Genomic DNA, 115,343 nt, shown 5'->3' with positions numbered 1-115,343 from the left:
CAGGCGCGGACTCGTCCGCCACGGGCGGCCCCGCCTCGACGCCGGCTCCCGCGGCGCCAGCCGCGCTCGCCGACGCGCGGTGCAGCAGAGCCGAGGCCGCGTCCTCGTCGGCCTCGAACTCCGGTACCCGGCCCGGATGTTCCGCCTCCCGCCGCCAACGCGCATGGCGTGACGCCTCCGAGAGCGCCCGCACCGCGCGCTCCGGCGCCGGATAGGAGGGGATGCCGCGCTCGGCGAGGGCCGTCTCCAGGCCCTCGATCGCCAGCTGTACGACGGTGACCGGCTTCTCGGCGCCCTCGGACCCCTCGCGCAGCGCGTCCGCCAGCTCCGTCGCCGGTGTGTCGCCGACCCACGGGATGACGGTGACGACGACGGCGTCCGTCTCCGGATCCTCCAGGGCCTCGCGAAGCGCCCGCCGGTACTCCTCGGGCGTCGCGGACGTCCCGAGGTCCCGCACCGGCTGCGGCCGCAGCTCACCGGCGAGAGCCGCGTCGTACGAGAGCAGTCCGAGGGACTCGGCGTTGCCGAGGATCGCGGTACGCGGCCCGGCAGGCAGCGGCTGGGAGACCAGCAGGGCGCCCGCGTCGAGCAGTTCGGTGACCGTGTCGACCATGACAACGCCCGCCTGCCTGAGCAGCGTGGTGACGGTCGCCACCGGCGTACGCGAGACCGGAGCGGCGTGCCCCGCGGGCGGCGCGCTCCCGCTGTGCCGCGCGCCCTTGACCACGACGACCGGCTTGCGGGCGGCGATGCGCCTGGCGAGCCGGGTGAACTTGCGGGGATTGCCGATCGATTCGAGATAGAGCAGGGCGACGTCGGTGTCGGGGTCGTCGTCCCAGTGCTGGAGTACGTCGTTGCCGGATACGTCCGCGCGGTTGCCGGCGGAGACGAAGCCGGACAGCCCGATGCCGCGCTGGTGGAGCCCGGCCAGCAGGGCGATGCCGATGGCGCCGGACTGCGTGAAGAGGCCCGCCCGCCCGCGGGCCGGCATCTCGGGCGAGAGCGTCGCGTTGAGACGCACGTCCGGTGCCGTGTTCATCAGCCCGAGGGCGTTGGGGCCGATGACGCGCGTGCCGTAGGAGCGGGCGAGACGCACGAGTTCGCGCTGCTCGTCGCGGCCGAAGTCGGCGGTGAGCACGACGAGTCCCTGTACGCCGGCCTCACCGCACTCCCTGGCCAGCGCGTGCACCTGCCCGGCCGGGACGGCGACGACGACCAGGTCGAGATGCTCGGGCACATCCTTGACGGACCTGTACGCGGGGACGCCGCCGAGTTCGCCGCCCTCCTCGGGAAGCTCCCGGTTGACCGCGTACACACCACCGGTGAAGCCTCCCGCACGCAGGCTCTCCAGCACCCTGCGGCCCGCACCGCGCGGGGAGCGGCTCGCGCCGACCACCGCGACCGAGCCGGGGGCGAGCAGCCGCTCCACCGAGCGGCCTTCGGCGCGCTGCTCGCGGGCACTCATCACGGCGAGGGAGCGCTCGGTCGGTTCGAGGTCGAAGGTCAGATGGACCGAACCGTCCTCGAAGCTGCGGTGCTGCGAGTAGCCCGCATCGGTGAACACCTTGATCATCTTGCTGTTGGCGGGCAGCACTTCGGCGGTGAAGCGCTCGATCCCGCGCTCCCGCGCGACCGCCGCGATGTGTTCCAGCAGTGCGGAGGCGACGCCGCGGCCCTGCTGGTCGTCGCGCACGAGGAACGCGACCTCGGCCTGTGCGGACACGGCCCCGGCACCGGAGGCGTCGGAGGCGGAAGCGGAGGCGTCCTCTCCGGCCGCGGGTGAGAAGGCCGCGCGCCCGTCGCCGTCGATCCGGTCGTAGCGGACCGTCGCGATGAACTCGCCCCCGATGGTGGCGGCGAGGCCGACCCGGTCGACGTAGTCGTGATGTGTGAAGCGACGAACGTCACGGTCCGACAGACGCGGATAAGGAGCGAAGAAGCGGTAATACTTCGACTCGTCGGAAACACGCTCGTAGAACTCGACGAGACGCCCCGCGTCGTCCGCGGTGATCGGCCTGATCAGTGCGGTGCCGCCGTCGCGGAGCACCACGTCGGCCTCCCAGTGCGCCGGGTACGCCCGCTCCTGAGGGGTACGCATGGGATCAGGGTAAGGCCGTACGCACAGCTCGGACCCCGTACGGCCGGCAGCCGCAGCCAGCGCACGCCAAGGGGTGCGGCCGTCCGCCGGAAGCGGCATGCGAGACTTGTTTTCGCCGGACGCAAGTACGACTCGGAGGGCAACAACCATGGTAGAGCGCCGCGTCACCGTCGGGTGGGCCGAGGGTTTGCACGCCCGTCCCGCCTCGATCTTCTGCCGCGCGGCGGCTGCGGCCGGCGTACCCGTCACGGTCAAGAAGGGCGATGACGGTACCCCGGTCAACGCCGCGTCCATGCTCGGCGTGCTCGGTCTGGGCGCGGAGTCCGGCGAGGAGATCGTGCTGGCGTCCGAAGCGGTGGACGCGCAAGCCGCGCTGGAACGGTTGGCCACACTGGTCTCGGAGGGCCTGGAAGAGCTGCCCGAGACGGTCTAGCACCGCTCTACGCGGATAGCACCCGCCCTCTCTGCCCGCCGCCCGCGGCAGCACACCCTGAGCAGACGCCCGGAGGTCCGGGCGCGGTCCGGGCGCCCGCTGACATACGAAGCCCCGGCCGCACATCGCGGCCGGGGCTTCGCTGCGCTCGCCGGTCCTCGCCGGTCACCGGGGAAGGCCCGGCGGGGCGGCCGGGGACCGTCAGAGGCCGACGCCGTGCTTCTCCAAGTAGGCGACCGGGTCCATGTCCGAGCCGTACTCGGGACCCGAGCGGGCCTCGAAGTGCAGGTGCGGACCGGTGGTGTTGCCGGTGGAGCCCGACAGCGCGATCTTCTGGCCGGCCTTGACGGTCTGCCCGGTGGAGACGGCTATCGACGACAGGTGGCCGTACTGGGTGTACGTGCCGTCGCGGTGCTTGATGACGACGCTGTTCCCGAACGAGCCGTCGGTGCCCGCCTCGACGACCTCGCCGGAGGCCACGGACCGCACCTCCGTGCCCTCGTCCGCTTCGAAGTCGACACCGGTGTGGCTGCCGGAGGACCACAGTCCGCCGGAGCTGCGGTACGGAGTGGACAGCGACGGGTCCTCGACCGGCGCGACGTACGCGTTGAGCTTCGCGCGCTCGGCGGCCCTCGCGGCCCGCTCGGCCTTCTGCCTCGCCTCGCGCTCGTGCTTCGCCTTCTCGGCGGCGGCCTTGCGCTTCGCGTCCTTCGCGGCCCTGGCCTGGGCGGCGGCGGTCTCCTGGAGACGGGCCTGGTCGCCGACCGTCTCGGCGATCGAGTCGCCGAATCCGGTGGCGCCGGTCAGGCCCGCCCGGTGACGCCCCTCGGGCGCCGTACCCGTAGCCGCCTGGTGTCCGGTCTCGTGTCGGGTCTCGTGTGCTGTGTCGTGTGCTGTCTTCCCCGGCTCTGCGCCGACGGGCCGTCCGTCGTGGCCGGTGCCGGCCAGTGCGGGGGTCGCGAGAGTTCCGACGACACCGACGGTCAGGCTCGCGATGCCCGCGGCCCTGGTGCGACGGCGAGTGGGCCGGGTACGGCGATGCGTCCCGGTGGCACGGATGAACGCCATGGCAGGCGTGGCTCCTTTCCCTCCTTCTCGCCTACCGGGTCTGCCTGCCGCCTGTATGAATCCACGCGTGACCGTGCGCGGGACCCCGTGCACGATGCATCGGAATCCCGGCGGATCCAGCGGGAATTCGGCGGAAGGGGCTCCCAGCCGGTTCGGAGCAGGAAGGTCTCCTACGGTCCGCCGCGCTGAGCGGACCGATTCACCCCATCCCCTCTCCGGTACGCACCGTTTCCGGTGCGTACCGCGAGGGGACCCTCTGCGCCCTGCGGCGCCACGAGGGAAGAGCCCCCGGCTCTCCATGCGTACGTCGTCGTACTGGAGACTCGGCGAAGCCGAACGTCGGCCGCGGTCGCGGTCACTTCTGACGAACAGCCGGACCGACGCTAAACGGGACATCTGCCAACGGCCAAACCAAACCGGTGTTTTGTCGCGCAGCCCACACGGCCGAGCGGGATACATCCACCAATCCGGACATACAGGCGTGAGTGCCCGGCCGGAGGCCCCGGCACGCGACCGCACACGGCAGCGGCCCCGGTCCACGAACGGAAAGCTCGTGAACCGGGGCCGCGTGCACCGGAGTTGCCTGCGGATGCGCGGCGCGGGCCTCCGCCGGGCCGGACCGCCCCGTCCGCGCCGCCGCTCAGCCGCCGGTCACCACCTTGACCTCGCCGATGCCCAACTCCCGTGCGGGATCGGCGATCTGGGAGGCGTCGCCGACGAGGACCGTCACCAGCCGGTCCGGCGGGAAGGCGTTGACGACGGCGGCCGTCGCCTCGACCGTGCCCGTACGGGCCAGCTCGGCGTAGACGGACGCCTGGTAGTCGTCGGGGAGTTGCTGCTCGACCTGCTCCGCGAGGGTGTCGGCGACGGCGGCCGCCGTCTCGTACTTCAGCGGAGCGACGCCGACCAGATTCTGCACGGCGACATCGCGCTCGTCGTCCGTGAGCCCTTCGGCGGCCAGGGTGCGCAGCACCTGCCACAGGTCGGCGAGGGCCGGGCCTGTGACGTCCGTGGCGACCGAGCCCGAGACGGCGAGCAGCGCGGCGCCCGTGCCCTCCGCGGTGGAGCGCAGCACCTGCCCGAAGGCGCGCACGCCGTAGGTGTAGCCCTTCTCCTCGCGCAGCACGCGGTCCAGGCGCGAGGTGAGGGTGCCGCCCAGGCAGTACGTGCCGAGGACCTGGGCGGGCCAGACGCGGTCGTGCCTGTCGGGGCCGATGCGCCCGATGAGCAACTGCGTCTGCACGGCGCCGGGACGGTCGACGATGACCACGCGCCCGGTGTCGTCGGCGGTGATGGGCGGCGTCTTGCGCGGCTGTGCCGTCGAGCCCGTCCACGCGCCGAGGGTGTCGCCCAAAGCGGCCTCCAGGTCGACCCCTTCGAGGTCGCCGACGACGACCGCGGTGGCGGTGGCGGGCCGTACGTGCGCGTCGTAGTGGGCGCGTACGGCCGCGGCGTCGATGCGGGCGACCGTCTCCTCGGTGCCCTGGCGGGGGCGGGACATGCGCGACGAGGCCGGATACAGCTCCTTCGCGAGCTCCTTGGCGGCGCGGCGCGTGGGGTTGGCCAGCTCGTGCGGGATCTCGTCCAGGCGGTTGCTGACGAGGCGCTCGATCTCGCTCTCCGGGAAGGCGGGGGCCCGCAGCGCGTCGGCGAACAGTCCGAGCGCCTTGTGCAGCCGGGAGGCGGGGACTTCGAGCGATACGCGCACCGACGCGTGGTCGGCGTATGCGTCGAGGGAGGCTCCGCAGCTCTCCAGCTCGTCGGCGAACTCCTCGGCTCCGAGCTTGTCCGTGCCCTCCGAGAAGGCACGCGCCATGATCGTCGCCACGCCGTCGAGGCCGGCCGGCTCGGCGTCCAGCGGTGCCTGGAGGGTGACTTCGACGGCGACGACCTGCTGGCCGGGGCGGTCCGCGCGCAGCACGGTCAGGCCGTTGCCCAGCTGGAAGCGCTCGGGCGCGGGAAAGGCCCAGGGCTTGGGCTGTCCGCCGCGCGGGCGCGGGTGGAACTCCATCTGCCCGCCCTGGTCGTCGGACGTGCCGGGGGCGGCGTTCTGCGGGGTCGGGGCGTCGCTCACTGGCCGGACTCCTCGGTCTCGTCGTCGTTCTCGTCGCCTTGTCCCTCGCCGGACCCGTCACCGGCCGGTTCGGTCGGCTCGTAGACCAGCACCGCGCGGTTGTCCGGGCGCAGCCGGGCAGCGGCGATCGCGCGCACCTCCTCGGCTCCGACGTCCAGGACGCGCTGCACCGCGGTCAGCGCGAGCTGCGGGTCGCCGAACAGCACGGCGTAGCGGCACAGTTCGTCGGCGCGCCCGCCCACGGTGGCGAGCCTGTCCAGCCACTCGCGCTCCAACTGCGCCTGCGCGCGCTCCATTTCCTCCGGGGTGGGCCCCTCCTCCGCGAAGCGCCGCAGCTCGTCGTCGACGGCCTCCTCGATCTGGGCGACCTCGACGCCGGCCGACGCCTTGACGTCCAGCCAGCCCAGCGACGGCGCGCCGGCGAGCCGCAGCAGCCCGAAACCGGCGCCGACGGCGAGCCTGTCGCGCCGCACGAGGCGCTTGTTGAGGCGGGAGGACTCGCCGCCGCCGAGCGCGGTCAGCGCCAGGTCGGCGGCGTCGCACTCGCGGGCGCCGTCGTGCGGCAGCCGGTAGGCGGCCATCAACGCCCGGGAGGGCACCTCCTCTTCGACGACCTCGCGCTTCTGCCCGCCGATGACGTCCGGCAGGGTGCCGTCGCGCGGCGGCCTCTTGCCCTCGTGTCCGGGGACGGAGCCGAAGTACTTCTCGATCCACCCGAGCGTCTGCTCCGGGTCGATGTCCCCGACGACCGTCAGCACCGCGTTGTTCGGCGCGTAGTACGTGCGGAAGAACTCCCTTGCGTCCTCCAGCGAGGCGGCGTCCAGATCGGCCATCGAACCGATCGGGGTGTGGTGGTACGGGTGGCCCTCCGGGTAGGCCATCGCCGTCAGCTTCTCGAAGGCCGTGCCGTAGGGCACGTTGTCGTAGCGCTGGCGGCGCTCGTTCTTGACCACGTCGCGCTGGTTCTCCATCGACTCGTCGTCGAGGGCCGTCAGCAGCGAGCCCATGCGGTCGGCCTCCAGCCAGAGCGCGAGCTCCAACTCGTGGGCGGGCATGGTCTCGTAGTAGTTCGTGCGCTCGAAGCTCGTCGAGCCGTTGAGCGAGCCGCCGGCGCCCTGCACCAGCTCGAAGTGGCCGTTCCCCTGCACCTGTGCGGAGCCCTGGAACATCAGGTGCTCGAAGAGGTGGGCGAGTCCGGTGCGTCCCGCGACCTCGTGGCGGGAGCCGACGTCGTACCAGAGACAGACCGCTGCGACCGGGGTGAGATGGTCCTCGGAGAGCACCACGCGCAGGCCGTTGGCCAGCCGGTGCTCTGTCGCTGTCAGCCCGCCGGTGGCCGGCGGGGGCGTGGCAGTGTGACCCATGGGCATGGAGTCCCTTCGATCGCGTCAAATGCGTGCACGTTCGCAAGCGGTCCTGTCACCCTATGCAACCGAGCCGAGAGCGTGCGAAGTTCCCGTAGCGTACGGGCGGGAACCGGGCCCGTACCGTGTCATTCTCCGTACGATCCGGCGGGGACGGGGCGGCTGTGAAGCCCCTCGGAGCCCGTATCGCCGGGTCGGGGGGCCGGTTGTCGGTGCCGCGGTCCACAATGGTCCGCGTCGGAACGGCCTTCGCACCGGCCGCCGGGCCACCCGCCCGCAGCCGCAAGTGCGTTACGCCATGAGCAAAGAAGGAGCGCAGCCGCGATGGCCCCCCGCAGTACGAAGACACCGCCGGACGATTTCGAGGAGCGCATCCTCGACATCGACGTCGTCGACGAGATGCAGAGCTCCTATCTGGAGTACGCCTACTCGGTCATCTACTCACGGGCCCTGCCGGACGCCCGCGACGGGCTGAAGCCGGTGCAGCGCCGCATCCTCTACCAGATGCACGAGATGGGCCTGCGTCCCGAGCGCAGCCACGTCAAGTGCGCCCGCGTCGTGGGCGAGGTGATGGGAAAGCTCCATCCCCACGGCGACTCCGCGATCTACGACACGCTGGTGCGCATGGCCCAGCCCTTCACCATGCGGGTCCCGCTGGTCGACGGGCACGGCAACTTCGGCTCGCTGGGGAACGACGACCCGCCGGCCGCCATGCGGTACACGGAGTGCCGTGCGGCGCCCGCCGCGGGCCTGATGGTCGAGTCGATCGACGAGGACACGGTCGACTTCGCGGCCAACTACGACGGCAGCGAGCAGGAGCCGGGCGCCCTTCCCGCCGCGTATCCGAACCTGCTGGTCAACGGCTCGTCCGGGATCGCCGTCGGCATGGCGACGAACATGCCGCCGCACAATCTCGGCGAAGTCGTCGCCGCCGCCCGGCACTTGATCAAGCACCCGGGCGCGGACCTGGAGACCTTGATGCGCCATGTGCCCGGTCCCGATCTGCCCACGGGCGGACGGATCGTCGGCATGGAAGGCATCAAGGACGCCTACGCGACAGGCCGCGGCACCTTCAAGATCCGCGCGACGGTCGCGGTCGAGCAGGTCACGCCGCGCCGCAAGGGCCTCGTCGTCACCGAGCTGCCCTTCACGGTCGGCCCGGAGAAGGTCATCTCCAAGATCAAGGACCTGGTCAACGCCAAGCGCCTCCAGGGCATCGCGGACGTGAAGGACCTCACCGACCGGGCGCACGGCCTGCGCCTGGTGATCGAGGTGAAGAACGGCTTCAATCCGGAGGCCGTCCTGGAGCAGCTCTACAAGCTGACGGCCATGGAGGAGTCCTTCGGGATCAACAACGTGGCGCTGGTGGACGGCCAGCCGCTCACCCTCGGTCTGAAGGAGCTGCTGGAGGTCTATGTCGACCACCGGTTCACGGTGGTGCGCAGGCGCAGCGAGTTCCGGCGCACGAAGCGGCGCGACAGGCTGCATCTGGTCGAGGGCCTGCTGGTGGCGCTCGTCGACATCGACGAGGTCATCAGGATCATCCGCCAGAGCGAGAACGCCGCGGAGGCGAAGGAGTCGCTCATCGCGCGGTTCGGACTCAGCGACGTACAGACCCAGTACATCCTGGACACCCCGCTTCGCCGGCTGACGAAGTTCGACCGCATCGAGCTTGAGAGCGAACGGGACAGGCTGCGCTCGGAGATCGAGGAGCTGACCCGCATCCTCGAATCCGACGCGGAGCTGCGCAAGCTCGTCTCCGGCGAACTCGCCCAGGTCGCCAAGAAGTACGCCACGCCCCGCCGCACGGAGCTGCTGGAGTCGGCGGGGGCGCCCGTCGCCGCCGTGCCGCTGGAGGTCGCCGACGACCCGTGCCGCGTGCTGATGTCCTCCACGGGACTCCTCGCCCGTACGGCCAACGGCGAGCCGGCGTTCGACCGGGAGGCGAAGCGCACCAAGCACGATGTGATCGTCTCGGCCGTGCCGGCGACGACGCGCGGCGAGATCGGGGTCGTCACCTCGGAGGGCCGGCTGCTGCGCCTCACCGTGGTCGACCTGCCGCAGCTCCCGGAGACGGCCACGGCGCCGAGCCTCGCGGGCGGCGCGCAGATCTCGGAGTTCCTGACGCTGGACGACGACGAGAGCGTGGTCTGCCTGACCACGCTGGACGAGTCGTCGCCCGGCCTCGCCATCGGCACGGCGGCGGGCGTCGTGAAGCGGGTGGTCCCCGACTATCCGGCGCACAAGGAGGAGTTGGAGGTCATCTCGCTCCGCGAAGGCGACCGCATCGTGGGCGCGGCGGAGCTGCGCACCGGCGAGGAGGACCTGGTCTTCATCAGCGACGAGGCGCAGTTGCTGCGCTATGCGGCGAGCCAGGTCAGGCCCCAGGGCCGGGCGGCCGGCGGCATGGCCGGGATCAAGCTGGGTGAAGGCGCGAAGGTGATCTCCTTCACAGCGGTCGATCCGGCGGCGGACGCGCTGGTGTTCACGCTCTCCGGATCGCACGGCACGCTGGACGACTCGATCAGCACGGCCAAGCTCACACCGTTCGACCAGTTCCCGAGGAAGGGCCGTGCCACGGGCGGCGTGCGCTGCCAGCGCTTCCTGAAGGGCGAGGACTCACTGACGCTGGCGTGGGCGGGGCCCGCTCCGGCGAGGGCCGCGTCCGCGAACGGGACTCCGGCGGAGCTGCCCGAGCAGGACCCCCGCAGGGACGGTTCAGGGGTGCCGCTGAAGAAGCCGGTGGCGGTCGTCGCGGGGCCGGTGTAGGCGCGCTGGGGGCCGGGGCCGGACTCGATGTCCGGACCCGGGCTCGATCGAAATCCCGTCCGGGGCGCGGGGGTTGAGGTGCGGCGGCACGGCTCGGGGTCCGGGCCCGGGCGACCGGGCTCAGTACCCGGGCTCCGGCTCTCCCTGTTCCGTGCCGGGCGGTTAATCGACCGACGGTTCCTCGACGGGTTCCAGGCCGGGGTCGTCGTGGGTGAAGTCCGGATCCCCGTCGCGGAGTTCGGTCTCCGGCTCCCCCGGTTCCGCGCCGGGCCCGTCGACGGGGGCGTTCTCCACGTATCGCAACACGCCCCACATCGCATGCGGATGCGACTCCGCCGACTGATCGGCGACGCATCCCGCGAGCCCCTTTCGCAGCGCCTCGCCGTCGGTGCCGGCGCCGATCAGCACCAGTTGCGTAGAAGTGAGCGCGAGCGCCTCGCCGCCCTCCCGCTCCGGTGCCGTCGCCGGCCGCGGCGAGGACGTGAAGCGCAGGAACCCGCCGACAGCGTGCACCGCATAGGTGTTGCCGGGGTCGGCCGCCCCGAAGTCGACGAACCCCTTGATCCGGTAGACGCCGGGCGGACGGGTGTCGAGGAAGTCCAGGAAGCGCCTGGGGTCCAGGGGCTCCGGCGAGGTGAACTCGACGCTCTCGTACGCCGCGTGAAGGTGGCCGCGACAACTTCCGTCCCCGTCGCCCTCCTCGTGGTGCTCCCCATGATGCTCCCCGTGGTGGTCCTCCGGACCGTCCGCCGCCTCCCGCAGCAGCACGTCGAACGACAGCTGCTCCACCGGCGGGCGCGGCCGGTGCACGGGATCGAAGAGCAGCGCGGGGTCGATACGCCCGTGCGCGGCGGCGACCACCGGCGTACCGCGGCCGAGCCCTTGCAGCGTCTCCCGCAGCCCCCGCAGCTGCTCCTCGCCCACCCGGTCCGTCTTGTTGAGCACCACCAGGTCCGCGGCCCGCACGTGCCGCTCCAGCTCCGGATGCCGCGTACGCACGTTCTCGAACTCGGCGCCGTCCACGACCTCGACGAGCCCCCCGTAGACGGTGTGCTCGCTCCCCGAGGCGAGGATCATGCGGATCACGGTCTCGGGTTCGGCCAGGCCGCTGGCCTCCACGACGATCACGTCCAGTCCGGCCGACGGGCGGGCGAGCCGGTCCAGGGCGTCGTCCATGTCGTCGGTGTCCACCGCGCAGCACAGGCAGCCGTCGCCCAGCGGCACCATCGAGTCGACCTGCCCGGCCACCGTCATCGCGTCGATCTCGATGCTGCCGAAGTCGTTGACGATCGCCCCGATGCGGGTGCCGCCGCTGTGCCGCAGCAGGTAGTTGAGCAGGGTGGTCTTGCCCGAGCCGAGGAATCCCGCGAGAACGATGACCGGTACGCGCCGTGATCGGGGCACGAGGGCTTCCTCCAAGGTGTACGCGGTGCGATGGGACGGCTGCGATCGTACGCGGCGATGCCGCACGTCACAGCGCGCTCCCGGGTTCACCCGCTACGGTCCTCGCACGCCCTGCCACGCGCCGCCTCACCGCTCCGGCCGGACTCCCCCGGTCCCGCGCGCCGGTTCCGCCTCGCTACAGTCCCCTCGTCCTCCCTGCTTCGCCCCTCCCCCGCCTCCCGTCCGTACCAGCCCGGAGGCCCACGTGACCGCTCCGTTCACCGCGCCGTCGCCGAAGACGCCGGAACACCCGGCTCCGGCGGGAGCGACCGACGCCCGGACATCTGCCGCCCGGACGTCTGCCGTCCGGAGGCCGTACGTGCGGGCGCCCGCAGCCGCCCTGCGCCTGAGCGGAAACCGCCTCTCCGCCTCCTTGCGGCGCCCGCGCTGGCCGCAGCGCGTCTTCGCCCAGGTGCTGCTGATGCAGCTCACGATCGCTACGGGCGTGGCCGCCCTGATCACCGCCTTCTTTCTGGCTCCGCTCAGCGACGAACTGGACGAGCGCGCGATGGACCGTGCGCTCGCCATCGCGCAGACGACCGCGGCCCGCCCCGAGATCGCTCACCGCCTCGTCGCGGACTCCGGACCGTCCGCCGACGGCGCCGTCCAGCAGGAGGCCGAGAAGATCCGCAGGGCGACGGGGGCGGGCTATGTCGTGGTGCTCGACACCCGCGGCATCCGCTGGTCGCATCCCGAGCGGCGCCGCGTCGGCCGTCACGTCTCCACCGACCCCAGCGCCGCGCTCGCGGGCCACGAGGTGCGCCATATCGACGAGGGCACGCTGGGCCGCTCCGCACGCGGCAAGGTTCCGCTGCGCGACGAGCACGGCGAGGTGGTCGGCGCGGTCTCCGTGGGCATCGCCTACGAGGGGGTCCGGGAGAAGTTCCTCGGCGCGGTCCCGAAGCTGCTGGCCTACGCGGGCGGGGCGCTCGCGATCGGCGTCGTCGCCTCAGTGCTGGTCTCGCGCCGGCTCCAGCGCCAGACCCACGACCTGGCGTTCTCCGACATATCCGCGCTGCTGGACGAGCGGGAGGCGATGCTGCACGGCATACGCGAAGGCGTCGTCGCCCTCGACGCCGACGGCAGGATCCGGCTCGTCAACGACGAGGCGCAGCGGCTGCTGGAGCTGAGTCCCGAGGACACCGGCCGCCCCCTCGCCGAGGTGCTCGGTCCGGGACGCACCGCAGACGTGCTGTGCGGCAGCGTCACCGGTACGGATCTGCTCACCGTCAGCGGCGGCAGGGTGCTCGTCGCCAACCGCATGCCCACGGACGACGGCGGCGCCGTGGCCACCTTCAGGGACCGTACGGAGCTGGAGCTGCTCGGACGTGAACTGGACGGCTCCCGCGGCCTGATCGACGCGCTCCGCGCACAGGACCACGAGCACGCCAACCGGATGCACCTGCTGCTGGGGCTGCTCCAGCTCGGTCAGTACGAGGAGGCGGCGGCCTATCTCAGCGAGGCGGTCGGTGTGCACCGTGCCACGGCCGAGCAGATCGCCGAGCGGGTCGAGGACCCGCTGCTCGCCGCGCTGCTGGTCGGAAAGGCGACGGTGGCGGCCGAACGCGGTGTCGCGCTGCGCCTCACCCCGGCCACACGGCTGCCGGACCGGCTGGTCGACCCGCGCGAACTGGCCACGGTGCTGGGCAATCTCGTCGACAACGCGCTGGACGCGGCGGCCGGTTCGGCGGACGCGATGGTGGAGGTCGACCTGCGTGCGGAGCACATCGACGACGCCCGCGACCACGCCGACGCCCACACCACGCACAGCGCTCACACCACGGACACCGACGGCAGCGAAAACGGAGAGGCAGTCACGGCCGACGAGGCCGACGACACCGGCGGGGCTGGCGGGGCCAGCGGCTTCGGGGGATCCGGCGAGGCGCCCGCGAACGCCGAACCCCGGGCGGATTCAGGTACGGAGCCGGTCTCCGAGCCCGTAACCGAGCCCGCCGCCGGGCCCGGCGGCACCGGCCCGGGCAGGGAGCCCGGCCCGGACCGCGGCACGGCCGTCGTCCTCGGAGTCGCCGACAGCGGCCCCGGCATCCCCGGCGACCAGCGCGAACTGGTCTTCGCCGAAGGCTGGTCCACCAAGGAGCCGCCCGCGCACCGTCAGCGTGGCCTGGGCCTCGCACTCGTACGACGGCTCGCGGAGCGCCACGGCGGCTCGGCACGCGTCGGCGAAGCGGCCTGCGGCGGCGCGGAGTTCACCGTCGTGCTGCCGCAGGCGCTGCACCCGGCGGGCTCATCGGCACACCGGGGTGAGAGCCCGGCGGCGTCCGGACCGGCGCCCGGCAACGCCGGCCCGGACGGCTTGGGGCAGGGCAGTCGCCCGTAGGGCCACCGCCCGTCAGTTGCCGCCGGTCACCTTGACGTAGTCGACCACGAGCTTCTGCGGGAACTTGGTGTTGCCGTCGGGGTCGCCCGGCCAGTCACCGCCGACCGCGAGGTTGAGGATCATGTAGAAGGGGTGGTCGAAGACCCACTTGTCGCCGCCCAGATCGGCGGGCGTACGGGTCTGGTACTCGTTGCCGTCGACCGACCAAGTGATCTTCTCCGGCGACCAGTCGACGGCGAAGGTGTGGAAGTCGTCGGCGAACTTCTTGCCGTCGGGGAGGGTGTAGCCCTTTCCGATGCCCTCGCCGCCCGAGTAGCCGGGGCCGTGGATGGTGCCGTGCACGGTGTCCGGCTCGTTGCCGACGTTCTCCATCACGTCGATCTCTCCGCAGGCGGGCCAGCCCGCGCTGCCGATGTCGTCACCCAGCATCCAGAAAGCGGGCCACATGCCCTTGCCCTCGGACATCTTCATGCGGGTCTCGGCGTGCCCGTACGTGGTCTTGAAGGTGCTGGCGGTGTTGAGCCGTGCCGAGGTGTACTCGCACTTGCCGTACCAGCAGTCGTTGTTGCCGGGGTTCTCCTTCTTGGCGGTGATGACGAGGTTGCCGTCACCGTCCAGGGCGGCGTTGTCCGTGCCGGACGTGTAGTACTGGCGCTCGTGGTTGCTCTCGTTGTCGCCGGTCTCCAGCTGCCACTTGGACTTGTCGACGGCGCTGCCGGCCGCCCCGTCGAAGTCGTCGCTGAACTCCGCGGCCTTGGCCTTGGCCGTGTGTTCCGCCTTGTGCGGTGCCTCGGCATTCGCGTACGACATCAGCACCGGAGTCGTGGCGAGGGCTGCTGCGGCGAGGAATCCGGCCGTCAGCGAAGTCCTGAGTCTCATCGAAGCGGGGCCTTCCTGTGGGGAGGGACCGTGTGGGGCGGTCCAGAAGGGCCCGGTCGCCGGTGGCGGCCGGGTGGCGCTCCGGCAGTCCGACGGACGAGCCGCGCTCCGGTGAACGGCCTTGGGGCGAAGCTCGGTTCGCGTTGCAGGCGGAAGGAGGCGGACCGCATCGATGGGCATGCCGTCATGTCTTGAAGACAATCTCAGGTGCGCAGACAGCGATGTCAATAGGTCTGGACTTAATCTGCGACCAGCGGTTGTTCACAACTCGGCAACGCACGCTCATGAGTTGGCGGAAGCGGGCGAAAGCGCCCCTCGCGGATATGCGTCCGAGCACATGTGTCCGCGCTGCTCCCCCACACGTGCCCCCCTCTCCGAGTCGCCCCCTGCCGGGCCGTCACACCGCGCCGGCGCCCGTGAGCGAACGCACCTCCGTCTCGGCGTGCTTGGCGTCGTCGGCGGCCTCCCGCGACGTGACGGTGCCGAGCCACCCGAAGAGGAAACCGAGCGGAATCGCGACCAGTCCCGGATTCTCCAGCGGGAACACGGCGAAGTCGGCCCGTGGGAAGAGCGCACCCGGCCCGCCCGATACGACCGGCGAGAGCGCCACGAGCACGACGGCCGGCACGAGCCCGCCGTACACCGACCAGACCGCCCCCCTGGTGGTGAAGCGACGCCAGAACAGGGCGTACAGCAGCACCGGCAGATTGGCGGCCGCGGCGACCGCGAACGCCAGCCCCACCAGGAACGCCACGTTGAGATGCTGCGCGAGCAGCCCCAGCCCGATCGCCGCAACTCCCGTGCCCACGGCGGCGATCCGCGCGACGCCCACCTCCCCCCTCGCACCGCGCCTGCTCAGCGACGCGTAGAGATCGTGCGCGACGGACGCGGAGGACGCCAGCGTGATGCCCGCGACCACGGCGAGGATCGTGGCGAACGCGACCGCCGCGACCACGGCGAACAGCACCGGACCTCCTGCCGACCCCGCGCCCCCGCCCAGCTCCAGCGACAGCAGCGGAACAGCCGTGTTCCCCGCGGGGTCCGAGCCGCGCACGGTCCCGCTGCCCAGCAGTGCGGCGGCACCGAAGCCCAGCACGATCGTCATCAGGTAGAAGGCGCCGATCAGGGCGATGGACCAGACGACGGAGCGGCGGGCCGCCCGCGCGGTGGGCACCGTGTAGAAGCGGGCGAGGATGTGCGGCAGTCCGGCGGTCCCCAGTACGAGCGCGAGACCGAGGCTGATGAAGTCCAGCCGGTGCGTCCACCCGCCGCCGTACCGGAGGCCGGGGGCGAGGAAGTCCCGCCCGTGGCCGCTGCGTTCGGCCGCACCGCTCAGCAGCGCCCCGACGTCGCCGCCGAAGCGCATCAGCACCAGAACCGTCAGCGTCAAGGCGCCACCCAGCAGCAGCACAGCCTTCACGATCTGAATCCAGGTGGTCGCGCGCATGCCTCCGCAGCAGACGTATACGACCATCAGCGCACCGACGCCGATGACCGTCCACGACCGCGCGGCCGGGCTCGTGCCGCCCAGCAGCAGCGACACCAGGCTGCCGGCGCCGACCATCTGCGCCACCAGATACAGCACGCACACCGTCACGCACGAGACGCCTGAAGCGATACGGACAGGACGCTCGCGCAGCCGTGCGGTGACCACGTCCGCGAGCGTGAACCGCCCGCAGTTGCGCACGAGTTCGGCGACGAGGATCAGCACCACCAGCCACGCGACGAGGAAGCCCACCGCGTAGAGCACGCCGTCGTAGCCGTACAGCGCGATGAGCCCGGAGATGCCGAGGAACGACGCGGCCGACATGTAGTCGCCCGCGATGGCGAAGCCGTTCTCCATCGGGCTGAAGAGCCGCCCGCCCGCGTAGAACTCCTCGGGCGAGCCCCGCCGCCGGCGGCTCACCCAGGTGGTGATCGCCAGGGTGACGGCGATCACGGCGCTGAACAGCACCAGCGTCAGGGTCTGATGGCTGCCCGTCACGACGTGCCCTCCCGCCCCGGGGAGGAAGAGACGGTGGCGAGGGCGGAGCCGGCGGCGGCCCGGGTCCGCGCCAACTCCTGTGTCTCCCAGCGGAGTTCGAGCGCGAGATCGTCCCGCCGCAGCCGCGCATGGCGTACGTACGCCCACGTCAGCAGAAACGTGCTGGCGAACTGCGCGAGCCCGGCGGCCATCGCCACGTTGAACACCCCGGCGACGGGACGGGCCATCAGCCCCGGAGCGGCGGTCGCGGCGACGACATAGGCGAGATACCAGACCAGGAACGCCACGCTGACCGGCAGCGCGAAGTTCCTGTAGCGCCGCCGCACCCGTCGGAACGCGGCACTGCGCTGCACCGCGAGATAGACATCGCCACGGGCGTCGCGCACGGCGCGGTCCCGGGCCTCCCGCCGCTCAACGGGCCCTGGAGGCCCGGTGTTTACCGTCTCGGCGGCTCCGACGCACGAGTCCGCCCCGGCAGGCGGCGGCCCCTCGCGCGGGTGCGGGCGCGGCACGGCGACCGCGGTGGCCGCGCCTGCCGCCGGGGAAGGCGCGCCCGCCGCCGGTGAGAGTGCGTCGTGGTCGTCCCAGCCGGAGGCCAGGGCGTCGTACCAGGGATCTTCGGTGCGCATGGCCCAAGGATGGGCGCGCACGGAAGATCACGGATGGGGCATCCGGGACCGTTCACCCCTTCAGGCGACGTACCCGACGTACCGGTGCACGGCGTGGATCCCGTCGCCTCTCAGACGTCGATACGGGAGCGGTCCAGCGTGGCCGCGGAGGAGCTGATGAACTCCCTGCGAGGCGCCACCTCGCTGCCCATCAGCAGGTCGAAGGCGGTCTCCGCGGCCTCCAGGTCGCTGATGTTGATCCGGCGGAGCGTCCGGTGCCGCGGGTCCATGGTGGTCTCCGCGAGCTGGCCGGCGTCCATCTCGCCCAGCCCCTTGTACCGCTGGACCGAGTCCTTGTAGCGCACCTTCGTGCGCTCCAGCTCCAGGAGCGTCTGCCGCAGCTCGTTGTCGGAGTAGGTGTAGATGTACTTCCCCTGCCCCTTCTTGGGGTTGACCAGCTCGATCCGGTGCAGCGGAGGCACCGCGGAGAAGACCCTGCCCTCCTCGACCATGGGCCGCATGTAGCGCTGGAAGAGCGTCAGCAGCAGGCAGCGGATGTGCGCGCCGTCGACGTCGGCGTCCGCGAGGAAGATGACCTTTCCGTAGCGGGCCTGGTCGATGTCGAAGGTCCTGCCGGACCCGGCTCCTATCACCTGGATGATCGAGCCGCACTCGGCGTTCTTCAGCATGTCCGACACCGAGGACTTCTGGACGTTGAGGATCTTGCCGCGGATCGGCAGCAGCGCTTGGAATTCAGAATTCCGGGCCAGCTTGGCGGTGCCCAGCGCCGAGTCGCCCTCGACGATGAACAGTTCACTGCGCTCGACGTCGTCACTACGGCAATCGGCCAGCTTGGCGGGCAGCGACGAGGATTCCAGTGCAGTCTTCCGCCGCTGTGCCTCCTTGTGCTGCCGTGCGGCGATCCGCGTGCGGGCGGCCGCCGCGACCTTCTCCAGCACGGCCCGCGCCTGCTGCTTGGCGTCCCTCTTGGTCGACGTCAGGAAGGTCTTCAGCTCGTTGGCCACGACCTGCGCCACGATCCGGGAGGCCGCCGAGGTGCCCAGCACCTCCTTGGTCTGCCCCTCGAACTGCGGCTCGGCCAGCCGTACGGTCACGACGGCGGTCAGGCCCTCCATCGCGTCGTCCTTCGTGACGTCGTCCTCGGCGACGCGGAGGACCTTCGTGGCGCGCAGCGCCTCGTTCACGGTCCTGGCCATGGACCGCTCGAAGCCGGCGACGTGGGTGCCGCCCTTGGGCGTCGCGATGATGTTGACGAACGACCTCAGCGTGGTGTCGTAGCCCGTGCCCCAGCGGAGCGCGATGTCGACGCCCAGCTCGCGCTGGACCTCGGTGGGGATCATGTGGCCGCGGTCGTCGAGGACGGGCACCGTCTCCTTGAACTGGCCCTTCCCCTGGAGCCGCACCACGTCGCTCACCGGCTTGTCCTGTGCCAGGTACTCGCAGAACTCGCTGATGCCGCCGTCGTAGCGGAAGACCTCCTCGGAGGCCTCCTGGCCGTCCAGCCTCCGCTCGTCCCGCACCACCAGCGTGAGCCCGGGTACGAGGAACGCGGTCTGCCGGGCACGCCCGTGCAGCGTCTCCAGGGAGAGGCGGGCGTCCTTGAGGAAGATCTGCCGGTCCGCCCAGTAGCGCACCCGCGTCCCGGTGCGGCTCTTCGGCAGCTTCTTGCCCTTGCGCAGCCCGCTCGCGGGGTCGAAGGGGGCGTCCGGACCGGACTCGGTGAAGATACCCGGCACGCCGCGCCGGAAGCTGATCGAGTGCGTGCGGCTGCCGCGGTCGACCTCGATGTCCAGCCGGGAGGAGAGCGCGTTCACAACGGAGGCGCCGACGCCGTGCAGACCGCCCGACGCCGCGTACGAGCCGCCGCCGAACTTGCCGCCCGCGTGCAGCTTCGTCATCACGACCTCGACGCCGGACAGGCCCGTCTTGGGCTCGACGTCGACGGGGATGCCGCGCCCGTTGTCGCGGACCTCCACGGAGCCGTCCTCGTGCAGCACGACCTCGATGTGGTCGCAGTGGCCACCCAGGGCCTCGTCGACCGAGTTGTCGATGATCTCCCACAGGCAGTGCATCAGGCCCCGGCTGTCGGTGGAGCCGATGTACATGCCCGGGCGCTTGCGCACCGCTTCGAGCCCCTCCAGGACGAGCAGGTGCCGCGCGGTGTAATTCGTGCCGCCGTCCCTGTCTGCCCCGGCGAGCAGCGCGGTGGACGGCTTGGTGTTCCCCCTGCCGGAGGCCAGGGAAGAGTCGGCGGTCACGCGGTTCGCTCCTCGCTGAATTCTGCTTGTGGTGGCTGGTTGCCGCGTCAGAGGGTACCGAGAGTGCAGGACAGGGCGTGCCGCGCCACCCATGAAGGGCACACATGCTAGCCCATCCCCGTTCGTACGTTCGATAACTAGATGGGGTGACGCACACATCACGTTCCCTTTGACGCATGAACCATTTAGGCTCCGGGCACGTCCCCTTCAACACGGGAACACTGCACAGGCAAACAACTGGACAACAGCCACCAAGCACCCTGATCACGAAGCAAACCCACGTAATACGGCTCATTCGCCGCCACCCGGCAACATGCAGCCGCCCCGGGGAGAAATCTTCGAGGATTCGTCGAGAGCGGGAACGTTTTCGGCCTGGTTGGATGTTGACCCTGGTACGACAGCTCGTCGAGCTAGAGAAGAGGCGACGTGACTACAGTTCTGACCCCCGCGACTCCGTTGACGGCCGCCGACCGCTGTGACCGCTGCAACGCTCAGGCCTACCTGCGCGTCGTACTGCTCAGCGGCGGAGAGCTGCTGTTCTGCGCGCACCACGGGCGTAAGTTCGAGCCGGAGCTCAAGAAGATCGCCGCGGAGATACAGGACGAGACGGAGAAGCTCACCGCTCCCGCCAGCAACGAGACGGGAGAGGGCTGAGCGTCCCGGCCTGACCAGACGTCCCGAACCGACGAGCTCGGCCGGCCACAGGGCCGGAATCAGAGGGCGGCCATCCGGTGACACCGGGTGGCCGCCCTCTCGCGTCCCGAGCCGGGACCTGGCCCGCCGCCGGTCCCACCCTGAAATCGAAGCCCGCCCCCGGTCCTGCGCCGGGGCGCATGCGGTGCGAAGCGCAAGCCCCGGATGCTCCGGCCCGCTCCGGATTTCCGCTCTCGGCGAACCTCCTCAGGTGCGGCCCCTTCTCGCCCCGACGCACGCGCCCGCCGACCTCAGTACGCCGGCGCTCCCGGCTCCTCATTCGCTGTGCTTCCGTACGAGGTCCGCCATCGCGGAGATGCGGGTGTACACGCCGGGTCGGCCCTCCTCGCCGCAGCCCGCTCCCCACGAGACGAGCCCGACGACCTTGCCGTACGCCACGAGCGGGCCGCCGCTGTCGCCCTGACAGGCGTCCCGGCCGCCCTCCGGGACCCCCGCACACACCATGGAGTCCTTGGCGAAGGCGCCCTCCGAGCCGCTGGGGTACGCGCGGGAGCACGCGGAGTCCTCCAGCATGTCGACGTCGGCGGCGCGCAGCCGCGGCTCGTAGTCGCCGTTCCCGCTGATGTCGCCCCAGCCGTAGACCTCGGCGGCGGCTCCGGCCTTGTAGCCCCTGTCGCCGCTTCGGGCCATGGGGATCGTGGCGCCCGCGGGCATGGACTTGTCGAGGGTGAGCACGGCGATGTCGCCCGCGTTCGTCCCGGCGTCGTAACCGGGGTTGATCCACTTCGTGCGCACCTTCGCCTCGTGGCCCGAGGCGGTGTCGAGATCGTTCCGCCCCGATATGACGTGCAGGTCGTCGACCTTGCCGTGATCGACTCCGAGCACCTCGCGGCTCAGGCAGTGGGCGGCGGTGATCACCGTACGGGCGCCCACGAGAGCGCCTCCGCAGAACTGGCCGGAACGCTCGTCCCCGAAGCGGTCACGGCTGACGAGGGCCACTACCCAGGGGTGCTGCTCGGCGTCCACGGGGTGCCCCCCGACCACGACCCGGTCCCCTGCCCGGGCCGGTGACGCGGGCAGCAGCGCCAGCAGGACGCCGAGCAGCGCGGGTATGAGCGAGGGCAGCGGGAGTGCGCGCAGCGGACGCATGGAGCCTCCTGGCGGTGACTGGCCCGGGGAGGGCCGTTCCGGACCACCAAGGGTGATCCGGATGGAGCAGTTCCGCATCCGGAGGGCCCTTGCCCGCACGCGGCGAGGGCCGGTGCCCCTTGGTAGGGTCACCGGCCCTCGCCGTGTGTGATCGCCGTCGTGCGGGGCGCCGCGCCTCAGTCCAGGTAGTCGCGCAGGACCTGGGAACGGGACGGGTGCCGCAGCTTCGACATCGTCTTGGACTCGATCTGACGGATCCGCTCACGCGTCACGCCGTAGACCTTGCCGATCTCATCGAGCGTCTTGGGCTGACCGTCCGTCAGGCCGAAGCGCATCGAGACCACGCCCGCCTCGCGCTCGCTGAGCGTGTCCAGCACCGAGTGCAGCTGCTCCTGGAGAAGCGTGAAGCTGACCGCGTCGGCGGGGACGACGGCCTCCGAGTCCTCGATGAGGTCGCCGAACTCGCTGTCGCCGTCCTCGCCCAGAGGCGTGTGCAGAGAGATGGGCTCGCGCCCGTACTTCTGGACCTCGACGACCTTTTCCGGCGTCATGTCCAGTTCCTTGGCGAGCTCCTCGGGGGAGGGCTCGCGGCCGAGGTCCTGGAGCATCTGACGCTGGACGCGGGCGAGTTTGTTGATGACCTCGACCATGTGCACCGGGATGCGGATGGTGCGGGCCTGGTCGGCCATCGCGCGCGTGATGGCCTGACGGATCCACCACGTCGCGTACGTCGAGAACTTGTAGCCCTTGGTGTAGTCGAACTTCTCGACGGCACGGATGAGACCGAGATTGCCCTCCTGGATCAGGTCCAGGAAGAGCATGCCGCGGCCCGTGTATCGCTTGGCCAGGGAGACCACGAGCCGGAGGTTGGCCTCCAGCAGGTGGTTCTTGGCGCGGCGGCCGTCCTCGGCGATGATCTCCAGCTCACGTTTGAGCTTGGGCGCGAGCTTGTCGGCGGCGGCGAGCTTGTCCTCGGCGAACAGGCCTGCCTCGATCCGCTTGGCGAGCTCCACCTCCTGCTCGGCGTTGAGGAGGGGGACCTTGCCGATCTGCTTGAGGTAGTCCTTGACCGGGTCGGCGGTGGCACCGGCGGCGGCGACCTGCTGTGCCGGTGCGTCGTCCTCGTCGTCGTCGGAGAGTACGAAGCCCTCGTTCTCGTTCTTCACCTCGGCGGTGGGGCCGTCCTCGGCGCCGGGCTTGTTCGCGGGCTTGGCCGGTGACTCCTCGGCCGGCTCCTCGCCGTCTTCGAGGATCTCGTCGACGACGGACTTCTTGGCGGCTGTCTTCTTCGGTGCGGCCGTCTTCTTCGCGGCTGCCTTCTTGGCCGTCTTCTTGGCGGCGGCCTTCTTGGCGGTCTTCTTCACCGGCTCGGCGGCCAGCTCGGCTGCCACCTCGACGGCGTCGATATCGACGGTCTCTTCGGCTGCTGCGACGGCGACCTCCGCGGTAGCGGGCTCCGCCTTGGCGGGCGCCTTCTTCGCGGCCGCGGACCTGGCCGGGACCGTCTTCGTGGCGGTGCGCTTGGCGGGGGTCTTGGCCGCGACGCTCTTACGGGTGCGCTTGGGGGCCTCTGCGGCACTCACCATCAGCGTCACACCCTCCTCGTCGAGGATCTGGTTGAGGCTGCGCAGTACGTTCTTCCACTGGGTTGGCGGAATCTGGTCAGCCTCGAAGGCCCGACGCACGTCGTCGCCGCCGATCTGCCCCTCAGCCTTTCCCCGCTCGATGAGCGCCACCACAGATTCGGATTCGGCGATCTCCGCAGGGAGCGTACGGGATGTGCTGGCCGACACGAACAACCTCTCGGAACGATGGAAACGGCAAACCGCCGGTGGGGATGAACCGACGGCGCGGGCTGAGCTGTGGACGAATACAACGCCTGCACGAGCGCCGGCTCGGGGCGCAGTATTCCGTCCTCGGCTGTCACCTCTTGAGTCATCGCGCTGTGACGCGAAGCGTTACGGGCAATACACGTGGCCCGGGTCACACCGCTCTCCATACATTCTGGAAAGAGCGCGACGAATAGGACACCACTCCAAGGAAGCTGCCCCGTATGCACGAGGGCGGAAACGGCTGTGCCGCCGGATTTCGGCGGCACAGCCGTTCGTGCCGTGGAGCCGCGCGGGGCATTGGCCGCACAGGGCCGGAGGCAGGAGCCGGGGACCGGCCCTCACTGCCCGGCGTCCGCCCGGCTCAGTGCTCTCGCGGAGCCGGGACCACGTGGTCGCCACCGCCCGCGCCCCCTGTGCCGCCACCGGGCCCGCCGGGTCCGGCGACCGGTCCCGCGGCCGGCCCCGCGACGCCGGGCGGAGCGACGGGGGCGCCCGCCTCGGACCGCCCGCCGCCGAGCACCTGCCGCATCGCGGACTCCGCGGCGGCTCCCTCACCCGAGGCGAGAGCGTCGACGACGCGCTGGTGCTGAGCGATGGACGCCTCGGTGGCCACGTCACATCCCGTGCCCGAGCCGCCGGAGACCTGAAGGGCCGCGGAGACGATGCCCGAGAGGTGTTCGAGCATCCTGTTCCCCGCCGCTTGCAGCAGCTGTCCGTGGAACTCGGCGTCCGCGCGGGAGAAGGTGAGGGTGTCGCCCTGGCCGACCGCGTGCGTCATGATCTCGACCATGTCGCCGAGGCGTTGCTGGATCTCGTCCCGGACGTGCCCGGCGGCGAGACGCGCGGCCAACGGCTCGATGGTGCTGCGCAGTTCACGCAACTCCCGGCGCTGGTCCTCACGTTGGGGGCCGAAGGCACGCCACTCGATGATGTCCGGGTCGAGCAGATTCCAGTCGCTGACCGGCCGTACCCGCGTACCGACGTTGGGCCTGGCACTGACGAGTCCCTTCGCCTCAAGTACGCGAAGCGATTCACGGACGACGGTGCGGGAGACCTCGAAGCGGTGGCCGATCTCCTCCGGGACGAGCGGGCGGTCCGCCCCGAGGTCGCCGGAGACGATCATCTGACCGAGCTGCTGGACGAGTTGGCCGTGCAGACCTCGTCCGCGGCTGCCGGACGCCCGGCGGCCGGCGCGGTTGATGTCGGCCTCCGAGCCTTGCCAGGCAGGGGCGTTGCTGGTCGTGCGGGCGGTGCCGGAGGACTCGGCGTAGGCGTAGCGGTCGAGTTCGCCCGGGCCGGCGAGGCCCGAGTCGGCGGAGCGAGCGGCGGTCATCATGGAGTGCGCAAGGGTAGTCACGCATCCTTTGTCGGCGGCCCTCCCGGCGGCCTTGAGGGCTTTGGTGAAAAGCACACGAAAGGGTGATCACTGGTCCCCGCGCAATTGACGCCTTATCGGAAAGAACGCGTTGCCTGCGGACCATCTGCCTGTCGTATTCCGGGTGTTGGGGTAATGAAGCCGAGGGGCCGACGGTCGCGTCAGGGGTCCCAGCGCCGTGGCGTCCGACCGTGACGGGTCGTGGGGGGCTCGCGCGACGGGTCGTGGTGGACGCGCGAGTGACGGGTGGTTGTGGATGTGTGGCGGCCGACCGGTCGTTATCCGGCTCTGCCGGTGAGCATCGTGACGAGGTAGCCGGTCAGCAGAGCCGCCAGCGACAACACCAGTGCGAAGCCTACGGGTTGGGAAGCCACGTCGAGCATGGCGGCGATCCAGCGCTCGGTCCCCGGCGGCCAGGGCACCAGCAACACGGCTTCCAGACGTCCCGGGAGTCCATCGGTGGAGCGGCCCGGAGCGGTGCCGTCGCCGAGCATGCTCCGAACAACCGGGGCCAGCAGCAAGGGAACCGCCACAACGACCGCAGTGCCCACGGTGCCCGACCGGAAGATTCCCGATGCCAGAACTCCGGCCCAGGCACAGCCCGCGGTGAACGCGAACACCGCCACGAGGTGCAACTGCCACGAGCCTTCGGTGCCTGCGGCTGACGACGCCGTGCCGGAAGGCAGGGCGAGGGCTCCGGAACCGAAGAACAGCGTCACGCCCGCCGCGTTGACGACGGCGACTGTGATGCTCAGCAGCACGGCGAGAGACGCGGAGACGGCGAGCTTGGCCGCGAGGAGGCTGAGCCGCCGCGGTACGGGCGAACGTGCGGGCGCGAGCGCGGGATAGCGGAACTCCTCGCCGAAGGCGAAGGCCCCCAGCAGACCCGCCGCCACCGCCGCGGGGGGCAGGAGGAACGCCCCGCCCGCGGGCCAGCCCGTCAGGAGACGCACGGCGGGTGTGAGCGAGTCGCCCGCGTGCGGGGGGACTCCCGTTCCGGTGCGCGCCATGACGAGCGAGACGCAGAGCGCCACCGCCACCGTGAGCGCAATGGCGATCCAGGTGCTGCGGACGCTGACGAGGCGGCACAGCTCGTAACGCAGGGGCGCGGCGGGACCCGGACGTGCCACGGCGTGGAGCTGCGGCGGGAGTTCGGCGACCGCACGCGTCGGGGGACGTCTCGGAGTCCACAGGGCTTTGGTCTTGCCGGGTGCGTCCGGGTCGGCGAGGGGCTTCATCACGATCGGGCGCGCGGTGGAGGAGCGGGGCCCGTCGGAGCCGTGCGTGGGGCTGCCCACGGGACGAGTATCCACGGGACGGGATGCGGAATCGGTCGCGTGGTCGCGGGCCGACTCGCTCACGGAATCGTCCACCGGCACAGCACCCGGAGTGGACGCGCTGATCGGTGCGTCGCTGATACGGATCGTGGGCGCTTCCGAGGCAGTTGGCGCGGGGGCGGTCACCTGGGACGTCGTCACCGCGGGGGCAGAGGCGGAGGCAGAGGCGGAGGCAGAGGCCGGCTCGGAGGACTCCGACTCGGAAGACGCGGAGGAGACGGAGAAGGCGGAAGAGCCGCTGGAGGACGTGGAGACGGTGGCCGTCCGGGCCGGCACCGATGCCGAAGCGAACGCCTTCGCGGACGCCGACTCCGTCTCCGGTCCGGGCCCGGCTCCGGGTTCGGGTTCGGGTTCGGTCTCCAGCTGGGGCTCGGGCTGCTCAGGCTCCAACTCGGGCTCGCGGTCGGGGTCGGGGGCGAGGGCAGGCTCGAGCTGAGGCTCAGGTGCGCCCTTCGGGACAGATTCGGCCACAGACCGGCGGCTGTCGTCGTCAGCGGTGGCGTCCGCAGACGCGGTCGCGGTCGCGGACGGTCTTGCGGTCTCGGGCTGCTCGGCAGACTCGGGCCGCTGTGAACTTCCCGCTGCGGCAGGGGAGTTCACATCCGGCTCGGCGACACCTGAGAGTTCGGCAGTCTCGCCGGGTACCGCGTCGTCGACGGTGCTGTCGGCGTCGGTGCCGGTGGAGTCGGCGGAACCGACGTCCCCTGCGGGCGTGCTCAGTTCATCGAAGTCCTCCAGCTCCTCCAGCGCCCGTAGTACACCGTCGGTGCCCGAACCGGCTTCGGTCCACGCTCCGTCCTCCTCCGGACCCGGTGCCTCGGATGGATCCGCTGAGGTGGTCTCGGCATGGCCGGCACCTTCGTAGTCGGCGTGGGCGTCGCCGTCGCCGTCGGCCGCAGGAGCGTGCCGCACATCCGGCCCCACGTCCGAGAGGGCGGCGTCGACCTGAGTCTCAACGGCCGGGCGGCGGCCGTCGGCACGATGGAGCGGTCCAGGGGGGAAAGCGTCGCCGGCGTCGCCCCGTTCGTCGGTCAGCTGGTGCACGAGAATGTTGTTCTTGTACGCGTACTCGCCCACTTCCGCACAACTGCTGCCGTAGACCGAGACTTTGGTCCCGCCTTCATGGACGACCTTGAGCGGGCCGTGGTCACGGTCCCTCCCTGCCTTGCGCCCCTCCTGCGCGAGTGCGGCCACGAGGCGGTCAACATGTGGCGTACGGACGGCGACACGGGGACGGAGGCGGGTGCGGGCGTAGTCCGCGACCTCCTGATCGGCGAGCAGACGCCCGGAGCCGATGCTCACCACACGGTCGGCGAGACCCGCCGCCTCCTCGGACCGGTGCGAAGTGACCAGGACCGTACCGCCCTGTCCCGCGTATCCGCGCAACAGCGAGCAGATCCACGCCGTCTCACGCGGAGAGAGGTCGTGCGCGGGCTCGTCGAGGACCAGGGTGTGCGGATCTCCGAGCAACGCGCAGGCCACACCGAGGCGTCGGTCCATGCCACGCGAGAGAGCGCTCATCCGCTGGTCGGCGAGACCACTGAGACCTACGAGATCGAGTACGTCGTCCGCTCTGCCGGCAGGCACCCCCGCCGCGGCGGCGAGCATGCGCAGATGAGCGCGTGCCGTGCGTCCCGGATGACCGTTCACCTCGCCCAGCAGCACGCCCACTTCACGGGAGAGATGCTGAATCCGGTGGACGGGACGGCCACGGAAGAGCGCCGTGCCACGCCCGGCCTGAAGCTGGAGCATGAGGCGCACTGCGGTCGTCTTCCCGGAGCCTTCCGGCCCGAGAAGCACGGTGACGCGGCCGGGGCGGGCCTCGAAGGTCAGATCGTCGACAGCGGGCCCGAGTTGGTGACGGCGCGGCAGACTCGTGAGTCCGATTGCCTGGATCATCGCTTCTCCCGCGTAACGCGTGGGGGATGCATCCAGGCAACATAACGTGACATGTCGCTCTTCCAGCGGCAATGCCCGTCTCCGGGCCAAGTCCGTTGCGTGAGCCGCGTGCGGGCCTGGGCGCCCGATGCCGTCAGACTTCGGGGCGCAGCATCGGCGGGTTGAGCAAAGTGGCGCCCCCGGCGCGGAACAGCTGCGCGGGGCGCCCGCCCTGGCGGGTCGTCGTGCCTCCGCTGGGGACGAGGAATCCCGGCGTACCCGTCACCTTCCGGTGGAAGTTGCGCGGGTCGAGCGCCACCCCCCAGACCGCTTCGTAGACCCTGCGCAGCTCGCCGACCGTGAACTCCGGTGGGCAGAAGGCGGTGGCGAGCGAGGAGTACTCGATCTTGGAGCGCGCCCTCTCCACACCGGCCGCGAGGATCTGGTCGTGGTCGAAGGCGAGTGCCGGTTTGCCGCCGTCGTCTGCGTAGCGGGAGCCGTCCGCGTACCTGGACAGGTCGCCGGCGCCGAGCAGTTCGTCGATCGACGCCCAGCGCGCGCCCCTTGCGTCCCCACCGGGCGTGGGTGACGGCAGGTCCGGGGCGAGCGCGAGATGAGCGACGCTGACGACCCGCATCCTCGGGTCCCGGCCGGGATCGCCGTATGTGGCGAGCTGCTCGAGATGCGCACCGGGGAGTCCGCTGTCCGTCGCATAGGCCCGCAAGCCCGTCTCTTCCGCAAGTTCGCGCGCTGCTGCGGAAGTGAGGTCCTCATCCGCCCTGACAAAGCCCCCGGGCAGTGCCCACTTCCCTTCGTACGGTGCTTCACCGCGACGTACGGCCAGTGCACACAGCGCATGTCTGCGCACCGTGAGCACCACGAGGTCGACGGTGACGGCGAAAGGGGGGAAGGCCGACGGGTCGTAGGGCATGGCATGATCATAGTCGTCTCCCTGACGATAATCAGGCAGTTCGGCTGCGGTCTCCCCCGCCTTGTGCCCGGCCTTTGGCAGTGCGGGTTGCCGGGTGTTGCGGCACCGCAGCCCGGGCTCCTTCAGCTGACGACGACTCGCAGACCGTCGGCGATCTCGTCCACCTCCCCCTCGCCGTCGCTGCCGACCCGGACCGAGAAGGGGGTGCCGGAGAGGCGCAGCCCCGCGAACCGTACGGCTCCAAGGGGCGCGGTCTTCAGCGGTCGTACCGTCACGGTGCCCGCCGGAACATCCGGGCGCACTCCGGCGAGAGCCGCGAGTAGATGCACGGACCCCGCCGCGGAGGTCGCCGCGGGCCGGCATGCCGCGGGATGTGGCAGCGGCACCCCGCCTGCGCTCCGCTGAGGCGCCGCGTACATCTCCGGCAGACGGAATCCGAACGAGGCCGCCGCGTCGAGCACTCCGTGCAGCAGCGAACCGGCCGCCCGCTCATGGCCCGCCGCCGCGAGACCCGAGACGGCGATCACGGACTCCTGCACGCGGACGGCGCCGCCGCGGTGCCCGAAGGGGTTGTATCGATCGTCATCCGCTCCGAGGCTGCGCAGACCCCAACCCGAGTCGAGAGCCTGACTCTCAAGGTGCCGGCAGAGCTGTGCCGTCTGCTCCGCCGTCAGCAGCCCGACCGCGGAACTGCCGCCTCCGGCCAGGCCCGTATCGAGCAACTCCACTGCCGCAGAGCTCACATGCCGCAGCACGTCCCCACCCCGGGTGCGGACCGCGACGGGGACCGCACCTGTGTCCTCTCCGTATCTGAACTCGCTTTGGAATGTGCGGCGCAGAGCGTCCGCCCAGTCGCGCAGCTCTGCTCCCCTGTCGCTTCCACAGGCCTCGAGCAGACCGGCACCGAGTAGGGCCGCCCGGTGTGCACTCGCCTGCACCTCGCAGCGGTACGGGCCGTCCGGTGCGGGATCGGGGACGAGCATGTCCTCGCCGGCCGCGTGGAGCATCCAGGTCAAGCACCGCTCGGCTGCGGGCAGAAGCTGCTCCGTCTCGACTTCGGGCAGGCCCCACAGCCGCGCCTCGGCCAGCACGGCGGGAAAGAGCAAAGTCGCTTCCGTACCGCTACAGCTCGGCGGGGCGTACGGGCCCGCATGGCGCACGGCTCCGGGGAGCCTGCCCGCGTCGGGGCCGGGCCCAGTGAGTTGACCGCGCGCGAGCGTGCGCAAGGTGCCCGCCGCGAGCCGGGTGCCGAGGGGCAGCAGCATCCGGGCCGCGCGCAGGGATTCGGCCGGCGCGAGGGCGCAGCGCCACGGAGCGCCCGCGACGAGATGGAGATCGGAGGATGCCGGGTCGGACATGAGCAGCGCGTTGGCGTCGTCGAGGGCGGTGCGGAAGAGCGCAGAGACTCTGTCGTCGTCGCCGTCCGCGCGGGCGCCTCGCCATAGTTCCGGTGTGTTCGCAGCCCTGTGGGCATAGCAGGAGACCGGGCCCGTGGCGGTCTTGCTGCCTTTGACCTTGGTGCCGCCTCGGCGCTTCTTGCCGCGTGCGGGGCGGGGGACGCTTCGTGACAGATCTGTGCGGAGCAAGACCGTACGTTCGGACCCCGGCGGCATCTCCCAGTCCCATCTCAGCAGCCCCAGTTGGGCCAGGCTCGTGTCCGGCTGCGGCTCGGCGGTGACCGAGGCCCGCAGGTCCGCCGCGGACCAGGACAGTCCTGAACCGTGCACGGAGGCGGGCAGTTCCTCACCGGCCCGCCCGACTGCGATCGACGCGATCTCGGCGAGGTCGGTGCCGAGGCGCAACTCGAAGGGCAGCCTCAACGGGCGGCCACCGGTGTTGCGAACGGTGATGCGTTCCGTGCCCTCGGCGGAACGCAACCTGTCGACGAGAATCGCGGGATCCGGCCCGCTCCCGACGGTGGTCGGCGCCGTGGCGGTGAAGCGGGCCTGCGTGGCGCCGACCATGCGCCCGAGCAGCGGAAGCGGTTCCCTGCCGCCGAGGAGGATCCGGCAGCGGGACACCACTCGTCTGCCCGAGTAGTAATAGCCCTCCATGCCTTCCCCGTTCAGCTGGCCGTGCTCGGCGGACACCGCCAGATGAGGCGCCGCGACACAGATCAGCGCGGCGTGCGCCGACCGGTGTTCGGCGCTGCCCGGCGGTCGGCCGGGAGGGACGCGTCCGCGGGTTCGATCCCCTCCGGGCGCTCTGGCGGGGGCGGGCAGAGCGGCCCCGGGCGGGCTTCCGAAAGAGCTGTGTGGCTGCGGCGAATCCGGATGCGACGTGGCGGACATGGGCGTACCTCCGCTTCCTCTTGTGTGTGATCCGGCACGGGCCGGGGCTGGAGATGAGCGGCGTCTGCAAAGAGTTGAACGGCTGACCCGCATGCCGGTCACGGCGCACCACACGCCGCGGAGCCGGCGGGTCCGCGCTGCTCCTCCGCGCGGCGCGCTTCCCGTTCCTTGCGCATGCACCGGCGCAGAGGCTCCGGATCCACGCCCTCGTTGAAGGCGCGGTGGAGCAGCCGGGCGAACATGTAGCCGGGGTCGGTGCGCAGGGCGCGGTCGAGTGCGACACGGGCCGCGGGCCGGTCCCCCGACGACCATGCGACCCATCCCGCGAGCGTCAACGGAGCCGCCGCGTGCTCGCTGTACGGTCCGACGCAGCGCCTCGCGAGGGCGCGCCAAAGCCGCAGCGCGGGGCCGCAGTCGGGGGCCTCCATCCACTCGGCGGCTCGGTCGCGAGTCCTTCGGTCCTGGAGACCGAGAATCATCGCCGCCGCATCCTCATCGCTGAGCAGCCCGTCGTCATGGGCGTCGGCTAGGCGGCTGTCGCTCTGGTCCTGGACGGCCTCCCCGAACCGGGCCATCAGTGAGGAGGCCAGCCGGAGCGTCCGGGCTCTCACCTCCGCGCAGCCGTCGGGGGCCAGCATGCGGGGGACGAGAGCCGAGCTCGCGGAGTCGAGGGCCTTCCTTTGAGTCTCGGCGGCGTCGCCCCCGAGCGCAGTGAGCCTTCGCTCCATCTCCCGCAGAGAGCCCCGCACTTGGATTCCCGCGTAGGCGGCAGCGGCGGCCATCGCCGATGTGCCGGTGCCGCCGAGCGGCCGCCCCTCCTTCGGACAGCAGCCGGCATCGGGGCAGCAGTACGACCAGTAGTGGCCGTCGGACAGGCACAGCGCCTCGTACACCGGGATCTCACGCTCTCCGCAGGCCGTGCGGAGCGACTGGGCGAGCGGCCGAAGCCGTTTCATCACCTCCTCCCGCTTCCGGCCGGGCTCCGGGTCCTGGCAGAGGAAGAGGATGGCTCCGTCGGGTCTCCGGCCTCCGGAACCCGCTTCGCCTTCGCCTTCAAGGCATGCCGCGACCTGCTCGGAGACGGCCGGCCACTCGTCGTCGGCGGCGGGGATGCCGATCCTGATCCGCCCGCCGAAGCGCCCGCGCGAGCCGTGCAGGGCGACGACCACGATGGAGTCGTCGGGATAGAAGCCGAGCAGATAGGGAAGCGCGTCGGCCAGCTCCGCGGGGCTGCGCAACGCGACCTGGTTCTTCGGCTCGTCCGGTGCGGGAAGCGGCACGGGCCGGGCAGCGAACCTGCCTGCCGGCTGGGCGCAGGTTTCGTCGTCGCCGTCGGCTCGGCGTCCGTGAGGTCCGTGGTGTGCGTTGTCTCGCTGTGTCATGACGCAACCGTGCAGGGCGCGCATCGAAGTTCGTCATCAGTTGTCCATAGGCGCCCTGTCTTGTACGGATGTCGTACCGACGAGCGGTTTTCCACAGGCGCGTTGGCCGGATGAGTCCGGCATCCGGTTGCATGGAGCCATGAACGACACGGAGCTGCGTCTCAAGGCCGATACCGTCCTCGCCCGCCTCGTCGGCGGCCCCTCGGGCGCGGCCCGGCTGCGCGACGACCAGTGGCGCGCGATCGAGGCGCTGGTCGCGGACCGCCGGAGGGCGCTCGTGGTCCAGCGCACCGGCTGGGGCAAGTCGGCCGTCTATTTCGTGGCCACGGCGCTGCTACGTGCCGCGGGCCAGGGGCCGACCGTCATCGTCTCGCCGCTGCTCGCCCTCATGCGGAACCAGGTGGCGGCGGCAGAGGGGGCGGGCATCCGCGCCGCCACCATCAACTCCTCGAACACGGAGGAGTGGGAGGCGATCCGGTCGGAGATCGCAGCGGGCACCGTCGACGTGCTGCTGGTGAGCCCCGAGCGGCTGAACAATCCGGACTTCCGGGACCAGGTGCTCCCCGAACTCACCGCGGCCACCGGCCTGCTCGTGGTCGACGAGGCTCACTGCATCTCCGACTGGGGCCACGACTTCCGGCCCGACTACCGGCGGCTGCGCACCATGCTCGCCGAACTGCCGGCAGGCGTCCCGGTCCTGGCCACCACCGCCACGGCCAACGCGAGGGTCACGGCGGACGTGGCCGAGCAACTGGGCACGGGCGCGCCGGTGGACGCGGACGCCGGGAACGGCGGGGGCGCGCTCGTGCTGCGAGGATCCCTGGAACGGGAGAGCCTGAGCCTGGGTGTCCTGCGGCTCCCCGACGCCGCCCACCGGATGGCCTGGCTGTCCGACCACCTGGAGAAGCTGCCTGGCTCGGGCATCGTCTACACGCTGACGGTCGCCGCCGCGGAGGAGGTGACCGCGTTCCTCCGCTCGCAGGGCCACACCGTCGCCTCCTACACAGGCAAGTCGGAGAACGCCGAACGGCAGTCCGCCGAGGCGGATCTGCTGGCCAACAGGGTCAAGGCTCTCGTCGCCACATCGGCCCTGGGCATGGGCTTCGACAAGCCCGACCTGGGCTTCGTCATCCATCTCGGCTCCCCCTCCTCCCCCATCGCCTACTACCAGCAGGTGGGCCGGGCCGGCCGTGGTGTGGAGCATGCGGAGGTGCTGCTCCTGCCGGGCCGTGAAGACGAGGCGATCTGGCGCTACTTCGCCTCGCTCGCCTTCCCCGCGGAGGACCAGGTGCGCCGGACCCTCGATGTGCTGGGCGAGGCGGACCGTCCGCTGTCGCTTCCCGCACTGGAGCCGCAGGTCGAGCTGCGTCGGTCGCGTCTGGAGACCATGCTCAAGGTGCTCGACGTGGACGGCGCGGTGCGCAGGGTGCGTGGCGGATGGACGGTCACGGGCAGGCCGTGGGAGTACGACGCGGAGCGGTACGCATGGGTGACACGCCAGCGTGAATCCGAACAGCAGGCCATGCGGGAGTACTCGGCGGCCACGGGCTGCCGTATGGAGTACCTGCGCAGGCAGCTCGACGACGAGGAAGCGGCGCCGTGCGGCCGGTGCGACAACTGCGCGGGCCCAAGGTTCACCACAGACGTCTCCGCCGGCACTCTGGAGGCTGCACGCGGTGAACTCGCCCGCCCGGGAGTCGAGGTCGAGCCCCGCAAGATGTGGCCGACGGGGCTGCCCGCGATCGGTGTGGACCTGAAGGGGCGCATCCCCGCCGGCGAACAGGCCGCCACCGGCCGCGCCTTGGGAAGGCTCTCGGACATCGGCTGGGGCAACCGGCTCCGTCCGCTGCTCTCGCCGCAGGCGCAGGACGCCGAAGTGCCAGAGGACGTCGTCGGGGCGGTCGTGGATGTGCTCGCCGACTGGGCCAAGGCGCCGGGCGGCTGGGGCACGGGAGCGCCGGACGCCGCGGCCCGGCCGGTCGGTGTGGTCACGATCGACTCGCGTACACGCCCCAGGATGGTGCAGTCACTGGGCGAGCGGATAGCGCAGATCGGGCACATGCCGCTGCTGGGCACGGTCACTTACGCGGAAGACGCCCCGCCGGTGGCGCCCGCCCGCAGCAACGGTGCACAGCGTCTCCGCACCCTGCACGGTGCGTTGACGCTTCCCGCTCCGCTGTCGGAAACCCTGGCGGAGGCGGGCGGACCGGTGCTGCTGGTGGACGACTTCGCGGAGACCGGCTGGACGCTTTCCGTGGCGGCGCGGCTTCTTCTGCGTGCAGGAGCGCACCGGGTGTTGCCGCTCGTGCTGGCCGTTCAGGGGTGACGGCACCGCGGGAGCACGATGCACCGCCACCGGCTCGGTAGCTGTGTGGCGGCCGGTCGCAGGTCGCGCTCCCGGGACGGCAGCACCGAGCCGAGGCGGGAGGGCTACGGCCCGCCCGGAGTGGCCGTCGGCTCAGAGCAGTTGCCGCAGTCGCTGCGGGTCGCCGCAGACGATCAGGCTGCGCCCGGCCTTCGCCAGCGCTGCCGGCAGGGCTTCGGCGGCCTGTGCGTCCGTACCCCCGTTGACGGCGAGGACGACGACCGCCCTCCGCCCGACGCGGGACAGAGCCGAGGTGTGTACGCAGAAGACGTCCTCACCATCGGCAAGTTGACGCCAGTAGGCGTCCTCACCGAAGGAGAGCTCGTGCTGGGCCCAGGGATGCTGTTCGCCCGTGGTGACAACAAGGACGTCTCCGGGCGCTGTGCCCTCGTCAAGCAGCTTGTCGACCGTCTCATCGGCCTCGTCCACCGCCGTCGCGTCCGTGGCGGTGACCAGCTCGATCTGTGCGGCTGTACGGGCGGGCGCGGCAGGGGTCCGCTGCGGACCGCCTGTCCGCACGGTGCCGGGCCTGCCGGGGGTCGGTCCCTTGCTGTCCGCGCGCGGCTGCGCGGGACGCGAGGGGGCCCGGGGTCCGGGAATGGGTGCTGCGGGACGGGAAGCCTGCGGAGTTCGGGTCGCTGCCGCGGAGGTGCGGTTGCCCGGGATGCTCTCCTGAATCTGTGGCTCCTCGGGTATGAGAGGCATGAGGTGATGTCTATCAAACGTGGGCGCGAGCTGCCCAAGCGGGTTCGGCCAGGGAATTCCCTGCCCACGGCTGGCGCACCGGCGCGGGCGTCGTCAGAAGAAGCCCATCTGCTCGGCGGACGGGGTGTCTTCGTCCGCCACGACGCGAGTGCGCTTGAGATGCTGCCAGCGCGGCAGGGCATCCATGAAGGCCCACGACATCCGGTGGTGGGGCGTGGGCCCGAGCGCCTGAAGCGCCGTCTTGTGCACGGGCGACGGGTATCCGGCGTTGTCCGCGAAGGCGAAGTCGGAGTGGTCCGTGCCGAGTTCGGCCATGAGGGCGTCCCTGCGCACCTTGGCCAGCACGGAGGCCGCGGCCACCGAGATACAGGACTGATCGCCCTTGATCACGGTACGCACCTGCCACGGCGTCCCGAGGTAGTCGTGCTTGCCGTCGAGGATCACCGCGTCCGGACAGACGGGCAGGGCCTCCAGGGCGCGCGTCGCGGCCAGCCGGAGCGCCGCCGTCATGCCCAGTTCGTCGATCTCCTCGGAGGAGGAGTGGCCGAGGGCGTGCGCCGTGACCCAGCCGTCGAGGAGTTCGGCGAGTTCGGTACGCCGCTTCACGGTCAGGAGCTTGGAGTCGGTGAGCCCCTCCGGCGCCCGCCGCAGCCCGGTGATGGCAGCGCACACGGTGACGGGTCCGGCCCAGGCTCCCCTGCCCACTTCGTCGATCCCGGCGACCACCTTGGCGCCCGTCTTGGCACGTATCGACCGCTCGACGCGGTGAGTTGGAGGCGTGATCGGCATGGCCGACTCAGCGTAGCGCCGGCCCTCGGCCTCGTGCTCGCCGGGGCCGCCGCTCGGTTCGCTGTCGCTCAGTTCGCTGTCGCTCAGTTCGCTGCCGGACTCGTCAGGCTCGGTGGCGTCGTGCGCGCGCCCTCCGCTCGCGGGAGCGGCACCGTCGTGCCCGTCAGCGTGCCGTTCTCCCCCGCGGTCGTCCCACGCGTCCCATGTCGCCTGCGGCGCATGGGACTTGTGCTCCGGCTCGTTCAACTCGTCGCCGGATGCGTGGCCCTGGGATCCGGCGTCCTGGGATTCGGCGTTCATGATCAAGCGCTCGGGGTGCGTCGTCTGGTTCTGGTCCTCCACGTGCTCCGCCCCCGGGTGCCGCCCGCGCGGCGAGCAACTGCCGCCGCGACCGTGGGCGCCGGGCCCGGTGACGTCACGTACAGCTTCCGTACGAGCGCGGTGTGCACCATTGCTCGAAGGGACGATCGAGGTGGTAGCGCCCGTCCTTTCCCAGTTCCAGCGTACGTGTCTCCGCGTTCCCCGGATTCGACAGCGACTCGAATTCCGCCACCGTCCAGTGCAGCCAGCGCATGCAGAACAGCCGCATCGTCAGCCCGTGCGTCACGATCAGCACATTGGGCGGATGATCGGGCTTCTCGAAGCTGCGCCAGAGACTCTCCAGGAAGGCCCCCGCCCGGTCGTAGACGTCCGCACCGGACTCGCCCTGCGCGAAGCGGTAGAAGAAGTGCCCGTAGGCGTCCCGGTATGCCTTCTGCTTCCGTACGTCCTCGCGATCCTGCCAGTTCCCCCAGTCCTGCTCGCGCAGGCGCGGCTCCTCCCGTACCCGCAGCAGCTGCGGATCGAGCTCGAAGGCGGCGAGGGTCTGGTGGGTGCGCCGGTACGGCGAGACATAGGCGGAGATCCGCTCCCGGCCGAAGAGTTCACGCAGCCGCTCCCCCGTGGCCCTGGCCTGCCGCACTCCCTTCTCGGTCAGTGCGAGGGCGTGGTCGGGCACACGCTCGTAGATGCTGTCGTCCTCGTTCCCCTCCGACTCTCCGTGCCGGACCAGGACGATTCGTCTCGGTCGTGCCATGCGGCAAGCCTATGGCCCCGGCGGAATTCAGACGGTCCAGGAGGGTTCGAGATCGATCACGTCCCCGGCGATTCCGGTCACATCCGCTCCGAGCTGAGCACGGAGTGCGAGCCGTTCCACGCGTTCCGTGCGGTACTTGCCGTGCTCCGCCGTCGAATCCCACATCGACAGCACCATGAACTCGTCTTCGGCCTGCGCCTGCGTGAACACTCCGCGCAGCATCCCCGGCGATCCGGCCATCGCCGGGTTCCAGACCTTCTCCTGCATCAGCGTGTAGTGCTCGATGCGGTCGCCGCGGACGCGGCAGTGGGCGACGCGCAGCAGATCGGCGTCCGCGAAGACGGGCCGGAAGCCGGTCTTCACGTCGAAGCGGTACTCGAAGAGCCGCACCCTCATGTCTCTGTACGTGCCGACCTGGGCGGCGTGCAGCCGGTCGTGGGAGCGCGCCATGAAGGAGTCGTAGAAGGCACGGCTCTCCCAGAAGCCGAAGAGGTGCGCCACACCCTCCCTGGCACGGCTCCATCCACCGCCCTGACCCCGGAAACCAGGCTCGCCGAGCAGCCCAGCCCACTTCCGCTGCCCCCGCTCGAAGCCCCGACGATCCACGACGGTGCAGCGCATCCACTTGACCAGCACCGCGCCATCGTACGGCCAACCGGGTGACGATCCGTACGCGCTCGCTGCCGCCGCAGCGGAGATCGTGCCCGCCTGTCAGAGGGCCGTACTCACCGTGTGCGCCGGGCCCGTTGCGACGCGGCGGCACCGACCAGGTACTCGGCGTAGGTGGTCCGTCCCACAGCGTGTGCGGGCGTCAGATGGTGTCCGGACCTGTACGCGTGCGCGGCCTTGCCCGGGAGGGGCACGGGCAGCAGCGGACGCCGGCGGCCGTACGCGCGCAGAGTCAGCTGAGCCAGTTCACGCGACGTACGCACCTCGGGACCGCCCAAGTCCGCGACCCTGCCTGCGGGTTCGCCGACCGCCAGTTTCGCCAGCCGTTCCGCCACCTCCTCCACCTCGACGGGCTGGAAGGAGAAACCGGCGGGGAAGAGGGTGACCGGAAGCCACCGCTGCGCAGTGGTGAGGCGGGCGATCAGATCGTGGAACTGAGTGGCCCGCAGCACGGTCCACGGCAGCCCGCTGTCCTGGACGATTCCCTCCGCCTCGGCCTTCGCCCGGTAGTAGAAGAACGGCACACGGTCGACTCCCACGATGGAGATATAGACCAAGTGCTGGTCTCCGCCCGCCCGTTGGAGCGCCTCGATGAGGTGGCGGGTCCCCGCGACGTCCTTTCCGGTCCCGGTCGTGGCGCAGTGGACGATGCTGCCCACTCCCGCCACCGCGGCGTCGAGCCCACTTCCGGAGGTGAGATCGCCGGTGGCCCACTCCGGCTCCGGCGCATCCCCGCCTGCCTGTGCCACGGTCCCCTCAGCAGGTCCGCCGTCGTGCGCTCCCTGCTGCGGAGCGACACCCGGGCCGGGCCGGCGGCTGAGCATCCTTACCGCGTGCCCGGCGCTCAGCAGTCTCCGTACGACGGCCCGGCCGAGCGTGCCGGTGCCTCCCGTGACGAGGACCGGGCGGTCGGCCGTGTTGCTCTCTTCCCTGCTCATGACCCTCCGGTCCTCATCCCGCTGTCCGGTCCCTCAGCCCGTGCCGACCGGTCCGAAGCAGCACCGTAAGCCCGGGGACCGTTGCCGACCAGGCGGGCCCGACGGCTCCGTACGGACCCATCAGGCGTCCACGAGTCCACTCCGGCACGAGTTCATCTTCCGTGCGCGCCGCGCCCTCTGCACACGGGGCGCAACGCCCGCGCGCACACGCACCGGCATCCACCCGCACACGTACCGTGCCCGAGCACCGCAGAAAAAAGGCGGGGACCGGCATTTGCCGGTCCCCGCCCGTCGGCCATCAGTCAGGCCTCACTCGTCGGCCGCCGCGCGGATCAGCTGCATCCGCTGGTCGAACCGCAGCCCTCGCACAGGTAGCAGCTCCCGGCCCGGCGCATCTTCGTACCGCAGGAGAAGCACAGCGGCGCGTCGGCGTTCATCCCGAGCTGCATCTCCATCAGCTCCGTGGAGCTGTGGGCGCCGCCCGGCGCAGGAAGGGCGGCCTGGGAGTCGCTGATCCCCTCGGCCCTGGCCTCCTCCTTCGCCTCTTCCTTGGCCTTCTCCTTCGCCTCCTTGACCGTCTCGGACTTGGGCGCGGACTGGGCGAGGCCCTCCACGTCGAGTTCGTCCTCGGACGGTTCGTACGACCCGGTCTCCAGGTGACGCTGACGCTCGCCCGCCGAGTGGATGCCGAGAGCGGAACGCGTCTCGAACGGCAGGAAGTCCAGGGCCAGTCGGCGGAAGATGTAGTCGACGATCGACTGTGCCATCCGCACGTCCGGGTCGTCCGTCATGCCGGCGGGCTCGAAGCGCATGTTCGTGAACTTCGAGACGTACGTCTCCAGCGGCACCCCGTACTGAAGGCCGACGGAGACGGCGATGGAGAAGGCGTCCATCATGCCCGCGAGGGTCGAGCCCTGCTTGGACATCTTCAGGAAGACCTCGCCCAGCCCGTCGTCCGGGTAGGAGTTCGCCGTCATGTACCCCTCGGCGCCGCCGACCGTGAAGGACGTGGTGATGCCGGGGCGGCCCTTCGGCAGCCGCTGCCGCACGGGCCGATACTCCACGACCTTCTCCGGCTCGGGCTCGGCCTGCTCCTTCTCCTCCTTGCGCTTGGCGGACAGGGGCTGGCCCACCTTGGAGTTCTCGACGTAGACGGCGAGTGCCTTCGTGCCGAGCTTCCAGCCCTGGAGGTAGATCTCCTCGACGTCCTCGACGGTGGAGGACGAGGGCATGTTGACGGTCTTGGAGATCGCGCCGGAGAGGAACGGTTGTGCTGCGGCCATCATCCGGACGTGTCCCATCGGGGAGATGGAGCGCTCGCCCATGGCGCAGTCGAAGACGTCGTAGTGCTCGGGGCGCAGACCCGGCGCGTCGATGATGTTGCCGTGCTCGGCGATGTGCTCGACGATCGCCTCGACCTGCTCCTCCTGGTAGCCGAGCCGCTTGAGCGCCTTGGGCACGGTGTTGTTGACGATCTGCATCGAGCCGCCGCCGACCAGCTTCTTGAACTTCACCAGGGCCAGGTCGGGTTCGACGCCGGTCGTGTCGCAGTCCATCATCAGGCCGATGGTGCCGGTCGGAGCCAGCACGGATGCCTGCGCGTTGCGGAAGCCGTGTTTCTTGCCGAGGCGCAGCACGTCCTGCCAGGCCTCGGTGGCCGCCGCCCACACCGGGGTGTCCAGATCGTCGGCCCGGTCGGCCGCGTCGTTGGCCTCCGAGTGCTGCCGCATGACGCGGTTGTGCGCCTCGGAGTTGCGCGCATAGCCCTCGTACGGGCCGACCACACCGGCGAGTTCGGCCGAGCGCCGGTAGGAGGTGCCGGTCATCAGCGAGGTGATGCTGCCGGCCAGGGCGCGCCCGCCGTCCGAGTCGTAGGCGTGCCCGGTCGCCATCAGCAGGGCGCCGAGGTTGGCGTAGCCGATGCCCAACTGGCGGAAGGCGCGGGTCGTTTCACCGATCTTCTCGGTCGGGAAGTCGGCGAAGCAGATGGAGATGTCCATCGCCGTGATGACGAGCTCGACGACCTTCGCGAAGCGCCCGGCGTCGAAGGACTGGTGGCCTTCATCGTCGTCGCGCAGGAACTTCATCAGGTTCAACGAGGCGAGGTTGCAGGACGAGTTGTCCAGGTGCATGTACTCGCTGCACGGGTTGGACGCGGTGATACGGCCCGTCTCCGGCGCGGTGTGCCAGTGGTTGATGGTGTCGTCGTACTGGATGCCCGGGTCGGCACAGACGTGCGCGGCCTCGGCCATCTTGCGGAAGAGCGCCTTGGCGTCGGTCTCGTCGACCAGCTCGCCCGTCATCCGGGCGCGAAGCCCGAACTTCGAGCCCGATTCGACCGCCCTCATGAACTCGTCGGTCACGCGCACCGAGTTGTTGGCGTTCTGGTACTGGACGGAGGCGATGTCGTCGCCGCCCAGGTCCATGTCGAAGCCCGCGTCACGCAGCGCGCGGATCTTCTCCTCCTCCTTTACCTTCGTCTCGATGAAGGCCTCGACGTCGGGGTGGTCCACGTCGAGCACGACCATCTTGGCGGCGCGGCGGGTGGCGCCGCCCGACTTGATGGTGCCGGCGGAGGCGTCGGCGCCGCGCATGAAGGAGACCGGCCCGGAGGCGTTGCCGCCGGAGGAGAGCAGCTCCTTGGAGGAGCGGATGCGGGAGAGGTTCAGGCCCGCGCCGGAACCGCCCTTGAAGATCATCCCCTCTTCCTTGTACCAGTCGAGGATCGACTCCATGGAGTCGTCGACGGAGAGGATGAAGCAGGCCGAGACCTGCTGCGGCTGCGCGGTGCCGACGTTGAACCACACCGGCGAGTTGAAGCTGAAGATCTGGTGCAGCACGGCGTACGCCAGCTCGTGCTCGAAGATCTCCGCGTCCGCCGGGGAGGCGAAGTAGCCGTGCTGTTCACCGGCGGCGCGGTACGTCTTCACCACGCGGTCGATCAGCTGCTTGAGGCTGTGCTCACGCTGCGGGGTGCCCACGGCGCCGCGGAAGTACTTGCTGGTCACGATGTTGGTGGCGTTCACCGACCAGGAGGCGGGGAATTCGACGCCGCGCTGCTCGAAGTTGACCGAGCCGTCGCGCCAGTTGGTCATGACGACGTCCCGGCGCACCCACTCGACCTCGTCGTAGGGATGCACCCCGGGGGTCGTGTGGATGCGCTCGATACGCAGCCCCTTCGTCGCCTTGCCGCCCTTCGCGCGGGAGCCGCGTGCCGGGCCGCTCGTCGTCTCTGTCATTCCGCCTCCCTTAACGGGCATAACGCCCCGTTGCGCCCCGAATCTTCCCGGGACACCTTGCTTGTTCCATGGCTCTCGGCGGCCCTGCGCCCCAGTGCGCACCACCGCCGGATCCGAAGGTCTTCGGTCTTCCCGACGCCGCCGGTCAGTCCGCGGCCGGTGCCGGAACCGGCGCTTCAGGGCTGCCGCCCGCGCCGTCCGCGCCGTCCGCACCGCTGTGTCCTCGGCCTCCGCGACCCGAGCGGGGCCCCTGGCCTGGAGCTTCCCGAACCGGGTCCCCGCCGTCTCCACCGCCCGCTCCGTCACCGGCGACGGGGTCGTCCTCGCTCGTGCGGGCCTCGCGCAGCTCCGTCACGGCGTCCTCGAAGTCCTCCAGGGACTCGAAGGCGCGGTAGACGGACGCGAAGCGCAGGTAGGCCACGAGATCGAGGTCCTGGAGCGGCCCGAGTATCGCCAGGCCGACATCGTGCGTGGACAGCTCGGCACTGCCCGTGGCCCGCACGGCCTCCTCGACCCGCTGGCCGAGCTGGGCGAGTGCGTCCTCGGTGACCGGCCGGCCCTGACACGCCTTCCGCACACCGGCGATCACCTTGTCCCTGCTGAAGGGCTCCGTGACGCCGCTGCGCTTGATCACCATCAGGGACGCGCTCTCCACGGTGGTGAACCGACGGGAGCAGTCAGGACATTGACGACGCCGCCTGATGGCGGTGCCGTCGTCGGTCGTACGGCTGTCGACCACGCGGCTGTCGGGGTGCCGGCAGAACGGACAGTGCATTCTCCCCACCCTCCTGAGCCTGCGAAAGCCCGCTTCGTGCATGACTGTTGCGCCCTCGCGGGGACCTCTCAGAGGTCCGCGAAGTTGCCCCCAGCATAGTCCACGAACTTCCAACTAGGAGCAGGGGGACCACAACTTGTGGGTGGCGCGCGCCAATCTAACCACTAGATCTGGTGCTTGAGCGCAAGTTGAGGGAAAGCGTGTCGCCGGTACGCGGCAGCAAACAGGAGCGCGCGGCCTCCGATGCGGCCCTTACGGACGGGGAGCGGGCGGGCTCCCGACGGGATTCGCGGAAGGAACGAACGGGACACGTTGCGGGCCCGCCTGCGACACACTGTGAGGCGGTGACGGCGGTCGGAAACGAGGGCCGTCTACACCGCGAACGGCGACTGCGTCAGATGAAACGAGAATTTTCACTCGAACGTGTGTTTGGCGCAACCTTTCGAAACCAACTACCGTTGTCCCACTAGGGAGAAACGCTCGAGAGGGGCCGACGTGACCACCACAGCTGACAGCGCCACCATCACGTCCCAGAACCGTGCCGCGCAGTCACTCGACCACATTCCTCCGGTGACCCCGGTGGAAGACGCGGACGGCGTGCAGGACGCCGACGCGAACGACATTCAACAGGCCAAGCGCTCCCTGCCGGGGCGACCTCCGGGGATCCGCGCGGACAGTTCGGGGCTCACCGACCGCCAGCGCAGGGTGATCGAGGTGATCCGCGACTCGGTGCAGCGGCGCGGTTACCCGCCGTCCATGCGGGAGATCGGTCAGGCGGTGGGCCTGTCCAGCACGTCCTCCGTGGCCCACCAGCTCATGGCGCTGGAGCGCAAGGGTTTCCTGCGGCGTGACCCGCACCGCCCGCGTGCCTACGAGGTGCGCGGCTCGGACACGCCCGCCGCGCAGGTCGCCACCGACACCACGGGCAAGCCGTCCGCCTCCTACGTGCCGCTCGTGGGCCGGATCGCCGCCGGCGGTCCGATCCTCGCGGAGGAGTCCGTCGAGGACGTCTTCCCGCTGCCGCGTCAACTCGTCGGTGACGGCGAGCTGTTCGTGCTCAAGGTCGTGGGCGACTCCATGGTCGAGGCCGCGATCTGCGACGGCGACTGGGTCACCGTGCGCCGGCAGCCCGTCGCCGAGAACGGCGACATCGTCGCGGCGATGCTCGACGGAGAGGCCACCGTCAAGCGCTTCAAGCGGGAGGACGGTCACGTGTGGCTGCTGCCCCACAACTCGGCGTATCAGCCCATCCCTGGTGACGACGCGACGATCCTCGGCAAGGTCGTCGCGGTGCTGCGCAGGGTCTGAGGCCCCGCGCAAGGCCCTGCGTATCCCTGCGCACGGGCTCCTCGCGAGCGAGAGCCGCCGGTCCCACTGCGCCGGGACCGGCGGCTCCGCCGTGCCCGGCGGGGAAGCCCACGGTCTGGAACCCGAGAGCACGGCATAGATGCCACGGCACTCGGCGGCTAGGGCTTCGTTTTGCTCTTGGCGCCCCCGGCGCCCCCGGCGTCCTTCGCCGCGGCGTCGATGGCGGCGAGTGAACGCCGCACCTGATTGCGGTCCGTCGTGTACCAGAAGCCGGGCATGGACGCCCGCAGAAAGCCTCCGTACCGCGCCCGCTCCAGCCTCGGGTCCAGCACGGCGACCACGCCCCGGTCCTCGGCCGCCCGTACGAGCCGGCCCGATCCCTGTGCCATCAGCAGCGCCGCGTGCGTGGCGGCGACCGCCATGAAGCCGTTGCCCCCGTGCTCCTCGACGGCCTTCTGCCTGGCGCTCATCAGCGGGTCGTCGGGACGCGGGAACGGGATACGGTCCATCACCACCAACTGGCAGTTCGCGCCCGGCACATCGACGCCCTGCCACAGCGACAGCGTCCCGAACAGGCAGGTCTCCGCGTCCTCCGAGAAGCGCCGCACCAGCTCGCCCAGCGTCTCCTCGCCCTGGAGCAGTACGGGCACGTCGAGCCTGCCGCGAAGCTCCTCGGCGGCGGTCTGTGCGGCGCGCATCGACGAGAACAGCCCGAGCGTGCGGCCCCCGGCGGCGCCGACGAGGTCGGCCAGCTCGTCGAGCATGTCCCGGCGCGACTGCTCCCGTCCGGGCGGCGCGAGATGCGCGGCGACGTAGAGGATTCCCTGCTTGCGGTAGTCGAAGGGGGAACCGGCGTCCAGGCCGCGCCACTGCGGTGTCTCGCGCGGCGGCTGCTCGGCGTCGCCGCCGGGTGAGTCGTCGCCGAGCACCCGCTCCGGGGCGAGGCCGAGCGAGGCTCCGACGCCGTTGAAGTCGCCGCCGAGCTTGAGCGTGGCCGAGGTGAGCACGACCGACCGGTCGGTGAAGAGCTTCTCCCGCAGCAGCCCGGCGACCGACATCGGGGCGACCCGCAGCGAGGCGCCGAAGCGGTCGTGCCGCTCGTACCAGATCACGTCGAACTCGGAGGCCTCGACGACCCGTTCGGCGACCTCCTGCACGTTCTCCAGCGAGGCCAGGGCCTGTTTGCGTACGGCGTCCTCGTCCTGCACGGACCTGTCACGGGTGTTGCCGATGGTCGTGACGCCCTCGCGGGCGGCGTCACGCAGCGCCATGAGGACGTGCACGAGGTCCTCGGGAACCGTTTCGAGGCGGCCGGGCAGCGCCAGCTCCATCACGCGCTCGAAGCCCTCGGAGGACGTCTGGAGCCGGTCGGCTGTCTTCTCGTCGACGAGCTTCGCGGCACGGCGCACCGCGCGGTTGACGCTGCCGGGGGTGAGTTCGCCCGTGGCCACGCCTGTTACGCGCGAGACGAGCTCGTGGCCCTCGTCGACGATGAGGACCTCGTGCGGCGGGAGCACCGGGGCGTTCTCGATCGCGTCGATCGCGAGGAGCGCGTGGTTGGTGACGATGACCTCGGCGAGCTTGGCCCGCTCGCGGGCGGCCTCGGCGAAGCACTCCGCTCCGTATGCGCACTTGGAGGCGCCGAGGCACTCGCGCGAGGAGACCGAGACCTGCGACCAGGCGCGGTCCGAGACGCCCGGACGCAGATCGTCCCTGTCGCCCGTGTCCGTCTCGCCGGACCAGTCGCGCAGCCGCAGCAGGTCCTTGCCGAGACGGGAGGTGGGGCCGGCCTCGGTGAGGGGGTCGAAGAGCCCCTCGTCCTCCTCCTGAGGCACGCCCTCGTTGAGGCGGTGCAGGCAGAGGTAGTTGGAGCGGCCCTTGAGCATGGCGAAGGCGGCGCGGCGGCGCAGCAGCGGATGCAGCGCCTCGACCGTACGGGGCAGATCGCGCTCGACGAGCTGCCGCTGAAGGGCGAGCGTGGCGGTCGCGATGACGACGGGCTCACCGTGCGCCAGCGCGGGGACGAGGTACCCAAGGGACTTGCCGGTGCCCGTGCCCGCCTGGACCAGCAGATGGGTGCCGCTGCCGACCGCCTCGGCGACGGCTTCGGCCATGGCCACCTGACCAGGCCTTTCCGTGCCGCCGACGGCGGTGACGGCGGCGTGCAGGAGATCGGTGAGGGCGGGCTCGCTCATAGGGCCGACACCCTACGCGGCGCCTCTGACACCGTGTCCGCCACCGTGCTCACGGCCGGCTCACGGTCGGGCTCGCGTCCACGCTCCCGGCAGGGGGCACGGCAGTGGTCACAGCGGTGGTCACAGGGGCGGTCACAGCGAGTCCGGGTGCAGGGGGTTCGCGACCGTGCCGTGCACGGCGGCGTGCGGGCGCTCGGAGCTGTCGCGGTAGCCGTCCATGTGCAGCCGGTTGCGGTTCAGGCAGAGCCGGTCGATGCGCGGAGTGAGCAGGTCGAAGGCGGCGAAGCGGTCCTTCAGCTCGGGGAAGCGCGCGTGGTGACGCTCGGTCTCGGTGCGCAGCAGCGACCAGAAGTCCCTTTCCGGAACGTTCAGTTGGTCCTCGCACAGCGGCGCCAGGTAGCGGAACACGCCCACGAAGAGCCCGGAGTGGATGAACTGGGTGAGGAAGGCCGGCGGCTCGGTCAGCAGCACCTCCCGCACCTCGTCGGGCATCCCGTCGAGCTCGGGTACGGGCTCGGCGCTCACGTTGACGTCGTCGACGAAGTCCTTGACGGCGAGCCGCACCGGTACGTCGTCCTCGTCGAAGACCACGATCGCGTTCTCGCCGTGCGGGGAGAAGACCGTCCCGTAGCGGTAGAGGAAGTGCAGCAGCGGGGGCAGGAGGGCGGCGAAGAGGCGCCGCAGCCAGACGCGGGGCGGCAGTCCGGACCGCTCGACCAGCTCGGCGGTGAGGGACCGGTCCCGCGCGTCGGTGTGGATGAGCGACGCGAGGGTGCGGGCCCGCTCCCCCGATTCGAGCTGCCCGGCGAGCGGTTCGCGCCAGATGCAGCCCAGCAGTTCGCGGTACTGGTAGGGCACCTGCGGCAGCCGGTCGTAAAGGGGGTGCCGGACGGTGACCGAGGCGACCTCGCCGAGCAGGATCACGCGGCACTCGTCACGCAGGAAGGCGTCTGCGTCGCGCAGTCCGTGGATCCACCGGGTGACGGCGGGCGCGGCGAGAGTGCGCTCCGTGGGAAGTCCGCGCCAGACAAGGGTGTTGAGGACGGACAGCGGCAGCTTGACGGTGTGCCGCTCGGGGCGGCTGACGTTCAGGAAGGTGCGTACCGACTGCTGGGGCAGGCGCAGATCGCCGTCCGAGCGGAGGGGGACGATGTCGCCCTTGGCGATCGAGTCCGCGAAGAGCGGCGCGATCGTCTCGTCCCACTGCCAGGGGTGTACGGGCAGGAAGAGGTACTCCTCGGCGGGCAGTCCGCGGGAGCGCAGGGCGTGACGGAAGTCCCGGAGGGTGTCGGGGCTCAGTTCCCGCTCGTAGAGGCGGTGCGGCTCCGCGAGGGTGGGGACGCCGCGGTAGACGGCGAGACCGGAGGGCCCCGTGCGTACGGCGAGCCAGGGCAGGCTCTGCTCGCGGCGTGCCTCCGGTGCCCAACTGGCCGCGTCCGCCGCGGAGAAGCCGAGCCTGCCCTTGTTCATCACGAGCCAGGGGTGGCCCTTCTGGTGTCCCTCCAGTTCCGCGTAGCCCAGTTCGGCGAGGCGGGCGGCGGGCAGTTCGCGCTCGCTCAGGCGTACGTCGGCGAGGAGGGTCGCGGACAGTTCGCGGATGAGGTGACCGGTGGTGTCGCCGGTGAGCCCGAGGAGGGTGTCGTGGGCGCGAAGGAGGAACGCGAAGGGGTCGGTGCCGACGGGGGTCAGGGATGCCGGGTCGATGTTCCAGTGGCCGTAGGCGCCGCGGCGGGCGCGGAAGCGGACGGTGAGGTCGTCGGCGACGCGGAGGCGGTAGGGGCGCAGGGCCCGGGAGCGGGCGTCAGGATCGGGCTCGGGATCGGGATCGGGCTCAGCGCCGGGATCAGGGTCGGGGGCGGAATCGCCGGGGCCGTAGTCCACGGGTCCGGAGTCAACGGGTCCGGGATCGCCGGGACTTGAATCAGCGGGACTTGAATCAGGGGGACCGTGTTCCTGGTCGGGCTCCGGCCGGATGATCTCCTCGTACGCGAACTCGCTGATCATCTTCGCCAGGAGCCGTCTGCCCGCCCTGCGCCAGCTGTCCTGGTCGATGCCGGGCGGCAGCCGCAGCTCGCCGGAGCCGCGGAGTTCGTCGTTGCTGTCGTCGGAGTGCGGCAGGTGCACTGGGGACCTCCTCGTTCGGGGACAGGACAGCGGGCCCGGCACCGGACGGGGGAACAGCGATCCGGAACCGGAACCCTCCCGGCGGCCGGCCGTGGACGGCAGCCGGAGGCGGCGGGGTCAGAGCAGTTCGCGCAGTGCCCGGTCACGGACCATGAGCGCCGCGCGCTTGCCGGGCAGATCGACCTCGGCCGACAGCCGGAAGCCGGCGTTCAGAAAGGCCGCGACGGAGGCGACGTTGCGTACGTCCGGCTCGGCGAGCACACGGCCGCAGCCGGGCCGCCGGTCGAGCACGAGGTCGGCGACCGCCCGCAGCAGCGCGGTTCCGATGCCGCGTCCGCGGTCGGGCACGCCGCCGATCAGCAGGTGCAGACCCGTGTCGTGGGGACGGGCGCGGCAGTGGCGGGCGATCGGGTCCAGGTCGGCGCGGTAGATCTCCCAGTAGCTCATGGGCACGCCGTCCAGTACGCCCAGGCAGGGAACGCTGCGCCCGTCGCCCTCCAGCTGCGTCCGCAGATGGGCCGCGGTCACCTCCCGGGGACCCGCCAGCGCCCAGAAGGCGGCGACCGCCGGGTCGTTCATCCACGCGCTGATCAGCCGCAGATCGCGGTCCATGCGGACGGGCACGAGCCGGAACGTGCCCACCGGGGTGTCCGTGGCGGGCCAGCAGACGACGGAGTCGAGCAGGTCGGACCGGGCCACACCGATAGAGCCGTCCGGACCGGTCAACTCCCGCTGCGTGCCGGTCGGATGCTTGTCCGGGCCGTACGGTTCGCGTGAGTTCAGCTCCTGCCGGCCGTCGGGGGCTCCGTCCTGCGAGCCGTCCCACAGCGCGTGCTCCGACAGCAGCCGCGTCAGCTCGTCCGACATCCGCAGGTCGAGCGTGTCGTCGGCCGCGGCCCGGCCGGACGTCCCGGCGGGGCGAGCCGTGCCGGGTGCATCGGGATCAGCGGACCCGCCGGGCGTGCCCGAGCCGTCGTGATCCGTACCGGCGTCGGGTCGGTCCACGTTCACCTGCGCACGCCTCCTCCCGGCACTCGTGGCACGGTCACCGGAAGAGCGGGTTGGCGACGGTCACGTACACGGACTGGGTGTCGACCGGGCCGACGAGCTCGTCCATGCCGTGCACGCGCGTGAGCAGATTGGCCTTACAGCGCAGCGTCGGCGATTCCAGCAGCAGCTCGGGCAGCGCCGACACGGGACCGTCGCCGTCCCCGCGGGCCCGGGTGCGCAGGAACTGACGCGCCGCCGCGATCAACACCCGCTCGTCGGCGAGGCGTTGCACCCCGAGAGCGCCGATCAGACCGAGCACGTTGTTGATGCCGAGGTAGTACGCGAAGCGCTCGTCGGCCACCTCGTCGCCCACGAAGGTGTCGCTGTCGACGCCGAGCCGTGCTCCTGCCAGCCGCTGCTGGAGCGCGTCACGGCGGGACTCGCGGAAGTAGTAGCCCTGGTTGTCGCGGTAGCGGCCGCCGCACGGCCACCCCTCCTCGTCCAGCAGCACGAGGGTGTTCTGCTGGTGTGCCTCCAGGGCGATGCCCGCGTGTGCGTCGAGCCACAGCACCGGCCGTACGACGGCGTCCAGATAGCGCAGGAACCACTCGGTGGCCACCGTCCTCACGGGCCGGTCCGTACGCGCTGCGAGCCCCTCCAGCACGTCCGCGAGGCGCGAGCGCAGCCGTCCGTACGGCGCGACGGGCGAGGGCCGCTCGGCGGTCAGGCCCGCGACGCACACGGCGTCGTCCGCCGGGCCGAAGGGGTTGTGCCGGATCACGGTGTCCAGGCCCGTCACCGGCAGCCCGTCGGGCCCGTCCACTCCGAGCCACGCCGGATCGCGGACGATGTCGAAGCCGGGATGCGCCGCCCGCCACTGCGCGCCGAGCCCAGAGCGCAGCAGCCGGTGCATCTCCAGTCCGCGCAGCAACTCCTTGCGCAGGTTCTCCCGGCGGGAGTTGGTGATGGGCAGCGCGAGGGAGAGCTTGAGCATCGCCGGTCCGCCGGGCCGCATCACCGTACGGACGGATGACGTCGGGTGCCATGGGCCGCCCGCTTCACCCAGGTCTTGCAGCAGCCCGTCGGCGAAGAGGCGGGCGACGTCCGTGCGTTGCGCTAGCCGTCGTGCCTGCCAGGGGTGCAGCGGCAGCGGCACGGTGCCGGAGGGCAGCCGGGAGGTGACGGTCTCACCGGCGAGACGGGCCGCGAGCTGTGCGGCGCCGACCGTACGTCCGCGCTCGGTCCAGGCGGAGTCGCAGGCGAGCACCGACTCGTGCACGGCGACCCAGTGCAGCGGGAAGGCGGCGCGCACCTCCGGTGAGTACGCGGCGGACTCGTCGTCGCTGAGACCCTGGCGGCTCTTGGGCGCCGGGTGCAGCGGGTGACCGAGTACGAGCGACTGCTCTGCCTCGATGAACGGGCCGTGCCCCGGCGGGGGTTCGGGCGCGGCGCGGCGCTCGGCGAGGAACCCGGCGGTGCGCCGTACGGAGTCGGCGACGCGGGCGACGAGATCGGCGGCGCCGGCCGCGCCCGAGGCGGACGGGCCGCCGTCCCGGCGCTCGACCGGGCTCCCGTCCGGGTCCTGGATCGGGGCGTCGGCGCCATGGGCGTCCCAACAGCCGTCGACGGCCGGGGAGTTGCCGCGACCGGAGCCGTCCGCGGACGCGCCGCCGGCCCGGCCGCCGCCCAGGTGCGCCGCCTCGCGCGCGATCAGCGCGGCGAGCGTCACGGCGTCGAGCGGCGCGGCACCTGCGGGTGCACCGTCCAGCAGCGGAGGCCCGAAGTCGTGCCGTCCCGTGGGCGACCAGTGGCGTACCGGCACGCGCAGGGTGACGCCGCTGGCCTCCATCGCGAGCACCAGGGTCTCGCGGGTGCCTGCGTCCGAGCCCGCGCCCCTGCCGGCGGGCCGCGGGATGTTCCGCTCGCGCACCCAGCAGCACAGCAGGTTGCCGGTGGCGGCGTCGTCGGCCGTACGTGCGGGGTCCTCGGGTTCCTGCGGAGCAGCGCCTCCGGCCGGTCCGGCGGTGTCCGTACGGAGCGCCCGGCGGGGCCGTCCGGGAGCGTGCGTCTGTGCGGGCAGCCGGGCGCCTTCCACTGCGGCCGCGGTCGAGGCCGTGGTCGAGGCAGTCGTCACGGCCGTGGTCGCGGCACCGGTCACGGGGGCCGTCACGGGAGTCGTCGAGGCATCCGCCGCGGGGGCGGTCGAAGTATCCGTCGCCGGGTCGATCGCCGGGTCCGTCGCGGTACCGGTCGCGGGATCCGCCGGCGCCCGTACGTCCGTCCCGGGCGGGACCTCCGGGGCTCGCGGCGCTTGCGGGACCGACGGTGCCGCTCCGGTGGGCGCGTTCACAGAGATCTCCTCCCGTGTCGACTCGGCACGCGGACCCGCGGGCCGCCTCCCCCGTCCGTACCAACGAAGCCGGAGCGCCCTGATCACGGGCGAAGTGAAGATCTGTGACGTGAACCGGTCGGAACCGTGGACCCCTTGGGCCCCGTCCCCCACCCGACGGGGCATAGTCTTCCGTGACTTCGGGTGCGCGGCGGCTCTCGCCGGCCGCGACGCGGGGGCGCGTCCGCCTCCCGCCCAGGGGGGTCATGACAATTCAAGAGGCACAAGGACATTCAGGGGGAGTTCATTCATGTCAGCCACCAGCCGGTCCGCGAGGCGACGACGTACCGCTCTGGCCGTGACGGCGGCCGCAGCCGTACTGGCCGTGACCGCCACCGCCTGCGGCCCGGAGGACGACGGCGCCGGGAGTCGGCCGAGCGCTTCCGCTTCGGCCGCCGAGCAGGACAAGAAGCAGCGGGATCTGGGCCTGCCGAAGGACCTGCCGAAGGACCTGCCGAAGGACCTCCCCAGTTCGCTGAAGGACCTCGACAAGTGGCGCAACGGCGAATGGAAGAACTGGGACCGCGACGAATGGCTGCGCAGGGCCAAGGAGTTCATCAACCCGATCATCGACGACCTGTGGGACCCGGACCGGATGAAGGACGCCGACGGCAACGACCGTAAGGTCGACGACGGCGACATCGACGACGGAGAGAGCGGCGGCAAGGGCGGCACCGGCGAGGACGAGGGCGTCACCGACCCGGCCCCGTCCCGCATACCGGCCAAGCAGGTCAAGCGCCCCTACACGAAGGCCAGTCCGCCCGTCGGCAAGGTGTTCATGGACACGCCGGAGGGTTCGATGGTCTGCTCCGGGACCGTCGTCACCGACCCGGGGAACCCGGGCAAGTCCAACCTCGTGGCGACGGCGGGCCATTGCGTGCACGCGGGCAGGAACGGCGGCTGGTTCCGCAACGTCGTCTTCGTGCCGCGCTACAACCCGAAGGGCCTGTCCGGCGCCGAGCTGGCGAAGGCCGCCAGGAAGGACGTCGCGCCCGACGGCGTCTGGTGGGCCAAGTACGCGCGTACGACGGACTTCTGGATCGAGAACGGCTCCAAGACCGGCGGCAAGGGCGCACCCCAGGACTTCGCGGTGATGAAGGTGCGCCCCGAGGACGCCAAGTCCGGCCCCTCGCTTGAGGAGACCGTCGGCAAGGCCGCGAAGGTCAACTTCAACACCCCGCGGGTCAAGGGGATTCCGAGCCTCACGCCGCACGGCTACCCCGCGGCGCCTCCCTACGACGGTACGAAGATGCTCACCTGCACCGGCAAGCCCGGACGCCTGACGCTGGATCCCCGCGAGCCCACGATGTACCGCGTCGGATGCAGCATGACGGGCGGCTCCTCGGGCGGCGGGTGGCTCAGCCCCAGCGGCGGGCAGCTGCTGTCCGTCACGTCGGTCGGACCCGTCGAAGGCGGGTGGCTCGCCGGTCCGCGCATCGGCAAGGAGGCGAAGGGCGTCTTCGACAGCCTCGCCGGAAAGTAGACGCCCGCCCGCGACAGCGGCGCGCACGCACGCCGAGGCGGCAGCATCACGGTCCGCAAGTACCGGCGGCGGGCGGGGAGTTGGATCCTCCCCCGGCCCGCCGCCGGTCCCGACCCGTATGCCGTTGCGCTGCGCCGCGTTTGCGCTGCTCCACGTCTGCACGTTCCACATCTGCACGTTCCACGTCTGCACTGCTCCGGCGTTCCACTGCCGCGGTTCCTGCTCTCCGTTAGTTCCTGCTCTCCGTTCCACTTCCAGGGGGATCCCTTCCATGTCATCGATACGCAGGCAGCCCCGCCGCCGTACGGGCGCGGTGGCCGCCACCGTGCTCGCGGCGCTCGCGCTCACGGTCACCGCATGCCAGTCCGGTACGGGCGGCGGCAGCGACACGGACGCCCAGGCGCGGCCGTCCGCGAAGCCCTCGCCCACCGACGGTCTCGGCATCCCCGACGATCTGCCGAAGGACCTTCCGACGTCCCTGAAGGACCTGGAGAAGTGGCGCAACGGGGAATGGAAGAACTGGGACCGCGACCAATGGGTCCGTGAGGGCCGGGACTTCATCAACCCCTACATCAGGGACCACTGGAAGCGCGGACGCATGGACGAGGCGGAGGACAACGGCAAGCGCGTGCCCGAGAACGTCGAATCGGCGTCGGGAGCGAACGCCTCGGGCCCCGAGCCGCGCCCGGTCGAGGCACGCGCGGTCGGCACTCCGTACACCCGGAACGCCGCCCCCGCCGGCAAGGTCTTCATGGACACCCCGAAGGGCCCGATGGTCTGCTCCGGCACGGTCGTCAAGGACCCGCGCAATCCCGGGAAGTCCAACCTCGTGGCCACCGCGGGGCACTGCGTGCACTCGGGCCGGAACGGCGGCTGGCTGCGCAACATCATGTTCGTCCCCGCGTACAACAACCGCGGTCTGCCGCCCTCGCAGGTGGAGAGCGCGCAGCCGCAGGACGTCGCACCGTACGGGCAGTGGTGGGGCGAGTGGGCGCAGACCACCGACTACTGGATCCGCAAGGGCGCGGCGTCGGGCGGCGGCGGTTCGCAGCAGGACTTCGCGGTGCTGCACGTACGTCCGGAGCGGTCGACCGGCAGGTCGCTGGAGGAGACGGTCGGCGCCGCGGTGAAGGTCAACTTCCATGCGCCGCGCGCCGGACGCTTCTCCGGGCTCAGTTCGTACGGCTACCCGGCCGCGCCCCCCTTCGACGGCGCGAAGATGTACAGCTGCACCGACAGGCCCGGCGAGCTGTCGGTGGACGCCTCGCAGCCGGCGCTCTACCGGATCGGCTGCACCATGACCGGCGGCTCCTCGGGCGGCGGCTGGTTCATGAAGGGCGAGGGCGGCAAGGCCGAGCTGGTGTCGGTCAATTCGATCGGCCCGCAGCCCGCGACGTGGCTCGCGGGACCGCACCTGGGCCCGGCGGCGAAGAACGTCTTCGACGCGGTCAGCAGGAAGTACGCCGGCCGCAACTGACACGCGGTCCGCACGTCCTTCGCGCATGTGGCCCGCCTCCCCGTCGAGCAGGGAGGCGGGCCACAGCCGTACGGTCCGGAAGGGGAAGTCCCCTAGCCCAGGCCCGCGGCTGCCTGCGGTTCGTACTTCCGCAGCTCGGCCGCCAGCTCCGCGTGCACCCGCGCCTTGAGCAGGGTGCCGTCCTCGGTGTGCGTCTCGGAGAGCACCTCGCCCTCGCTGTGCACGCGCGAGACCAGCTTGCCCTCGGTGTACGGAACGAGTGCTTCCAGCTCCACGGAGGGACGCGGCAGCTCCTCGTCGATGAGGGCACGCAGCTCCTCGATGCCCTTGCCCGTACGGGCCGACACCGCGATCGCCGCGGGGCCCTCGGCGCGCAACAGCCGCTCCACCACGAGCGGTTCGGCCGCGTCCGCCTTGTTGACGACGACGATCTCCGGCACGTCGGAGGCGCCCACGTCACGGATGACTCCGCGCACCGAGGCGAGCTGCTCCTCCGGGTCGGGGTGAGCGCCGTCGACCACGTGCACGATCAGGTCGGCGTCGGCGACCTCCTCCATCGTGGAGCGGAACGCGTCCACCAGGTGGTGCGGCAGATGCCGGACGAAGCCGACGGTGTCGGTCAGCGTGTGCAGCCTGCCGCTGGGCGTCTCGGCCCTGCGGACCGTCGGGTCCAGCGTCGCGAACAGCGCGTTCTCCACGAGGACGCCGGCGCCCGTAAGCCTGTTGAGCAGGGAGGACTTGCCGGCGTTGGTGTATCCGGCGATGGCGACCGACGGCACCTTGTGCCGGCGGCGCTCCTGCCGCTTGATCTCGCGGCCTGTCTTCATCTCCGCGATCTCACGGCGCATCTTGGCCATCTTCTCGCGGATCCGCCGCCGGTCCGTCTCGATCTTGGTCTCACCGGGGCCACGGGTGGCCATGCCGCCTCCGGCCGAGCCGGAGCCGCCGCCGCCCATCTGCCGCGACAGGGACTGACCCCAGCCGCGCAGCCTCGGCAGCATGTACTGCATCTGCGCCAGCGAGACCTGCGCCTTGCCCTCCCGGGACTTGGCGTGCTGCGCGAAGATGTCGAGGATCAGCGCCGTGCGGTCGACGACCTTGACCTTCACGACGTCCTCGAGGTGGATCAGCTGGCCGGGGCTCAGCTCACCGTCGCAGACCACGGTGTCGGCGCCGCTGTCGAGGACGATGTCCCGCAGCTCCTGCGCCTTGCCGGAGCCGATGTACGTCGCGGGGTCCGGCTTGTCCCGGCGCTGGACGACTCCGTCCAGCACGTGCGCACCCGCGGTCTCCGCGAGGGCGGCCAGTTCCGCCAGGGAGTTGTCCGCCTCCTGCGCGGTGCCGGAGGTCCAGACGCCCACGAGCACGACGCGCTCCAGGCGCAGCTGCCGGTACTCGACCTCGGTGACGTCCTCAAGCTCGGTCGAGAGACCCGCGACTCGGCGAAGCGCCGCACGCTCGCTGCGGTCGTACTGATCGCCGTCACGGTCGCCGTCGATCCCGTCACTCCAAGCAGCGTCCTCTTCCATCAGGGCGTCAGCTCGGCGGTCGGACTCGGCGACCCGCTGGCCGTTGTGCGGAAGAGAAGAGGAGAAGGTCATTGGGTCCTTACGTCGAAGTGGGAGATGCGGGAAACGGAACTATGGGGCGGCGCAGTGCCTGCCGCTCACCCTTGGCAACGCCCCTGCGGCGGTATTGATTCCCGCCCCCGGGCCCGCGAAGCGCCTGCCGCACGTTCCCGGAGCACCGGAGGAAATGGTGGCACGGCCCTACCGCGCAGTCATCCGGATTTGCACCGCACCCCCTGCGCCTGCGGGCGCACGGCGTCCCGGGCCCTCCGTCGAGGAGGGCCCGGGACGCGGCCTCACGAGCTGCGCCAGTCCGCGTGACCGGGCATCGGCGGTGTCTTCGCGCCGTACAGCCAACCCTTGAGGAACCCGGTGAGGTCCTTCTTGGCGACGGCGTTCACCAGCCGGACGAAGTCCGCCGTCGAGGCGTTCCCGTCGCCGTGCTGAGTGATCCACTCCCGCTGGAGACGTGCGAAGGCCTCATTGCCGATCTTCTCGCGGAGCGCGTAGAGCGCCACCGCCGAGCCGTCGTAGACGCTCCGGCGGAAGATGTCGATCTTGTTGCCGGGCTTCGCGGGGTGCAGCCTGCCGGGAGGCCCATAGGTCTTCCGCCAGCCGTCGGAGCTCTTGTACGCCTGCTTCACGCGCGAGGCCAGCGAGGGGCCCCCGCGCTCCGCTCCGTAGAGCCACTCGTACCAGGTGGCGTGGCCCTCGTTGAGCCACACGTCGTCCCACGTCTCCGGTGACACGCTGTCGCCGAGCCACTGGTGCGCGAGTTCGTGCACCATCACCGACTCCTTGTACCAGGAGGGCACCCTGTTCCCGGTGAAGAGATCCTTCTCGAAGAGCGAGAGCGTCTGGGTCTCCAGCTCGAACCCGGTGCTGGCGTCGGCCATGAGCAGCCCGTACGTCTCGAAGGGGTACGGACCCAGCCGCTGCTCCAGCCAGGCCAGCTGGCGCGGGGTCTTCTCCAGCCAGGGCCGCAGCTTCTCCCGGTCGCGCAGGGGCACGACGTCGCGCAGCGGCAGCCCGTGCGGGCCCTTGGAGCGCCGTACGTAGGACCGCCCGATCGAGACCTGGGCGACCTCGGTGGCCATGGGGTGTGCGACCCGGTACGTCCACCGGGTCTGCTCGCCGCGGCGCTCCTTGTCCGTCAACTGCCCGCCCGCGACCACGGTCAGCGCCCGGGGCGCGGTGACGTGGAAGGTGAAGCGGGCCTTGTCGGAGGGGTGGTCGCTGCCCGGGAAGACGCGGTGTGCGGCGTCGGCCTGGTTGGCCATGGCCAGCCCGTCCTTAGTGCGCACCCAGCCGCTGACGGCGGGGTCACCGGTGGGGCTCGTGTGCCGTACCACGACGCGCATGCGCTCCCCGCGGCGCTGGGTGCGGGAGGGGGTGACCACGAGGTCGTCCCCCGCGCGCTGGTAGCGGGCGGCGCGACCGCCGACGGTCACGGAGCGCACCTCGCCGGAGGCGAAGTCGAGGTTGAAGCGCGGGAGTCCGTCCCGTGCGGTGACGTCGGCCTCGATGACCGTACGGGCGTCGAGCGGGCGGGAGTTGACGCCTCCGTAGCGGAAGGAGATGTCGTAGGAGCGCACGTCGAATCCGGGGTTGCCGAGGTGGGGGAAGAGGCGGTCGCCCACGCCGAGCGGCTTCGGCGACGGCAGCGCCGCGCCGGCGAGCGCGAGGACTGCGCAGGCGACGGCCACGGCGGTACGGGCGGGGGTGCGGGAAATGGTGCGGGACGGCCGGCGGCGGAGGCGGCCGCCGTTGCCGGTGCGGGGGGTGTGAGCAGGCCCTTTCACTGCGCAGAACGAGTTCGCTGCGGGGGACGAGTCGACCATGGAAATAGTGCTATCAGCAGACCGACTGGCTTCCGGGCTGGCACAGCAGCGGCCCACCCGAAAGAAGTCCGGGTCCTGCCCTGGGCTCCGGGGGCTGCGGTCAGCGAGCCGGCACGGGCCTGGCGGCACGCGTCACGTCGTACACGCCGGGGACGCCGCGCATGGCCCGCATCAGCGCTGGAAGCCCTGCGGCGTCGGGGAGTTGGAGCGTGTACGTGTGCAGCACGCGCTGCTCGCGCGGCGGCTCCACCTCGGCGGACACCACCGTCGCCCCCTGTGCCGCGATGATCTCGGTCAGGTCGGCGAGCAGATGTGTACGGCCCAGGGCCTCGGCACGCAGCGTCACCCGGCACCCCGAGGCCCCCTGCTGCCAGCGCACGGGTACGGGACGCCGCCCGGTGGAGGTCATGCGGGCCACGGACTGGCAGCTGTCGCGGTGGACGGTGACGGTGCCGCCGCGCACCGCGAAGCCCGTGACGCTGTCCGGCGGCACGGGCGTACAGCAGCCGGCGAGGCGTACGACGGCCCGGGGGTCGTCCGCCACGACGGAGGCGGCGCCCTCCGCGGCACCGTGGGAGGAGCCCTCCGGAGCGCTCTCCCCGGTGAGGGGCGCATCGACGGACCCGGTCGCGCTCTCCGCGCCCGGACACTCCTCCCGGACGTCCGCGTCGTCGTCCGCCGGGGCGGGCGGCGACGGGTGCGCCGGCTCCGGCGCGGGCGGATGGGCCGCAAGCCACTGCCGGATGGCGATGCGCGCCGCCGGCGTACGGGCGTGCTCCAGCCACTCCGGCGACGGCCCGGAGGGCACGGCCCCCACGGCGGGCTCCATGAAGAGCTGCACGGCGTCGCCGTCCTCGAGGACCGTGCTCAGCGCGGTGAGACGCCCGTTGACGCGGACCCCGATGCAGCGGTGTGCCACCGAGCCGTACTGCGCGTACGCGGCGTCTACGCACGTGGCGCCCGCGGGCAGCGGCAGGGCGCCGCCGCCGGACGCGGGAGCGGCCGTGGGTGAGGCGCAGTAGACGGTGATCTCGCCGTCCTGCGACAACTCGTCGCGCAGCTCCGCCCAGAAGGTCTCGGTGTCGGTCGCGTAGCTCTGCCACTCCAGCAGCCGGGAGAGCCAGCCGGGACCGCCGGGCTCGGCGGCCGCCCCGTCCTCGTCCTCGCCGTCTCCGGTGAGGGCTGCCGTGCCGGCTGCCGCTCCCGGTGCCGGCGCCGCCGCGCGGTGCGGGTCTCCCAGGGCGATCACCCCGGCCTCGGCGATGCGGTGCATCTCCCGCGTACGCACGAGGACTTCGGCGACCCTGCCGTGCTCGTCGGCGAACGCCGTGTGCAGCGAGCGGTAGAGGTTGAACTTCGGCGACGCGATGAAGTCCTTGAACTCCGCGACGAGCGGGGTGAAGCACGTGTGCAGTTCACCCAGCACCGCGTAGCAGTCGGCGTCCTCCTCGACGAGGATGAGCAGCCGCCCGAAGTCGCACGGGCCCAACTCGCCTCGCTTCAGGCGCAGTCGGTGCACCGAGACGGTGTGCCGCGGCCGGATCAGCACCTGCGCGGCGATGTCCGCCTCGCGCAGCAGCCGCCGCACGGATGTGGCGACACCGGTGAGCGGATCCGGCTCCTTCGTGTGCTCGGCGATCAACTCCCGTGCCAGCTTGTGCTCTTCGGGATGCAGGATCGCGAACGTGAGGTCTTCCAGCTCGCTCTTGAGGGCCTGCACGCCGAGGCGTTCGGCGAGCGGAATGAGCACGTCGCGGGTGACCTTGGCGATGCGCACCTGCTTCTCGGGCCGCATCACGCCGAGGGTGCGCATGTTGTGCAGCCGGTCCGCGAGCTTGATCGACATCACCCGCACGTCGTTGCCGGTGGCCACGAGCATCTTGCGGAACGTCTCGGGCTCGGCGGCGGCGCCGTAGTCCACCTTCTCCAGCTTGGTGACGCCGTCCACGAGATAGCCGACCTCGTCGCCGAACTCCTCGCGCACCTGCTCCAGCGTCACGTCCGTGTCCTCGACGGTGTCGTGCAGCAAGGATGCCGTCAACGTGGTGGTCTCCGCGCCGAGTTGGGCCAGCAGCAGCGTCACGGCAAGGGGATGGGTGATGTAGGGGTCGCCGCTCTTGCGCATCTGGCCGCGGTGCGAGGACTCGGCGAGGACGTACGCGCGGCGCAGCGCTCCGAGGTCGGCGCCGGGGTGGTGCGCGCGATGCACCTTGGCCACATGCTCCATGGCGTCGGGAAGCCCGTCGCGGCGCGGTGCCTGGCCCAGCAGGGCCGCCCGGCTGAGCCTTCGCAGACTCTTCATGGCACCTCCCGTCGAGCCCCTCGAGCCCGTCGATCCCGATGAAGCAACCCCGGTCCAGGCCGGGGCCTGTGATGCTACCGACCCCAGCACACCCTGATGTCCGGGTCATGCGCAGCGTGAAACGGATCACCCGTCCGAGCGACGTTGTGGCGCCGCGCACTTGAGAGCGCGAATCCTGAACACCCCTCAGCTCGCCCGCTCTACGGGGTATGCGCCCCGCCGCCAGACCTGCTGCCTACGCGTGGAACAGGCCGGGGTCGACGGTCCCCTCGGCGACGATCACCGCGGGTCCGGTCATCTCGATCCCGCCGTCGGTCCGTTCCGTGATCACGAGGGTGCCGCCGGGGACGTCGACCGTGTACGTGGCGTCCTCGCCGTCGGTCGCGGGGTCGGCTCCGTCGCGCCGTGCAGCCGCGACCATCACGGCGCACGCGCCCGTACCGCAGGACCGCGTCTCGCCGGAGCCGCGCTCGTGGACGCGCATCGCCACGTGCCGGGTGCCGCGGTCCACGACGAACTCCACGTTCGTACCCGACGGGTAGGCGGCAGCGGGCTCCACGCCGGGAGCCTCCAACAGGCCTCCCGCATCCGCGAGATCACCGACGAAGGCGACCGCGTGCGGATTGCCCATGTCCACGTGCACCGCCTCCCAGCTCCGAGCGCCGGCCCGTACGGTCACGGCGCCGCCCGGCAGTGCGGCGGGCCCCATGTCCACCGTCACTCCGGAACCGTCCTCCGCCAGGTGTGTGCGCTTCACGCCCGCGCGGGTCGCGACGGCGACCTCCCCCGCCTTGACCAGGCCGGCACGCTCCAGGTGGCGCACGAAGACGCGCACGCCGTTGCCGCACATCTCCGCCACGGAGCCGTCGGAGTTGCGGTAGTCCATGAACCACTCCGCGTCGGCGGCCATCGCCCGCGCCTCCGGGTGCGCGGCCGACCGTACGACCCGCAGCAGTCCGTCGCCGCCGATGCCTGCCCGCCGGTCGCACAGCCGCGCGACGGTCTGCGGAGTCAGCTCCAGCAGGCCGTCCGGGTCGGGGAGGATCACGAAGTCGTTCTCGGTGCCGTGTCCCTTGAGGAACGGCACGGGCTGTGCGCCGGTCATGCCGCCGATCGTACGGGAGCGGCGCAGGTACGCATGCGCGGCACCGGGCCCCGGCCCCTGGGCCGCCCGCGGGCGGATGAGCGCCGGGTCAGCGCAGCCTTGCCACGCGCCAGACGGCGAGGAACACGACGGTGGCCACGATCACGGCGTACAGCGCGACGATCCGCCAGTCGGCGCGCTTTCCGGAGTCCGGCGCGGGCAGCCCCGGCCAGGACAGTCCGACGCGGCGGGCCGCCACCACGACCCAGCCCGCGGCGCAGCCGCAGATCAGCAGCCCGAGCATGGAGACCACGGCGCCCGTGCCGCCGCCCGGTTCGAAGGCCAGCGGGAAGGCGAACATCAGCGAGCCGAGCGCGCTCAGCACCACGATGGGCGCGAGCTGCCACAGCCGCAGCTTCCGCGGGGGACGCAGGTCCTGTGGTTCGACGGGGGTGCCGTCGGCCTCGGGGGGAGCGTCGTCGACGGCGCCGTCGCGGTCGTCGCCGCCCGCGTCCGGGTCCTCGTCCACGTCGTCGGTGTCGTCCGCGTCGTCGACGTCCAGGGCCTCACCGGAGGCCGGGCCGTCGTGCACGTGGTCCGCACGGCGCCCGCGGGTCGCCGAGGCGTCCCCGTTCTCCCCGTTGCCGTGGTTTCCGAGGGCCATGCCGGCGCCGTGGGCGTCGAGGTCCGTGAGGTCGTCGATGCGTCCGACGGTCCCGGCGCGCTCGGCCTCGTCGACGGCGGTCTCCTCATTGTCACGAGGGCCGGCTTCCATCGCCACCCGCCCTCCCAACTCCAACTGCACGGCTCCGATCGATGGTCGATGATGGCACGCCGGAACAGTCCCGGCGGACGCCCGGGACGTCCCGATGCCATCACGTGATCAGGCTGTGACCGCTTCTTCCAGCAAGGCCAGTGCCTTTCCGGTCAGTTCCGGACGGTCCCGCTCCGCGCCGCTCAGCCAGTGCACCCGCGGATCCCGGCGGAACCACGAATCCTGACGCCGCGCGAAGCGCTTCGTGGCCCGTACGGTCTCCTCGCGTGCCTCCCGCTCGGTGCACTCTCCGGCGAGCGTCGAGAGGACCTGCTGGTAGCCCAGCGCGCGGGAGGCCGTGCGGCCGTCGCGCAGCCCCGCGGCCTCCAGCTCCCGCACCTCGGCCACGAGTCCCCGCTCCCACATGCGGTCGACGCGGTCGGCGATCCGCTCGTCCAGCTCGGGGCGGGCGACGTCGACGCCGAGCTGGACCGTCTCGTAGACGGCCTCGTGACCGGGGAGGTTCGCGGTGAAGGGACGGCCGGTGATCTCGATGACCTCCAGGGCCCGCACGATGCGGCGGCCGTTGCTCGGCAGGATCGCCCGTGCCGCCTGCGGATCGGCCTCCGCGAGGCGTGCGTGCAGCGCTCCGGGGCCCTGCTCCGCCAGCTCCTCCTCCAGCCGCGCCCGCACCGCGGGGTCGGTGCCGGGGAAGTCCATGGCGTCGATGGCGCCCCGTACATACAGGCCGGAGCCGCCCACCAGGACCGGGACGCGGCCGGCCGCCAGCAGCCGGTCGATCTCGGCGCGGGCGAGCCGCTGGTACTCGGCGACGCTCGCGGTGACCGTGACGTCCCAGACGTCGAGCAGCCGGTGCGGGACGCCCTCCCGCTCGCTGCGCGGAAGCTTGGCGGTGCCGATGTCCATGCCGCGGTAGAGCTGCATCGAGTCCGCGTTGATCACCTCGCCGCCGAGGCGGCGGGCGAGGGCGACGCCCAGGTCGGACTTGCCCGCCGCGGTGGGGCCCACGACGGCGACGACGGGCGGGGCCGCGCCGCGGCGGGACGCGGGCGCCCCCTGGCCACGGGTCCCGGACGAAGGCGCGGGCGGGGATGCGGACGGGTCTGCGGCACTCACGCCGTCAGTGTCGCAAACCTCCCGCGGCGCTTCGGACCCGAACGGGCGACGTGACGGCGGACCCCCGGTTTCGTTGCCTGTTGCGAGGGCCCCGTACCCGGTTTCCGGGACGCCGGCGCCGCAGGCAGAGGGGGCGGCGCCCGTTCCCGGTGCGCCGGATCGCGGCCACGTTAGTAAGGTCGAGGAGTGTAGATATGGGCGTCTTTGCAAGACTTCTGCGCCGTTCTTCCGGGTCGCCACGGAAGCCGGCCGCCGGCGCCACGGGTGCCCAGGCCGGAGCGGACCAGGAGGCGAAGGAACAGGAGGTCACCGCGGTGACCGGAGCCGGGAGCGAACCCGAGGAGGTCGGCATCCCGAAGCAGCAGTCGGCCGACGGTGCAGCCGACAGCGATGCCGCGGACGACGCCCGCAACTGACCCGTAACCGAACTGCCACCGAGGCACGGGACGGAAGGGAAGGTGGCCGCCATGGGCTTCATGGACAAGGTCAAGGGAATGCTCGGCCAGCACAGCGACAAGGTCTCCAAGGGGATCGACAAGGCCGCAGGCATGGCCGACTCGAAGACCAAGGGGAAGTACAGCGAGCAGATCCGGTCCGGCACCCAGAAGGCCAAGAGCCAGGCCGAGAAGTACGGGCGTCAGGAAGGCGGCGGCTCCCAGGGCGGCGGCAAGGGACCCCAGGGCGGCTCCTGACCTCCTGACGGCGCCGGGTGCGGCCCCCGCCGCGACCGGCCGCGAACATGACGTGGGCGTGGCCCGCCGGATCCGGCGGGCCACGCCCACACGCGTCAGCTCATCAGGACGGCACCTCGACGGCACCTCGCGAGGGCACGCCTGGAGACGACGCCTCACGAGACGGGTCCCCGGAGTGCTGGGCGCTCAGGTCCAGCTCGCGACGAAGTAGCCCACCCCGTAAGGGGCTTCGTCGTAGAGCAGCCGGCCCGTGAGCCTGCCGCCCTTGCCCTGGCCTTCCGCGGCACCCGCGAGCAGCTGCCAGCACGAGCGCCCCGAGGCGTTCAGCTCGTACGCCAACTCCTCGTCCAGCGCGAGGAGTCCGGCCGCGTCGGCATCCCCGAGGGCGCGTGCCGCCGCCGCGTCGAAGGCCGTGGCGCGCTCGTCGAAGTAGCCGGGGGCCTTGACCGTACGGCAGTTGGTGCCGTCGCCCATCACCAGCAGAGCCACTCGTTCGGCGCTGTCCGCGAGTTGACGCCCCGACTCCTCGCACCGCTCGCGGCTGAGGGGCTCGCCCACGCCGAGGCCCTCCAGCGGTGCCGCGGTCCAGTCGGCGCGGGTCAGCAGCCACGCCCCGACGGCCAGCGAGGACGGCAACGGGCGGGCGTCCGCGGGAGGTTCGCCCTTGCCGAGCGATACCTCCAGATCCACCCCGTAGCCGAGGAACGAACCGCGCGCACCCTGAGGGTGCGGGCCCCGCGCGGCCTGGTCCGCGGGGCCTGCGACGACGAGACGGTCGGGGCGTGCTGCTGCGAGCGCGCCGAGTGCTTCGTCGCACGCGGCGCGGGCGGAGTCCATCTCCTGGGCCGCGCCTCCGGCGACCTCGGGAACGAGCAGGGGCGGACAGGGACATGTGGCGGCGGCGACAAGCATGGCGGGCAGCTTAACGCCGCAAGTCGCTCTGCGTAACCGGACGATCAGGACTCAGCAGGCGTGGCAGCCGCTGCCGCCCGCGTCGGCGGGCAGGGGCTCGGGCGCGCCGACGGTCGGCAGGCCCAGCATCACGCCGCGCGCTCCGGCGTCCGCCGTGGAGGGGGCGGCGTTCCGCGCCTCCCACGCGTCGCCCGCCCTCGTGCGCCGCACCGCGGAGGGCGGCGCCTCGGCGAGGAGGTGGTGGGGCGCCGCGTACGTGATCTCGACGGTGGCCATGTCGCCGGGGCGCACCGGCTCCTCGGGGCGGGCGAAGTGCACGAGGCGGTTGTCGGGCGCGCGTCCGGACAGCCGCTTCGTGGCGTCGTTCTTGCGGCCTTCGCCCTCGGCGACGAGCAGTTCGAGGGTCCTTCCGACCTGCTTCTTGTTCTCCTCCCAGGAGATCTCCTCCTGGAGGGCGACGAGCCGCTCGTACCGCTCCTGCACGGTCCGCTTCGGGATCTGCCCGTCCATCTCGGCGGCGGGCGTCCCGGGCCGCTTGCTGTACTGGAAGGTGAAGGCCTGCGCGAAGCGGGCCTCCCGCACGACGTGCAGCGTCTCCTGGAAGTCCTCCTCGGTCTCGCCGGGGAAGCCCACGATGATGTCCGTCGAGATCGCCGCGTGCGGCATGGCGGCACGGACCTTCTCGATGATGCCGAGGAAGCGCTCCTGGCGGTAGGAGCGCCTCATCGCCTTCAGCACCCGGGACGAGCCGGACTGGAGGGGCATGTGCAGCTGCGGCATCACGTTCGGCGTCGCGGCCATCGCCTCGATCACGTCGTCCGTGAAGTCCCGCGGATGGGGCGAGGTGAAGCGGACCCGCTCCAGGCCCTCGATGCGTCCGCAGGCGCGGAGGAGCTTGGAGAACGCCTCGCGGTCGCCGATGTCCGATCCGTAGGCGTTGACGTTCTGCCCGAGGAGCGTGATCTCCGTGACGCCCTCGGCGACGAGCGCCTCGATCTCGGCGAGGATGTCGCCGGGCCTGCGGTCCTTCTCCTTGCCGCGCAGCTGCGGAACGATGCAGAAGGTGCAGGTGTTGTTGCAGCCGACGGAGACGGAGACCCAGGCCGCGTAGGCGCTCTCGCGCCGCGTCGGCAGCGTCGAGGGGAACGCCTCCAGCGACTCGGCGATCTCGACCTGCGCCTCCTCCTGGACGCGGGCGCGCTCCAGGAGCACCGGCAGCTTGCCGACGTTGTGGGTGCCGAAGACGACGTCGACCCAGGGGGCCTTCTTCACGATCGTCTCGCGGTCCTTCTGCGCGAGGCAGCCGCCGACGGCGATCTGCATTCCGGGCCGTGCGGCCTTCTTGGGGGCGAGCTGGCCGAGGTTGCCGTAGAGGCGGTTGTCGGCGTTCTCCCGCACCGCGCAGGTGTTGAAGACGACCAGGTCGGCGCCGGCACCGGTGCCGCCGTCCGCGCCCTCCGCGCTCTCGGGCGCGCGTACGTAGCCCGCCTCCTCCAGCAGGCCGGCCATCCGCTCGCTGTCGTGGACGTTCATCTGGCAGCCGAACGTCCGCAGCTCATAAGTCTTCGCAGTCATCTCAGCCGACAGGGTACGCGCTCGGGCGCGGCGCACGCCCGCCGCTCACGGGCCGGTGAGCGCACGGGCGGCGCCCGGCTCCGTACGTTCAGCGGCGGCCCGCTCCCCGCGGATCAGGCGCGCCCGGTGGCGGTGGAGGTGAGCGGGAAGGCGACCCCGGTGAGGCTCTCGGAGAGGCCCCAGAGACGTTCGGCGTCACGTGCGTTGCCGGCTGCGCTGCTCCTGCCCGCGGAGGCGGGGTACCCACGGCTCTCCATCAGGCCGCCGGGTCCGGTGTAGCTGTTGCCGGGCAGCGGCTGGGTGGCGGCGTAGAGCGTGGGGAGCGCGCCCATCTCGTCCCGCTGGGCGAAGAGGCGGTTGCCGATCGCCATGACGGCCTTCTCCAGCTTGCTCGCGGCGTGCGACTGGAGGTTGGTCGCGGCGTAGCCGGGGTGCGCGGCATGGGCGGTGACGGACGATCCGGCGGCCTCCAGCCGGCGGTTCAGTTCGGCGGTGAAGAGGAGGTTGGCGAGCTTGGACTGGCCGTATGCGCGCCAACGGCTGTAGCCGCCGCGGGAGTTGAGGTCGTCGAAGGCGATGCGCGCACCGCGGTGCATGGCGGAGGAGACGGTCACGACGCGGTCGGTGATGTGCGGGAGCAGCAGGTTGGTGAGGGCGAAGTGGCCGAGGTGGTTGGTGCCGATCTGCATCTCGAAGCCGTCGGCGGTGCGCCGCTCGGGTATCGCCATCACGCCCGCGTTGTTGATCAAAACGTCCAGCGGTCCGTTCCACTCCTCGGCGAAGGAGCGCACGGATGCGAGGTCCGCGAGGTCGAGGCGGCGCACCTCGGTGCTGCCGGGCAGGGTGGCCGCCGCGGCCTCGCCGCGGGCGGTGTCGCGTACGGCGAGTACGACGTGGGCGCCGGCGCGGGCCGTCTCACGGGCCGTGACGAGGCCGAGGCCGCTGTTGGCGCCGGTGACGACGACTGTGCGGCCCGTCATGTCGGGAAGCTGCTGTGCGGTCCATGCGGAAGTCTTCATGCGGCGAATGTAGTCAGTGACAACATGCGTCGTCAACTCCCCGCGGGCTCCGCCTGACCGCCCCTGGCCGCGCTCCCCCGGCTACCCGCGCAAGCGGCTCTCACCCGGCGGCCGGCGTGCGGCGCTGGGCTACTCTGCCGCCATGTGCGCCCGCTCCTACCACCACGGCAACCTCCGTTCCGCCCTTCTCGCACGGGCCGAGGAGACGGTGCGGGAGCGCGGCGTCGCGGCGCTGTCGCTGCGCGAGCTCGCGCGCGAGACCGGCGTCAGCCACGGTGCGCCCCGGCGCCACTTCGGAGACCGCCAGGCGCTGCTGGACGCGCTCGCCGAGGAGGGGTTCGTGCGGCTCGGCCAGGACCTCGAAGCCGCCGTGCGCGGGGCCGAACCGGACTGCACCGCAAGGCTCCAGGCCCTCGCCCGCGCGTACGTGCGCTTCGCGACCCGGCACGCGGCGCTGCTGGAGCTGATGTACGCCGGCAAGCACCGCGAGGGAGCCGAATCCGTGCACGCCGCCGCGGAGCGGGCGTTCGCGGTCGCGCTCGGGGTCATCGCGGACGCGCAGGAGACGGGCGAACTCGTGCCCGGCGACCCGGAGTCCCTGGCCCAGGTCGCTCTCGCGACGCTTCACGGGCTGACCGCGCTGAAGGCCGGCGGGATGCTCGGCTCCGAGGACCTGGAGCCCGTCGTGTCCGACGCCGTCGGGAAGCTGCTGCACGGGCTGCGCAGGCGTTGACCGCGTTGACCGCGTTGACCGCGTTGACCGCGAGACCCGGAGCCACGGACGCGACCCGGCCGTGCGGCAGTCGGACACCGCCCGGCGAGCGCTGTGTTCCCACGTTCACGGCCTCTCGCGTCCCGGGCGCGGGACTGGCACGATCTCGCTCATGTTCAGCCTCCGCACTACCGCAGACCGCATGAGCGGCAGCCTCCGCCGCGGCATGCGGCAACCACTGCGCGTCGCCGGTGTACTGGCCGTCGTGCTGGGAGTGCTGCTGTGGTGGCTGATACCCGGCGGCGGCGCCTCCCCGGGCGGCACGGTCGAGTTCGCGACGGGCGTGCCCACCGGCGTGTACGCGCGCTACGGCAGCCTCCTCAAGGACCGGCTGCACCGCGAACTGCCCGACGTACGGCTGCGGTTGCTGGCCAGCGAGGGGTCGGTGCAGAACCTGGACATGGTCACCTCCGGCAAGGCCTCCTTCACCATCGCGGCGGCGGACGCCGTGGCCACGTACCGCGACGACAAGCAGCCCGGCGCCGAGCGCCTGCGCGCCTGCGCCCGGCTCTACGACGACTACATGCAGCTCGTCGTCCCGGCGGGCTCCCCGGTGCGCAGCGCGAAGGACCTCAAGGGGATGCGGGTCGGCATGGGACAGGAGCGCTCCGGCGTGAACCTCATCGCCGGACGGCTGCTGCGCGCCGCGGGCCTCGACGCCGACAAGGACGTGCACGCGGTGCACCAGGGCATCGACCGGATGCCCGACCTGCTGGAGAAGGACAAGATCGACGCGTTCTTCTGGTCCGGAGGCCTGCCCACCACCGCCATCGAGAACCTGTCCGCGAAGACCAACATCCAGCTCGTACAGCTCGGCGACCTGGTGGAGAAGCTCCACGCCCTCGAACCCGAGACGCGCCACTACCGCGCCGCGGTGATGCCCGCCGACGCCTATCCGGCGGTGCAGCAGGGCGAACCGGTCAGCACCGTGGCCGTGGCCAACCTGCTGGTGACGACCGACCGTACGGACACCGCGCTGACCGAGGGCATGACGCGCGCCGTGCTCAACAGCCGCGACCAGATCGGCGAGAAGGTGCACGCGGCGCAGAAGGTCGACCGGCGCACGGCGATATACACGACCCCGCTGCCGCTGCACCGCGGAGCGCGGCACTACTACAGGTCCGTCAAGCCCTGAGCCCCGCCCGGCAGTTCGTGGCCGCGTGACGAACCCCCGGCCGCTGCCCGCCGCCCGCGGGCCGTCGTCCCGGCGTGATGCCAATGCGCTGTCTGGCGCGCGAACGCGCTGTCTCATGCCGCCGGGCGGCCCGCGGATCTCGACGTCGATCCCGGTACCTACCCCACCTCCACAGGCCGCCCGCCCCAACTCCCCCCGCACACAGTCACTTTCCACTCAGGAAAGCACTTGCCGCGCCGGATGAGGCAGTGCTACTTTCCTTACAGGAAAGTAGTTTCGACGAGAGAAAGCACTGGAGTGGTCACGATGACGGAGCGACGTCCGACGCCCGAGGAGGCGGCACGCGCACTGGACCAGATCGAGCGGCGGGAGGAGCAGGCGATCAGCACCGCGACGGGCGAAGCGCTCTGGGTGCGGGTGGCCATGGGCCTCGTGATGCTCGGCTATCTCGCCTCTCAGGACTTCCTCGGCAGCGACGCGCGCACGTGGGTGTACCTCGGCTTCTCGCTGGTGGTCGTCACGTACGCGGTGCTGCTGCGGACCCGGCGCGGCTCCGGTCTCCTCGGCCGGTCCGTCCGCGTCGACAGGAAGGCGGCCGCCCACGCCACCCAGTACACGCAGTGGATACCGTTCGCGATCGTCGCCCTCGCCATCGGACTCGGCTACGCCGGTAACCGGATGCACCTCGGCGACGTCCCGTACTGGCACACGGGCCTGGGAGTCGTGCTGGCGGTCACCGTCGCGTTCTTCAGCCCCGCCATGGAGCGCGGCCTGCTCTCGCTCGGCAGGCGCACGCCGCGCGGCACCGACGCCGTACGGCCATGACGCGCCCGGACTTCGACCCGCTCCTCCTCGACCCGACGCGGCTGTCGATCGTGTCGCTGCTCGCGGCCACGGAGTGGGCCGAGTTCGGCTGGGTCCGCGACTCCGTGAGCATGTCCGACTCGGCGCTGTCCAAGCAGGTCACGACGTTGAGCAGGCAGGGCTACGTCGAGACCGAGAAGGGGTACGTGGGCAAGCGACCGCGTACCTGGCTGAACCTGAGCGAGAGCGGGCGCGAGGCGCTGGAGCGCCACGTCTCGGCCCTACAGCGGATCGTGGAGCAGTCACGGCAGACGGCCGGATCGAGCGAGGCGGCCGACTCGGGCGAGACCGGCGGCACGACCGGCGCGAACGGGACGGGACGGGGGCACGATGACACGGCGGAGCGGAAGGCCACTCCTTCCGCTCCTTCCGCCGGGCGTGCGGCCAGGCGCTCGCCGCCCCCGGCGGGTGCCTGACACGGGCGGCGCGGACTGCGGCCTCCGGCACGGGAGTCGGGCCTACCGGGACTCCTGGTAAGACTGCGGCTGCGGCTGCGAGTACGGCCGCGGTTCGTCCCGCGCCTCGCGCCCGGCCGCCACCCTGGCGACCAACTGCTGGAGCACGTCCGGGCTCGCGGTGATCCCTGCCCCCAACTCCTCGGCCTTCGCCTCGCGCGCGGGCGTGATCCGGCCGGTGAAGAAGATCACCGGGCCGGTGTAGAACTCGCCGCGGGAGAGCCCCACCACATCGTTGAACCCGGCCTCCTGGTCCGAGCCGCGCGTGATGTCCGAGATCAGCAAGTCGTGGCTGCCTGCGCCGAGTTGGCGCTCCGCCTCCGCCCGGTCCGCCACCACCTCAACCGACGCTCCGGCTCTGCGCATCGCCCGCGCGTCCAGCTCCACGCTGGACGGGTTGTCGTCGATCCAGAGGATGCGCATGCCCTCCAGGGCCTGCGCGGGCCGTCCCCGCGGACCGTCCGGCGCGACGGCCTCGGCCGGATACGCCGGCGGCGGATATCCCTGGACCGCCGGATACGGCGGTCCAGGGATACCCGGATACGACTGCACGCCCTGGTACTGCGGGTAGCCGCCGGGGGCCTGGTACGCGGGCGCATACGGCTCCGGCTGAGGCGCCGCGGGCTCCGCCGCGCTGCGGAGCGGCTGCTGCCGGAGCCGGTTGATCAGCTCCTCTGCCTCCGGCTGTTCCATCAGGTCGTCGATGAGCGAGGTGAATCCCCGGTCGTTGACCAACTGGGGGAAGCCGCTGGGCAGTTGTGCTTCCAGCTCGGCCAGGTTCTCCGCCCAGCCGTTCGCGTTCCCCGGCGTCGGCTGCCGCACCTGATGCTCCGCGAAGAAGCCAGCCATCTCCGCGTCGCTCGCCGCGTCGTCGTCGACCTCCAGCAGCCTCAGCCGGACCTGGCGGTAGGTCCGGAACTCGGAGAGCACGTCACCGTAGGCGCCGATCCGGCCGGCCAGCATCCGGTAGAAGTCCGGGTAGAGGTACTGGAGCACGAGGGCGCTGATGACCGTGTCGGCGGCCTTGGAGACGAAGTCCCGCCACAGTGGGTTGAGTCCGACCTCCAGCACGAAGCCGTTGATCAGCTTCTTGATGCGCCGCGGATTGCGCTCGGAGTGCTCGGCGATACGGGAGACCAGCCCGTCGTTGAGCAGCATGTGAATGCCCGAGTCGTACGCGCAGCGGCGTACGAAGTCCTCGATGCCGCCGCTGTCCGGCACGGGAATCCGGTAGGTCGTCTGGAAGATCTTCTCCATGAACGCCGAACCGGCGGGCGACAGATCGCGCAGCAGGCCGTTGGACGCGAGCGCCGAGCGGTCGCAGCCGATGACGAAGGCGACCCCCGGCACGTCCAGATAGACCTTCACCGCCTCGCACACCGCGAGGACCGTCTCCTCCGAGCAGCGGTCGAGGTCGTCGACGAAGACGACCAGCAGCTCCCGGGGCGAGAAGTCGCCGCTCTCGACCCGGTCCTGCACCGCCGTTCTGATCGCCTGCCGCGTGGCGTTACGGGCCTGCGGGCTCACGGAGAACTCTTTCCACAAGCGGTTCACCAGCGGTGCCAGACCGAGCATTCCGACGAGCAGCACGAACACGGCGCGGAAGACCGCCCGCAGGGTCCTGCGCTCGGCGAAGCTCTGGATCACGCGGCGCACGATCCGCTTGTCGAGGCGCATCAGAACGGACTTGATCAGGCCCTCGAGGGCGTCCTCGTCCGACGAAGTCCACGCGTTGTACCAGACCGTGCGGGCCTTGTGAACGTCCGTCAGCTCCTTGTCGACGAGGCGCATCAGGCTGCTCTTGCCGGTCCCCCACCCCGAGTCGACGGCCAGGGTGAAGGGCGTGGAGCTGCGCGAGGCGACCAGCAGCGCGGCGAGCTGCTGCGCGGGGTCGCGGGCGCGCAGCAGGTCCGCCTGTGCGTCGGCCACCGGCTCGTCGTTGATGAGTGAGAACTGGAGCGGGTTGTACCCGGCCACGGAACGCCCCCGTTGTCCGCCGTCTTCCGCCTTCCGGAACGTGGTCATCGTAGTCGCACGTGAGGAGTGGCGTGGGTGGCGAACGCGGCCGGCCGGCGGCCGACTGCCGTACGCACGGCGGGAGTCGGGCAGCAGACCTACGGTCCGGCCGCCGGGCCCGGACCGTAGGCCCGGCTCAGACCGGCCGGGGACAGATCCAGGTCCGCCCACACCGTCTTGCCGGACGGCGAGCGCGGAGCGACGCCCCAGCGGCTCGCGAGCGTCTCGACGAGGAGCAGGCCGCGGCCCGACTCGGCGTCCGGGGCGGGGAGTTGAGGCCGCTCCGGCGCGGACTCCCCTCTGGCGTCCGCGACTTCGATCCGGAGGGTGGCGGGGAGCAGCAGGCCAGGGCCGGTCAGCAGGCGGAGCCGGAAGCTGCGGCCCGTGACCCGGCCGTGGGTGGCGGCGTTCGTCGCGAGTTCCGCGATGAGGAGCGAGGCCGTCAGGGAGACCTCGTCGTCGTACGGCCAGCCCCACGCGGCCAGTTGCTGGGTGCCCATCAGCCGGGCGAGGCGGGCACCCCGCGGGGTCGAGCTGAAGAGCTGCACGAATTCGTATACGGGCGCGCCGATTTCGGCCCGGGCGCCTGCGGTCTGGGCTTTCACGACACTGAGAGTGTCCGCCCGGACGTGATCGGTCGAGAGAATCAGCTGGTACGAGGTACCTGCGTACCAGTTCGGCTCCCCGGGCGTACGTGCCGTCCGCCGAGGCGGGTCGGTCCTGGGCCTCGGAGTCGCTGCGCTCGGAGTCGCTGCGCGTCCTCGGAGCCACTGCGCGTCCTCCGAGTGACTTCGCTCGGCGGCACCTCTCGGCGGCACTGCGCTCGGAGGCACCGCACACCCTGCCTCAAGGAGCCGGACGGCCCGTCGCCCACCGTGCGGAGAAGCGCACGGACCGGCCCCCTCCCATACGCGACCGCGGGCTGAAACACAACGCTGTCGCGGCGGCCGACGGGATGGCAGGCTCCTCACCAGGTGGAACGTAACGAGCACCCGAGGACCCGTAGATCGGAGCAGTGCCATGCACGACGACCGCCGCATCGTTGAGGACCGCCTGCGCCGTGTCCTGGCAGAGCGGATCAAGCCCGCCGTATACAGCAGTCCCCTCCCCCTGACCGTCGAGCGCTGGGACGCGCCGGGCGAGCCCGTGCCGGTGGCGGAGGGACTCGCCGCGCCGTACGGGCCCTCGAAGGCGGGTGAGCGGTGGGGCCCGGCGTGGGGCACGACGTGGTTCAAGGTGACCGGGCAGGTGCCGCAGGAGTGGCGGGGCCGTGCCGTCGAGGCGGTGCTGGACCTGGGCTTCGAGCGGAACATGCCGGGCTTCCAGTGCGAGGGCCTGGTCTACCGGGCCGACGGCGAGGCCGTGAAGGCGCTCAATCCGCGCAACGACTGGGTCCGTGTCGCCGACTCCGCCGCCGGCTGGGAGGCCGTCGAGCTGTTCGTCGAGGCGGCGGCGAACCCGATCGTCAACACGCCGCAGCTGCCCACGTATCAGGGCGACCGGCTCACTTCCGGCGACCGCCGGCTCTACCGGCTGCGCCGCATGGACCTCGCGGTCTTCGAGTCCGAGGTGTGGGAGCTGGTGCAGGACCTGGAGGTGGCCGGGTCGCTGATGAAGGAGCTGCCTCTGGAGGACGCGCGGCGCTGGGAGCTGCTGCGCGGGATCGAGGAGGCCCTCGACGCTCTCGGCGTCCATGACATCGTTGGCAACGCCTCCCGCGCGCGTGCCGCCCTCAGCGCTGTGCTGTCCGCTCCCGCGCGCCCCTCCGCGCACCGCATCAGCGCCGTCGGGCACGCGCACATCGACTCGGCGTGGCTGTGGCCGGTGCGGGAGACCGTACGGAAGGTGGCCCGTACGGCGTCGAACATGGTCAATCTCATGGACGACCACCCGGACTTCGTCTTCGCCATGTCCTCGGCCCAGCAGCTGGACTGGATCAAGCAGTACCGGCCCGAGGTCTATGCGAAGGTCAAGAAGAAGGTGGCGGACGGCCAGTTCGTGCCGGTGGGCGGCATGTGGGTCGAGTCCGACACGAACATGGTCGGCGGCGAGGCCATGGCGCGGCAGTTCGTCTACGGGAAGCGCTTCTTCCTGGAGGAGTTCGGCGTCGAGACCCGTGAGGTGTGGCTGCCGGACTCCTTCGGCTACACGGCGGCGATGCCGCAGATCGTGAAGCTGGCGGGCGCCAAGTGGTTCCTGACGCAGAAGATCTCGTGGAGCGAGACGAACAAGTTCCCGCACCACACCTTCTGGTGGGAGGGCATCGACGGCACCCGCGTCTTCACCCACTTCCCGCCGGTCGACACCTACAACTCCGACCTGGGCGGCGCCGAGATGGCGCACGCCGCGCGCAACTACCAGGAGAAGGGCGTCGGTTCACGTTCGCTGGCCCCCTTCGGCTGGGGCGACGGCGGCGGCGGTTCGACGCGCGAGATGCTGGCGCGCGCGGAGCGGCTGAAGGATCTGGAGGGCTCGCCGCGGGTGACCGTGGAGAAGCCGTCGGCGTTCTTCTCCAAGGCGCAGGAGGAGTACGGGAGCAAGGCCCCGGTGTGGGCCGGCGAGCTGTATCTGGAGCTGCACCGCGGCACGTACACCTCGCAGGCGAAGACCAAGCAGGGCAACCGGCACAGCGAATCCCTGCTGCGCGAGGCCGAGTTGTGGGCGGCGACGGCTGCCGTACGGGCCGGACACCCGTACCCGTACGAGCAGTTGGACGAGCTGTGGAAGACGGTGCTGCTGCACCAGTTCCACGACATCCTGCCCGGCTCCTCGATCGCCTGGGTGCACCGCGAGGCACGTGAGACGTATGCGCGTGTACGGGCCGAGCTGGAGGAGATCGTGGCGGGCGCGCAGGCCGCGCTCGCGGGCGAGGGCGACGAGCCGCTCGTCTTCAACGCAGCGCCGCACGCGCGAGACGGAGTGCCCGCGGGCGGCGCCGCACCGGCCGCGCAGCGAGCGGGCGGTGCGCCCGTCACGGCGGAGGAGCGCGACGGCGGCGGCTGGGTGCTGGGCAACGGCCTGCTGCGGATCGAGATCGACGGCCGCGGTCTCGTCGTCTCCGCGTACGACGAGGAGGGCAGGCGGGAGAGCGTCGCACCGGGCGCGGCCGCCAACCTGCTCCAGATCCACCCCGATCTGCCCAACCACTGGGACGCGTGGGACGTCGACCGCTTCTACCGGCACGAGGTCACCGACCTCACCGGCACGGACGCGCTGGAGCTGGCCGAGTCGGACGGTAAGCGCGCCACGGTGCGCGTCGCGCGCTCCTTCGGCGGCTCGACGGTGGTGCAGCGGCTGACGCTGCGGACCGGTTCGAAGGTGCTGGACATCGACACCGAAGTGGACTGGCACGAGACCGAGATGTTCCTCAAGGCTGCCTTCCCGCTGGATGTGAAGGCGGACCGGTCGGCGGCGGAGACCCAGTTCGGGCACGTCTTCAGGCCGACGCACACCAACACCTCGTGGGAGTCGGCGAAGTTCGAGATCTGCGCGCACCGCTGGATCCAGGTTGAGGAGCCCGGCTGGGGCGCGGCGCTCGTCAACGACTCGACGTACGGGCACGACGTGACCCGTACGGTCCGCGAGGACGGCGGGCAGACCACCACCGTGCGCCTCTCGCTGCTGCGCGCGCCCCGCTACCCGGACCCGGAGACCGACCAGGGCACGCACCGGCTGCGCTTCGCGCTCGCACCCGGCGCGACCGTCGGTGACGCGGTGCGGGAGGGCCACCGGATCAACCTCCCGGAACGCACGGTGCACGGCGGCGGCTCCGCGGTCGCCCCGTTGGTCGGCGTCGACGACGACCAGGTGGTCGTCGAAGCGGTCAAGCTGGCGGACGACCGCAGCGGCGACGTGGTGGTGCGGCTGTACGAGTCGCACGGCGGTCGGGCCCACGCGGTGCTGTCGGCCGGCACGCCGGTGACGTCGGTGAGCGAGACGGACCTACTGGAACGCCCGATGGAGGGCGCCGGTACGTACGGCCTCTCGCCGGACGGCTCGGTCCAGGTGACTCTGCGGCCCTTCCAGATCCTGACGCTCCGCCTGGCGAGGGCGTAGGGAGCCGAAGGCCCGCGACAGGCGCGTGACCGGCAGGCGTGAGGCCGGCAGACACGTGACCGGCAGGCGGGGCCCGCACGTCGGGCTCCGCCCCGCCGTCCCGGCGGACCGTCGGACCGGCGGACCGGCGGGCTGGGGTTCCGAGCGAGGGCCGGGCCCGCGCACGCCCGTCACCCCTCCCTGGAGGCGGGCTCCTTCGGGCGCTTGATCAAGGAGACCACCGCCCGGCTCCCGGCGTCTCCCCCCTCGTCGTCGTCCGCCGACGGGCGGGTGCGCGGCACGGTGATCACGACGCGCAGGCCCTTCGGGTCGTTGTGTGCGTACTCCAGCTTCGCCCCGCCCGATGCGAGCAGCGCCCTGGTGATGGACAGCCCGAGTCCCGAGCCCGAGATGTTCTGGTGGCGGTTGCTGCGCCAGAAGCGGTCGCCGATGCGCTCCATCTCCTCCTCGGTGAGCCCCGGCCCGTGGTCCGCGATCTCCAGGATGACGCTGGAGTTCTCCCTGGAGACGCCGACGGTGACGCTCTCGCCTTCCGGCGTGAACTTGATCGCGTTGTCGACGACGGCGTCCAGCGCGCTGGACAGCGCGACCGGATCGGCCCATCCCGTCACCGCCTTGCGGCCCGCCCACTCCAGCACGACGCCCTTGATCTCCGCGACGGGACGCCATGCCTCGACGCGCTCGGCCGCCACCTCCGCGACGTCCGTCAGCTGGAGGTCGGCGGGTGAGTGCTCGGCGAGGGCCAGGGCGAGCAGATCGTCCAGCACCCGGGCCAGACGGTTCCCCTCGGCCTGTACGGACTTGAACTCCTCGTCCCCCTCGGGCAGTTCGAGACCGAGCAGCTCGATCCGCAGCAGCAGCGCGGAGAGCGGATTGCGCAGCTGGTGCGAGGCGTCGGCGACGAAGGCGCGCTGCTGCTCCAGCACGTTCTCGACGTTGTCGGCCATCTCGTTGAAGGAGTGGGCAAGCCGCTGCAACTCGGGAGGGCCGCCCGACGCGGCGACACGGGACTTGAACTCGCCGACGGCGATCTCGTGCGCGGCCCGGTCCAGCGTACGCACGGGACGCAGCACCCATCCCGTCAGCCGCAGCGCCAGCCCCACGGCGAGCAGCATCGCCGCCGCCTCTCCGGCGACGATCGGAAGCCAGCCCTGGAGGATGCGCGAACGCATCTGCCCCGTCGGCGAATCGGTGAGGACGACCGCCGCCACGTCGCCGTCCCGGATGACGGGCGAGGCGACGGCTATGTGCTCGTCCTGCCACGGCCACACCTGCTCGGGGTCGTGGCTGCGCCGGCCCGCGAGCGCCTCCGCGAACGCGTCCGCGCCCTGGCCCGACTCCGGCACCCTCCAGCCGCCGGGCGAGACGCCGAGGGCGCGGCCGTCGCGCAGGAAGACGCCGGCGTCGATGCCGTACAGGGTGTGATAGCGGTGCAATTCGTCCCGGAGTATGGCCAGCCGCTCGTCCTCGTCCGGCGAGGAGGCCACGAACTGGGCGAGCGCGGCGAAGCGCGCGGTGTCGTCGATGCGGTCGACGACGACGCGCTGCTGCTCGGCCGCGGCCTGGCTCATGGCGAGCGGGAAGCCCAGGGCGAGCAGCACACCGGCGAGCAGGACGATCAGCAGTGGCAGCAGACGTGCGTGCATGTTCTCTTCGGCTCCCGGTCCCCTGGTCCCTCGGTATCCCGGCCCGTACGCCTAAGCCGTCTGCGACGGTTCGACGAGGCGGTAGCCGACTCCGCGCACGGTCTCGATCAGCGCGGGCAGCCGCAGCTTCGAGCGCAGCGACGCCACATGCACCTCCAGGGTCCGCCCCGTCCCCTCCCAGCTGGTGCGCCAGACCTCGCTGATGATCTGCTCGCGCCGGAAGACGACACCGGGCCGCTGTGCGAGCAGCGCCAGCACGTCGAACTCCTTCCGCGTCAGGGCCACGGGGGACCCGTCCACGCACACCTGCCGGGTGGGCAGTTCGATGGTCACGGCACCGACCCGGAGCGTGCTGTCCGCGGGGGTGTTCTCGTCGCGCCCCGACTCCGCGCTCTCCTCGGGGGCGGCACGGCGGCTGACGGCATGGATACGGGCCAGCAGCTCGCCGGTGTCGTAAGGCTTCACGACGTAGTCGTCGGCGCCGAGGTTGAGACCGTGGATACGGGAGCGCACGCCGCCGCGCGCCGTCACCATGATCACGGGCGTGGAGCTGATCTTCCTTATACGGCCGCAGACTTCGAAGCCGTCCTGGTCCGGCAGGCCCAGATCGAGCAGCACGACGCCGAAGGGCGCCACGTCCTCGGAGGGCAGAAGCTCACGCAGGGCCTCCTCGCCGCCGCGGGCGTGCACGACGTCGAAGCCGTGCCGTGCGAGCACGGCGGAGAGCGCCGTGGCGACGTGGATGTCGTCCTCGACGAGCAGCAGCCTCACTCGGGCCTCCCTCCCTCCGCGATGCCGCCCCGGCGCGCGGTCGTACACGATCCGGCACATGCGTCCACGCGCCCGGGTACTGCATCCACCCGTATCGGCGCAGGTGAGTCAAGGGGCTCCCTGTGGCACGGGGCTTCCGTTATTCAGCCGGTACGACAGACTACGGATTCCGCGCCGCCTGCGTGGCCGGGTCCGTTCCGCGACGGGATCGTTATGCTCAATTTCCCCTCAGATGTAATGACGCTGCTGGCAGTCGCTCATTAGTGTCCTCGCAACCGACGAGGACGGAGCTACACGCCGATGAGCGAAGTATCGGTGGCCAAGGACGCCGCGGCGGCCGCGGACGATCTGGTCGTACTGGACCACGTGAACAAGCACTTCGGTGCTCTGCACGTGCTCCAGGACATCGACCTGACCATCGCCCGCGGAGAGGTCGTCGTCGTCATCGGGCCCTCCGGGTCGGGCAAGTCGACGCTGTGCCGCACCATCAACCGCCTCGAGACCGTCGACTCCGGCAGCATCTCCATCGACGGCAAGCCGCTGCCCGAGGAGGGCAAGCCGCTGGCCAGGCTCCGTGCGGACGTCGGAATGGTCTTCCAGGCCTTCAACCTCTTCGCGCACAAGACGGTGCTCGAGAACGTGATGCTCGGCCAGACCAAGGTCCGCCGCACCGACAAGCAGGCCGCCGAGACGAAGGCGCGGGCGCTTCTCGACCGGGTCGGGGTCGGCAACCAGGCCGACAAGTACCCCGCGCAGCTCTCCGGGGGTCAGCAGCAGCGGGTGGCCATCGCCCGCGCGCTCGCCATGGACCCCAAGGTGATGCTCTTCGACGAGCCCACCTCCGCGCTGGACCCCGAGATGATCAACGAGGTCCTCGAGGTGATGAAGCAGCTCGCCGACGAGGGCATGACGATGGTCGTCGTCACGCACGAGATGGGCTTCGCGCGCTCGGCGGCGAACCGGGTCGTCTTCATGTCGGACGGCCGGATCGTCGAGGAGGCGACTCCGGACCAGTTCTTCAACAACCCCCGCAGTGACCGGGCGAAGGACTTCCTCGCGAAGATCCTTCACCACTGATGTGCCGCTGAGGGAGTTCTTCGCCAGGCGGCAGACACCAGAACTCCGGAACTCCGGAGCACGTCCAGCATTCCGATCCGTTCCGATCCGAACCGTTCAGATCCGAGTTCCAGCACGATCCGAGTTCAGCACCAGACCCCAGAGGCAGCGCCAGAAGCAGCATCCGCACCAGCACGACCGCCGGCGACGAGTCCGCCCGCACGGAGCGAACGCCGGTCCCGCCGCCCGGTTCGCCGGCCGTCCGGCTGCCACCCCACCGGCAGCCGGGGGGCCGGGCGCCGCGGCGGACCGCAAGGCCCACGGACCGGCGGAACCCGGCGTACGGCCACCGACGTCGTACGACCCGTGCACGTGCCCGTACGCACCGTACGAGACCGCCCGCACGACCGCCGACCAGCAGCAGAACACCTAGCAAGGGATGCCCATCATGAAGTTCCGCAAGACCGCCGCCTCGGCGGCCGTGGTCCTCACGCTCGCCCTGTCAGCCACCGCCTGCGGAGGCAAGAAGGGCACCGCCGGTGACAAGCCGGGCGGTGACACGGACACCAAGGCGCTGCCGACGTACGAGGTCGCCAAGGACGTCAAGGTCGACTCCCCCGTGATCAAGAAGGCGCAGAAGCGCGGCAAGCTGATCATCGGCGCCAAGTCCGACCAGCCCTACCTCGGCTTCCAGGACCCCTCGACCAATAAGTACGAGGGCTTCGACATCGAGGTCGCCAAGATGGTCGCCGCCGACCTGGGCTTCGGCGCGAAGGACATCCAGTTCAAGACGATCGACTCCTCGGTCCGCGAGACGGCGATCTCGAAGGGCCAGGTCGACCTGATGGTGGGCACGTACACCATCAACGACGAGCGGAAGAAGCAGGTCGCCTTCGCCGGCCCGTACTACATGGCCGGTCAGGACCTGCTGGTCCGCAAGGACGAGAAGTCGATCAAGGGCCCCGACAGCATCAAGGGCAAGAAGGTCTGTTCCATCACCGGCTCCACGCCGCTTCAGAACCTCAAGGACAACAAGTCCAAGTACGGGGCCGAGCCGGTCGAGTTCGGCAAGTACACGGACTGCGTCAAGCAGCTCCTCGACGGCCAGGTCGACGCCATGACCACCGACGACGCGATTCTCAAGGGCTACGCCGCCGAGCGTCCGACCAAGCTCAAGGTCGTCGGCAAGACCTTCAGCGAGGAGCCGTACGGCATCGGCCTGAAGAAGGGCGACAAGGAGCTCCAGAACGCCGTGCTCGACGCCGTCGAGGCGCACCAGAAGGACGGCAGCTACAAGAAGGCCTACGACGCGACGCTGGGCAAGTCCGGCTCGAAGTTCGAGGAGCCGCCGGCCCTGGAGCGCAACTGACGGCTCAGCGCCGAGGCTCGAGAGCCGACGGCTCGGAGCCGGCGCCCGTCGGCGCGGCTCCGGCCGCCCGGCGCGCCACCCGCGTCCCGTACGCCCTTCCAAGCACGGGCGGGCGTACGGGACGCGGTCTTCCCTGACCGCCCTGCGGAGACCCCATGAATGTTCTGCTCGACCACCTGGACCTGTTCCGAGACGGATTCATCGGAACGGTCTCTCTGACCGCGGCCAGCGCCGCGCTCTCCCTCGTGCTCGGCGTGCTGATAGCCGGCTTCCGGGTCTCGCCGGTGCCGCCGCTGCGCGCGTTCGGCACCGCGTGGGTCACGGTGCTGCGCAACACCCCACTGACGCTGCTGTTCCTCGTGGCCTTCTTCGTACTGCCGCAAATAGCCTTCCCCGGCATCAGCACGTACATCCTGGGCGTGCTGGCGCTGGGCTTCTACACCTCGTCGTTCGTGTGCGAGGCGGTGCGCTCCGGCATCAGCACCGTGCCGCTCGGGCAGGCGGAGGCCGCCCGCAGCCTGGGCATGACCTTCGTGCAGACGCTCCGCATGGTGGTGCTCCCGCAGGCGACCCGGACCGTGATCCCGCCGCTGAGCAGCATCATGATCGCCCTCACCAAGAACTCCGCTATCGCCGGCGCCTTCAACAACCCCGAGCTCTTCAGCGTCCAGAAGGTGCTGAGCGACAAGGGCTACAACGTCATGGTCATCTTCGTCTGGGTGGCCCTCGCCTACCTCGTGCTCGTCTTCCTGATCAGCGGCCTCTTCCGGTTGCTGGAGCGCAGGCTGGAGGTCGCCCGATGAGCTCGTCCGTACTCTTCGACGCACCGGGTCCCAAGGCCCGCGCGCGCAACCGCACTTACGCCGTCGTCGGCACCGCCGTGCTCCTCGCTCTCCTCGCCTTCGTCGTCTACCGGCTGGCGGCCAAGGGCCAGCTGAACGGCGCGATGTGGGACATCTTCAACTACCAGGGCGTACGCAACTCCATCGCCGAGGGCATCATCAGCACCCTTCAGGCCTTCGCGATGGCGGGCGTGCTGTCGCTGGTGCTCGCCGCACTGCTCGCCGTGGCGCGGCTGTCCGACCACAGGCCCGTCAGCTGGGCCGCGACCGGCGTCATCGAACTGTTCCGCGCCGTGCCCCTGCTGATCACCATCTACGTGCTGTGGGTCGGCTTCTTCACCAGCGAGCCGCTGTGGGCGGTGGTCCTGGGCCTCACGCTGTACAACGGCGCGGTGCAGGCCGAGGTGCTGCGCGCCGGAATCCTCGCGGTGCCCAAGGGGCAGACCGAGGCCGCGTACGCGCTGGGCATGAGCAAGACCCAGGTGATGACGACGGTCCTCATCCCGCAGGCCGTACGGTCCATGCTGCCGACGATCGTCAGCCAGCTCGTCGTGACGCTGAAGGACACCTCGCTCGGCTTCGTCATCACCTACGAGGAACTGCTCTACGCCGGACGGCAGTTGGCCAGCACCATCCTCGTCGACGGGGAGAACCCGTACGTGCCCGTCGTGCTGGTCTTCGGCGCCATCTACGTCGCCATGTGCCTCGCCCTGTCCGCACTCGCGAACTGGATCGAGCGGCGCGGACGCCGCGCCAAGACCGGCATCCAGGTGGCCGAGGCGCAGACCGCGGCACCAGACATGGGCGGCGGCGCGGGGCCCGCGGCCTGACGCCGGGCCGCCCGTGCTCACGGAACGCGGGCGGAGGGCGAGCGGACGCGGAAAGCTGCCGGACGCGGAGCGCGCGGGCCCGGAGAGCCGGGGAGAGGGACGGGCTGGAGCGCGCGAGCCGAACTCAGGGGCGGCGGCCTGGACTTGTCACGGTCTGTCCGGGCCGCCGCTCCCGCCGTTCCGGCTCAGCTTGACGCGTGACCTGGCACTGGGTTGCATACGTTTCGTGATCGCGCACTGTGCTCCACCCGCTTCCGCTTCCGCCTTCTCAACCGCCGGTGCGGGCCGGGCGGTCCGCGGTGCCCGGCACCGCTCGGAGAGCAGCGCGTGAGCGAGTCCGAAGTCATCGTCGTCGGCGCGGGGCCGGCCGGACTCGCCCTGTCACTGGCACTCGCGAAGTCGGGAGTGCCGTCACTCGTGCTGGACAACGGCCACGGCGAAGCGACCGTGCGTGCGGCCCGCAGCTGTGTCCTCCGCCCCGACACTGCCTCATGGCTCACGGCGTTGACCGCCCCGCACACCACCGTTCCTTGCGCCCGCTGGACCCGCTGGAGCACACGGCGCCGCCGGCAGCTCGTCCAGGACGTCGAGTTGACCGACGAGACCTCCCCGGTCCATGTGGAACAGCACGAGCTGGAACGGGGTCTTCGTGCCGCGATCGGGAAGGAGCGGCTCGCCCAGATCGTCACGCGCAGCCACGTCGACATCATCGAGCAGGACGCGACCGGGGTCACCGCGCACACCAGACCACGCGGGGCACTCCTGCCGGCTGGCGACGAGGACGGCGGCGGCGAAGGGGACTCCGGATCCGGCGGGCCGGGCGGTTCCGGTGCGCATGGCGACTCCCGTGCGGCGGCCCGTGGCGGCACCTGGTGGCGCGGCAGCTATCTGGTCGGCTGCGACGGGGCGCGATCGACCGTGAGGAAACTCCTCGGTGTGGGATTCGCGGGCCGCACCGCCGTCGAACGGCACGCGGTCGCGGCGCTGCGGACGGAGCTTCCCTGGGGTGAACAGGCCCTGCTGCACCGTGAACTGGGTGGCGGAGGAGGCGCCGGACGGACGGGCCCGGCGGGATCCGTACCGCAGACGGAGGTGACGGCCCGCCCGCTGCCGGACGGGGCGTGGCGGCTGGACTGGCTGCTTCCGCCGCGCGGCGAACTCGTCACGCCGGAAGCCCTGTTGGAACGCATCCACGACACGCTCGGACAGTGGCACGCGGACGGAGGTGGCGCGGGAGCCGGTGCCGGTTCGGGCGCGGGCACCGTTGCCGGTGCGGGTGCGGGGGCCGGTGCGGGGGCCGCTGCCGGCTCCACGGGTGAGGCCGCGCCGTACGAGCTCCTCGACACCGGCGTGTACACCTCCCACCAGCGCCTCGCCCGCCGCTGGCGCGTGCAGCGCACGTTCCTCGCGGGCGACGCGGCCCATCTCGTCGGCGCGCTCGGCGTCCAGTCCGTGGACGAAGGGCTGCGCGACGCCGCGAACCTCGCCTGGAAACTCGCAATGGCCTGGCACGAAGCCAACGGCGTACGTGGACCCCGCGTCGACCGCGACGCGGTCGAAGTCCTCCTGGACAGCTACGAGTCGGAACGGCGCGGCGCCGTCGGAGCCCGGCTGCGCGCCGTCGACCAGGCCCTGCCCCTGGTACGCCGGGAGGGCGGAGGGCTGCGGTCGATGCTGCCGGGCGGCGGCTCCCGCACCCCGCTGGAGCTGCTGACGGACGGTCACCTGGGACGCGGGCTGCTGGGCGCACCCGCCGTGTACCGGGGCTCGCCGCTCACCCCTCCGCGGAACGCCGTCGACACCGTGCCCGTCGAGACGCCGCCCGGGGCGCCCGTCGCCGACGTGCCCGTGATCGCGCTGAACGGGGAGCGCGGACGGCTTCGCGAGCAACTCACGGGCCCGGACTGCGAGCTCACGGTGCTGCTCGTCGCACCCGGCACCGCCGTGTGGGACAGCCGCCACTGGCTCTCGGCGGGCATGATGCCCGAACTCGCCGCCGCCGTCGGCGCGTTGCCCCTCAAGGCCAGGCTGCTGGTGACGGAGGAGTATCCGGGCGCCGCGGCGCACACCCTGCTGATGATACGGCCCGACGGTCATCTGGTGGCGGCCCTGCCGGGCCCGCGCACCGCCCAGTTGAGATCGGTCGCCGACGCGGTACGCGGCGGCACCCTGCCGGATCACCGCCCCCCCGCCCCCTCCCGCGGGGCACGCCGTTAGGCCGAGGCGCCGTCCGCGGGAGTGCCGAAGTGCAAGGAGACGGGGAGGAGTTGCGGCCGGGCGAGCACCGCGGCTACTCGTCCGGCAGATACCGGTCCAGCGCCTCGGAGTCCTCTCCCTCTTCCTCCAGCGCCTGCCGTACGACCCGCAGCGCCAGCCCCTCCCCGTACCCCCTGCGAGCGAGCATCCCGGCGAGGCGTCGTATGCGCTTCTCCCGGTCCAGCCCCCTGGTGGAGCGCAGCTTGCCCTCCACCAGAGCGCGTGCCGTCTCCGCCTCGCGCTCCGCGTCGAGTTGGCCCACGGCGTCCTCGATGACCTGGGAGTCCACGCCCTTGGTACGCAGCTCACGAGCGAGCGCCCCCCGCGCGAGCCCACGGCTGTGATGGCGGGACTCCACCCACGCGTCCGCGAAGGCGACGTCGTCGATCAGCCCGACCTCCTCGAAGCGCGAAAGCACCTCTTCGGCGGCCTCGTCGGGGATCTCCCGTTTACGCAGGGCGCCGGCGAGCTGCTGCCGCGTCCTCGGCGTACCGGTGAGCAGTCTCAGACAAATCGACCGCGCCTGCTCCACCGGGTCCTTCGGCGGATCCTTCGCCGGATCACTGCCCGGCCCCGGCGTACCACCCCTGCCCTTCCGGCTGCCGGCTTCCCCATCGCCATCCGGATCGCCGTCGCCGTCCTCTCTGTCGCCGTCGTCCCCGTACCCAGGGCCCGGGTACTCCCCCTCCTCGGCGTCGTCGGAGGACGGCTCACCCTCGTCCGAGCGCAGCGGACCACCGGACGAACGTCCGCGTGACCTACGGGACTTGCGCGGTGACCCCACCTCGGCCCTCGACGAAGTGGGGCCACCGCTGTCTTGATCCGGCCATGGCGTGCGCCGCGTCACGGATCAGCTCTTCGTGGCAGCCGACTTGGGAGCCTTCGCCTTCGACACCGGCGCCGCCTTCCCCGCGTCGACCGCCCCGTCAGCGGGAGGCACGGCCGCGCCGGCGGCATCGGCACCCGGCTCGCCGCCGGGCTCCTCCGGCGCCACACCGATGCCCAGCTTCTCCTTGATCTTCTTCTCGATCTCGTTGGCCAGATCGGGGTTGTCACGCAGGAAGTTGCGGGCGTTCTCCTTGCCCTGGCCCAGCTGATCGCCCTCGTACGTGTACCAGGCGCCGGACTTGCGGATGAAGCCGTTCTCCACGCCCATGTCGATCAGCCCGCCCTCGCGGCTGATGCCCTGTCCGTAGAGGATGTCGAACTCGGCCTGCTTGAACGGCGGTGCGACCTTGTTCTTCACGACCTTGACCCGGGTGCGGTTGCCCACCGCGTCGGTGCCGTCCTTGAGCGTCTCGATCCGGCGGATGTCGAGCCGCACGGATGCGTAGAACTTCAGCGCCCGGCCGCCGGTCGTGGTCTCCGGCGACCCGAACATGACCCCGACCTTCTCACGCAGCTGGTTGATGAAGATCGCCGTGGTCTTGGAGTGGTTGAGCGCACCGGTGATCTTCCGCAGCGCCTGGCTCATCAGCCGGGCCTGGAGACCCACATGCGAGTCGCCCATCTCGCCCTCGATCTCCGCACGCGGCACGAGCGCGGCGACGGAGTCGATGACGATCAGGTCGAGCGCGCCGGAGCGGATGAGCATGTCCGTGATTTCCAGGGCCTGTTCGCCGTTGTCCGGCTGGGAGAGGATCAGCGCGTCCGTGTCGACGCCGAGCTTCTTCGCGTACTCCGGGTCGAGCGCGTGCTCGGCGTCGACGAACGCGACGGTGCCGCCGCCCTTCTGCGCGTTGGCCACCGCGTGCAGCGTCAGGGTCGTCTTGCCGGAGGACTCCGGCCCGTACACCTCCACCACGCGGCCGCGGGGGAGACCTCCGGCGCCGAGTGCGACGTCGAGAGCGGTGGACCCGGTGGGGATGACCTCGACCGGCTCGTTCGGCCGCTCCCCCATGCGCATCACGGCGCCCTTGCCGAACTGCCGCTCAATCTGCGCGAGGGCGGTTTCGAGCGCCTTCTCGCGGTCGGTTTCTGCCATGGGTGCCACCCGGTTTGCTTGAGTCGATCGCTTCACGTCCACGACGCTAGCGTCTGCCACTGACAATCGGCCCGGCTCCCCGCTCCCCGGCCGGAAGGCCGGAGCGGGAGTACCCGCCAGGGCCTCCATAAGAATCGATGTTCGATTTTTACGTCAACCCACTCTGAAAATCTGTGGACAACTCACGAAATCCCTGTTCAAAAGGGCGAGTTGGGCCGGGCTGACGCTGCCGCCCGTACGGCGTTCACCGCTTCTCTGCGGGCACGTCCATGACGGCGCAGACGGTGCGCCAGATGTCCTTCGCGTCCCAGCCGGCCGCCAGGGCCTCGTGCACCGTACGGCCGCCGAGCTCCGACATCACATGGTCACGGGCGAAGGAGTCCGCGTAGGTCTCGCCGAAGTGCTCCGCCATCCGCTGCCAGAAGTCAGTCAACCGCATGGGTCCAGTATCCAGCCCCGGCCCGGCCTGCCGTGCGCCCGCCGTACACGGCCCCCGGCTCCGGACCCGGCTCCCCGCTCCTCATGCGCCCCATCCCAGCGCCCGTACCGCCGCGGTGACCAGCACCGCCGTGGCGATGACCACCAGGAAGGGAGCCCGCAGCACCAGCGTCACCGCCGCCGCCCCGAGCCCGGCGGCCCTCGCGTCCAACAGCAGCGAGCCGCCGTCGCCGAAGGTCTGCTGCGCCGTCAGCGCGGCGAGCAGCGCGACCGGAAGCAGCGTCACGAGCCGCTTGACGAAGGGGTGTTCAAGCATGCCCTGCGGCACGGACAGCCCCAGCAGCTTCGCGGCGTAGCAGCCGAGGGCCGTCACGCCGACGGCGATCCACACGCTCACAGCCGCCCCTCCCCCGGCCCGGCGCCGTCCTCGGAACCGGGGGCCTCCTCGGGGACGGTGGCCTCCTCGGTGCCGGTGGCCTCCGCGGTACCGGTGGCCTCCTCGGTACCGGTGCCGGTGCCGATCCCGTCCTCCGACGCTGCGCAGCCGCCGCCCGGCTTCCGCCCCCGCCGCCTGTCCCTCAGCCCCTGCGCCAGCAGCACGGCCGGTGCCGCCAGCGCCGCGAGCAGCACCGGCACTCCGCCCGGCAGTACGGGCAGCAGCCCGAGGCCGAGTGCCGCGCCCAGAGCCGCGGTCGCGCGGGCCGCGCCGGTACGGAGCATGGGCGCCAGCAGCGCGAGGAAGACCGCGGGACCGGCCGCGTCCAGTCCCCATGTCGCGGTGTCGCCCAGTGCGCCCGCCCCGAGCGCACCGAGCAGCGTGGTGAGGTTCCACAGGACGAAGACCGTCACGCCGGTGACGGTGAAGCCGATGCGGGCGCTGCGCCGGGTCCGCTGTGCGAGGGTGACCGCCGCCGTCTCGTCGATGACCATGTGGGCGGCGAGCGGACGTACGGCACGCGGCAGCCGCAGCAGTGCGGCGAGCCGCAGACCGTAGAAGGCGTTCCGCACGCCGAGGAAGAACGCACCGGCCGCGGCGGTGAGCGGTCCCGCGCCCGCGGCGAGCGCCCCGACGAGGGCGAACTGCGAGGCGCCGGTGAAGACCAGCAGGCTCAGCGCGCACGCCTGGGCGGTGCTGATGCCGGCCTCCACCGCGGTCACGCCGAAGGCGAAGCCGGAGAGACCGACCGCGACGCCCACGCCCAGCGCGTCGCGCACGACGGCACGGTCACGCTGCGGCGTATCCGGCGGCGGGCCGGTGGCAGAGTCTGAGTCGTCCTTCTGTTCGAGCACGCGCGTCACGCTAGCCGGGACGCACAGCCCTGGTCTTGTACGTTTTTGCGCTACGGGGACCGGTCGCCGGGCGGCGGCCAGGACTTCCACGCGATGCGTTCGGGCCGTTCACCTGGGACGCAGGCGCTCACGCTGGTAGGCGCCGGGCGGTACGCCCACGGTGCGCCCGAAGTGCCGGCTGAGGTGCGACTGGTCGGTGAAGCCCACCGCCGCGGCGGTCTCCGCGGGCGGCACACCGGAGTCGAGCAGGGTCCGCGCCCGGTGCACGCGGGCGTCGTTCAGCCAGGCGTGCGGCGGCATCCCGTACCGCTCGCGGTATGCGCGCAGCAGCGCGAAGGTGCCGGTAGCCAGCTCGCCCGCGAGCGCCTCCAGGGTGGGCGGATCGGCCATCCGCTCCTCCAGGACGGCGCGGGCGCGCTCGGCGGTACGGGCGCCCGCAGAGGCGACGGGGCGCGACGAGAGCGCGCCGCCGTACAGCCGGAGCACGCGGGCCACCACGATCCGCAGCAGGCTGTCCGCGGCGAGCGGCTGGCCGCCCTCCGCCGCGCGGTGCACGCCGGCGACGAGACGGGCGCTCCCGGAGTCGTGCACCACTGCGGCGACGAAGCCGGGGGTGCCGCGCAGCGGCGTGGTCTCGGCGGCGATCCGGGCGACGAGTCCGGGTGCCGGATACAGCACGTCGTAGCGCCAGCCCTCCGGAACGCCCGCGTGTGCCGAGTGCGGGACGCCGGGGTTGATCAGCGCGAGCCCGCCGGGCCCGGCACGGTGCTCGGTGCCGCGCTGCCGGAAGGCCTCCACGCCCTCGGTGACGGCCCCGATGACGTAGGCGTCATGCGTGTGCCGGGCGAACGTCTTGCGCAGATAACGGGCGTGCAGCAGATCGACGTCCGGCAGCATCGGATGCCGCCAGTGCCGTGCGCTCTCGCCCGCTCCCATGGGCCCCATTCTGCGCCGGGTGTCCGGGTCGCCCGGCGGTGAGGTGCGTTGTCAGTGGCGAGGTGCACGATGGACAGCATGGGTCAGACCTCGCCGGGCCCCTCATCGGGCTCCGCGCCGGACGCCTCGGCGGCCTCGGCGCTCGACGTCTTCTCCCCCGCGACCCGCGCCTGGTTCACGGGGGCGTTCCGCGCGCCCACCTCCGCGCAGGCGGGCGCCTGGCGGGCGCTGGCCGAGGAGTCGGACGCGCTGGTCGTGGCGCCCACCGGCTCGGGCAAGACCCTCGCCGCTTTCCTCGCCTCGCTCGACAGGCTGGCCTCCGCTCCCCCTCCGGCGGACCCGGTCAAGCGGTGCCGCGTGCTGTACGTCTCGCCGCTGAAGGCCCTCGCGGTCGACGTGGAGCGCAATCTGCGCAGTCCGCTGACCGGCATCCGCCAGGAGTCCGTGCGTCTCGGCCTGCCTGAGCCCGAGATCAGGGTCGGCATCCGCTCCGGTGACACCCCGGCCGCCGAGCGGCGCTCGCTGGCGCGCCGCCCGCCGGACATCATGATCACCACGCCGGAGTCGCTGTTCCTGATGCTCACCTCCGCCGCCCGTGAGGCCCTCTCCGGTGTGGAGACGGTGATCCTGGACGAGGTGCACGCGGTGGCCGGCACCAAGCGCGGTGCCCATCTCGCCCTGTCCCTGGAGCGGTTGGACGAGTTGCTGGAGCGGCCCGCACGCCGTATCGGCCTCTCCGCGACGGTGCGCCCGGTGGACGAGGTGGCGCGTTTCCTCTCACCGCAGCGCAAGGCCACGGTCGTGCAGCCGCCCTCCGGCAAGGAGTTCGACCTGTCGGTGGTGGTGCCCGTGGAGGACATGGGCGAGCTGGGCGGCTCGCCCGCGCAGGACGCCGCCGGCGGCGCGGGCTCCGGCGGGGGGCCCGGGGGCGGCGCGAAGCCCTCGATCTGGCCGTCCGTTGAGGAGCGCATCGCCGACCTCGTGCAGGCGCACCGCTCCACGATCGTCTTCGCCAACTCCCGCCGCCTCGCCGAGCGTCTGTGCAACAGGCTCAACGAGATCGCGTACGAGCGCGCCACGGGCGAGCCGATGCCCGAGCACCATTCGCCGGCGGAGGTCATGGCCGAGGCGGGGTCGGCGAAGGGAGCACCGCCGCTGCTGGCCCGTGCGCACCACGGCTCGGTCTCCAAGGACCAGCGCGCGGTGGTGGAGGAGGAGCTGAAGTCGGGGCGGCTGCCCGCCGTCGTCGCGACCTCCAGCCTGGAGCTGGGCATCGACATGGGCGCGGTGGACCTGGTCGTGCAGGTCGAGTCGCCGCCCTCGGTCGCGTCGGGGCTTCAGCGTGTGGGGCGTGCCGGGCATCAGGTGGGCGCCGTCTCGGCCGGTGTGGTCTTCCCCAAGTACCGCGGTGATCTGGTGCAGTCGGCGGTCGTCACGGAGCGGATGCGCGAGGGCGCGATCGAGGCGCTGCGCATCCCGTCGAATCCGCTGGACGTGCTGGCGCAGCAGCTGGTCGCGATGGTCTCGGTGGACACGTGGGACGTTGAGGAGCTGCTGCTGGTCGTGCGCCGCGCGGCGCCTTTCGCATCGCTGCCCGAGTCGGCGTACCACGCGGTGCTGGACATGCTCGCGGGCCGCTATCCGTCCGACGCCTTCGCGGAGCTGCGGCCGCGGCTGGTGTGGGACAGGGTCGCGCAGACGGTGACCGGCAGGCCGGGCGCCCAGCGGCTCGCCGTCACCTCGGGGGGCACGATCCCGGATCGCGGTCTCTTCGGTGTCTTCCTGGCGGGTGCCGATCCCAAGAAGGGCGGCGGCCGGGTCGGTGAGCTGGACGAGGAGATGGTCTACGAGTCGCGCGTGGGAGACGTGTTCACGCTGGGCACGACCTCGTGGCGGATCGAGGACATCACCCGGGACCGGGTGCTGGTCACTCCGGCTCCGGGCGTGCCCGGCCGGCTGCCGTTCTGGAAGGGCGATCAGCTGGGCCGCCCGCTGGAGTTGGGGCGTGCGCTGGGTGCGTTCCTGCGCGAGATCGGTTCGCTCGGCCGGGAGGACGCGCGGGGGCGGCTGTCCGCCGCGGGTCTCGACGAGCTGGCCGCCGGCAATCTGCTCGCGTATCTCGACGAGCAGCGCGAGGCCTGCGGCCATGTCCCGGACGACCGCACGATCGTGGTCGAGCGCTTCCGTGACGAGCTGGGCGACTGGCGGGTGGTGGTGCACTCGCCCTTCGGTGCGCAGGTGCACGCACCGTGGGCGCTGGCCCTGGGCGCCCGCCTCACCGAGCGGTACGGCATGGACGCCCAGGTCATGCACGCCGACGACGGTCTGGTGCTGCGCCTTCCCGACGCGGATGTGATGGGCCTCGACCTGCTGGAGGAGGCGGCCTCGGGTCCGCCGTCCGGCGGCGGCTCCGGCGCCGGCTCCGGCTCCGGTGGTGAGGTCGGCGGTGGCACGGCCTTCGACGACGGGCAGGCCCCGGTCGGCGTCTCCGACGTGCTGTTCGACGCGGGGGACGTCGAGCAGATCGTCACCGACCAGGTGGGCGGCTCGGCGCTCTTCGCGGCGCGGTTCCGTGAGTGCGCGGCGCGCGCCCTGCTGCTCCCGCGCCGGAATCCCGGGAAGCGCACCCCGCTCTGGCAGCAGCGGCAGCGCGCGGCCCAACTGCTCCAGGTCGCCTCGGAGTTCGGCTCGTTCCCGATCGTGCTGGAGGCGGTGCGGGAGTGCCTCCAGGACGTCTTCGACGTGCCGGGTCTCACGGAGCTGATGGGCGACGTCGAGGCCCGCCGGGTGCGCGTGGTCGAGGTGACCACGACCGACCCGTCCCCCTTCGCCCGCTCACTGCTCTTCGGCTATGTCGCGCAGTATCTCTACGAGGGGGATTCGCCGCTGGCGGAGCGCCGTGCGGCGGCCCTCTCGCTGGACTCCCGGCTGCTGGCCGAGCTGCTGGGCCAGGCGGAGCTGCGCGAGCTGCTCGACCCGGAGGTCCTGGCGGAGCTGGAGCGGGAGTTGCAGTGGCTCAGCGAGGACCGCCGCGTGAAGGACGCCGAGGGCGTCGCCGATGTGCTGCGGCTGCTGGGTCCCCTGACGGCGGACGCGCTGCGGGAGCGCGGCGCGGATCCGCGGTGGGCGGCGGAGCTGGAGTCGGCCCGGCGGGCGATCCGCGTCCGCGTCGCCGGGGAGGAGCGCTTCGCGGCGGTGGAGGACGCGGGCCGTCTGCGGGACGCTCTGGGCGCGGCGCTGCCGGTGGGTGTCCCGGAGGCGTTCACGGAGCCTGTGCCCGACCCGCTCGGCGACCTCCTCTCCCGTTACGCCCGTACGCACGGGCCGTTCGTGTCCGCCGACGCCGCCGCGCACTTCGGGCTGGGCACCGCCGTGGCGGAAGGGGCGTTGCAGCGGCTCGCGGCGAGCGGGCGACTCGTGCAGGGCGAGTTCCATCCCGCCGGGGTGGGCCAGGAGTGGTGCGACGCCGCGGTGCTGCGCCGGCTGCGGCGCCGCTCGCTCGCCGCGCTGCGGCAGGAGCTGGAGCCGGTGCCCGCCTCGGCCCTCGCCGCGTTCCTGCCGCAGTGGCAGCACATGTCCCCGTCGGGCTCCGGCAGCGTGCGCGGAATCGACGGACTGATGCGCACCGTCGAGCAGTTGCAGGGCGCGCCGGTGCCCGCGTCGGCGCTGGAGAAGCTGGTCCTCCCGGGCCGCGTACGCGACTACGGCCAGGGCATGCTGGACGAACTCACCACATCCGGTGAGGTCTTGTGGGCCGGTGCGGGTTCGCTGCCCGGCAAGGACGGCTGGCTGTCGCTGTATCCGGCGGATTCGGCGCCGCTGCTGCTGCCGCCCCCGCTGCCGGTGGAGCTGACCCCGCTCCATCAGGCCGTGCTGGATGCGCTGGCCCCGGGATACGGCCTGTTCTTCCGTCAGATCGCCGACCATGTGCGTGCCACCGCGGAGCCGGAGGCGACCGATCCGCGGCTCGCCGACGCCCTCTGGGACCTGGCCTGGTCCGGCCGCGTCTCCAACGACACGCTCGCACCGCTTCGCGCCCTCCTCGGCTCCGGGCGTACGGCGGGTTCGACGGCGCACCGCGCCAAACGTGCCGTGCCGCGCGGGCGTTACGGCTCGCTGACCGCGGCCGCCACCCGCAGCGGTACGAACCGGCCGACCGCTTCCCGTAACGGCCCGCCGACCGTCGCGGGCCGCTGGTCCCTGCTTCCGGCCGCCGAGACGGACGCGACGCACCGTGCGCACGCCCTTGCCCGTACGCTCCTCGACCGGCACGGCGTCGTCACGCGGGGAGCGGTGGCGGCCGAGGGAGTAGAGGGCGGTTTCTCCGCGGCGTACAAGGTGCTGTCCGCGTTCGAGGAGAGCGGGCAGGCACGGCGCGGATATGTCGTGGAGGGCCTGGGCGCGGCCCAGTTCGCCATGGACGGCGCCATCGACAGGCTGCGCGCGGTGCACACGGCGCGCGAGCGCGAGCAGCACTTCCGCGCGGTGGTGCTGGCCGCGGCCGACCCGGCGAACGCCTACGGCGCGGCCCTGCCCTGGCCCGATCCTCCCGAGGGTGCGACGCACAAGCCGGGGCGCAAGGCGGGCGCCGTGGTCGTCCTCGTCGACGGTGAGCTGACGATCTATATGGAGCGGGGCGGCAAGACGCTGCTGGTGTGGCCGGGGGCGTCGTCGCCGGACGGCGTCACGGCCCCGGCCGGCGCCGTCACGGACGCGGCGGGCGGTGTGCCCGCACCGGTCACGGCGGCAGAGGCCCTGGCGCGAGCGGCGCTGGAGGGTGCGCTCGGCACGGTCACCGTGGAGCGCGTCAACGGATCGCCCGCCCTCTCCTCGCCGTTCGGCACTCTCCTGGAGAGCGCCGGTTTCCATGCCACTCCGCGCGGTCTGCGGCTGCGGGCGCGATGACCGCCGTGACTTGTGCGACCTGCCCACCGACGGCCGTGCGCCGGCCGACTGCCGGTCCGCCGCGGCGACTTGACGCACCGACGGCTCTGCGAGGGTGAGTTCTCATGCCCGAAGGAGACACCGTCTGGTATACGGCGCGGCGCCTGCACGAGGTGCTGGCGGGGAAGCCGCTGACACGCACCGACTTCCGCGTCCCCCGGCTCGCGACCACCGATCTCGCCGGGCGCCGGGCTCTGGAGGCGGCGCCCCGCGGCAAGCACCTCCTGATCCGCGTCGAGGGCGGCCTCACCGTCCACTCCCATCTCGGAATGGAGGGCGCCTGGCGGGTGAGCACCCCCGAGCGGCCCGCGCGGGGCGGTGCCGGCCCGTCTCATCAGATCCGTGCGGTGCTCGCGACGGCCGCGGGCACGGCCACCGGCTACCGACTTCCACTCCTCGAACTGCTGCGCACCGACGAGGAGGCCGCGGCCCTGGGGCATCTGGGCCCCGACCTGCTGGGCCCCGACTGGGATGCGCCGGAGGCCCTGCGCCGCCTGCTCGCCGACCCCGGCCGGCCCCTCGTGGAGGCCCTTCTGGATCAGCGCAATCTCGCGGGCATCGGCAACGTCTACGCCGCCGAGCTGTGCTTCCTCGCGGCCGTCTCGCCCTGGACACCCGTCGGTGAACTGCCGCCGCACAGGCTGGAGAAGCTGGTCGCCGCCGCCCGCAATCTCCTCGACGCCAACAAGGACCGCCTCGACCGCCGTACCACCCAGGCCGCCGCGCGCACGGGCCCCGACCGCGACCGCGCGCTGTGGGTGTACGGACGCACCGGCAGGCCCTGCCACCGCTGCGGCACCCCGGTGCGTACGGGCCGGCACGGTCCGCCCGACAGCCCCCGCACCGCCTTCTACTGCCCGCGCTGTCAGCCGGGCCCCCACCCTTAGCTGCCCCCACGGGCCCCGGATCCGCGACGAGCCCTCGCCACCGACGGTCGACATGCCCCTCGAACTCGCCCGCTCCGCCCGTCAGTTCGCCGTATCCGCTCCCGGCCCGCCCGCGCCCGTACCCTCACCCGTCCCCGTGCGCTCCCACCCCAGCCGCCGGCCCCACTCGTATTCCTGGGCCGGGCGGCGCACCCTCGGCTCCCCTCCCCGGCGCCGCGGTGCCGTCAACGTCACGTGGACGGGCAGCAGCCCCAGCCCCCACCCGAGCACCGGGGCCATGGCCCCGGCCGGTGGCGCCGTGTGAGCCGTCAGCCGCCATACGAGCCACGCCGCGACCATCGCGGCGGCGGCAGTCAGGACCCGGCGAGCAGGCAGCCGCCGTATGCACCCCGCCATCTCCGCACCTCCCGCACAGCCCGGCCTCGGGCCACGTTCGCCCGCCGTCGTGCTCATGGTCGCGTACTCTCCGCGACCACGCGACAGCAGTACGAATCAGCTGGACCGCCGGGCGGAGCGACCCCGCACAGACCGGCGGCGACGAGCCGCACGAACAGCGAGACGCCCCCACGCACGGAACCCGCGGCCGCCGGTCGGCAGACAGCGAGAGGCCCCGCCGGACGAACCGGCGGGGCCTCTCGGTGAACTCTCGTGCTCTCCGTCCGAACGAGCCTCAGGCCGCAACCACGTCGACTGCCTCCGCGGGCGCCTTGATCGTGACCCGCTCCTCCGGAACGCCTGTGACGGATGTCACGGAGACCGGGTTGAGGACAGTGCGCCGCATCGGGGCCGGCACGGTCTCGCTCGCAGCGGACTCGGCCAGCTCCGCGAGCGCCAGCTCGTCGCTGACCTCCCGCATGAGCTCCGACATCCGCACGTCCAACGCGTCGCAGATCGAAGACAGCAGCTCCGAGGAGGCTTCCTTCTGGCCACGCTCGACCTCGGAGAGATACCCGAGCGAAACCCGGGCAGATGAAGAGACTTCGCGCAGGGTACGTCCCTGGCGCTGGCGCTGCCGACGCAGCACGTCACCCAGCAGGCGACGGAGCAGAATCATCGGTGCTCCTCCCTCTCAACGCGCGGCGTCTTCCACAGCTTGATACCCACCACCCCATCGGGCGTGAATCCTTCAGGCTCCACCGTACCGCCTCGGGCTGCACCCGTGCGGGGAGCTATCTCGTGTTCACTCAGGGCTGCAAACAACCATTCCCCCCGTCTTGTTCCTTACCCTTCTTCCGCGCATTCCCTGCCAGTTCACCTTGCAGCAGGCCCAGAACGCCACTCACGCTCCGCTTGCGGATCTCCGCGCGGTCGCCGTCGAACTTCAGCGCGCGGCACACGGTCCCGTGCGGTCCCGCGACGGCGACGAACACCGTGCCCACGGGCTGACCGTCCTGTTCGTCGGGGCCGGCGACCCCGGTCGTGGACACTCCCCAGGAAGCGCTGAGCGCCGCCTGTACGCCCTCGGCCATGGCGCGGGCCACATCCTCGTCGACGGCGCCCCGCTCCTCCAGCAGCGCCCCGTCGACGCCCAGCAGCTCCCGCTTCAGATCCGTCGCATACGCCGTGACCGAGCCGCGGAACGCCCGCGACGACCCCGGAGCGGCCGTGATCTCCGCGGCCACCATGCCGCCGGTGAGCGACTCGGCGACGGCCAGCGTCTCCCCTCGCTCCACCAGCAGCTCCAGCACGTGCGCCGCCACGTCGAAGTAGTCCTCTTCCCGTTCGGCGGGGGCCGGTACGTCTGTCACGGCTGCTCCGGCCCGGCAGACGCCGCGGGACCGGCGGGCTCCGGAGGCTCCCTCCGCCCGCCGGGGTCCGCGTCCGCGTTCCGTGCCGCGGCCGCCTCCCGCTCGCGGGCGCGGCCCGCCCGGCGCAGCACGACCGCCTGCCGTACGTAATCCAGCCCCGTCACCACCGTCAACGCGACGGCCACCGCCATGACCCACCAGCGCAGCGTCGCCAGGGGGCCGGTCAGCACCAGCACGTACATGCCCACGGCGACGCCCTGGGCGAGGGTCTTCAGCTTGCCGCCCCTGCTGGCGGGGATGACGCCGTGCCGGATCACCCAGAACCGCATCGCCGTGATGCCCAGCTCGCGGAAGAGGATCACGCCGGTGACCCACCAGGGCAGATCGTCCAGCACGGAGAGACAGGCCAGCGCCGCACCCATGATCGCCTTGTCCGCGATGGGGTCGGCGATCTTGCCGAAGTCGGTGACGAGGTCGTACCGGCGGGCCAGTTCACCGTCGAAGAGGTCCGTGATCATGGCGACGGTGAACGCGGCCCAGGCGAACGAACGCCATGCCGGATCGTGCCCGCTGTGCCACAGCATCAGCGTCACGAAACCGGGGACGAGCAGGAGCCGCACCATCGTGAGGATGTTGGCGACGTTCCACAGACTCACCCGGCGGACCGCCCCCGCGGCGGCACCGGGAAGTGACTCGTACTGGGGCTTGTGCTGGGGTTTGGCCATCGCACCACCACTCGCCGCGGAGGCCGGCACTCCCGTCATCCGCCGGCCTCCTTGCTGCCTGTGCCGCCCCCGTCGCCCCCCTCGGCACCGGTGTGCAGCGGCTCGGCGACCAGGTCCACGCCCTCAGCGGCGACGACTTTCGCCTCGACCATACGTCCGATCGCGGAGTCCCGTAGTGGTGCGGGACCGCCTCTCAGCAGCACCTGGCCGTCGGTCTCGGGCGCCTGGTGCGCGGCGCGGCCGACCAGCACGGTGCCGGCCTCGCCCGGTCCGTACGCCTCGTCGCGCTCCTCGCCGTCGTCGTCTCCCACGCTCTCGACGAGCACGTGCACCGTCTCGCCGAGCCGCTCCTCGGCACGCTGCGCGGTGAGTTCCTCCGCGAGGCGGGAGACCCGCTCCAGGCGCTCCGCGACGACGTCGGGGTCGTTCTTCTCCTCGTATCCGGCGGCCTCGGTGCCGTCCTCGTCGGAGTATCCGAAGACGCCGATCGCATCCAGCCGCGCCTGCCCGAGGAAGCTCTCGAGCTCCGCGACGTCGGCCTCGGTCTCCCCGGGGAAGCCCACGATGAAGTTCGAACGGACGCCCGCCTGCGGCGACTTGGACCTGATCGTCTCCAGCAGCCCGAGGAAGCGCTCGGTGTCGCCGAAACGCCGCATCGCCCGCAGCACCCCGGGAGCCGAGTGCTGGAAGGACAGGTCGAAGTACGGGGCGACCTTCTCCGTGTGCGTCAGTACGTCGATCAGGTCCGGCCGCATCTCGGCGGGCTGGAGATAGCTGACCCTGATCCGCTCGATGCCCTCCACGGCGGCCAGTTCCGGCAGCAGCGTCTCAAGGAGCCGGATGTCGCCCAGGTCCTTGCCGTAGGAGGTGTTGTTCTCGGAGACGAGCATGACCTCCCGCACGCCCTGCCCGGCCAGCCAGCGCGTCTCCGTCAGCACGTCCGAGGGCCGCCGCGAGATGAACGAGCCGCGGAAGGACGGGATCGCGCAGAACGAGCACCGCCGGTCGCAGCCGGAGGCCAGCTTCACCGACGCCACGGGGCTGTCGCCCAGGCGCCGCCGCAGCGGTGCCCGCGGCCCGGACGCCGGTGCGACTCCGTCCGGCAGGTCCTCGGGCGCAGTCGTGGCACCCGCCTCACCGGCCTCATCCGGGCCCGGACCCGTGTGCGTGCCGTGGCCCGGCAGCGCCACCCCCGGACCCGCGCCCTGACGCTCCGCCGGACTGATGGGCAGCAGCTTGCGGCGGTCCCTGGGGGTGTGCGGGGCGTGCACGCCTCCGCCGAGGATGGTCCGCAGCCGGTCGGAGATGTCGGCATAGTCGTCGAAGCCCAGCACGCCGTCGGCCTCGGGAAGGGCCTCCGCCAGCTCCTTGCCGTAACGCTCGGCCATGCAGCCGACCGCCACCACGGCCTTGGTACGGGAGCCGCCCTCGTCCGGACTCCCGCCGGACTTCAGGTCGTTGGCCTCGAGGAGGGCGTCCACCGAGTCCTTCTTGGCGGCCTCGACGAATCCGCAGGTGTTGACCACGGCGACGTCGGCCTCCGCGGCCTCCTCCACGAGGTCCCAGCCGTCCGCCGCCAGGCGGCCTGCCAGCTCTTCGGAGTCGACTTCGTTACGGGCGCAGCCAAGCGTGACAAGGGCGACGGTGCGGCGTTCGGGCATGGACTCAGCGTACTTCGTCACGTCCCGCCCACCAGCCGCAGGTGAGACTGCGGCTGGTGGGCGGGACGCGCTGGGGCCGAGACCCTGCGGTACCGGGCGCCGGTGCCCAGGTCAGGGAGTCCGACCTGTCGACGGGTCGACAGATGGTCACGTCGCTTCGCGGCCGGACCGCGGATGCGACGGATCCGCGGACCTAGCCGGCTTCCGGATCGCCCCGGGTGTAGCTGACGCGCTGTACCTGGCCTTCTTCGCCGACGTTCCTGACCTCTTTGCCGTTGACGTAGAGCTTCACGCCGCCGGCGTTGCCGAGCACGAGGCTGATGCGCTTGTCGTCGGTGAAGACCTTGCTCTTGCCGTTCTTCAGCACGCCTTCGTGGACCAGGCGCCCGTTGTGGTCACGTGCGGAGATCCAGACGTCCTTCTCCGCCGTCATCTGGACAGTCACCTTGTCGGCCGGAGCCGCGGCGATGGCGCTGTCGGACGGCGCGACGGTCTCGGACGGCTTCTGGTCCTCGGGGGGCGAGGTCTCGGGCGGCCTGGAGGGGGTGTCCGTCTCCGTCGGCCTCGCTGAGGGGGTCTCCTTCGCCTTGGACGGCTCGGAGCCACCGCCTCCCCCGACGAGGGTGAAGCCCACGAACCCGACCACCGCGACGATCGCGGCGACCATCGCGGCCGTCCAGTTGGGCCTGCGCCGCTCCGGGCGGATCCGCTCCGCTTCGAAGAGGGCGGCAGGCGGGGTCGGCTGCGGTCTTCCCCCGTGTTCCTCGTCGTACTGCGCGACGAGTTCCTGTGGGTCCAGACCGACTTCTCTGGCCAGTGTGCGGACGTGCCCGCGGGCGTAGACGTCCCCGCCGCAACGGGAGAAGTCGTCCGCTTCGATCGCCTGCACAATGGGGACGCGCACTCTCGTAGACGTACTGACTTCGTCGACCGTCAGCCGTGCTTCGATACGGGCTTGTCGGAGGGCTTGACCGACCGTTGGACGGTCCTCTTCCGCTTCGTTGCCGATGGACACGGGGGCGCCTTTCGAGCGTGTAGCCACCTGCTGGACGTTCAGTCTAGGGGCGGGGCAAAAGAGTGGGGCAAGCGGGCGGACGAACTTTGTACGCCATCAGGATCGTCGTACCGCCTGACTTCGGACACCTCTGCCCGCTCCCGTCTCCAACTTGACTTATACGCCCGGGAAACGGTTGCCTCACTCGTCCTTACGGGTGAGACTCCCCGCGGATCACGGCCAGCACACCATCGAGTTCGTCGGGCTTGATCAACACGTCACGTGCCTTCGAGCCCTCGCTCGGCCCGACCACCCCGCGCGACTCCATCAGGTCCATCAGCCGGCCCGCCTTGGCGAAGCCCACCCGCAGCTTCCGCTGGAGCATCGACGTCGAGCCGAACTGCGTGGAAACGACCAGCTCGGCGGCCTGGCACAGCAGGTCCAGATCGTCGCCGATCTCCTCGTCGATCTCCTTCTTCTTGCTCTGCCCGACGACCACGTCGTCCCGGAAGACCGGGGACATCTGCTCCTTGCAGTGGGTGACGACCCCGTGGATCTCCTCCTCGCCGACGAACGCTCCCTGCATCCGGACCGGCTTGTTCGCGCCCATCGGAAGGAAGAGCGCGTCCCCCTTGCCGATCAGCTTCTCGGCACCGGCCTGGTCGAGGATGACGCGGCTGTCGGCTAGGGAGGAGGTGGAAAAGCCCAGCCGGGACGGCACATTGGCCTTGATCAGGCCGGTGACGACGTCGACGGAGGGGCGCTGCGTGGCCAGCACCAGATGGATGCCCGCGGCACGCGCGAGCTGTGTGATCCGGACGATCGCGTCCTCGACGTCCCGCGGCGCCACCATCATCAGGTCCGCCAACTCGTCGACGATGACGAGGAGATAGGGATACGGCGCCAGTTCGCGCTCGCTGCCCTCCGGCGCCGTGGCCTTCCCGCTGCGCACCGCCGAGTTGAAGTCGTCGATGTGGCGGTAGCCGTACGCGGCCAGGTCGTCGTAGCGCAGATCCATCTCGCGCACGACCCACTGGAGCGCCTCGGCGGCCTTCTTCGGGTTGGTGATGATGGGCGTGATGAGGTGCGGAATGCCTTCGTATGCGGTGAGTTCGACCCGCTTGGGGTCGACCAGCACCATGCGTACGTCCTCCGGGGTGGCACGGGCCAGGACAGAGGTGATGAGGCAGTTGATGCACGAGGACTTGCCGGAGCCCGTGGCGCCCGCGATCAGTATGTGCGGCATCTGGGCGAGATTGGCCGAGACATAACCCCCCTCGACGTCCTTGCCGAGACCGACGAGCATCGGGTGCTCCTCGCCGGAGGACTCGGCGGAGCGCAGCACGTCACCGAGATTGACCATCTCCCGGTCGCTGTTGGGGATTTCGATGCCGACCGCGGACTTGCCCGGGATGGGACTGATGATCCGCACGTCCGGACTGGCCACGGCCAGGGCGATGTTCTTCGTCAGTGCCGTGATCTTCTCGACCTTCACCGCGGGACCCAGCTCGATCACGTAACGGGTGACGGTCGGCCCGCGGGTGAAGCCGGTGACGGCGGCGTCCACCTTGAACTCGGTGAAGACGTTGGTCAGTTGCTCCACGACCCGGTCGTTGGCCGCACTGCGCGTACGTCCCGGGCCGCCCCGTTCCAGAAGGTCGAGGGAGGGCAGCGAGTAGGTGATGTCGCCGGAGAGCTGGAGCTGTTCGGCACGCGGCGGCAGCGCCTCGGGATCGCGCTGCGCCGGTGGTGACTTCGTCAGATCGGGGACGGGGGTGTCCTCGCGGCGGGCGGCACCCCCTCGCGGGCTCCCCCGCCGCGTACCGGGCGGAGACACGTCGGAGTCCGTCGGCGAGGCGTCGCCGCCCTCGCCGTCGCTCCCGGCCCCCTCGGCTGCCTTGCGCCGCTCGCCGGACGAGACGCCGCTGCTCAGATCCGCTACGAGCGGCGAAGGCTGCACGCCGTGCAGCAGCGCTCCGTCGAGCGATGCCGCGGCGCCCGCGGCCAGGTCCACCGACTCGTCGCCCCGTCCCGCGGCACCCGCGGCGGTGCCGCCGCGGCGCGCACGGCCCTTGCGCGCGGACCGGCGGCTGTCCAGGGCCGCCTTCTCCGCCTGCGCGGGGTCGATGTACTCCTTGCGCATGCTGTGGGCGCGCCCGCGTCCCGGGCCCGCGGTGCGCTCCGCCTCGTCCTCGTCGTCCCCGAACTCCCTTGCCGCGGCAGGGGGATCGGCGAGCCCGAGTCGTACGGCGAGGGCGCGCAGCCGCCGCGGAATCGCGTTGACGGGGGTGGCGGTGACCACCAGCAGCCCGAAGAGGGCGACCAGCACCAGCAGCGGCAACGCCAGCGCCCCGCCGACCGTCTCGATGAGAGGCCGCGAAGCCGCCCAGCCGATGAGCCCGCCCGAATCCTGGATCGCGCTCTCGCCCGCGCCCCGGCCCGGCGCGCCGCACGCGATGTGCACCAGCCCCAGGCCGCCGATGACGAGCGCCGAAAGCCCCACGACGATACGGCCGTTGGCCTCCGGCTTCTCCGGGTGCCGGATGAGCCGTACGGCGATCACGCCGAGGAGTACCGGCACCAGCAGATCGAGCCGTCCGAAGGCGCCGGTGATCAGCATCTTGACGAGGTCGCCGACGGTGCCCTTGAGGTTGGACCAGGTGCCCGCCGCGACCACCAGGGCGATACCGAACAGCAGCAGCGCCAGGCCGTCCTTGCGGTGGGCCGGGTCGAGACCCTTGGTGCTGCGCCCTATGCCGCGGAAGAGCGCCCCGACGGTATGTGCGACGCCCAGCCAGCAGGCGCGCACCAGCCGGTAGACGCCGCCGGTGGGTGAAGGAGCAGGCTTGCGCGCCGCTTTGGCCTTCCCCTTGGGCGCCGGCTTCTTGGCCGCCGTCTTCCTGGCGTTGGCCTGCTTCGCCGGCGCCTTCTTCGCGGCAGCCTTCTTCGCGGGCGCTTTCTTGGCTGCCTTTCCGGCGCCGGACGTACGAGAGGCCATGGTGGTGAGGTTACCGTCGTCGGGGCGGTCAGGGCACGAACGGCCGTGCGGCGCGGGCGTGATGCTCCGTACCGCCTCCGCGCGGCCGGCCGGGGCCGGGCCGGCAACGCTGACGGGGTTTCAGCCGCGGCCGCGCACCTCCGCGAACTCCCCTGCCGGTACGGGTCAGTTCTGCGATGGGACCTGCGCGGAGGCTCCGCCGCCCGCTCCCGGCTCCAGGGCGTCCAGCGCCCTGCGAAGCCCGGTGATCTTACGTTCGAGATGCGCGGCCGTGGCGACGGTAGCCGACTCGGCGCTGTCGCCCAGCTGCTTGGAGAGCGCCTCGGCCTGCTCCTCGACGGCCGCGAGACGGGCGGAGAGCTCGGCCAGGAGCCCGGGCGGCTCGGTGCCTTCCTCCTCCTGCTCCGTGCTCTCGGCGGCCGTCTGCCCCGCGCCGCTGCCGTTCTCCAACTGCCGCCGCAGCAGCGAGGCCTGCTCCCGCAGCTGAACGTTCTTCATGTACAGCTCGACGAAGACGGAGACCTTCGCGCGCAGCACCCACGGGTCGAACGGCTTGGAGATGTAGTCCACCGCACCTGCCGCATAACCGCGGAAGGTGTGGTGCGGTCCATGGTTGATGGCCGTCAGGAAGATGATCGGGATGTCGCGCGTACGCTCCCGGCGCTTGATGTGGGCCGCCGTCTCGAAGCCGTCCATGCCCGGCATCTGCACATCGAGCAGAATGACCGCGAAGTCGTCCGTCAGCAGCGCCTTGAGCGCTTCCTCCCCTGACGATGCCCGCACCAGTGTCTGATCGAGCGCGGAGAGAATGGCCTCCAGCGCCAGCAGATTCTCCGGCCGGTCATCGACCAGGAGGATCTTGGCCTTCTGCACCATGGCCCGTCCTCCTCGCCCCGGCAGTCTGTCCGACGCCGCCCGTGGGGGCCGCTCATCCACAGCGCCGCCCGTCCTTGTGCGGGTCATCGTAGCCGCACGCCGGTGTTCGCCACACCCTGTCACCGTGATGTCACTGTGCACACAGCGGAAACGCCTCAAGAGACCGAAAGGTTCCCGGTCGTCCGCACTTCCACACGCCTTGGACACACTGTGTCAGCGCCCGGCCGCTACCAGCACCGTGCCACATCAGCGCGCGCTCATCCACTCCTGCATGACGGTGAGCAGATGGTCGGTGTCCACCGGTTTCGTGACGTAGTCGGACGCCCCGGACTCGATGCTCTTCTCCCGGTCGCCCTTCATCGCCTTGGCCGTCAGCGCGATGATGGGCAGGCCCGCGAACTGCGGCATCTTCCGGATCGCCGCCGTCGTCGCGTAGCCGTCCATCTCGGGCATCATGATGTCCATCAGCACCACGGTCACGTCGTCGTGCTGCTCCAGCACCTCGATGCCCTCGCGGCCGTTCTCGGCGTAGAGGACCTGAAGTCCGTGCTGTTCCAGCACACTTGTGAGCGCGAACACATTCCGGATGTCGTCGTCGACGATGAGCACCTTCTCGCCGCCGAAGTCGGCGCCCGGGCCCGGCTCGACCAGGTCCTGCCCGCTGTGCAGCCAGGAGTCGTCACGGGAGCCGGCACCCTTCTCGCCCTCCTCCGCGGCACCGGAGCCGGGCCCCGCCGATCCGGTGCCCGAGGCCGTACGGCCGTAGCGCGCTCCCTGCCCGCCGCGGCCGTTCTGCAACGCCCGGGGCTCGGGCTGCGCCTCGGGGGGCAGTTCGGGCTGCTGCCCGGGCTCTCCGCTGCGCCGGCGGCGGCGCCGTACCAGTGAGGCCGCGGCGCGCTCGGCCTCCGTGGCGGCGACGTCGCCGGCCGACTGCTGCTGCGACTCCTCGTCGCCGGCGGCGGCCTCCCCGGCGACGCCCTCGCCCCCGGCGGCTTCCTCCTCGGGCTCCTCGGTCCGCTCCAGCGGCTCGATGCGCTCGGCAGCCGCGGCTCCGGTCTCCGCGGCCGCGGAGACCGCGAGCGTGCCCGAGCCGAGCTGCGCATAGCCGTGGGGCGGCAGTTCGGTCGGGTGCAGCGGCAGGTAGAGCGTGAAGGTGGAGCCGCGGCCCGGCTCGCTCGCGGCGTAGATCTCGCCGCCCAGCAGCCGGGCGATCTCACGGCTGATGGACAGGCCCAGGCCCGTGCCGCCGTACTTGCGGCTGGTCGTGCCGTCCGCCTGCTTGAACGCCTCGAAGATGACCCGCATCTTGCTCGCCGCGATGCCGATTCCCGTGTCGGTCACCGAGAAGGCGATCAGCTCCGCGTCGGCGTCCAGCAGCGATCCGTGCTCCAGCATCTGCTCCCTGATCACGTCGGGAACGTCCGCGTGTGCGGAGCGGATCACCAGCTCGACCGCGCCGGTGTCGGTGAACTTCACCGCGTTCGACAGCAGGTTGCGCAGCACCTGGAGGAGCCGCTGCTCGTCGGTGTGGAGCGTGGCGGGCAGCTCGGGTGACACGCGTACGGAGAAGTCGAGGCCCTTCTCGGCCGTGAGCGGCCGGAATGTGGCCTCCACGTAGTCGACGAGCTGCACGAGCGCGATGCGCGTCGGGCTGACGTCCATCTTGCCCGCCTCGACCTTCGACAGATCGAGGATGTCGTTGATCAACTGGAGCAGGTCGGACCCGGCTCCGTGGATCGTCTCGGCGAACTCGACCTGCTTCGGGGAGAGATTGCTCTCCGCGTTGTCCGCCAGCAGCTTGGCCAGGATGAGCAGCGAGTTGAGCGGCGTACGCAGCTCGTGGCTCATGTTCGCCAGGAACTCGGACTTGTAGCGCATCGAGACCGACAGCTGCTCGGCGCGCTCCTCCAGCACCTGCCGCGCCTCTTCGATCTCGCGGTTCTTGATCTCGATGTCGCTGTTGGTCTGCGCGAGCTGCTCGGCCTTCTCCTCCAGCTGCGCGTTGGACTCCTGGAGGGCGCGCTGCCTGTTCTCCAGCTCCTCGGAGCGCTCACGCAGCTGCTCGGTCAGCTCCTGGGACTGCTGGAGCAGGACCTCGGTCTTCGTGTTGACGCTGATCGTGTTGACGCTCGTGGCGATCATCTCGGCGATCTGGTTCAGGAAGTCCTTCTGGATCTGCGCGAACGGCTGGAACGCGGCCAGCTCGATGACGCCGAGGATCGTCCCCTCGAAGACGACGGGCAGCACGATGACGTGCGCGGGCGGCGCCTCCCCCAGCCCGGAGGAGATCTTCAGATAGCCGGGCGGCGCGTTCTCCACGAGGATCGTCCGCGCCTCCTTCGCCGCCGTGCCGACGAGGGATTCGCCCGGCGTGAAGGTCGTCGGCATGGCGTCGGTCGTGTAGCCGTAGCTGCCGACCATGCGCAGCTCGTAGTTGCCGTCGGCGCTGTGGTCCGCGCCGATGCCCACGTCCTCCTTGTCCTCACCGGTGGAGAAGGCGAGGAAGAAGGCGCCGTGCTGCGCGGACACGACGGGCGTCAGCTCGCTCATGATCAGCCCGGCGACGTCCTTCAGGTCGCGGCGCCCCTGCATGAGGCCGGAGATCCGCGCGAGGTTGCCCTTGAGCCAGTCCTGCTCCTGGTTGGCGAGGGTGGTCTCGCGGAGGTTGGCGATCATCGTGTTGATGTAGCCCTGGAGCTGGAGGATCTCGCCGGCGGCCTCGACGTCGATGCGTACGTTGTGATCGCCGCGCGTCACGGCGGTGGCGACGTCGGCGATGGCGCGCATCTGGCGGGTGAGGTTGGAGGCCATCTCGTTCACCGAGTCGGTCAGGTCCTTCCACGTGCCCGCGACCCCGCGCACGCGTGCCTGACCGCCCAACTGGCCCTCGGTGCCCACCTCTCGGGCCACCCGCGTCACCTGCTCGGCGAAGGAGGAGAGCTGGTCGACCATCGTGTTGATCGTCGTCTTCAGCTCCAGGATCTCTCCGTTGGCCTCGATGTCGATCTTCTTGGTGAGGTCACCGCGGGCGATGGCCGTGGTGACCATCGCGATGTTGCGGACCTGGCCTGTGAGGTTGGACGCCATCGAGTTCACGGACTCGGTCAGGTCCTTCCACGTGCCGGCGACGCCGGCCACCCGCGCCTGACCGCCGAGCACGCCGTCCGTACCGACCTCGCGGGCGACCCTGGTGACCTCCTCGGCGAACGTGGACAGCGCCGTCACCATCGTGTTGAGGGTGTCCGCGAGCTGCTCGACCTCGCCGCTCGCCTCGACGGTGACCTTCTTCGTCAGGTCTCCGTTGGCGACCGCGGTCGCGACCTGCGAGATGTTACGGACCTGGCTGGTGAGGTTGTTCGCCATCAGGTTGACGTTCTCGCTCAGGTCCTTCCAGATGCCGGTGACGCCCGGCACCCGCGCCTGGCCGCCGAGCATGCCCTCGGTGCCCACCTCACGGGCGACCCGGGTGACCTGCTCAGCGAACGAAGAAAGCTGGTCCACCATCGTGTTCACGGTCGTCACGAGCGCGAGGATCTCGCCCTTGGCGTCGACGGTGATCTTCTTCGAGAGGTCGCCGTCGGCGACGGCAGTGGTCACCTCGGCGATGTTCCGCACCTGTGAAGTCAGGTTGTTCGCCATGAAGTTGACGGACTGGGTGAGGTCCTTCCACGTACCCGATACGCCCTTGACCTCGGCCTGACCGCCCAGGATGCCCTCGGTGCCCACCTCGCGGGCCACCCGCGTGACCTGCTCCGCGAACGAAGACAGCTGGTCGACCATCGTGTTGAGGGTGTTCTTCAGCTCCAGGATCTCGCCCCGCGCGTCCACCGTGATCTTCTGCGAGAGATCACCGCGAGCCACCGCGGTCGCGACCTGGGCGATGTTGCGGACCTGGTCCGTGAGGTTACCGGCCATGCCGTTCACGGAGTCGGTCAGATCGCGCCAGACGCCCGCCACACCCGGCACCTGCGCCTGACCGCCCAGCCGTCCCTCCGTGCCGACCTCGCGGGCCACCCGCGTGACCTGCTCGGCGAACGAAGACAGTTGATCCACCATGGTGTTGATGGTGTTCTTGAGCTCGAGGATCTCGCCGCGCGCGTCGACCTCGATCTTCTGCGAGAGATCACCGCGAGCCACCGCGGTCGTCACCTGCGCGATGTTGCGCACCTGCGAAGTCAGGTTCCCCGCCATGAAGTTGACGGAGTCGGTCAGGTCCTTCCACGTACCGGAGACGCCGTCGACGCGGGCCTGACCGCCCAGGCGGCCCTCCGTACCCACGTCCCTGGCCATCCTCGTGACCTGCTCCGCGAACGAAGACAGCTGATCCACCATCGTGTTCACGGTGTTCTTCAGCTCCAGCATCTCGCCGGAGACGTCCACGGCGACCTTCTGCGACAGATCGCCGTTGGCGACCGCAGTCGTCACCTGCGCGATGTTGCGCACCTGTCCGGTGAGGTTGCGGAACGCCGTGTTGACGGAGTCCGTCAGGTCCTTCCACGTGCCGCCCGCCCCGGGCACCTGCGCCTGGCCGCCCAGTTCGCCCTCGACGCCGATCTCCCGTGCGACGCGGGTGACTTCCGCACCGAAGGACGAGAGCTGGTCGACCATCGTGTTGACCGTCGTCTTCAGCTCCAGCATCTCGCCGGAGACGTCCACGGTCACCTTCTGCGACAGATCGCCGTTCGCCACCGCAGTCGTCACCTGCGCGATGTCCCGCACCTGAGCGGTGAGATTGCGGAACGCCGTGTTGACGGAGTCCGTCAGGTCCTTCCAGATGCCCGCGGCGCCCGGTACCTGCGCCTGGCCGCCGAGCACGCCCTCCGTGCCGACCTCGTTGGCCGCACGGGTCACCTCGTCCGCGAACGTACGAAGCGTCTCCGTCATCGTGTTGATCGTCTCGGCAAGCTGGGCGACCTCGCCCCGCGCGTTCACCGTGATCTTCTGCGACAGGTCGCCGTTGGCGACCGCAGTCGTCACCTGTGCGATCTCGCGGACCTGGGAGGTGAGATTGCCCGCCATGAGGTTGACGGAGTCCGTGAGGTCCTTCCATACGCCCGCGACGCCCTGCACCCGGGCCTGGCCGCCGAGTTCCCCCTCGGTGCCGACCTCGCGGGCGACCCTGGTCACCTCGGACTGGAACGAGGAGAGCTGGTCGACCATCGTGTTGACGGTGTTCTTCAACTCCAGCATCTCACCGGCCACATGGACGGTGACCTTGCGTGACAGATCGCCCTTGGCGACCGCAGTCGTCACGAGTGCGATGTCCCGTACCTGAGCGGTCAGCCGGGACGCCATCGTGTTGACGGAGTCGGTGAGGTCCTTCCAGGAGCCGGACATGCCGCGCACCCGCGCCTGGCCGCCCAGCTTGCCCTCCGTGCCGACCTCGCTGGCGACGCGCGTCACTTCGTCCGTGAAGGCGGAGAGCTGGTCGACGAGCCCGTTGACCGTACGCCCGACCTTGAGGAACTCACCGCGCAGCGGGCGACCGCTGCCGTCGGCACCGCGCGAACGCAGATCCATCCGCTGCTCTAGGTCGCCCTCGGCGACCGCCGTCAGCACTCTGCCGACCTCGGACACGGGCCTGACGAGGTCCTCCACCAGGGCGTTCGACGCGTCGATCGCCGCCGCCCACGAGCCTTCGCACGTACCGGTCTCCAGCCGCTCCGTGAGCTTGCCCTCGCGGCCCACCACGCGCCGTACTCGCGCCAGCTCACCGGTGAGATGGAGATTCTGGTCCGCGACCTCGTTGAAGACCGCCGCGATCTCCGCCATCGGCCCGTCTCCCGTGACGGTCAGGCGTTTACGGAAGTTACCGTCCCGCATGGCCGTAAGAGCCGTCAGCAGCCGATTGACGGATGCCGCGTCGACCTCGATCGTCCCGCTCTTCCGGGAGCGGCTGCTCTTCGCGCGCGCACTCTTGCTACGCACCGCTGCGCCAGACTCCACCGTGTCCCTCCCGAAGGGTCGACCGTCCTGCCGTCATACCCGGGCTTTCGCTTCGAGCCTTCCCAGTGTTTCACCCTGCCCGAACCAGGCGATAACAGTTCGGCAGCATGGCACACGGCTCTCCACACACCCCGGACGGAAAACACACTGGATCCGGCACCCGCGCACACTGCGAACGTAAGTAACCTGGCTTCCGGCTGTCCATCCGTCCCGTGTTGCGGGCAGAGCAACGAAAAGTGCGAATCGTGTGGAAGCGCACGAACGGGGCGGGGCAGCTGCGAGAGCATGAAAGGCAACGGAGGGGCGCCGCGGGTGACGCAAGAGCACAGCGCCGAGCGCGGGGGCACAGTCGCGGACGGCGGCATGAGTCTCCCGAACGGCGACGGGGACGGCCCCGTGGCCGGCAGCCCGGCAGCACCCGTCATCGCTGCACGGCACGCCCCTCCGGGCGCGGACGGTGCGCGGGCGGGCAGCGAGCATCGATACAAGGGGAGACGAGTGATCACCGCGAGGGCAGCGGCCACGTTCGAGCCTGTCGGACGTTCCGTCGCGACGGCCCGTGCCTTCGTACGGGACACCCTCCAGGGCTGGGGCCTGGGCGACATCGTCGACGATGCCGTCGTCCTGACCAGCGAGCTCGTCACCAACGCGGTGGTGCACGCCGGCACGGCCGCCGAAGTCGTGTGCCTGCGCGACGGCGAGAGCGTCCGCATCGAGGTCGTCGACCGCTATCCCGAGCGCGAACTGCCGCTCCAGGACCCGGCGCACGTCCTCGGCAGCCCCGACCGCGAAGGCGGCCGCGGCCTGCTGCTGTGCGCAGCGCTCGCCTCCCACTGGGGCGTCGACTACACGGCCGCCGACAAGCGCGTCTGGTTCAGCCTCGACCTGCCGGAACGTCCCGTCGGCACCCGTGCCGCCGGTCCCGCGCTGCCCGACGACGCGCTCCCCGTCGCGGACGCCCGCGTGCACGTGGCCGTGATCCAGGTCGACCGCCAGGGCGCGATCGCCGCCTGGAACGAGGACGCGCAGCAGCTCTTCGGATACCCGGCCGAGCAGGTCACCGGCAAGCCCCTCACCGACTTCGCCGCCTGGCCCCACACCCCTGGCACCAGCACGGGCATCGCCGAGGCGCTCCAGCTCTCCCGCTGGGAGGGCTCGTACGGGCTGCGCGACGCCGACGGACGTACGATCCCCGTCTACGCCTCCCACCTGCGCGTGCGGGACAGCGACGGAGAGCCGTCCACGGTGTGCCTGCTCGTACGCGACCATGAACGTGCCGTACTCCAGTCCCCGTTGCGCAGCCCGGCACCGGACTCCGCGAGCCGCCAGGAAACCGGAGAGGGTCCCATCGACCCCTTCGAAATCTTCATCGGTTCTCCGGCCCCGGACGACCTGGACGGCTTGCTCCAGCGAACAGTCGAGCGGGCACGCGACATGCTCGACGGCGACTCCGCCTACCTGCTGCTGGCCACGGACGACGAGACCGAGCTCGAAGTACGCGCGTCCACCGGCCTGCCGTCCGCGCGTCAGCGCTTCGCCCGCGTACCGGTCGAGGCAGGCACCGGACGCTACGGCTCGGCGCGCATGCCCTCCGTGCACGAAGACCTCACGGTCGTCCCGGGCGCCGTCCCGCTGCTCGCGGGCACCGGCATGCGTTCCGTCGTCACCGTCCCGCTCAAGGTCGAGGGCCGCCTGACGGGTTCGCTGGGCGTCGCCACCGAGTCGCCGGGCCGCTACACGAACGAGGAGGCGCTGCGCCTCCAGTTCGCCGCCGACCGCATCGCGCTCGCCGTCGAGCGGGCACGCCTCACCGAGCTGGAGCGGCTGCGCCGCGGCTCGCTCTCCTTCCTCGTCGAGGCCTCCGACCTGCTGGCCGGCACGCTCGACCGGGACCAGACGCTGGCGCTGATGGCACAGATGACGGTCCCCACCCTCGCCGCATGGTGCGCGGTCTACACCGTCACCGATCCGGGTTCCGACCCCAAGCTGTCGTACGTACTGCACGAGGACGAGGACCGCATCGACCACCTCAAGGCCCTGCTCAACAAGGTCGATCCACCGGATCCGGTGCCCACTCCGGGAGCCCGCGTGTGGAGCGCGCCGTCGGACGCGGCGCACTCGGCGGCGCTGCGCAGCTCGCTCCGCACGGTGGTGCTCGGCGAGGAGGAGCACCACCTCTCGCCGGGCTCGACTCGCGCCACGGCGGCGGCAGTCGGCGGCGAGACCGTCGTCCTCCCCCTTGTCGCCCGTAACCGCGTCATCGGCATGCTCACCCTCGGCAAGCCCGCAGAGGAACGGTTCCGCCAGGAGATCCTCGAACTCGCCGAAGACCTCTCCCGCCGTGCCGCACTGGCCCTCGACAACGCGAGGCTCTACTCGGAGCGCACGGCGATCAGCCAGTCCCTCCAGCGCAGCCTGCTCCCGCCCGAACTCCCCGAAGTCAGCGGCGGAGTCGAGGTCGAGGTCATCTACCGCGCGGCAGGCGAGGGCAACGAGGTCGGCGGCGACTTCTACGACCTGTTCGACATCTCCGAGGGCACCTACGGCTTCGCCATCGGCGACGTCTGCGGCACAGGTCCGGAGGCCGCCGCGGTGACCGGCCTCGCCCGGCACGCGCTGCGCCTCCTCGCCCGCGAGGGATTGGGCGGTCCCGCGGTACTGGACCGGCTCAACACCGCGATCCTCGACGAGGGCGCGCGCAGTCGCTTCCTGACCCTGCTCTACGGGGAGTTGCGTCCGCAGCACGACGGCAGCGCCGAGCTCAAGGTCGTCTGCGCGGGCCACCCGCTTCCGCTGCGCCTCCGCCAGGACGGCAGCGTCGAGCCAGCCGCGGATCCGCAGCCGCTCCTCGGCGTCATGGACGACCTCGAGCTGTACGAGCAGACCGTCTTCCTCGACCCCGGCGACGTCCTGGTGTGTGTCACGGACGGCGTGACCGAACGCCGCGAAGGCACCCGCATGTTGGGCGACGACGGCCTCACCGACGTGCTGACGAGCTGCACGGGGCTGACGGCGGGAGCCGTCGCCGCACGCGTCATGCGCGCCGTGGAACGGTTCGCGACCGCAGCGCCTTCGGACGACATGGCGATCCTGGCGATGCGAGTGCCGGAGTAGTCCGCACACGAGGCAAACAAGAAGAGGCTTCCGTCCGACGACGAAAGCCTCTGTTTCACTCCAACTCGCTTGCTGAGAGCCCCAAAACGGAATCGAACCGTTGACCTTCTCCTTACCATGGAGACGCTCTGCCGACTGAGCTATTGGGGCGCGCTGCGGCGGCGACGATCTTACCCGACGCGGCGGGGTGCTCCCGCCGCCGGTACCTTCGCCCACCGCCACTTCGCTGCCTCGCGCAGTCGGCTGCCGACGTCCTCAGCAGGCCGCGTCGAGCAGCAGCCCGCCGAGCCCGTTGCACGCGGACACCAGCCGGTGCAGTTCGCGCTTCGTCATGGAGGTCTCAAGCGGAAGCGCCAGCGTCTCCGCGGCGGCCCGCTCCGACTCCGGCAGCCACACGTCGCTGCGGAACTCCGTCGTGCGGTGCGCAGGGGTCTTCACGGGTACGTAGCAGGCCACGCCGCGAGCCCGCAGCGCGCTCTTGAACGCGTCCCTGTCGGGCCGCCCGTTCCCGGGCACACGCACCACGTACTCATCGAAGGAGTGCTGCACTCCCATAGCCACTGTGGGTATGACCACGCCCCGAAGTCGTCTCTCCAGATACTCGGCGAACTGCCGGCGCCGAGTCGCATCGACCGACACCACCGACGGCCCGGGATCCGGATCGATCACCTTCAGCCCGCGCCGCTGCGCCACCTCCCGCAGACACACCATGTCCGCGGGGTGGCCGAAGAGATGTACGGGCGCGATCGCCACGGTCCGGTCCGTCACGGCCGCTTCGACAGCCGCCGGGGACAAGCAGAAGCTCAGCGGATCTATGTCCGCGAACACAGGGCGGGCCCCCACCGCCCTTACAGCGCCTGCCACTTCGGCCCCGCCGAAGGCCGGCACCACGACCTCGTCTCCGCTTCCTACACCCACACCCGTCATCTCAGTCGCGCTCATGGCGCCGATGGTGAGGGCGGAAAATGAACTGCCGGTGACCACATGAATAAGGGCTGTGGTTCCGGCACTTAACAGTCCCGGAACCACAGCCCCTTTACTAATAGTTCGGCGGTGTCCTACTCTCCCACACGCTCCCGCATGCAGTACCATCGGCGCAGTAAGGCTTAGCTTCCGGGTTCGGAAAGTAACCGGGCGTTTCCCTCACGCTATGACCACCGAAA

At 71.3% G+C, this 115,343-nt stretch carries 78 protein-coding genes, 1 tRNA gene, 1 rRNA gene and 1 pseudogene (1 of these 81 running past the window's edge); 23 read left to right on the top strand and 58 right to left on the bottom strand.

Annotated elements, in window-relative coordinates:
- Nucleotides 1-2,098, bottom strand: the 5' portion of a protein-coding gene (locus HCC61_RS14140) for a GNAT family N-acetyltransferase (RefSeq protein ID WP_169135789.1). It extends 1,052 nt beyond the left edge of the window; the window shows 2,098 of its 3,150 coding nt (coding positions 1-2,098); the start codon lies at nt 2,096-2,098; its stop codon lies off the left edge, out of view.
- 148 nt (nt 2,099-2,246) lie between these two features.
- On the opposite strand from HCC61_RS14140, the gene HCC61_RS14135 reads away from it, so the two are divergent.
- Entirely contained in the window at nt 2,247-2,531 is a 285-nt protein-coding gene (locus HCC61_RS14135; protein WP_169135788.1) for an HPr family phosphocarrier protein, read from the top strand.
- 201 nt (nt 2,532-2,732) lie between these two features.
- On the opposite strand, the gene HCC61_RS14130 is transcribed toward HCC61_RS14135, so the two are convergent.
- From HCC61_RS14130 to HCC61_RS14120, 3 genes are all read right to left on the bottom strand, one after another.
- Nucleotides 2,733-3,599, bottom strand: coding sequence for a M23 family metallopeptidase (locus HCC61_RS14130; protein WP_169135787.1), 867 nt, complete (start codon nt 3,597-3,599; stop codon nt 2,733-2,735).
- A gap of 640 nt (nt 3,600-4,239) precedes the next feature.
- The gene (locus HCC61_RS14125) at nt 4,240-5,610 is read right to left on the bottom strand and encodes a pitrilysin family protein (RefSeq protein ID WP_169136036.1); all 1,371 of its coding nucleotides are present in this window, start codon (nt 5,608-5,610) and stop codon (nt 4,240-4,242) included.
- A gap of 59 nt (nt 5,611-5,669) precedes the next feature.
- The gene (locus HCC61_RS14120) at nt 5,670-7,043 is read right to left on the bottom strand and encodes a pitrilysin family protein (protein WP_169135786.1); all 1,374 of its coding nucleotides are present in this window, start codon (nt 7,041-7,043) and stop codon (nt 5,670-5,672) included.
- Between the two features lie 318 nt (nt 7,044-7,361).
- On the opposite strand from HCC61_RS14120, the gene HCC61_RS14115 reads away from it, so the two are divergent.
- Nucleotides 7,362-9,806, top strand: a complete 2,445-nt coding sequence (locus HCC61_RS14115; protein ID WP_169135785.1) for a DNA topoisomerase IV subunit A — start codon at nt 7,362-7,364, stop codon at nt 9,804-9,806.
- Nucleotides 9,807-9,968: 162 nt separating this feature from the next.
- Here the strand turns inward: HCC61_RS14115 and HCC61_RS14110 are convergent, their stop codons facing one another.
- On the bottom strand, nt 9,969-11,210 hold the full coding sequence (locus tag HCC61_RS14110; protein WP_346777192.1) for a CobW family GTP-binding protein: 1,242 nt from the start codon (nt 11,208-11,210) through the stop codon (nt 9,969-9,971).
- A 460-nt stretch (nt 11,211-11,670) separates the two neighbouring features.
- Here HCC61_RS14110 and HCC61_RS14105 point away from each other — a divergent pair, with 460 nt between their 5' ends.
- Nucleotides 11,671-13,587: a sensor histidine kinase gene (locus tag HCC61_RS14105; protein ID WP_169136035.1), complete on the top strand. Its 1,917-nt coding sequence runs from the start codon at nt 11,671-11,673 to the stop codon at nt 13,585-13,587.
- 12 nt (nt 13,588-13,599) lie between these two features.
- Here HCC61_RS14105 and HCC61_RS14100 read toward each other — a convergent pair whose 3' ends face one another.
- The 4 genes from HCC61_RS14100 to HCC61_RS14085 all read right to left on the bottom strand — a co-directional run bounded on the left by HCC61_RS14100 (nt 13,600) and on the right by HCC61_RS14085 (nt 19,337).
- Entirely contained in the window at nt 13,600-14,466 is an 867-nt protein-coding gene (locus HCC61_RS14100; protein ID WP_169135783.1) for a glycoside hydrolase family 16 protein, read from the bottom strand.
- A gap of 397 nt (nt 14,467-14,863) precedes the next feature.
- Nucleotides 14,864-16,450, bottom strand: a complete 1,587-nt coding sequence (locus HCC61_RS14095; RefSeq protein ID WP_169135782.1) for a cation acetate symporter — start codon at nt 16,448-16,450, stop codon at nt 14,864-14,866.
- Nucleotides 16,447-17,079: a DUF485 domain-containing protein gene (locus HCC61_RS14090; protein WP_169135781.1), complete on the bottom strand. Its 633-nt coding sequence runs from the start codon at nt 17,077-17,079 to the stop codon at nt 16,447-16,449. Before HCC61_RS14090 ends, HCC61_RS14095 begins: the two co-directional genes overlap by 4 nt.
- 110 nt (nt 17,080-17,189) lie before the next feature.
- Nucleotides 17,190-19,337, bottom strand: a complete 2,148-nt coding sequence (locus HCC61_RS14085; RefSeq protein WP_346777191.1) for a DNA topoisomerase IV subunit B — start codon at nt 19,335-19,337, stop codon at nt 17,190-17,192.
- Between the two features lie 426 nt (nt 19,338-19,763).
- Between HCC61_RS14085 and HCC61_RS14080 the strand changes: the two genes are divergently transcribed.
- Entirely contained in the window at nt 19,764-19,991 is a 228-nt protein-coding gene (locus tag HCC61_RS14080) for a hypothetical protein (RefSeq protein WP_169135780.1), read from the top strand.
- Between the two features lie 315 nt (nt 19,992-20,306).
- Here HCC61_RS14080 and HCC61_RS14075 read toward each other — a convergent pair whose 3' ends face one another.
- The 7 genes and pseudogenes from HCC61_RS14075 to HCC61_RS14045 all read right to left on the bottom strand — a co-directional run bounded on the left by HCC61_RS14075 (nt 20,307) and on the right by HCC61_RS14045 (nt 32,166).
- On the bottom strand, nt 20,307-21,140 hold the full coding sequence (locus HCC61_RS14075; RefSeq protein WP_169135779.1) for a serine protease: 834 nt from the start codon (nt 21,138-21,140) through the stop codon (nt 20,307-20,309).
- A gap of 176 nt (nt 21,141-21,316) precedes the next feature.
- Nucleotides 21,317-22,933 carry an RNA polymerase sigma factor gene (locus tag HCC61_RS14070; RefSeq protein ID WP_346777190.1) on the bottom strand — a complete coding sequence of 539 codons (1,617 nt, stop codon included), beginning with the start codon at nt 22,931-22,933 and terminating at the stop codon, nt 21,317-21,319.
- A gap of 400 nt (nt 22,934-23,333) precedes the next feature.
- Nucleotides 23,334-24,383 (bottom strand): FadR/GntR family transcriptional regulator, encoded by a 1,050-nt coding sequence (locus tag HCC61_RS14065; protein ID WP_169135778.1) that lies wholly within the window; start codon nt 24,381-24,383, stop codon nt 23,334-23,336.
- A gap of 2,309 nt (nt 24,384-26,692) precedes the next feature.
- A pseudogene (locus HCC61_RS14060) lies at nt 26,693-27,583 on the bottom strand (ABC transporter ATP-binding protein); the annotation flags it as partial.
- A 133-nt stretch (nt 27,584-27,716) separates the two neighbouring features.
- A complete protein-coding gene (locus HCC61_RS14055) occupies nt 27,717-28,493 on the bottom strand; it encodes an NUDIX domain-containing protein (RefSeq protein ID WP_169135777.1) in 777 nt (258 codons plus the stop codon).
- A gap of 122 nt (nt 28,494-28,615) precedes the next feature.
- Nucleotides 28,616-30,610, bottom strand: a complete 1,995-nt coding sequence (locus HCC61_RS14050) for a glycogen debranching N-terminal domain-containing protein (RefSeq protein ID WP_346777219.1) — start codon at nt 30,608-30,610, stop codon at nt 28,616-28,618.
- A 272-nt stretch (nt 30,611-30,882) separates the two neighbouring features.
- Complete coding sequence (locus HCC61_RS14045; RefSeq protein WP_169135775.1) at nt 30,883-32,166, bottom strand: DUF4192 domain-containing protein; 1,284 nt, start codon at nt 32,164-32,166, stop codon at nt 30,883-30,885.
- A gap of 139 nt (nt 32,167-32,305) precedes the next feature.
- Here HCC61_RS14045 and HCC61_RS14040 point away from each other — a divergent pair, with 139 nt between their 5' ends.
- The gene (locus HCC61_RS14040; RefSeq protein ID WP_169135774.1) at nt 32,306-34,492 is read left to right on the top strand and encodes a RecQ family ATP-dependent DNA helicase; all 2,187 of its coding nucleotides are present in this window, start codon (nt 32,306-32,308) and stop codon (nt 34,490-34,492) included.
- Between the two features lie 132 nt (nt 34,493-34,624).
- On the opposite strand, the gene HCC61_RS14035 is transcribed toward HCC61_RS14040, so the two are convergent.
- The 7 genes from HCC61_RS14035 to nrdR form a co-directional block, all read right to left on the bottom strand.
- Nucleotides 34,625-35,050, bottom strand: coding sequence for a hypothetical protein (locus tag HCC61_RS14035; protein ID WP_346777189.1), 426 nt, complete (start codon nt 35,048-35,050; stop codon nt 34,625-34,627).
- Between the two features lie 279 nt (nt 35,051-35,329).
- On the bottom strand, nt 35,330-36,025 hold the full coding sequence (locus tag HCC61_RS14030) for a ribonuclease HII (protein WP_169136032.1): 696 nt from the start codon (nt 36,023-36,025) through the stop codon (nt 35,330-35,332).
- 415 nt (nt 36,026-36,440) lie between these two features.
- Entirely contained in the window at nt 36,441-37,100 is a 660-nt protein-coding gene (locus HCC61_RS14025) for a histidine phosphatase family protein (protein WP_169135772.1), read from the bottom strand.
- Nucleotides 37,101-37,127: 27 nt separating this feature from the next.
- Nucleotides 37,128-37,736, bottom strand: coding sequence for a YdbC family protein (locus HCC61_RS14020; RefSeq protein ID WP_169135771.1), 609 nt, complete (start codon nt 37,734-37,736; stop codon nt 37,128-37,130).
- Nucleotides 37,737-37,825: 89 nt separating this feature from the next.
- Entirely contained in the window at nt 37,826-38,707 is an 882-nt protein-coding gene (locus HCC61_RS14015) for an NAD(P)H-binding protein (RefSeq protein WP_169135770.1), read from the bottom strand.
- A 332-nt stretch (nt 38,708-39,039) separates the two neighbouring features.
- Nucleotides 39,040-41,946, bottom strand: a complete 2,907-nt coding sequence (locus tag HCC61_RS14010; RefSeq protein WP_169135769.1) for a vitamin B12-dependent ribonucleotide reductase — start codon at nt 41,944-41,946, stop codon at nt 39,040-39,042.
- 145 nt (nt 41,947-42,091) lie between these two features.
- Nucleotides 42,092-42,721, bottom strand: a complete 630-nt coding sequence (gene nrdR, locus HCC61_RS14005) for a transcriptional regulator NrdR (protein ID WP_169135768.1) — start codon at nt 42,719-42,721, stop codon at nt 42,092-42,094.
- 495 nt (nt 42,722-43,216) lie between these two features.
- On the opposite strand from nrdR, the gene lexA reads away from it, so the two are divergent.
- A complete protein-coding gene (gene lexA, locus HCC61_RS14000) occupies nt 43,217-44,029 on the top strand; it encodes a transcriptional repressor LexA (RefSeq protein WP_169135767.1) in 813 nt (270 codons plus the stop codon).
- A gap of 158 nt (nt 44,030-44,187) precedes the next feature.
- Here the strand turns inward: lexA and HCC61_RS13995 are convergent, their stop codons facing one another.
- The 4 genes from HCC61_RS13995 to HCC61_RS13980 all read right to left on the bottom strand — a co-directional run bounded on the left by HCC61_RS13995 (nt 44,188) and on the right by HCC61_RS13980 (nt 51,688).
- Complete coding sequence (locus tag HCC61_RS13995; protein WP_169135766.1) at nt 44,188-46,224, bottom strand: ATP-dependent DNA helicase; 2,037 nt, start codon at nt 46,222-46,224, stop codon at nt 44,188-44,190.
- A gap of 132 nt (nt 46,225-46,356) precedes the next feature.
- Nucleotides 46,357-48,294 (bottom strand): IucA/IucC family siderophore biosynthesis protein, encoded by a 1,938-nt coding sequence (locus HCC61_RS13990; RefSeq protein ID WP_240968998.1) that lies wholly within the window; start codon nt 48,292-48,294, stop codon nt 46,357-46,359.
- A 171-nt stretch (nt 48,295-48,465) separates the two neighbouring features.
- Entirely contained in the window at nt 48,466-49,359 is an 894-nt protein-coding gene (locus HCC61_RS13985; RefSeq protein ID WP_346777188.1) for a GNAT family N-acetyltransferase, read from the bottom strand.
- Nucleotides 49,360-49,393: 34 nt separating this feature from the next.
- On the bottom strand, nt 49,394-51,688 hold the full coding sequence (locus HCC61_RS13980; RefSeq protein ID WP_346777187.1) for an IucA/IucC family protein: 2,295 nt from the start codon (nt 51,686-51,688) through the stop codon (nt 49,394-49,396).
- 289 nt (nt 51,689-51,977) lie between these two features.
- On the opposite strand from HCC61_RS13980, the gene HCC61_RS13975 reads away from it, so the two are divergent.
- Together HCC61_RS13975 and HCC61_RS13970 are read left to right on the top strand one after the other, a co-directional pair.
- Complete coding sequence (locus HCC61_RS13975; RefSeq protein ID WP_169135764.1) at nt 51,978-53,210, top strand: hypothetical protein; 1,233 nt, start codon at nt 51,978-51,980, stop codon at nt 53,208-53,210.
- Between the two features lie 271 nt (nt 53,211-53,481).
- Nucleotides 53,482-54,687 carry a hypothetical protein gene (locus HCC61_RS13970; RefSeq protein WP_169135763.1) on the top strand — a complete coding sequence of 402 codons (1,206 nt, stop codon included), beginning with the start codon at nt 53,482-53,484 and terminating at the stop codon, nt 54,685-54,687.
- A 92-nt stretch (nt 54,688-54,779) separates the two neighbouring features.
- On the opposite strand, the gene hflX is transcribed toward HCC61_RS13970, so the two are convergent.
- The 6 genes from hflX to miaA form a co-directional block, all read right to left on the bottom strand.
- Nucleotides 54,780-56,288, bottom strand: a complete 1,509-nt coding sequence (gene hflX / locus HCC61_RS13965; protein WP_169135762.1) for a GTPase HflX — start codon at nt 56,286-56,288, stop codon at nt 54,780-54,782.
- A 263-nt stretch (nt 56,289-56,551) separates the two neighbouring features.
- Nucleotides 56,552-57,961, bottom strand: a complete 1,410-nt coding sequence (locus tag HCC61_RS13960) for a M1 family metallopeptidase (RefSeq protein WP_346777186.1) — start codon at nt 57,959-57,961, stop codon at nt 56,552-56,554.
- Nucleotides 57,962-58,196: 235 nt separating this feature from the next.
- Nucleotides 58,197-60,398 carry an HD domain-containing protein gene (locus HCC61_RS13955; RefSeq protein WP_169135760.1) on the bottom strand — a complete coding sequence of 734 codons (2,202 nt, stop codon included), beginning with the start codon at nt 60,396-60,398 and terminating at the stop codon, nt 58,197-58,199.
- A gap of 235 nt (nt 60,399-60,633) precedes the next feature.
- Nucleotides 60,634-61,503, bottom strand: a complete 870-nt coding sequence (gene dapF / locus HCC61_RS13950) for a diaminopimelate epimerase (RefSeq protein WP_169135759.1) — start codon at nt 61,501-61,503, stop codon at nt 60,634-60,636.
- An 88-nt stretch (nt 61,504-61,591) separates the two neighbouring features.
- A complete protein-coding gene (locus tag HCC61_RS30695; RefSeq protein ID WP_346777185.1) occupies nt 61,592-62,263 on the bottom strand; it encodes a hypothetical protein in 672 nt (223 codons plus the stop codon).
- Between the two features lie 102 nt (nt 62,264-62,365).
- A complete protein-coding gene (gene miaA / locus HCC61_RS13940; protein WP_346777218.1) occupies nt 62,366-63,265 on the bottom strand; it encodes a tRNA (adenosine(37)-N6)-dimethylallyltransferase MiaA in 900 nt (299 codons plus the stop codon).
- Between the two features lie 302 nt (nt 63,266-63,567).
- On the opposite strand from miaA, the gene HCC61_RS13935 reads away from it, so the two are divergent.
- Both HCC61_RS13935 and HCC61_RS13930 read left to right on the top strand, forming a co-directional pair.
- Nucleotides 63,568-63,789, top strand: coding sequence for a hypothetical protein (locus HCC61_RS13935; protein ID WP_169135757.1), 222 nt, complete (start codon nt 63,568-63,570; stop codon nt 63,787-63,789).
- 51 nt (nt 63,790-63,840) lie between these two features.
- Nucleotides 63,841-64,065 (top strand): antitoxin, encoded by a 225-nt coding sequence (locus HCC61_RS13930; RefSeq protein WP_169135756.1) that lies wholly within the window; start codon nt 63,841-63,843, stop codon nt 64,063-64,065.
- A 186-nt stretch (nt 64,066-64,251) separates the two neighbouring features.
- Here HCC61_RS13930 and HCC61_RS13925 read toward each other — a convergent pair whose 3' ends face one another.
- The 3 genes from HCC61_RS13925 to HCC61_RS13915 form a co-directional block, all read right to left on the bottom strand.
- On the bottom strand, nt 64,252-64,977 hold the full coding sequence (locus HCC61_RS13925; RefSeq protein ID WP_169135755.1) for a class III extradiol dioxygenase subunit B-like domain-containing protein: 726 nt from the start codon (nt 64,975-64,977) through the stop codon (nt 64,252-64,254).
- Nucleotides 64,978-65,028: 51 nt separating this feature from the next.
- Nucleotides 65,029-66,552 (bottom strand): tRNA (N6-isopentenyl adenosine(37)-C2)-methylthiotransferase MiaB, encoded by a 1,524-nt coding sequence (miaB, locus tag HCC61_RS13920; RefSeq protein WP_169135754.1) that lies wholly within the window; start codon nt 66,550-66,552, stop codon nt 65,029-65,031.
- Nucleotides 66,553-66,665: 113 nt separating this feature from the next.
- A complete protein-coding gene (locus tag HCC61_RS13915; RefSeq protein ID WP_169135753.1) occupies nt 66,666-67,571 on the bottom strand; it encodes an oxidoreductase in 906 nt (301 codons plus the stop codon).
- 142 nt (nt 67,572-67,713) lie between these two features.
- On the opposite strand from HCC61_RS13915, the gene HCC61_RS13910 reads away from it, so the two are divergent.
- The 4 genes from HCC61_RS13910 (at nt 67,714) to HCC61_RS13895 (ending at nt 70,758) form a co-directional block, all read left to right on the top strand.
- Complete coding sequence (locus HCC61_RS13910) at nt 67,714-68,304, top strand: TetR/AcrR family transcriptional regulator (protein WP_169135752.1); 591 nt, start codon at nt 67,714-67,716, stop codon at nt 68,302-68,304.
- Nucleotides 68,305-68,485: 181 nt separating this feature from the next.
- On the top strand, nt 68,486-69,478 hold the full coding sequence (locus HCC61_RS13905; protein WP_169135751.1) for a TAXI family TRAP transporter solute-binding subunit: 993 nt from the start codon (nt 68,486-68,488) through the stop codon (nt 69,476-69,478).
- Nucleotides 69,479-69,784: 306 nt separating this feature from the next.
- Nucleotides 69,785-70,303, top strand: coding sequence for a hypothetical protein (locus HCC61_RS13900; RefSeq protein ID WP_169135750.1), 519 nt, complete (start codon nt 69,785-69,787; stop codon nt 70,301-70,303).
- Complete coding sequence (locus HCC61_RS13895; RefSeq protein WP_169135749.1) at nt 70,300-70,758, top strand: transcriptional regulator; 459 nt, start codon at nt 70,300-70,302, stop codon at nt 70,756-70,758. Before HCC61_RS13900 ends, HCC61_RS13895 begins: the two co-directional genes overlap by 4 nt.
- 42 nt (nt 70,759-70,800) lie before the next feature.
- Here HCC61_RS13895 and HCC61_RS13890 read toward each other — a convergent pair whose 3' ends face one another.
- Together HCC61_RS13890 and HCC61_RS30690 are read right to left on the bottom strand one after the other, a co-directional pair.
- The gene (locus HCC61_RS13890) at nt 70,801-72,774 is read right to left on the bottom strand and encodes a P-loop NTPase fold protein (RefSeq protein ID WP_169135748.1); all 1,974 of its coding nucleotides are present in this window, start codon (nt 72,772-72,774) and stop codon (nt 70,801-70,803) included.
- A gap of 137 nt (nt 72,775-72,911) precedes the next feature.
- Entirely contained in the window at nt 72,912-73,418 is a 507-nt protein-coding gene (locus tag HCC61_RS30690) for an ATP-binding protein (protein WP_346777184.1), read from the bottom strand.
- Between the two features lie 415 nt (nt 73,419-73,833).
- Here HCC61_RS30690 and HCC61_RS13880 point away from each other — a divergent pair, with 415 nt between their 5' ends.
- Complete coding sequence (locus tag HCC61_RS13880) at nt 73,834-76,869, top strand: glycoside hydrolase family 38 C-terminal domain-containing protein (protein ID WP_169135746.1); 3,036 nt, start codon at nt 73,834-73,836, stop codon at nt 76,867-76,869.
- Nucleotides 76,870-77,039: 170 nt separating this feature from the next.
- Here the strand turns inward: HCC61_RS13880 and HCC61_RS13875 are convergent, their stop codons facing one another.
- Both HCC61_RS13875 and HCC61_RS13870 read right to left on the bottom strand, forming a co-directional pair.
- The gene (locus tag HCC61_RS13875; protein WP_169135745.1) at nt 77,040-78,515 is read right to left on the bottom strand and encodes a HAMP domain-containing sensor histidine kinase; all 1,476 of its coding nucleotides are present in this window, start codon (nt 78,513-78,515) and stop codon (nt 77,040-77,042) included.
- A gap of 51 nt (nt 78,516-78,566) precedes the next feature.
- The gene (locus HCC61_RS13870) at nt 78,567-79,286 is read right to left on the bottom strand and encodes a response regulator transcription factor (RefSeq protein WP_169135744.1); all 720 of its coding nucleotides are present in this window, start codon (nt 79,284-79,286) and stop codon (nt 78,567-78,569) included.
- Nucleotides 79,287-79,586: 300 nt separating this feature from the next.
- Between HCC61_RS13870 and HCC61_RS13865 the strand changes: the two genes are divergently transcribed.
- From HCC61_RS13865 to HCC61_RS13845, 5 genes are all read left to right on the top strand, one after another.
- Nucleotides 79,587-80,363 carry an amino acid ABC transporter ATP-binding protein gene (locus HCC61_RS13865; RefSeq protein WP_169135743.1) on the top strand — a complete coding sequence of 259 codons (777 nt, stop codon included), beginning with the start codon at nt 79,587-79,589 and terminating at the stop codon, nt 80,361-80,363.
- A gap of 427 nt (nt 80,364-80,790) precedes the next feature.
- On the top strand, nt 80,791-81,711 hold the full coding sequence (locus HCC61_RS13860) for a glutamate ABC transporter substrate-binding protein (RefSeq protein ID WP_169135742.1): 921 nt from the start codon (nt 80,791-80,793) through the stop codon (nt 81,709-81,711).
- A gap of 155 nt (nt 81,712-81,866) precedes the next feature.
- On the top strand, nt 81,867-82,514 hold the full coding sequence (locus HCC61_RS13855) for an amino acid ABC transporter permease (protein WP_169135741.1): 648 nt from the start codon (nt 81,867-81,869) through the stop codon (nt 82,512-82,514).
- On the top strand, nt 82,511-83,383 hold the full coding sequence (locus tag HCC61_RS13850; RefSeq protein ID WP_169135740.1) for an amino acid ABC transporter permease: 873 nt from the start codon (nt 82,511-82,513) through the stop codon (nt 83,381-83,383). Before HCC61_RS13855 ends, HCC61_RS13850 begins: the two co-directional genes overlap by 4 nt.
- Before the next feature lie 327 nt (nt 83,384-83,710).
- Nucleotides 83,711-85,600 (top strand): FAD-dependent monooxygenase, encoded by a 1,890-nt coding sequence (locus HCC61_RS13845; protein ID WP_169135739.1) that lies wholly within the window; start codon nt 83,711-83,713, stop codon nt 85,598-85,600.
- Nucleotides 85,601-85,673: 73 nt separating this feature from the next.
- Here HCC61_RS13845 and recX read toward each other — a convergent pair whose 3' ends face one another.
- The 6 genes from recX to HCC61_RS13815 form a co-directional block, all read right to left on the bottom strand.
- Nucleotides 85,674-86,486 carry a recombination regulator RecX gene (gene recX / locus HCC61_RS13840; protein ID WP_346777183.1) on the bottom strand — a complete coding sequence of 271 codons (813 nt, stop codon included), beginning with the start codon at nt 86,484-86,486 and terminating at the stop codon, nt 85,674-85,676.
- 3 nt (nt 86,487-86,489) lie between these two features.
- Nucleotides 86,490-87,623, bottom strand: a complete 1,134-nt coding sequence (gene recA, locus HCC61_RS13835) for a recombinase RecA (RefSeq protein ID WP_169135738.1) — start codon at nt 87,621-87,623, stop codon at nt 86,490-86,492.
- 244 nt (nt 87,624-87,867) lie between these two features.
- Nucleotides 87,868-88,062: a DUF3046 domain-containing protein gene (locus HCC61_RS13830; protein WP_169135737.1), complete on the bottom strand. Its 195-nt coding sequence runs from the start codon at nt 88,060-88,062 to the stop codon at nt 87,868-87,870.
- 81 nt (nt 88,063-88,143) lie between these two features.
- Nucleotides 88,144-88,458, bottom strand: a complete 315-nt coding sequence (locus tag HCC61_RS13825) for an AzlD domain-containing protein (RefSeq protein WP_169135736.1) — start codon at nt 88,456-88,458, stop codon at nt 88,144-88,146.
- Nucleotides 88,455-89,276, bottom strand: coding sequence for an AzlC family ABC transporter permease (locus HCC61_RS13820; protein WP_346777217.1), 822 nt, complete (start codon nt 89,274-89,276; stop codon nt 88,455-88,457). Before HCC61_RS13820 ends, HCC61_RS13825 begins: the two co-directional genes overlap by 4 nt.
- Nucleotides 89,277-89,459: 183 nt before the next feature.
- The gene (locus tag HCC61_RS13815; RefSeq protein ID WP_346777182.1) at nt 89,460-90,287 is read right to left on the bottom strand and encodes an AraC family transcriptional regulator; all 828 of its coding nucleotides are present in this window, start codon (nt 90,285-90,287) and stop codon (nt 89,460-89,462) included.
- 78 nt (nt 90,288-90,365) lie between these two features.
- On the opposite strand from HCC61_RS13815, the gene HCC61_RS13810 reads away from it, so the two are divergent.
- Both HCC61_RS13810 and HCC61_RS13805 read left to right on the top strand, forming a co-directional pair.
- Nucleotides 90,366-95,192 (top strand): DEAD/DEAH box helicase, encoded by a 4,827-nt coding sequence (locus HCC61_RS13810; protein ID WP_169135733.1) that lies wholly within the window; start codon nt 90,366-90,368, stop codon nt 95,190-95,192.
- A 104-nt stretch (nt 95,193-95,296) separates the two neighbouring features.
- The gene (locus HCC61_RS13805) at nt 95,297-96,118 is read left to right on the top strand and encodes an Fpg/Nei family DNA glycosylase (RefSeq protein WP_169135732.1); all 822 of its coding nucleotides are present in this window, start codon (nt 95,297-95,299) and stop codon (nt 96,116-96,118) included.
- Between the two features lie 81 nt (nt 96,119-96,199).
- Here the strand turns inward: HCC61_RS13805 and HCC61_RS13800 are convergent, their stop codons facing one another.
- From HCC61_RS13800 to HCC61_RS13760, 9 genes are all read right to left on the bottom strand, one after another.
- Nucleotides 96,200-96,571 (bottom strand): hypothetical protein, encoded by a 372-nt coding sequence (locus tag HCC61_RS13800; RefSeq protein ID WP_169135731.1) that lies wholly within the window; start codon nt 96,569-96,571, stop codon nt 96,200-96,202.
- A 217-nt stretch (nt 96,572-96,788) separates the two neighbouring features.
- A complete protein-coding gene (locus HCC61_RS13795; RefSeq protein WP_169135730.1) occupies nt 96,789-97,172 on the bottom strand; it encodes a helix-turn-helix transcriptional regulator in 384 nt (127 codons plus the stop codon).
- A gap of 130 nt (nt 97,173-97,302) precedes the next feature.
- A complete protein-coding gene (locus tag HCC61_RS13790) occupies nt 97,303-97,866 on the bottom strand; it encodes a CinA family protein (RefSeq protein ID WP_346777181.1) in 564 nt (187 codons plus the stop codon).
- On the bottom strand, nt 97,863-98,630 hold the full coding sequence (gene pgsA / locus HCC61_RS13785) for a CDP-diacylglycerol--glycerol-3-phosphate 3-phosphatidyltransferase (RefSeq protein WP_169135729.1): 768 nt from the start codon (nt 98,628-98,630) through the stop codon (nt 97,863-97,865). The genes HCC61_RS13790 and pgsA overlap by 4 nt, the downstream gene beginning before the upstream one ends.
- Nucleotides 98,627-100,252, bottom strand: a complete 1,626-nt coding sequence (rimO, locus tag HCC61_RS13780) for a 30S ribosomal protein S12 methylthiotransferase RimO (protein ID WP_169135728.1) — start codon at nt 100,250-100,252, stop codon at nt 98,627-98,629. Before rimO ends, pgsA begins: the two co-directional genes overlap by 4 nt.
- Before the next feature lie 193 nt (nt 100,253-100,445).
- Nucleotides 100,446-101,267 (bottom strand): helix-turn-helix domain-containing protein, encoded by an 822-nt coding sequence (locus HCC61_RS13775; protein WP_169135727.1) that lies wholly within the window; start codon nt 101,265-101,267, stop codon nt 100,446-100,448.
- A gap of 190 nt (nt 101,268-101,457) precedes the next feature.
- On the bottom strand, nt 101,458-104,244 hold the full coding sequence (locus HCC61_RS13770) for a DNA translocase FtsK (RefSeq protein ID WP_169135726.1): 2,787 nt from the start codon (nt 104,242-104,244) through the stop codon (nt 101,458-101,460).
- 165 nt (nt 104,245-104,409) lie between these two features.
- Nucleotides 104,410-105,120 carry a response regulator gene (locus HCC61_RS13765; RefSeq protein ID WP_169135725.1) on the bottom strand — a complete coding sequence of 237 codons (711 nt, stop codon included), beginning with the start codon at nt 105,118-105,120 and terminating at the stop codon, nt 104,410-104,412.
- Nucleotides 105,121-105,366: 246 nt separating this feature from the next.
- The gene (locus HCC61_RS13760; RefSeq protein ID WP_169135724.1) at nt 105,367-111,066 is read right to left on the bottom strand and encodes a HAMP domain-containing protein; all 5,700 of its coding nucleotides are present in this window, start codon (nt 111,064-111,066) and stop codon (nt 105,367-105,369) included.
- A gap of 498 nt (nt 111,067-111,564) precedes the next feature.
- Here HCC61_RS13760 and HCC61_RS13755 point away from each other — a divergent pair, with 498 nt between their 5' ends.
- Nucleotides 111,565-114,180, top strand: a complete 2,616-nt coding sequence (locus HCC61_RS13755) for a SpoIIE family protein phosphatase (protein ID WP_346777216.1) — start codon at nt 111,565-111,567, stop codon at nt 114,178-114,180.
- A gap of 77 nt (nt 114,181-114,257) precedes the next feature.
- On the opposite strand, the gene HCC61_RS13750 is transcribed toward HCC61_RS13755, so the two are convergent.
- From HCC61_RS13750 to rrf, 3 genes are all read right to left on the bottom strand, one after another.
- Nucleotides 114,258-114,330: transfer RNA gene (locus HCC61_RS13750), tRNA-Thr, on the bottom strand.
- Nucleotides 114,331-114,435: 105 nt separating this feature from the next.
- A complete protein-coding gene (locus HCC61_RS13745; protein WP_346777215.1) occupies nt 114,436-115,164 on the bottom strand; it encodes a DegT/DnrJ/EryC1/StrS family aminotransferase in 729 nt (242 codons plus the stop codon).
- 61 nt (nt 115,165-115,225) lie between these two features.
- Nucleotides 115,226-115,342 (bottom strand): 5S ribosomal RNA (gene rrf / locus HCC61_RS13740).
- Nucleotide 115,343: the final 1 nt, after the last annotated feature.

The organism is Streptomyces sp. HNM0575 (assembly GCF_012726265.1).
Taxonomy (GTDB): domain Bacteria; phylum Actinomycetota; class Actinomycetes; order Streptomycetales; family Streptomycetaceae; genus Streptomyces.
This window is presented reverse-complemented; position numbering and strand designations above follow the sequence as displayed.

What these genes read in the sequence shown, in the direction of transcription:
- HCC61_RS14135 (WP_169135788.1), top strand. Translation starts at nt 2,247, where the DNA reads ATGGTAGAGCGCCGCGTCACCGTCGGGTGGGCCGAGGGTTTGCACGCC.
- HCC61_RS14130 (WP_169135787.1), bottom strand. Translation starts at nt 3,599, where the DNA reads ATGGCGTTCATCCGTGCCACCGGGACGCATCGCCGTACCCGGCCCACT.
- HCC61_RS14125 (WP_169136036.1), bottom strand. Translation starts at nt 5,610, where the DNA reads ATGGAGTTCCACCCGCGCCCGCGCGGCGGACAGCCCAAGCCCTGGGCC.
- HCC61_RS14120 (WP_169135786.1), bottom strand. Translation starts at nt 7,043, where the DNA reads ATGCCCATGGGTCACACTGCCACGCCCCCGCCGGCCACCGGCGGGCTG.
- HCC61_RS14115 (WP_169135785.1), top strand. Translation starts at nt 7,362, where the DNA reads ATGGCCCCCCGCAGTACGAAGACACCGCCGGACGATTTCGAGGAGCGC.
- HCC61_RS14105 (WP_169136035.1), top strand. Translation starts at nt 11,671, where the DNA reads ATGCAGCTCACGATCGCTACGGGCGTGGCCGCCCTGATCACCGCCTTC.
- HCC61_RS14100 (WP_169135783.1), bottom strand. Translation starts at nt 14,466, where the DNA reads ATGAGACTCAGGACTTCGCTGACGGCCGGATTCCTCGCCGCAGCAGCC.
- HCC61_RS14090 (WP_169135781.1), bottom strand. Translation starts at nt 17,079, where the DNA reads ATGCGCACCGAAGATCCCTGGTACGACGCCCTGGCCTCCGGCTGGGAC.
- HCC61_RS14075 (WP_169135779.1), bottom strand. Translation starts at nt 21,140, where the DNA reads ATGCGTCCGCTGCGCGCACTCCCGCTGCCCTCGCTCATACCCGCGCTG.
- HCC61_RS14055 (WP_169135777.1), bottom strand. Translation starts at nt 28,493, where the DNA reads ATGCCCTACGACCCGTCGGCCTTCCCCCCTTTCGCCGTCACCGTCGAC.
- HCC61_RS14045 (WP_169135775.1), bottom strand. Translation starts at nt 32,166, where the DNA reads ATGACACAGCGAGACAACGCACACCACGGACCTCACGGACGCCGAGCC.
- HCC61_RS14040 (WP_169135774.1), top strand. Translation starts at nt 32,306, where the DNA reads ATGAACGACACGGAGCTGCGTCTCAAGGCCGATACCGTCCTCGCCCGC.
- HCC61_RS14030 (WP_169136032.1), bottom strand. Translation starts at nt 36,025, where the DNA reads ATGCCGATCACGCCTCCAACTCACCGCGTCGAGCGGTCGATACGTGCC.
- HCC61_RS14025 (WP_169135772.1), bottom strand. Translation starts at nt 37,100, where the DNA reads ATGGCACGACCGAGACGAATCGTCCTGGTCCGGCACGGAGAGTCGGAG.
- HCC61_RS14015 (WP_169135770.1), bottom strand. Translation starts at nt 38,707, where the DNA reads ATGAGCAGGGAAGAGAGCAACACGGCCGACCGCCCGGTCCTCGTCACG.
- HCC61_RS14010 (WP_169135769.1), bottom strand. Translation starts at nt 41,946, where the DNA reads ATGACAGAGACGACGAGCGGCCCGGCACGCGGCTCCCGCGCGAAGGGC.
- nrdR (WP_169135768.1), bottom strand. Translation starts at nt 42,721, where the DNA reads ATGCACTGTCCGTTCTGCCGGCACCCCGACAGCCGCGTGGTCGACAGC.
- HCC61_RS13995 (WP_169135766.1), bottom strand. Translation starts at nt 46,224, where the DNA reads ATGAGCGAGCCCGCCCTCACCGATCTCCTGCACGCCGCCGTCACCGCC.
- HCC61_RS13975 (WP_169135764.1), top strand. Translation starts at nt 51,978, where the DNA reads ATGTCAGCCACCAGCCGGTCCGCGAGGCGACGACGTACCGCTCTGGCC.
- HCC61_RS13970 (WP_169135763.1), top strand. Translation starts at nt 53,482, where the DNA reads ATGTCATCGATACGCAGGCAGCCCCGCCGCCGTACGGGCGCGGTGGCC.
- hflX (WP_169135762.1), bottom strand. Translation starts at nt 56,288, where the DNA reads ATGACCTTCTCCTCTTCTCTTCCGCACAACGGCCAGCGGGTCGCCGAG.
- HCC61_RS13955 (WP_169135760.1), bottom strand. Translation starts at nt 60,398, where the DNA reads ATGAAGAGTCTGCGAAGGCTCAGCCGGGCGGCCCTGCTGGGCCAGGCA.
- dapF (WP_169135759.1), bottom strand. Translation starts at nt 61,503, where the DNA reads ATGACCGGCGCACAGCCCGTGCCGTTCCTCAAGGGACACGGCACCGAG.
- HCC61_RS13935 (WP_169135757.1), top strand. Translation starts at nt 63,568, where the DNA reads ATGGGCGTCTTTGCAAGACTTCTGCGCCGTTCTTCCGGGTCGCCACGG.
- HCC61_RS13930 (WP_169135756.1), top strand. Translation starts at nt 63,841, where the DNA reads ATGGGCTTCATGGACAAGGTCAAGGGAATGCTCGGCCAGCACAGCGAC.
- HCC61_RS13925 (WP_169135755.1), bottom strand. Translation starts at nt 64,977, where the DNA reads ATGCTTGTCGCCGCCGCCACATGTCCCTGTCCGCCCCTGCTCGTTCCC.
- miaB (WP_169135754.1), bottom strand. Translation starts at nt 66,552, where the DNA reads ATGACTGCGAAGACTTATGAGCTGCGGACGTTCGGCTGCCAGATGAAC.
- HCC61_RS13915 (WP_169135753.1), bottom strand. Translation starts at nt 67,571, where the DNA reads ATGAAGACTTCCGCATGGACCGCACAGCAGCTTCCCGACATGACGGGC.
- HCC61_RS13910 (WP_169135752.1), top strand. Translation starts at nt 67,714, where the DNA reads ATGTGCGCCCGCTCCTACCACCACGGCAACCTCCGTTCCGCCCTTCTC.
- HCC61_RS13905 (WP_169135751.1), top strand. Translation starts at nt 68,486, where the DNA reads ATGAGCGGCAGCCTCCGCCGCGGCATGCGGCAACCACTGCGCGTCGCC.
- HCC61_RS13900 (WP_169135750.1), top strand. Translation starts at nt 69,785, where the DNA reads ATGACGGAGCGACGTCCGACGCCCGAGGAGGCGGCACGCGCACTGGAC.
- HCC61_RS13895 (WP_169135749.1), top strand. Translation starts at nt 70,300, where the DNA reads ATGACGCGCCCGGACTTCGACCCGCTCCTCCTCGACCCGACGCGGCTG.
- HCC61_RS13880 (WP_169135746.1), top strand. Translation starts at nt 73,834, where the DNA reads ATGCACGACGACCGCCGCATCGTTGAGGACCGCCTGCGCCGTGTCCTG.
- HCC61_RS13875 (WP_169135745.1), bottom strand. Translation starts at nt 78,515, where the DNA reads ATGCACGCACGTCTGCTGCCACTGCTGATCGTCCTGCTCGCCGGTGTG.
- HCC61_RS13865 (WP_169135743.1), top strand. Translation starts at nt 79,587, where the DNA reads ATGAGCGAAGTATCGGTGGCCAAGGACGCCGCGGCGGCCGCGGACGAT.
- HCC61_RS13860 (WP_169135742.1), top strand. Translation starts at nt 80,791, where the DNA reads ATGAAGTTCCGCAAGACCGCCGCCTCGGCGGCCGTGGTCCTCACGCTC.
- HCC61_RS13855 (WP_169135741.1), top strand. Translation starts at nt 81,867, where the DNA reads ATGAATGTTCTGCTCGACCACCTGGACCTGTTCCGAGACGGATTCATC.
- HCC61_RS13850 (WP_169135740.1), top strand. Translation starts at nt 82,511, where the DNA reads ATGAGCTCGTCCGTACTCTTCGACGCACCGGGTCCCAAGGCCCGCGCG.
- recA (WP_169135738.1), bottom strand. Translation starts at nt 87,623, where the DNA reads ATGGCAGAAACCGACCGCGAGAAGGCGCTCGAAACCGCCCTCGCGCAG.
- HCC61_RS13830 (WP_169135737.1), bottom strand. Translation starts at nt 88,062, where the DNA reads ATGCGGTTGACTGACTTCTGGCAGCGGATGGCGGAGCACTTCGGCGAG.
- HCC61_RS13815 (WP_346777182.1), bottom strand. Translation starts at nt 90,287, where the DNA reads ATGGGAGCGGGCGAGAGCGCACGGCACTGGCGGCATCCGATGCTGCCG.
- HCC61_RS13810 (WP_169135733.1), top strand. Translation starts at nt 90,366, where the DNA reads ATGGGTCAGACCTCGCCGGGCCCCTCATCGGGCTCCGCGCCGGACGCC.
- HCC61_RS13805 (WP_169135732.1), top strand. Translation starts at nt 95,297, where the DNA reads ATGCCCGAAGGAGACACCGTCTGGTATACGGCGCGGCGCCTGCACGAG.
- HCC61_RS13800 (WP_169135731.1), bottom strand. Translation starts at nt 96,571, where the DNA reads ATGAGCACGACGGCGGGCGAACGTGGCCCGAGGCCGGGCTGTGCGGGA.
- HCC61_RS13795 (WP_169135730.1), bottom strand. Translation starts at nt 97,172, where the DNA reads ATGATTCTGCTCCGTCGCCTGCTGGGTGACGTGCTGCGTCGGCAGCGC.
- pgsA (WP_169135729.1), bottom strand. Translation starts at nt 98,630, where the DNA reads ATGACGGGAGTGCCGGCCTCCGCGGCGAGTGGTGGTGCGATGGCCAAA.
- rimO (WP_169135728.1), bottom strand. Translation starts at nt 100,252, where the DNA reads ATGCCCGAACGCCGCACCGTCGCCCTTGTCACGCTTGGCTGCGCCCGT.
- HCC61_RS13770 (WP_169135726.1), bottom strand. Translation starts at nt 104,244, where the DNA reads ATGGCCTCTCGTACGTCCGGCGCCGGAAAGGCAGCCAAGAAAGCGCCC.
- HCC61_RS13765 (WP_169135725.1), bottom strand. Translation starts at nt 105,120, where the DNA reads ATGGTGCAGAAGGCCAAGATCCTCCTGGTCGATGACCGGCCGGAGAAT.